At 66.2% G+C, this 112,245-nt stretch carries 111 protein-coding genes and 3 tRNA genes (2 of these 114 cut by a window edge); 50 read left to right on the top strand and 64 right to left on the bottom strand.

Annotation, left to right across the window (positions count from 1 at the left end; all coding sequences use genetic code 11):
* Both epsC and CA236_RS06975 read left to right on the top strand, forming a co-directional pair.
* Positions 1–561, top strand: the 3' portion of a protein-coding gene (gene epsC / locus CA236_RS06980) for a serine O-acetyltransferase EpsC (RefSeq protein ID WP_125945052.1). It extends 126 nt beyond the left edge of the window; only the last 561 of its 687 coding nucleotides appear in the window; its start codon lies off the left edge, out of view; the stop codon is at positions 559–561.
* Positions 561–902 (top strand): DUF2794 domain-containing protein, encoded by a 342-nt coding sequence (locus CA236_RS06975; protein WP_046410806.1) that lies wholly within the window; start codon positions 561–563, stop codon positions 900–902. The genes epsC and CA236_RS06975 overlap by 1 nt, the downstream gene beginning before the upstream one ends.
* Positions 903–998: 96 nt before the next feature.
* On the opposite strand, the gene CA236_RS06970 is transcribed toward CA236_RS06975, so the two are convergent.
* The 9 genes from CA236_RS06970 to CA236_RS06930 all read right to left on the bottom strand — a co-directional run bounded on the left by CA236_RS06970 (position 999) and on the right by CA236_RS06930 (position 9,565).
* Positions 999–1,898 carry an SDR family NAD(P)-dependent oxidoreductase gene (locus CA236_RS06970; RefSeq protein ID WP_046410804.1) on the bottom strand — a complete coding sequence of 300 codons (900 nt, stop codon included), beginning with the start codon at positions 1,896–1,898 and terminating at the stop codon, positions 999–1,001.
* A 96-nt stretch (positions 1,899–1,994) separates the two neighbouring features.
* Positions 1,995–2,324, bottom strand: a complete 330-nt coding sequence (locus CA236_RS06965) for a hypothetical protein (RefSeq protein ID WP_125945051.1) — start codon at positions 2,322–2,324, stop codon at positions 1,995–1,997.
* A 154-nt stretch (positions 2,325–2,478) separates the two neighbouring features.
* Positions 2,479–3,171: a phosphate regulon transcriptional regulator PhoB gene (gene phoB / locus CA236_RS06960; protein WP_125945050.1), complete on the bottom strand. Its 693-nt coding sequence runs from the start codon at positions 3,169–3,171 to the stop codon at positions 2,479–2,481.
* Positions 3,171–3,845, bottom strand: a complete 675-nt coding sequence (gene phoU, locus CA236_RS06955) for a phosphate signaling complex protein PhoU (protein ID WP_125945049.1) — start codon at positions 3,843–3,845, stop codon at positions 3,171–3,173. The genes phoB and phoU overlap by 1 nt, the downstream gene beginning before the upstream one ends.
* Positions 3,846–3,856: 11 nt before the next feature.
* Positions 3,857–4,615 carry a phosphate ABC transporter ATP-binding protein PstB gene (pstB, locus tag CA236_RS06950; protein ID WP_046410798.1) on the bottom strand — a complete coding sequence of 253 codons (759 nt, stop codon included), beginning with the start codon at positions 4,613–4,615 and terminating at the stop codon, positions 3,857–3,859.
* The gene (gene pstA / locus CA236_RS06945; protein WP_046410797.1) at positions 4,612–5,862 is read right to left on the bottom strand and encodes a phosphate ABC transporter permease PstA; all 1,251 of its coding nucleotides are present in this window, start codon (positions 5,860–5,862) and stop codon (positions 4,612–4,614) included. The genes pstB and pstA overlap by 4 nt, the downstream gene beginning before the upstream one ends.
* Positions 5,855–7,231, bottom strand: a complete 1,377-nt coding sequence (gene pstC, locus CA236_RS06940) for a phosphate ABC transporter permease subunit PstC (protein ID WP_125945048.1) — start codon at positions 7,229–7,231, stop codon at positions 5,855–5,857. The genes pstA and pstC overlap by 8 nt, the downstream gene beginning before the upstream one ends.
* Positions 7,228–8,271, bottom strand: coding sequence for a substrate-binding domain-containing protein (locus tag CA236_RS06935; protein ID WP_125945047.1), 1,044 nt, complete (start codon positions 8,269–8,271; stop codon positions 7,228–7,230). Before CA236_RS06935 ends, pstC begins: the two co-directional genes overlap by 4 nt.
* Positions 8,272–8,326: 55 nt before the next feature.
* Entirely contained in the window at positions 8,327–9,565 is a 1,239-nt protein-coding gene (locus CA236_RS06930) for an ATP-binding protein (protein WP_046410792.1), read from the bottom strand.
* Positions 9,566–9,767: 202 nt separating this feature from the next.
* Here CA236_RS06930 and CA236_RS06925 point away from each other — a divergent pair, with 202 nt between their 5' ends.
* The 4 genes from CA236_RS06925 to CA236_RS06910 are packed head-to-tail and all read left to right on the top strand — an operon-like array spanning position 9,768 to position 12,291.
* Positions 9,768–10,160, top strand: a complete 393-nt coding sequence (locus tag CA236_RS06925) for a hypothetical protein (RefSeq protein WP_046410790.1) — start codon at positions 9,768–9,770, stop codon at positions 10,158–10,160.
* Positions 10,161–10,163: 3 nt separating this feature from the next.
* Complete coding sequence (locus tag CA236_RS06920; protein ID WP_046410788.1) at positions 10,164–10,427, top strand: HPr-rel-A system PqqD family peptide chaperone; 264 nt, start codon at positions 10,164–10,166, stop codon at positions 10,425–10,427.
* Complete coding sequence (locus CA236_RS06915) at positions 10,424–11,272, top strand: HprK-related kinase A (protein ID WP_125945046.1); 849 nt, start codon at positions 10,424–10,426, stop codon at positions 11,270–11,272. The genes CA236_RS06920 and CA236_RS06915 overlap by 4 nt, the downstream gene beginning before the upstream one ends.
* Positions 11,273–11,301: 29 nt before the next feature.
* Positions 11,302–12,291, top strand: coding sequence for a nucleotidyltransferase family protein (locus CA236_RS06910; RefSeq protein ID WP_241212556.1), 990 nt, complete (start codon positions 11,302–11,304; stop codon positions 12,289–12,291).
* Here CA236_RS06910 and CA236_RS06905 read toward each other — a convergent pair.
* Together CA236_RS06905 and CA236_RS06900 are read right to left on the bottom strand one after the other, a co-directional pair.
* Positions 12,260–12,613 (bottom strand): hypothetical protein, encoded by a 354-nt coding sequence (locus CA236_RS06905; protein WP_125945044.1) that lies wholly within the window; start codon positions 12,611–12,613, stop codon positions 12,260–12,262. The genes CA236_RS06910 and CA236_RS06905 overlap by 32 nt on opposite strands.
* Complete coding sequence (locus tag CA236_RS06900) at positions 12,613–13,284, bottom strand: HAD hydrolase-like protein (protein ID WP_125945043.1); 672 nt, start codon at positions 13,282–13,284, stop codon at positions 12,613–12,615. Before CA236_RS06900 ends, CA236_RS06905 begins: the two co-directional genes overlap by 1 nt.
* A gap of 60 nt (positions 13,285–13,344) precedes the next feature.
* On the opposite strand from CA236_RS06900, the gene glmU reads away from it, so the two are divergent.
* Together glmU and glmS are read left to right on the top strand one after the other, a co-directional pair.
* Entirely contained in the window at positions 13,345–14,700 is a 1,356-nt protein-coding gene (gene glmU, locus CA236_RS06895) for a bifunctional UDP-N-acetylglucosamine diphosphorylase/glucosamine-1-phosphate N-acetyltransferase GlmU (protein ID WP_125945042.1), read from the top strand.
* A complete protein-coding gene (gene glmS / locus CA236_RS06890; protein ID WP_125945041.1) occupies positions 14,701–16,518 on the top strand; it encodes a glutamine--fructose-6-phosphate transaminase (isomerizing) in 1,818 nt (605 codons plus the stop codon).
* A 52-nt stretch (positions 16,519–16,570) separates the two neighbouring features.
* Here the strand turns inward: glmS and CA236_RS06885 are convergent, their stop codons facing one another.
* The 14 genes from CA236_RS06885 to CA236_RS06820 all read right to left on the bottom strand — a co-directional run bounded on the left by CA236_RS06885 (position 16,571) and on the right by CA236_RS06820 (position 30,544).
* On the bottom strand, positions 16,571–17,797 hold the full coding sequence (locus CA236_RS06885) for a M20 family metallopeptidase (protein WP_125945040.1): 1,227 nt from the start codon (positions 17,795–17,797) through the stop codon (positions 16,571–16,573).
* Positions 17,798–17,893: 96 nt separating this feature from the next.
* Positions 17,894–18,901 carry an NAD(P)-dependent alcohol dehydrogenase gene (locus tag CA236_RS06880; protein ID WP_125945039.1) on the bottom strand — a complete coding sequence of 336 codons (1,008 nt, stop codon included), beginning with the start codon at positions 18,899–18,901 and terminating at the stop codon, positions 17,894–17,896.
* Entirely contained in the window at positions 18,898–19,554 is a 657-nt protein-coding gene (locus CA236_RS06875) for a peptidylprolyl isomerase (protein ID WP_125945038.1), read from the bottom strand. Before CA236_RS06875 ends, CA236_RS06880 begins: the two co-directional genes overlap by 4 nt.
* The gene (locus tag CA236_RS06870) at positions 19,466–20,056 is read right to left on the bottom strand and encodes a hypothetical protein (RefSeq protein ID WP_125945037.1); all 591 of its coding nucleotides are present in this window, start codon (positions 20,054–20,056) and stop codon (positions 19,466–19,468) included. Before CA236_RS06870 ends, CA236_RS06875 begins: the two co-directional genes overlap by 89 nt.
* A 143-nt stretch (positions 20,057–20,199) precedes the next feature.
* Positions 20,200–21,447 (bottom strand): acyl-CoA dehydrogenase family protein, encoded by a 1,248-nt coding sequence (locus CA236_RS06865; protein ID WP_125945036.1) that lies wholly within the window; start codon positions 21,445–21,447, stop codon positions 20,200–20,202.
* 34 nt (positions 21,448–21,481) lie between these two features.
* Entirely contained in the window at positions 21,482–22,597 is a 1,116-nt protein-coding gene (locus tag CA236_RS06860; protein ID WP_125945035.1) for an acyl-CoA dehydrogenase family protein, read from the bottom strand.
* Positions 22,598–22,611: 14 nt separating this feature from the next.
* A complete protein-coding gene (locus CA236_RS06855) occupies positions 22,612–22,959 on the bottom strand; it encodes a nuclear transport factor 2 family protein (RefSeq protein WP_125945034.1) in 348 nt (115 codons plus the stop codon).
* A gap of 3 nt (positions 22,960–22,962) precedes the next feature.
* Complete coding sequence (locus tag CA236_RS06850) at positions 22,963–24,192, bottom strand: FAD-dependent monooxygenase (protein ID WP_125945033.1); 1,230 nt, start codon at positions 24,190–24,192, stop codon at positions 22,963–22,965.
* A 510-nt stretch (positions 24,193–24,702) separates the two neighbouring features.
* Positions 24,703–24,778 (bottom strand) — tRNA-Lys (locus CA236_RS06845).
* An 83-nt stretch (positions 24,779–24,861) separates the two neighbouring features.
* The gene (gene rodA / locus CA236_RS06840) at positions 24,862–25,974 is read right to left on the bottom strand and encodes a rod shape-determining protein RodA (RefSeq protein WP_046410764.1); all 1,113 of its coding nucleotides are present in this window, start codon (positions 25,972–25,974) and stop codon (positions 24,862–24,864) included.
* Positions 25,971–28,064: a penicillin-binding protein 2 gene (gene mrdA, locus CA236_RS06835; protein WP_125945032.1), complete on the bottom strand. Its 2,094-nt coding sequence runs from the start codon at positions 28,062–28,064 to the stop codon at positions 25,971–25,973. The genes rodA and mrdA overlap by 4 nt, the downstream gene beginning before the upstream one ends.
* Positions 28,061–28,537, bottom strand: coding sequence for a rod shape-determining protein MreD (mreD, locus tag CA236_RS06830; RefSeq protein ID WP_125945090.1), 477 nt, complete (start codon positions 28,535–28,537; stop codon positions 28,061–28,063). The genes mrdA and mreD overlap by 4 nt, the downstream gene beginning before the upstream one ends.
* 29 nt (positions 28,538–28,566) lie before the next feature.
* Positions 28,567–29,427, bottom strand: a complete 861-nt coding sequence (gene mreC, locus CA236_RS06825; protein ID WP_241212550.1) for a rod shape-determining protein MreC — start codon at positions 29,425–29,427, stop codon at positions 28,567–28,569.
* 76 nt (positions 29,428–29,503) lie between these two features.
* The gene (locus tag CA236_RS06820; RefSeq protein WP_046410758.1) at positions 29,504–30,544 is read right to left on the bottom strand and encodes a rod shape-determining protein; all 1,041 of its coding nucleotides are present in this window, start codon (positions 30,542–30,544) and stop codon (positions 29,504–29,506) included.
* 140 nt (positions 30,545–30,684) lie between these two features.
* Here CA236_RS06820 and mutL point away from each other — a divergent pair, with 140 nt between their 5' ends.
* Complete coding sequence (gene mutL / locus CA236_RS06815) at positions 30,685–32,481, top strand: DNA mismatch repair endonuclease MutL (protein ID WP_125945089.1); 1,797 nt, start codon at positions 30,685–30,687, stop codon at positions 32,479–32,481.
* Between the two features lie 8 nt (positions 32,482–32,489).
* On the opposite strand, the gene mfd is transcribed toward mutL, so the two are convergent.
* The gene (gene mfd / locus CA236_RS06810; protein WP_125945030.1) at positions 32,490–35,945 is read right to left on the bottom strand and encodes a transcription-repair coupling factor; all 3,456 of its coding nucleotides are present in this window, start codon (positions 35,943–35,945) and stop codon (positions 32,490–32,492) included.
* Between the two features lie 43 nt (positions 35,946–35,988).
* A complete protein-coding gene (locus CA236_RS06805) occupies positions 35,989–36,273 on the bottom strand; it encodes a succinate dehydrogenase assembly factor 2 (protein ID WP_046411778.1) in 285 nt (94 codons plus the stop codon).
* A gap of 114 nt (positions 36,274–36,387) precedes the next feature.
* Between CA236_RS06805 and recG the strand changes: the two genes are divergently transcribed.
* Positions 36,388–38,442: an ATP-dependent DNA helicase RecG gene (gene recG, locus CA236_RS06800; protein ID WP_125945029.1), complete on the top strand. Its 2,055-nt coding sequence runs from the start codon at positions 36,388–36,390 to the stop codon at positions 38,440–38,442.
* 46 nt (positions 38,443–38,488) lie between these two features.
* Here the strand turns inward: recG and CA236_RS06795 are convergent, their stop codons facing one another.
* Genes CA236_RS06795 through CA236_RS06785 form a run of 3 tightly spaced genes read right to left on the bottom strand, consistent with a single transcriptional unit; the run spans position 38,489 to position 40,111 of the window.
* Positions 38,489–39,268, bottom strand: coding sequence for a sulfite exporter TauE/SafE family protein (locus tag CA236_RS06795; RefSeq protein ID WP_125945028.1), 780 nt, complete (start codon positions 39,266–39,268; stop codon positions 38,489–38,491).
* Positions 39,269–39,275: 7 nt separating this feature from the next.
* On the bottom strand, positions 39,276–39,794 hold the full coding sequence (locus CA236_RS06790; RefSeq protein ID WP_046410754.1) for a rhodanese-like domain-containing protein: 519 nt from the start codon (positions 39,792–39,794) through the stop codon (positions 39,276–39,278).
* The gene (locus tag CA236_RS06785) at positions 39,791–40,111 is read right to left on the bottom strand and encodes a metalloregulator ArsR/SmtB family transcription factor (protein ID WP_206430521.1); all 321 of its coding nucleotides are present in this window, start codon (positions 40,109–40,111) and stop codon (positions 39,791–39,793) included. The genes CA236_RS06790 and CA236_RS06785 overlap by 4 nt, the downstream gene beginning before the upstream one ends.
* A gap of 69 nt (positions 40,112–40,180) precedes the next feature.
* Here CA236_RS06785 and CA236_RS06780 point away from each other — a divergent pair, with 69 nt between their 5' ends.
* Positions 40,181–41,056: an MBL fold metallo-hydrolase gene (locus tag CA236_RS06780; RefSeq protein ID WP_125945026.1), complete on the top strand. Its 876-nt coding sequence runs from the start codon at positions 40,181–40,183 to the stop codon at positions 41,054–41,056.
* A gap of 18 nt (positions 41,057–41,074) precedes the next feature.
* On the opposite strand, the gene tyrS is transcribed toward CA236_RS06780, so the two are convergent.
* From tyrS to serS, 3 genes are read right to left on the bottom strand one after another with little or no spacing between them, the layout of a single operon-like run.
* Positions 41,075–42,301, bottom strand: a complete 1,227-nt coding sequence (tyrS, locus tag CA236_RS06775) for a tyrosine--tRNA ligase (protein ID WP_125945025.1) — start codon at positions 42,299–42,301, stop codon at positions 41,075–41,077.
* 56 nt (positions 42,302–42,357) lie between these two features.
* The gene (locus tag CA236_RS06770; protein ID WP_125945024.1) at positions 42,358–43,425 is read right to left on the bottom strand and encodes a M23 family metallopeptidase; all 1,068 of its coding nucleotides are present in this window, start codon (positions 43,423–43,425) and stop codon (positions 42,358–42,360) included.
* Positions 43,426–43,435: 10 nt separating this feature from the next.
* Complete coding sequence (gene serS, locus CA236_RS06765; protein WP_125945023.1) at positions 43,436–44,725, bottom strand: serine--tRNA ligase; 1,290 nt, start codon at positions 44,723–44,725, stop codon at positions 43,436–43,438.
* Between the two features lie 94 nt (positions 44,726–44,819).
* On the opposite strand from serS, the gene CA236_RS06760 reads away from it, so the two are divergent.
* The 7 genes from CA236_RS06760 (at position 44,820) to CA236_RS06735 (ending at position 48,350) form a co-directional block, all read left to right on the top strand.
* Positions 44,820–45,329: a host attachment family protein gene (locus CA236_RS06760; protein WP_046410749.1), complete on the top strand. Its 510-nt coding sequence runs from the start codon at positions 44,820–44,822 to the stop codon at positions 45,327–45,329.
* Between the two features lie 88 nt (positions 45,330–45,417).
* Complete coding sequence (locus CA236_RS18945) at positions 45,418–45,636, top strand: hypothetical protein (protein ID WP_206430520.1); 219 nt, start codon at positions 45,418–45,420, stop codon at positions 45,634–45,636.
* A 24-nt stretch (positions 45,637–45,660) separates the two neighbouring features.
* A complete protein-coding gene (locus CA236_RS06755; RefSeq protein WP_206430519.1) occupies positions 45,661–46,152 on the top strand; it encodes a hypothetical protein in 492 nt (163 codons plus the stop codon).
* Positions 46,153–46,606: 454 nt separating this feature from the next.
* Positions 46,607–47,068, top strand: a complete 462-nt coding sequence (dksA, locus tag CA236_RS06750; protein ID WP_046410748.1) for an RNA polymerase-binding protein DksA — start codon at positions 46,607–46,609, stop codon at positions 47,066–47,068.
* A gap of 130 nt (positions 47,069–47,198) precedes the next feature.
* Positions 47,199–47,570 carry a PilZ domain-containing protein gene (locus CA236_RS06745; protein ID WP_046410746.1) on the top strand — a complete coding sequence of 124 codons (372 nt, stop codon included), beginning with the start codon at positions 47,199–47,201 and terminating at the stop codon, positions 47,568–47,570.
* Positions 47,571–47,702: 132 nt separating this feature from the next.
* Positions 47,703–47,789: transfer RNA gene (locus CA236_RS06740), tRNA-Leu, on the top strand.
* Positions 47,790–47,834: 45 nt separating this feature from the next.
* Positions 47,835–48,350 carry a biliverdin-producing heme oxygenase gene (locus CA236_RS06735; RefSeq protein WP_125945022.1) on the top strand — a complete coding sequence of 172 codons (516 nt, stop codon included), beginning with the start codon at positions 47,835–47,837 and terminating at the stop codon, positions 48,348–48,350.
* Between the two features lie 38 nt (positions 48,351–48,388).
* Here the strand turns inward: CA236_RS06735 and CA236_RS06730 are convergent, their stop codons facing one another.
* From CA236_RS06730 to CA236_RS06720, 3 genes are all read right to left on the bottom strand, one after another.
* Complete coding sequence (locus CA236_RS06730) at positions 48,389–50,524, bottom strand: histidine kinase dimerization/phosphoacceptor domain -containing protein (RefSeq protein WP_125945021.1); 2,136 nt, start codon at positions 50,522–50,524, stop codon at positions 48,389–48,391.
* 81 nt (positions 50,525–50,605) lie between these two features.
* Positions 50,606–51,601: a nitronate monooxygenase family protein gene (locus CA236_RS06725; protein WP_125945020.1), complete on the bottom strand. Its 996-nt coding sequence runs from the start codon at positions 51,599–51,601 to the stop codon at positions 50,606–50,608.
* A gap of 156 nt (positions 51,602–51,757) precedes the next feature.
* Entirely contained in the window at positions 51,758–53,125 is a 1,368-nt protein-coding gene (locus CA236_RS06720) for an acyl-CoA dehydrogenase family protein (RefSeq protein ID WP_046410740.1), read from the bottom strand.
* A gap of 90 nt (positions 53,126–53,215) precedes the next feature.
* Between CA236_RS06720 and CA236_RS06715 the strand changes: the two genes are divergently transcribed.
* From CA236_RS06715 to CA236_RS06690, 6 genes are all read left to right on the top strand, one after another.
* Positions 53,216–54,232: a phosphotransferase family protein gene (locus CA236_RS06715; RefSeq protein WP_046410739.1), complete on the top strand. Its 1,017-nt coding sequence runs from the start codon at positions 53,216–53,218 to the stop codon at positions 54,230–54,232.
* The gene (locus tag CA236_RS06710; protein WP_052742602.1) at positions 54,229–54,573 is read left to right on the top strand and encodes a DUF6285 domain-containing protein; all 345 of its coding nucleotides are present in this window, start codon (positions 54,229–54,231) and stop codon (positions 54,571–54,573) included. Before CA236_RS06715 ends, CA236_RS06710 begins: the two co-directional genes overlap by 4 nt.
* Before the next feature lie 140 nt (positions 54,574–54,713).
* Complete coding sequence (locus CA236_RS06705; protein ID WP_125945019.1) at positions 54,714–55,898, top strand: acyl-CoA dehydrogenase; 1,185 nt, start codon at positions 54,714–54,716, stop codon at positions 55,896–55,898.
* Positions 55,899–55,908: 10 nt separating this feature from the next.
* Complete coding sequence (locus tag CA236_RS06700) at positions 55,909–57,018, top strand: CaiB/BaiF CoA-transferase family protein (protein ID WP_125945018.1); 1,110 nt, start codon at positions 55,909–55,911, stop codon at positions 57,016–57,018.
* An 88-nt stretch (positions 57,019–57,106) separates the two neighbouring features.
* Entirely contained in the window at positions 57,107–58,228 is a 1,122-nt protein-coding gene (locus tag CA236_RS06695; RefSeq protein WP_125945017.1) for a CaiB/BaiF CoA-transferase family protein, read from the top strand.
* Positions 58,229–58,301: 73 nt separating this feature from the next.
* Positions 58,302–58,838 (top strand): (2Fe-2S)-binding protein, encoded by a 537-nt coding sequence (locus CA236_RS06690; protein WP_046410733.1) that lies wholly within the window; start codon positions 58,302–58,304, stop codon positions 58,836–58,838.
* Here the strand turns inward: CA236_RS06690 and CA236_RS06685 are convergent.
* Positions 58,825–60,084 (bottom strand): MFS transporter, encoded by a 1,260-nt coding sequence (locus CA236_RS06685; protein ID WP_241212549.1) that lies wholly within the window; start codon positions 60,082–60,084, stop codon positions 58,825–58,827. The genes CA236_RS06690 and CA236_RS06685 overlap by 14 nt on opposite strands.
* A gap of 145 nt (positions 60,085–60,229) precedes the next feature.
* On the opposite strand from CA236_RS06685, the gene CA236_RS06680 reads away from it, so the two are divergent.
* Together CA236_RS06680 and CA236_RS06675 are read left to right on the top strand one after the other, a co-directional pair.
* Entirely contained in the window at positions 60,230–63,376 is a 3,147-nt protein-coding gene (locus tag CA236_RS06680) for a carboxyl transferase domain-containing protein (protein WP_206430518.1), read from the top strand.
* A gap of 13 nt (positions 63,377–63,389) precedes the next feature.
* Positions 63,390–64,022 carry a glutathione S-transferase family protein gene (locus CA236_RS06675; RefSeq protein WP_125945014.1) on the top strand — a complete coding sequence of 211 codons (633 nt, stop codon included), beginning with the start codon at positions 63,390–63,392 and terminating at the stop codon, positions 64,020–64,022.
* A gap of 36 nt (positions 64,023–64,058) precedes the next feature.
* On the opposite strand, the gene CA236_RS06670 is transcribed toward CA236_RS06675, so the two are convergent.
* The 5 genes from CA236_RS06670 to hppD all read right to left on the bottom strand — a co-directional run bounded on the left by CA236_RS06670 (position 64,059) and on the right by hppD (position 68,444).
* Positions 64,059–64,703, bottom strand: a complete 645-nt coding sequence (locus CA236_RS06670) for a DsbA family oxidoreductase (protein WP_125945013.1) — start codon at positions 64,701–64,703, stop codon at positions 64,059–64,061.
* Positions 64,700–65,575: an alpha/beta hydrolase gene (locus CA236_RS06665; RefSeq protein ID WP_125945012.1), complete on the bottom strand. Its 876-nt coding sequence runs from the start codon at positions 65,573–65,575 to the stop codon at positions 64,700–64,702. Before CA236_RS06665 ends, CA236_RS06670 begins: the two co-directional genes overlap by 4 nt.
* A gap of 10 nt (positions 65,576–65,585) precedes the next feature.
* Positions 65,586–65,936, bottom strand: a complete 351-nt coding sequence (locus CA236_RS06660; protein ID WP_125945088.1) for a Rieske (2Fe-2S) protein — start codon at positions 65,934–65,936, stop codon at positions 65,586–65,588.
* Positions 65,933–67,237, bottom strand: a complete 1,305-nt coding sequence (gene hmgA, locus CA236_RS06655) for a homogentisate 1,2-dioxygenase (protein ID WP_125945011.1) — start codon at positions 67,235–67,237, stop codon at positions 65,933–65,935. Before hmgA ends, CA236_RS06660 begins: the two co-directional genes overlap by 4 nt.
* 169 nt (positions 67,238–67,406) lie before the next feature.
* Positions 67,407–68,444 carry a 4-hydroxyphenylpyruvate dioxygenase gene (gene hppD / locus CA236_RS06650; protein WP_125945010.1) on the bottom strand — a complete coding sequence of 346 codons (1,038 nt, stop codon included), beginning with the start codon at positions 68,442–68,444 and terminating at the stop codon, positions 67,407–67,409.
* Positions 68,445–68,522: 78 nt separating this feature from the next.
* Between hppD and CA236_RS06645 the strand changes: the two genes are divergently transcribed.
* The 3 genes from CA236_RS06645 to CA236_RS06635 all read left to right on the top strand — a co-directional run bounded on the left by CA236_RS06645 (position 68,523) and on the right by CA236_RS06635 (position 71,924).
* Complete coding sequence (locus CA236_RS06645) at positions 68,523–68,963, top strand: MarR family transcriptional regulator (RefSeq protein ID WP_046410719.1); 441 nt, start codon at positions 68,523–68,525, stop codon at positions 68,961–68,963.
* A 1-nt stretch (position 68,964) separates the two neighbouring features.
* A complete protein-coding gene (locus CA236_RS06640; RefSeq protein WP_241212548.1) occupies positions 68,965–69,858 on the top strand; it encodes an ROK family protein in 894 nt (297 codons plus the stop codon).
* Positions 69,859–70,034: 176 nt separating this feature from the next.
* A complete protein-coding gene (locus CA236_RS06635; protein WP_241212547.1) occupies positions 70,035–71,924 on the top strand; it encodes a GGDEF and EAL domain-containing protein in 1,890 nt (629 codons plus the stop codon).
* 745 nt (positions 71,925–72,669) lie between these two features.
* On the opposite strand, the gene CA236_RS06630 is transcribed toward CA236_RS06635, so the two are convergent.
* The 3 genes from CA236_RS06630 to CA236_RS06620 all read right to left on the bottom strand — a co-directional run bounded on the left by CA236_RS06630 (position 72,670) and on the right by CA236_RS06620 (position 75,006).
* Entirely contained in the window at positions 72,670–73,386 is a 717-nt protein-coding gene (locus tag CA236_RS06630) for a DUF4197 domain-containing protein (protein WP_125945009.1), read from the bottom strand.
* Positions 73,387–73,654: 268 nt separating this feature from the next.
* Positions 73,655–74,224, bottom strand: coding sequence for a hypothetical protein (locus tag CA236_RS06625; protein WP_125945008.1), 570 nt, complete (start codon positions 74,222–74,224; stop codon positions 73,655–73,657).
* A 74-nt stretch (positions 74,225–74,298) separates the two neighbouring features.
* Positions 74,299–75,006 carry a universal stress protein gene (locus CA236_RS06620; protein ID WP_164518888.1) on the bottom strand — a complete coding sequence of 236 codons (708 nt, stop codon included), beginning with the start codon at positions 75,004–75,006 and terminating at the stop codon, positions 74,299–74,301.
* Between the two features lie 3 nt (positions 75,007–75,009).
* Here CA236_RS06620 and CA236_RS18730 point away from each other — a divergent pair, with 3 nt between their 5' ends.
* The gene (locus CA236_RS18730; protein WP_164518887.1) at positions 75,010–75,180 is read left to right on the top strand and encodes a hypothetical protein; all 171 of its coding nucleotides are present in this window, start codon (positions 75,010–75,012) and stop codon (positions 75,178–75,180) included.
* 43 nt (positions 75,181–75,223) lie between these two features.
* Here the strand turns inward: CA236_RS18730 and CA236_RS06615 are convergent, their stop codons facing one another.
* Genes CA236_RS06615 through CA236_RS06600 form a run of 4 tightly spaced genes read right to left on the bottom strand, consistent with a single transcriptional unit; the run spans position 75,224 to position 81,627 of the window.
* Entirely contained in the window at positions 75,224–76,348 is a 1,125-nt protein-coding gene (locus tag CA236_RS06615; RefSeq protein WP_125945006.1) for an ABC transporter permease, read from the bottom strand.
* A gap of 4 nt (positions 76,349–76,352) precedes the next feature.
* A complete protein-coding gene (rbbA, locus tag CA236_RS06610; protein ID WP_125945005.1) occupies positions 76,353–79,127 on the bottom strand; it encodes a ribosome-associated ATPase/putative transporter RbbA in 2,775 nt (924 codons plus the stop codon).
* A 2-nt stretch (positions 79,128–79,129) separates the two neighbouring features.
* A complete protein-coding gene (locus CA236_RS06605; RefSeq protein WP_125945004.1) occupies positions 79,130–80,206 on the bottom strand; it encodes an HlyD family efflux transporter periplasmic adaptor subunit in 1,077 nt (358 codons plus the stop codon).
* Positions 80,203–81,627, bottom strand: coding sequence for an efflux transporter outer membrane subunit (locus tag CA236_RS06600; protein ID WP_241212546.1), 1,425 nt, complete (start codon positions 81,625–81,627; stop codon positions 80,203–80,205). The genes CA236_RS06605 and CA236_RS06600 overlap by 4 nt, the downstream gene beginning before the upstream one ends.
* Here CA236_RS06600 and CA236_RS18725 point away from each other — a divergent pair.
* From CA236_RS18725 to CA236_RS18720, 10 genes are all read left to right on the top strand, one after another.
* On the top strand, positions 81,611–81,832 hold the full coding sequence (locus tag CA236_RS18725; protein ID WP_164518878.1) for a hypothetical protein: 222 nt from the start codon (positions 81,611–81,613) through the stop codon (positions 81,830–81,832). The genes CA236_RS06600 and CA236_RS18725 overlap by 17 nt on opposite strands.
* A 455-nt stretch (positions 81,833–82,287) precedes the next feature.
* Positions 82,288–83,886, top strand: a complete 1,599-nt coding sequence (locus CA236_RS06595; RefSeq protein WP_231621999.1) for a PAS domain S-box protein — start codon at positions 82,288–82,290, stop codon at positions 83,884–83,886.
* A complete protein-coding gene (locus CA236_RS06590; protein WP_046410705.1) occupies positions 83,883–84,506 on the top strand; it encodes a response regulator in 624 nt (207 codons plus the stop codon). Before CA236_RS06595 ends, CA236_RS06590 begins: the two co-directional genes overlap by 4 nt.
* Positions 84,507–84,916: 410 nt before the next feature.
* On the top strand, positions 84,917–85,417 hold the full coding sequence (locus tag CA236_RS06585) for an Hsp20/alpha crystallin family protein (RefSeq protein WP_125945002.1): 501 nt from the start codon (positions 84,917–84,919) through the stop codon (positions 85,415–85,417).
* 70 nt (positions 85,418–85,487) lie between these two features.
* Complete coding sequence (locus CA236_RS06580; RefSeq protein ID WP_125945001.1) at positions 85,488–86,036, top strand: DUF1269 domain-containing protein; 549 nt, start codon at positions 85,488–85,490, stop codon at positions 86,034–86,036.
* A 210-nt stretch (positions 86,037–86,246) separates the two neighbouring features.
* Positions 86,247–86,570, top strand: a complete 324-nt coding sequence (locus tag CA236_RS06575) for a hypothetical protein (RefSeq protein WP_046410702.1) — start codon at positions 86,247–86,249, stop codon at positions 86,568–86,570.
* 71 nt (positions 86,571–86,641) lie between these two features.
* Positions 86,642–87,919 carry a glycoside hydrolase family 130 protein gene (locus tag CA236_RS06570; protein WP_125945000.1) on the top strand — a complete coding sequence of 426 codons (1,278 nt, stop codon included), beginning with the start codon at positions 86,642–86,644 and terminating at the stop codon, positions 87,917–87,919.
* A gap of 56 nt (positions 87,920–87,975) precedes the next feature.
* On the top strand, positions 87,976–90,408 hold the full coding sequence (gene ppsA, locus CA236_RS06565) for a phosphoenolpyruvate synthase (protein ID WP_241212545.1): 2,433 nt from the start codon (positions 87,976–87,978) through the stop codon (positions 90,406–90,408).
* Complete coding sequence (locus CA236_RS06560; protein WP_164518886.1) at positions 90,408–91,400, top strand: 1-phosphofructokinase family hexose kinase; 993 nt, start codon at positions 90,408–90,410, stop codon at positions 91,398–91,400. The genes ppsA and CA236_RS06560 overlap by 1 nt, the downstream gene beginning before the upstream one ends.
* Positions 91,401–91,455: 55 nt before the next feature.
* Complete coding sequence (locus CA236_RS18720; RefSeq protein ID WP_164518885.1) at positions 91,456–91,614, top strand: hypothetical protein; 159 nt, start codon at positions 91,456–91,458, stop codon at positions 91,612–91,614.
* Positions 91,615–92,106: 492 nt separating this feature from the next.
* On the opposite strand, the gene CA236_RS06555 is transcribed toward CA236_RS18720, so the two are convergent.
* Together CA236_RS06555 and CA236_RS06550 are read right to left on the bottom strand one after the other, a co-directional pair.
* Positions 92,107–92,586, bottom strand: a complete 480-nt coding sequence (locus CA236_RS06555) for a YetF domain-containing protein (RefSeq protein WP_125944998.1) — start codon at positions 92,584–92,586, stop codon at positions 92,107–92,109.
* The gene (locus CA236_RS06550; RefSeq protein ID WP_125944997.1) at positions 92,586–93,128 is read right to left on the bottom strand and encodes a hypothetical protein; all 543 of its coding nucleotides are present in this window, start codon (positions 93,126–93,128) and stop codon (positions 92,586–92,588) included. The genes CA236_RS06555 and CA236_RS06550 overlap by 1 nt, the downstream gene beginning before the upstream one ends.
* A gap of 305 nt (positions 93,129–93,433) precedes the next feature.
* Between CA236_RS06550 and CA236_RS06545 the strand changes: the two genes are divergently transcribed.
* Positions 93,434–94,384 carry a class I SAM-dependent methyltransferase gene (locus CA236_RS06545; RefSeq protein ID WP_125944996.1) on the top strand — a complete coding sequence of 317 codons (951 nt, stop codon included), beginning with the start codon at positions 93,434–93,436 and terminating at the stop codon, positions 94,382–94,384.
* A gap of 54 nt (positions 94,385–94,438) precedes the next feature.
* Here the strand turns inward: CA236_RS06545 and CA236_RS06540 are convergent, their stop codons facing one another.
* Together CA236_RS06540 and CA236_RS06535 are read right to left on the bottom strand one after the other, a co-directional pair.
* Positions 94,439–94,825, bottom strand: a complete 387-nt coding sequence (locus CA236_RS06540; RefSeq protein WP_125944995.1) for a PH domain-containing protein — start codon at positions 94,823–94,825, stop codon at positions 94,439–94,441.
* Between the two features lie 279 nt (positions 94,826–95,104).
* Positions 95,105–95,181 (bottom strand) — tRNA-Arg (locus tag CA236_RS06535).
* Between the two features lie 59 nt (positions 95,182–95,240).
* Between CA236_RS06535 and CA236_RS06530 the strand changes: the two genes are divergently transcribed.
* Positions 95,241–95,981: a queuosine precursor transporter gene (locus CA236_RS06530; protein ID WP_125944994.1), complete on the top strand. Its 741-nt coding sequence runs from the start codon at positions 95,241–95,243 to the stop codon at positions 95,979–95,981.
* A gap of 45 nt (positions 95,982–96,026) precedes the next feature.
* Here the strand turns inward: CA236_RS06530 and purQ are convergent, their stop codons facing one another.
* From purQ to CA236_RS06510, 4 genes are all read right to left on the bottom strand, one after another.
* Complete coding sequence (purQ, locus tag CA236_RS06525) at positions 96,027–96,692, bottom strand: phosphoribosylformylglycinamidine synthase subunit PurQ (protein ID WP_125944993.1); 666 nt, start codon at positions 96,690–96,692, stop codon at positions 96,027–96,029.
* Entirely contained in the window at positions 96,689–96,919 is a 231-nt protein-coding gene (purS, locus tag CA236_RS06520) for a phosphoribosylformylglycinamidine synthase subunit PurS (RefSeq protein ID WP_046410691.1), read from the bottom strand. Before purS ends, purQ begins: the two co-directional genes overlap by 4 nt.
* Before the next feature lie 61 nt (positions 96,920–96,980).
* The gene (gene purC / locus CA236_RS06515; protein ID WP_046410689.1) at positions 96,981–97,760 is read right to left on the bottom strand and encodes a phosphoribosylaminoimidazolesuccinocarboxamide synthase; all 780 of its coding nucleotides are present in this window, start codon (positions 97,758–97,760) and stop codon (positions 96,981–96,983) included.
* A gap of 127 nt (positions 97,761–97,887) precedes the next feature.
* A complete protein-coding gene (locus tag CA236_RS06510; RefSeq protein WP_241212544.1) occupies positions 97,888–98,871 on the bottom strand; it encodes an alpha/beta hydrolase in 984 nt (327 codons plus the stop codon).
* Between the two features lie 92 nt (positions 98,872–98,963).
* Here CA236_RS06510 and parC point away from each other — a divergent pair, with 92 nt between their 5' ends.
* Both parC and CA236_RS06500 read left to right on the top strand, forming a co-directional pair.
* Positions 98,964–101,219: a DNA topoisomerase IV subunit A gene (parC, locus tag CA236_RS06505; RefSeq protein WP_125944992.1), complete on the top strand. Its 2,256-nt coding sequence runs from the start codon at positions 98,964–98,966 to the stop codon at positions 101,217–101,219.
* Between the two features lie 52 nt (positions 101,220–101,271).
* Entirely contained in the window at positions 101,272–102,963 is a 1,692-nt protein-coding gene (locus CA236_RS06500; RefSeq protein WP_125944991.1) for a bifunctional diguanylate cyclase/phosphodiesterase, read from the top strand.
* Here CA236_RS06500 and CA236_RS06495 read toward each other — a convergent pair.
* The 4 genes from CA236_RS06495 to CA236_RS06480 all read right to left on the bottom strand — a co-directional run bounded on the left by CA236_RS06495 (position 102,936) and on the right by CA236_RS06480 (position 105,834).
* Complete coding sequence (locus tag CA236_RS06495; protein ID WP_125944990.1) at positions 102,936–104,123, bottom strand: CCA tRNA nucleotidyltransferase; 1,188 nt, start codon at positions 104,121–104,123, stop codon at positions 102,936–102,938. The genes CA236_RS06500 and CA236_RS06495 overlap by 28 nt on opposite strands.
* Positions 104,111–104,668, bottom strand: coding sequence for a CoA pyrophosphatase (locus tag CA236_RS06490; RefSeq protein ID WP_046411759.1), 558 nt, complete (start codon positions 104,666–104,668; stop codon positions 104,111–104,113). The genes CA236_RS06495 and CA236_RS06490 overlap by 13 nt, the downstream gene beginning before the upstream one ends.
* A 41-nt stretch (positions 104,669–104,709) precedes the next feature.
* The gene (locus CA236_RS06485; RefSeq protein ID WP_046411757.1) at positions 104,710–105,270 is read right to left on the bottom strand and encodes a DUF1285 domain-containing protein; all 561 of its coding nucleotides are present in this window, start codon (positions 105,268–105,270) and stop codon (positions 104,710–104,712) included.
* A 63-nt stretch (positions 105,271–105,333) separates the two neighbouring features.
* Positions 105,334–105,834, bottom strand: a complete 501-nt coding sequence (locus tag CA236_RS06480; protein WP_125945082.1) for an N-acetyltransferase — start codon at positions 105,832–105,834, stop codon at positions 105,334–105,336.
* A 103-nt stretch (positions 105,835–105,937) separates the two neighbouring features.
* Between CA236_RS06480 and CA236_RS06475 the strand changes: the two genes are divergently transcribed.
* Positions 105,938–106,309 (top strand): dihydroneopterin aldolase, encoded by a 372-nt coding sequence (locus CA236_RS06475; protein ID WP_046410684.1) that lies wholly within the window; start codon positions 105,938–105,940, stop codon positions 106,307–106,309.
* Between the two features lie 8 nt (positions 106,310–106,317).
* Here the strand turns inward: CA236_RS06475 and CA236_RS06470 are convergent, their stop codons facing one another.
* The gene (locus CA236_RS06470) at positions 106,318–107,184 is read right to left on the bottom strand and encodes a hypothetical protein (RefSeq protein ID WP_241212543.1); all 867 of its coding nucleotides are present in this window, start codon (positions 107,182–107,184) and stop codon (positions 106,318–106,320) included.
* A 237-nt stretch (positions 107,185–107,421) separates the two neighbouring features.
* Between CA236_RS06470 and CA236_RS06465 the strand changes: the two genes are divergently transcribed.
* From CA236_RS06465 to CA236_RS06445, 5 genes are all read left to right on the top strand, one after another.
* Positions 107,422–108,087 carry an energy transducer TonB gene (locus CA236_RS06465; RefSeq protein ID WP_046410683.1) on the top strand — a complete coding sequence of 222 codons (666 nt, stop codon included), beginning with the start codon at positions 107,422–107,424 and terminating at the stop codon, positions 108,085–108,087.
* 44 nt (positions 108,088–108,131) lie between these two features.
* Positions 108,132–108,929 carry a MotA/TolQ/ExbB proton channel family protein gene (locus tag CA236_RS06460; RefSeq protein ID WP_046410681.1) on the top strand — a complete coding sequence of 266 codons (798 nt, stop codon included), beginning with the start codon at positions 108,132–108,134 and terminating at the stop codon, positions 108,927–108,929.
* A gap of 87 nt (positions 108,930–109,016) precedes the next feature.
* Positions 109,017–109,502, top strand: a complete 486-nt coding sequence (locus CA236_RS06455; protein WP_082103117.1) for a biopolymer transporter ExbD — start codon at positions 109,017–109,019, stop codon at positions 109,500–109,502.
* Between the two features lie 23 nt (positions 109,503–109,525).
* The gene (locus CA236_RS06450) at positions 109,526–109,954 is read left to right on the top strand and encodes a biopolymer transporter ExbD (protein WP_046410680.1); all 429 of its coding nucleotides are present in this window, start codon (positions 109,526–109,528) and stop codon (positions 109,952–109,954) included.
* Positions 109,955–110,198: 244 nt separating this feature from the next.
* Complete coding sequence (locus tag CA236_RS06445; protein ID WP_046410679.1) at positions 110,199–110,543, top strand: tetratricopeptide repeat protein; 345 nt, start codon at positions 110,199–110,201, stop codon at positions 110,541–110,543.
* A 105-nt stretch (positions 110,544–110,648) separates the two neighbouring features.
* On the opposite strand, the gene dcd is transcribed toward CA236_RS06445, so the two are convergent.
* Both dcd and CA236_RS06435 read right to left on the bottom strand, forming a co-directional pair.
* On the bottom strand, positions 110,649–111,203 hold the full coding sequence (dcd, locus tag CA236_RS06440) for a dCTP deaminase (RefSeq protein WP_046410677.1): 555 nt from the start codon (positions 111,201–111,203) through the stop codon (positions 110,649–110,651).
* An 85-nt stretch (positions 111,204–111,288) separates the two neighbouring features.
* Positions 111,289–112,245: the 3' portion of an ATP-binding protein gene (locus tag CA236_RS06435; RefSeq protein ID WP_125945080.1), read on the bottom strand. 360 nt of this gene lie beyond the right edge of the window; 957 of the gene's 1,317 nt are visible here — the last part of the coding sequence; the start codon falls outside the window, past its right edge — the gene reads right to left on this strand; it ends in the stop codon at positions 111,289–111,291.

The raw sequence follows: 112,245 nt of genomic DNA, 5'->3' as shown, positions 1-112,245 counted from the left end.
TATCGTGCGCGGCTGTTCTTCCTGGCGCGCGCGGTCAATCATCTCTCCCGCTTCCTGACGGCGATCGACATCCATCCGGGTGCAAAGATCGGGCGCAACTTCTTCATCGACCACGGGTTCGTGGTGATCGGCGAGACCGCGGAGATCGGTGACAACGTCACCATCTATCAGTGCGTGACGCTGGGCGGGACCAGCCCCGACAATGGCATAGCGGGCAAGCGGCACCCAACGATCAGTGACGGGGCGATCATCGGATCGGGCGCGCAGGTGCTGGGCCCGATTACCGTCGGGCGCCGGGCGCGGGTAGGCGCCAATGCGGTGGTCACGCGCGACGTTCCCGAGGGCGCGGTGATGGTCGGTATTCCCGCGCGGCCGACGGTGGTGGAGGGTGGTCAGGCGCCTGAGCGCAAGTTCATGGCCTATGGCACGCCGTGCAGCGAGATGTTCGATCCGGCGACGCAGAAGGTGGAAATCCTGCGTTGCGAACTGGAGGCGATGAAGAAGCGGCTCGACGCCCTGGTGGATGAGCAGGGCGAGGGGCGGGAGCGTAACCGCGCCTGATGGGGGTCGTCACACCCTTTCCGCTGAAGGGCAAACCGAGTCAGATCGGCTTCGACCGGGGCGAGCTGAACCGTATTCTCGATCTGTACGGGCGCATGGTGGCGGCCGGGCATTGGCGCGATTATGCGATCAGCCTGGGACGCGACGCTGCCGAGTTCGCGGCGTTCCGGCGGACGGCCGAGCGGCCAGAGTTCCGGATCGAAAAGCGGCCCTCGTTGCGCAACCGGCAGGGCATGTGGGCGCTGTACGGCGAGGCAGGCCAGATCGTGAAGCGCGGGCACGAACTGGGCCCGGTGCTGGCACCTGTCGAGCGACGTCTGATGAAGCTGGTCGACGGCTGAGCGGCTACGCTGCGGTGACCGCCACCGCTTCCAATTGCCGGTGACAAGCAAGTCAAACACCGGCGCGCGCTGGTGACACGCGCCGGTGGTTGAGGATCAGCCGCCCTGCAGCTTCTTGCCGATCATCATCGACTGGCCGGCGCCCGAATCAGGCACGATCTCACCGGTACGATCGGTGATTTCCGCCCAATGCTTGGCGATGCCTTCCGGTGACAGCTCGTCGCCGCTCAGCGCAACGCCGGGCGTCAGCGTGACATAGGCAGCCTGGAACACGCCAGCGCCGGCGCCGACGATCTGGTTGGTCGGTGCATCCTCGCTGACGAGATACAGCGCGGCGGGGACGACCTTGTCGGGCGAGAAGGCCTGGAACAGCTGCTCGGGAAACAGATCCTCGGTCATACGGGTGCCTGCCACGGGAGCCAGCGTGTTGACCTTGATGTTGTTCTTCGCGCCTTCGAGGTAGAGCGACTTGGTGAAGCCGGCGAGACCAAGCTTCGCCGCGCCGTAGTTGGTCTGGCCGAAGTTGCCGTAGAGGCCGGTCGACGAGGCGGTCATCAGGATGCGGCCATAATTCTGCTCGCGCATCGTCTCCCACACTGCCTTGGTGGCATAAGCCGAACCGAGCAGGTGAACCTGGACGACGAAGGCGAAGTCGGCCGGCTCCATCTTCGCGAACGACTTGTCGCGCAGTACGCCGGCGTTGTTGATCAGGACGTGGACACCGCCCCAGGCTTCCTTGGCCTTGGCCACCATCTCGACCATCTGATCATATTCGGTGACGCTGGCACCGTTCGCCATCGCCTCGCCGCCAGCGGCCTTGATCTCCTCGACCACCTTGTGGGCGGCGTCGGACGCGCCAGAGCCGGTGCGATCGCCGCCGAGATCGTTGACCACGACCTTTGCGCCGCGCCGCGCGAGCTCGAGCGCATATTCACGGCCAAGACCGCCGCCGGCGCCGGTGACGATGGCTACCTTGTCATCGAAACGAATGGACATGGAAAAGGCGCTCCCTCACTTGGATAGAAGCGCCCTCCCATACTCGACATTCAAACGGGTGCAACTGCCCGTCGGGTAGACCTTCCGCTCAGACGATCACTTGCCGCCGCGCTGCATGCAATTGTTGAACTGTCCCTTCTTGCATGGCGGATAGCTCGGCAGCGGCGGGGGCGGCGGGAAGGCGACCGACGGTGGCGGCGCAGGCTGGAACACGACCTTTGAGCCCGGCTCCGGCGTGCCCTTCAGCGGCGAGCCAGCGGGCTCATAGCCACCCGGGGTTTCGATGATGCGCATGCCGTTGGGATCAGTGCTGGTCTGAACCGCGCCGGTCTGGGCGGTGGGGGCCTGATCCGCCATCGCCGACTGATCCTGGGCAATCGCGGGAGCGGCGATGAGGGCGGCCGCGGCGAGAAGGAAGGACTTCATGAGGAAATCTCCTGAAAAGACGCTCAATTGCGTACAAACGCAGCACACAAAACGCGCCGGGGGGAAGATGTATCCTTTGTTTCGCTGGCGATTCGACGTCCAAACCCTAGGGAAAGTCCCTATTCCGCGGCGATAATCGGCCTGCTTTCGGCGACTATTGGCCTGCATCCAGCGCATAACCGGCCGATCTTACCGTGCGGATGATGTCAGGCCGGCCACCTTCGTTGATCGCCTTGCGCAACCGCCGGATGTGAACATCGACGGTGCGGCTCTCGATATCGCTGTCATGCCCCCAGACGCTGTCGAGCAGCCGTTCACGTGAGAAGACGTGGCCGGGATGTTCCAGGAAGTGCTTCAGCAGCCGGAATTCGGTGGGACCAAGGGGAATAACCTCCCCGCTGCGGCGTACCTTGTGGCCGACGGTGTCCATCTCGAGGTCCGCATAGGTCAGGGCCTCGCCAGCCAGCGCAGGGCGGACGCGACGGAGCACGGCCGAGACGCGCGCCACCAGCTCGCGCGGGCTGAACGGCTTGGTAACATAATCATCCGCGCCGGTTTCTAGCCCGCGGATGCGATCCTCCTCCTCGCCGCGTGCGGTGAGCATGATGATCGGAACGTTGGCGGTTTCGGCATTGCGGCGCAGTCGGCGGCACACCTCGATGCCGGACAGGCCCTCCACCATCCAGTCGAGGAGAACGATGTCGGGCACCTTCTCGCGTGCCAGGAGCAGCGCTTCTTCCCCGTCGATCGTGTGGACGACGTCGAAATCCTCGCGCTTGAAATGCCAGACCAGCAGTTCGGCGAGTGCGGCGTCGTCCTCGACCAAGAGCATGCGTGCGCGCGGCATCATTCCCCCTTTTCGCGATCAGCCATCTGGGTACCAGTGGCGGCGAAATACACCATTTCTGCAACGTTGGTGGCATGGTCGCCGACCCGTTCCAGGTTCTTGGCGACGAACAGGAGGTGCGCGACCTCGCTGATGGTCTTGGGGTTTTCGACCATGTGAGTGACGAGGGTGCGGAAGATCGCATCGTAGAAATCGTCCAGCGCCTTGTCGCGCTCACAGATCTCGACCGCCGCGGCGGCATCGCGCGCGGCGAAGGCGTCGAGCACGTCGTGCACCATTTCCGCTGCCATGCGCGCCATCGCCTGAATGACGGAAATGGGCTCGATCCGATGCTCGCCCTCGATCATCGGCACGCGCTTGGCGATGTTCTTGGCATAGTCGCCGATCCGCTCGACCACGGCCGCGATCTTCAGTGCGGCGACCACTTCGCGAAGGTCGTTGGCCATCGGCGCGCGCAGCGCGATGATGCGCACTGCCAGCCGCTCAACCTCCGCCTCGATCGCGTCGATCTGCTTGTCGTCCTTGCGGACGCGCTTGGCGAGTTCGAGATCGCCGCGCTGGAGCGCGCGCATCGCGCGATCGATCGCCTGTTCGGCAAGACCGCCCATCTGGCTGATCAGCCCGCGCAGCCGGCCGATATCCTCGTCGAACGCCTTTACCGTATGCTCTGGCATAGCCCCGTCCCTTAGCCGTAGCGGCCAGTGATATAATCGGTGGTGCGCTGTTCGCGCGGGTTGGTGAAGATGTTGTTGGTATCGCCATATTCCACCAGTTCACCAAGGTGGAAGAAGGCGGTTTTCTGGCTGACGCGCGCCGCCTGCTGCATGTTGTGCGTGACGATCACGATCGCGTACCGGCCGCGCAGATCGTGGATCAGTTCCTCGATCCGGGCGGTGGCGATCGGATCGAGCGCGCTGCACGGCTCGTCCATCAGGATCACCTCCGGATCGACGGCAATGGCGCGGGCGATGCACAGCCGCTGCTGCTGCCCGCCGGACAAAGCGGTGCCACTGTCCTGCAGGCGATCCTTGACCTCGTTCCACAGGCCGGTCCGGGTCAGCGACTGTTCGACGATCCGGTCGAGATCGGCCCTGCCGCTCGCCAGCCCATGAATGCGCGGGCCATAAGCGACATTCTCGTAGATCGACTTCGGGAACGGATTGGGCTTCTGGAACACCATGCCAACACGGGCGCGCAGCTGAACGACGTCCATGTCCTTGGAATAAATGTCCTCCCCGTCCAGCCGGATGTCGCCCTCGACCCGTGCGTTCGGAACCGTGTCGTTCATGCGATTGAGCGTACGGAGGAAGGTCGACTTGCCGCAGCCCGATGGGCCGATGAAGGCAGTCACATCCTCCTGATCGATATCGATCGATACGTGACGGATTGCCTGTTTGTCACCGTAGAAGACGTTGACGTCACGGGCCGTGATCTTGTGGGTCACCAGCGGGTCTCGAAGCGGTTGCGAAGATAGATGGCCAGGCCGTTCATCGAGAGCAGCACGACCAACAGGACGATGATAGCGGCAGATGTCTTTTCCACGAAGCCGCGCGCGACTTCGTCGGACCAGAGGAAGATCTGAACCGGAAGCACGGTGGCGGGATCGGTCAGGCCCTGCGGCGGGGCGGCGATGAATGCGCGCATCCCGATCATCAGCAGCGGTGCCGTTTCGCCAAGCGCACGCGCCATGCCGATGATGGTGCCGGTCAGGATGCCGGGTAGCGCGAGCGGCAGGACGTGGTGAAAGACCACCTGTACCGGGCTGGCGCCGATGCCGAGCGCGGCGTCGCGGATCGACGGCGGCACCCCCTTGATCGCGTTCCGGCCCGCGATGACGATCACCGGCATGGTCATCAGCGCGAGGGTAAGCCCACCGACGATCGGCGCCGATCGCGGCAGTCCGAAGGTGCCCAGAAACACCGCCAGTCCAAGCAACCCGAAGATGATCGAGGGGACGGCGGCCAGATTGTTGATCGATACCTCGATAAGGTCGGTCCAACGGTTCTTGGGCGCATATTCCTCAAGGTACAGCGCGGAAAGAACACCAATGGGAAACGCGAGCGACAGCGTGACCAGCATTGTCAATAGGGAGCCCTTGAGCGCGCCCCAGATCCCCACGCGGGTCGGATCGGTCGCGTCGGCATTGACGAAGAAGTCCCAGTTGATCCCGCGCGACAAATGATCGCCGAGCGCAGTGACGGTCTTTCGGGCGGCGGGGGTGCCATCGCCCTTGAACGCCATGTCGATATCGCTGGCGACGGGCACTTCGACCACGGCGGTGCCGCGCAGCAGGGCAGGATTCGCCTTCACCGCATCGCGCACCCGCAACCAGGCGCCGTCGGACAGCAGCGCAGCGCCGCCCTCGCGCGGGAACGCCGCGGTCGCGGCCGCATCGACGACACTTTCCAGCCCGGCGCCGGCAAGGGCCAGATCGGCGCGATTGCCGCGCAGCTGATCCGGCTGCACCTGCAGGTCAGCGGCGGCGAAATTGATCGGCAACGCGAGACGCGTCTCGGTAAACCCGCCCAGCCCCTGCGCCAGCATGGTCACGATCAGGAAGGCCAGGAATCCAGCCGACATGATGATGGCGCCAAGGCCAAGCGCGCGAAAGCGACGTTCGGAGCGGTAGCGGCGGGCAATCCGGCGCCGCATGGCGTCGGTCCGCCAGTCGGTGGGCGCGCGATCAGTCATAAGCCTCGCGGTACCTCCGCACGATCATGAGGGCGAAAATGTTGAGCAGCAGCGTGACGACAAACAGCGTCAGGCCCAGCGCGAAGGCTGCCAGCGTCTTTGCGCTGTCGAATTCCGCTTCGCCGGTCAGCAGGTCGACGATCTGCTTGGTCACGGTGGTGGTGCTGGCGAACGGGTTGAGCGTGAGTTGCGCGACGCCAGAGGCGGCCATGACGACGATCATGGTCTCGCCGATCGCCCGGCTCACCGCCAGAAGCACGCCGCCCACGATTCCCGGCAGCGCGGCCGGCACCAGCACGCGGCTGATCGTTTCGGAGGGGGTTGCACCCAGCGCCAGACTGCCGTCGCGCATCGAACCGGGCACCGCGGCCAGCGAATCGTCGGCCATGGACGACACGAACGGGATGATCATGACGCCCATGACGAGCCCTGCGGCGAGCGCGCTTTCGCTGCTCGCCCAGGTGATGCCGATCGACACGGCAAAATCGCGCACCGCGGGCGCGACGGTCAGCGCGGCGAAATAGCCGTACACGACGGTGGGCACACCGGCGAGCACCTCGAGGACCGGCTTCATCCACCGCCGGGTCGCCGGGCGGGCATATTGCGTCAGGTAGATGGCGCTCATCAGGCCGAACGGGATCGCCACCAGCATCGCGATCACCGCGCCGATGAAGAAGGTGCCCCAGAACAACGGCACGGCGCCGAGGCTCGCGCCGGGATCGCGCGGGTCGATGACCTGCGGCGACCAGTGGGTGCCGAACAGGAAATCGGTGATCGGCACGATCGAGAAGAAGCGCGCGCTTTCGAACAACAGGCTGCCGACGATGCCGACGGTGGTCAGGATAGCGATCAGCGACGCCAGCAGGAGGAGCAGCATGACGATGCGCTCCACCTGCGTCCGGGCGGCAAAGCCCGGCCGTACCCGCGCAAAGGCATAGGCGAAGCCGGCGAAGGCGAGCACCGCCGCCAAGATCGTGCCGATCCAATTGTAGCGGCTTTGCGCGCTGGCGTAGGCTGGGGCGAGCACCTCCGCCAGATCGTGGAACGCGCCAAATGCCTCACCGCGCGACAGGTTGCGCGCTTCCGAGAGGATCGCCGCACGCTCGAAGCCTGCCGCTGGCAGAGCGGCCGCGGCGGGCGTCGCCAGCACCGCATCGGTGACCAGTGCCGGCGACACGAACCACCAGATGCCGAGGAAGACGAGCGCCGGCACCAAGGTCCAGAGCGCCACATAGGACGCGTGGTGGCCGGGCAGCGCACTGAAGCGCTGCGTGTCGCCCACGCGGAAGGCCGCGGCGCGGGCGCGCGCGACAAACCAGGCGATCAGGCCCAACGCGACAATGACGAACAGCAATGCGCCAGCGCTCATTTCAGTGCGTCCGACGCCATGGGGGTTTCGGTGCGAACCAGGTCGGCCGACTGCTGCTGGACCTCGGCAGGCGCAGCGATCAGGCCGCGACGCGCGAGCGGCCCGCCGGCACCCCAAAGGCCGGTATATTGCTGCACAAAGGCGCGGAGCCCGGGCACGGCGTCCATGTGCTGCTTCTTGACGTAGATGTAGAGCGGCCGGGCGCCGGGATAGCGGCCGTCGACGATGGTCTCGGTGGTCGGCGCAACGCCGCCGATCGGCACACCCACGACCGATCCTCCATTCTCTTCCAGATAGGAATAGCCGAACACGCCGATCGCATTGGGATTGGCGGTCAGTTTCTGCACGATGAGATTATCGTTCTCGCCGGCGTCGATATAGGCGCCGTCCTCGCGCACGCGCTGGCAGCGTGCCTTGAACCCATCCTCATCCGTCTCCTTCAGCCGCCGCGCTTCGGGATCGGTGTCGAGGCAGCCCTGCGCCATGATGAGCTCCGCCAACGCATCGCGTGTGCCGCTAGTCGATGGCGGACCGTAAATCTGGATCGGAATGGCCGGCAACGCCGGATTGACGTCCCGCCAGGTGCGATAGCGGTTGGGCTTGCCCCCCGGCGTAGCGGCGAGCGCCCGGTAAAGGTCCGCCGAGGTAAGCGCCATCTTGGGCCCGTTCTTCGCTTCGGCAAAGGCGACGCCATCGATGCCGATCTGCACCTCCAGGATCTCCTTTGCGCCGTGGCGCAGGCAGTCCTCGAACTCGCTGCGCTTCATCCGGCGAGAGGCGTTGACGATGTCGGGGTAAGCGGCGCCGATCCCGGCGCAGAACAGGCGCATGCCAGCGCCAGTGCCGGTGGATTCGATTACCGGCGGGCGCGCATCCGGATTGTTGGCCAGATATTGCTCGGCCGCGATGGTCGTGAACGGATAGACGGTGGACGATCCCACCGCCTTGATCTGCGCGCGCGCGCCAGCACCACCGCTGGCCTGGTCATGGCAGGCGGAAGAGAGCGCAAGCAGCGCGACGATCACAGCGGCGCGAATCATTCAACATCCCGAGAGCGCCGCACGACGCGGCGTTCGCGCCTGTGTGACACGAGCATTACTGCTTGATGACAGCGGCTCCCGGCGCATCAATCGGTAGAGTAACGGAACCTGCCGCACGCAGCATGACCGTGACGCGGGTACCCTCGCCGACCTGGCTGGCGATATCGAGCCGGCCGCGATGGCGCTCCACGATATGCTTGACGATTGCCAGGCCCAGACCCGTCCCGCCGATCGAGCGGCTACGGCCCGGATCGACACGGTAGAAGCGTTCGGTAAGCCGCGGCAGGTGCTGGGGCGGGATGCCTTCCCCTTGGTCGGCGACGACCAGCCGAACCATGTCGTCGGCCCGGGTGATCGAGACGCGGATCGGCGTGCCGGGCCGACCATATTTCATCGCATTGCCGATCAGATTGTGCAGCAGTTGGGAAAGCTGCGCGGCATCGCCCTGCACCATGATCTCGCCCGGATCGTGTTCAAGGATGATGTCCTTGCCGCGGCCGTCATGCGCATCGGCAAGCTCCTGCTGCGTCCTGTCGACCAGGGCCGCGAGGTCGATCGAACTGGCGGGTGCACGGTACTTGTCGGCCTCGATCCGAGACAGGCTCATCAGATCGTCGACCAGCCTATCCATTCGCTGCGCCTCGTCGAAAACGATCTTGAGGAAGCGGGCGCGCGTTACCGGATCCTCGCCCGCGGTGTCGGCGAGCGTTTCGACATAGCCGAGGATCGAGGCGAGGGGAGTGCGCAGCTCATGGCTGGCATTGGCGACGAAATCCACCCGCATCCGCTCTGCGGCATGGCTGCCGCTGCGGTCGGAAAGATGGACGAGGCGGCGACCGTCGCTGAACGGGGCAAGGCGCATTTCCCAGCGCTGATCCGGCGCGCCGAGGCCCGCGAGCGACGCGACGGCGTCGGCGGCATCCTCGCCAAGCAGCCGTGCGGCGGCCGGATGGCGGATGCCGGTGCGCGCGTCCTCGCCGATAATATGCGCGCCCAGCAATGCGCGGGCCGCCTTGTTGGCGTGGGCGACCCGTGGCCCCTCCAGGATGAGGATCGGCTCGGCCAGCGCATCCAGCACCGGCTCGATTTCGCCAAACGGCGCGGGCGTGGTCGATCCGGCAGGATGTTCGCCCGCATGCTGGCCGCCGCCCGTCATCGTCAGCACCGCGACAATGCCGCCGACGATGCTGACCGCCACAGCATCCAGTCCCGCACCGATGACGCCTAGAATGACGGCGGTGACAACGACGATGGCAAGCGCGGTCCAGCCGCGTGGAGAGATGATCTCGTCCATAGGTCCCTTGGCGGCGAATGACGCAGTTGCGGTCAGTTATGGACGCGAAAGAACGATTGTCCAGCACGCTGGTGAGCGCCGCGCGACGTACGAGGGTGCTGGCGGGGCGCGCCGGCAGTGTCCCGCTACGACACGCTGCCGCGGCGATGCTTGTGCCGGCATTAGGATTATGGAAGGGCTCGGTCGTGGATAGGTGCCCGTCATGAGCGATCAGGATCAACCCGAGCAGCCCGGGCGGCGACGCGCCCTGCGCCTGGGTGCCGTTGGCGCGGTGGCGATCGTGTCGATCCGCCCGGCAATGGCGCAAGCCTACGGCTCGGTGATGACGTGCGATATTCCCGTTCCCGATCCGGGCCGCGCGGGCAGCTTCATCGATAAGAATGGCAAGGTGGTACCGCCGGGCACCCCGGGCGCCTATGCGCCGCCCGGCCGACCGCTCAGGGGCGAGGACATTCGGCGCGCGCTGGCGTCTGGCGGCAACCTGCCGGGTGTCGATTACGAACGCAGCCGCGCCTATCTGAAATATGTCCAGAGCCTGCGGAGCGGAACGACGGGGTTCACCTGTTTTGCCTCGTTGCAGATGCCGCGGCGGTAGCCAGTGGACGCGACGCGCTATCGCGCGCCGCCGGCGGCCGACCTGATCGTCACGCCGCTGGACGACATCGTAGCGCTGTTTCACCGTACATCCGGCATGACGCACCTGGTGGCATCGCCAGTGCCTGAGGTGCTGGAGGTACTTGCCGGGCGCTGGATGGCGATTGCCGAGATTGAGGCCGCGTTCGACATCGTGGAAGGCGGTCGCGCGGAACTGATCGCGCTCCTTGATGAGCTTGCGGTCACCGGCTTGATCGAGCGCGCATGACCAGCGAATTCCGCGTTCAGGTTGGACCGGTCAGCTTTCGGATTGGATCGGCATGGCGGCGGCCGCTTGATCAGATGCGTACGCTGTACCGCGACTATCCGACCGACGTGTCGGTGCCTGATTTTACCGTTCGTCTTGAGCCATCGCGGCCCTGGCGCCGGTTCCTTCGCCCCGCCGTGCGCATCGCCGGCGACTTCGTCATTCCGGATGCCGCCCCGCTCCCCTTGCCGCAGGGGTTGCTGGCGGCGGAGATGGCGATGAACCTGCAATTGGCGCTGGGGCTGCGCCGCTTCCTCCTGCTCCACGCCGCTGCGGTGGAGCGCGACGGACGGGCAGTGGTCATGACCGGCGAGTCAGGAGCCGGCAAGTCGACCCTCGCGGCGCTGCTGCAGGCGCGCGGATGGCGGCTGATGGCCGATGAGTTCGTCCTCGTCGATCCGGATACCGGGGCGATATGGCCATTCCCGCGGCCGGTGAGCGTGAAGAATGCTGCAATCCCGGTCGTGAAGGCGGCGCTACCGGATGGCCGCTGGGGACCGGCGATGACGGACACGCCCAAGGGCACGATCCAGCATCTCGTTCCCGAGACCGCGGCACTGGCGATGGCGAACGTTCCCGCGCCGCCGGCGCTGTTGCTGTTTCCGCGCTTTGGCCACGCGGCTGATCAGCGGCCCGTGGGGGCAGGGGAAGCGTTCGTCAGGCTGACGCAGGCTTCGACCAATTATGTGGGCTTGGGCGAGCGCGGCTATCGCGCGCTAACCGGACTGGTGACCGGTGTGATTCGCGCGGCGATCGACTATCCCAATATTGAGACCGCAGCGTCGATGATCGAGGATCTCTGGTGAGCGCGGCGCGCGACCTGGTCGCCGTCCTCGTGGATCCATCACGTGCCTCGGGCCTCGATGACCAAAGGTGGACGGCGCTATTGTCCGTGGCGCTGGCCGAGCAGATGATGGGTACGCTGGCCTGCCGCGTCGGCGATCTGGCCCCGCCGCGCGTGGCCGCCATCCTGGCCGATGCCAGGGCGACCGCCTTGGAGGGGCGTCGGCAGGCGTTATGGGAAGCGGAAATGGCGCGCCGGGCGCTGGAAGGCGTCGTGGCGCCACTGATCCTGCTGAAGGGCACGGCCTTTGCCGCCGCCGGCCTTGCGGCGGGAAGCGGACGAGCGATCGGCGATCTCGACATACTCGTTCCCGCTGCCGCGCTCGCAGACGTTGAGGCGGCGCTGCTGGCGCAAGGATGGGCGTGGGTGAAGCCCGATCCCTATGACGACAGCTACTACCGGCGGTGGATGCATGAACTGCCCCCCATGATCCATCCCGAGCGCGACCGGATGATCGACGTGCACCACACGATCCTGCCGTTAACGGCACGGCTGCGACCAGATGCTGCGCTATTGCTGGAGGGAGCGCGGCCGTTGGGCAATGGTCTGGCAATGCTGTCGAACGAGGATGTCGTGCTGCACGCCGCCATTCACCTGTTGGCGGATGGCGATCTCGCCGGTGGGCTGCGCAACCTGTGGGACATCGATCGTCTGTTGCGTGAGTTCGCCGATGACGATCCCGGCTATTGGGATCGGCTTACGGCCCGGGCGCGGGACCATGGCGTCTCCCCGGTCCTGGCGCGCGCACTTCGCCTGACACATCGCTTGTTCGACACGCCCGTGCCGCTTGCGTTTCGCCGGAAGGAAGTGACCGACCGGCTGTACCTGCGACGATTGCTCGGTCGCGATGGCTGGGGTCGCGCCATCCACCCTGCCACCCGGCTGACGTTTTACGTCCGCTCCCACGCGCTGCGGATGCCGCCGCTGATGCTGGCGCGGCACTTGTGGATCAAGTGGCGGAAGAACGGAGCCGTCGGCTGATCGCCACCACGACAAGCACGCCGGTGATGACCGCGGTGTCGGCGACCCAGTCCATGATGTCGCAGTCGCGGTGAAGCGCAGGGATCGACTGAACCACTTCGATCATCGCGCCGAGAAAGGACAGCCGCTCGCCAATCCGCAGCAACGGTGTCTGTGGAAATGCGAGGACTGACAGGATCGTCAGCGTGCCGAACGCGAGCATGTGCTGATATTTGTCGCTATCGATCGGCACTTTCGGCGGGTGCGGCAGCACCGCCATGGTCACCGCAAACACGAGGGCGGCCAGAAGGATCAGCCGCCAGATCAATCGGGGTGCTGCCATTACCGCAGTCCGTTCAACGCTGGGATGAGCTCGTCGAAATGATCGATGATCGCGTTGGCGCCCAGTTCTTCCACCGGTTGCATCAGAAAGCCGAAGCGGCAGGCGATCGCCGGAATGCCCGCCGCATGGGCCGCGGCGACATCGTAGATCGAATCCCCGACGAATGCTGCCGTTCCGCCGCCTGATCGCCGGATCATTTCGAGAATCGGATCGGCCGCCGGCTTTGACTTGCCTGGTCCCAGCGTATCCCCGCCGATGACGCAGGTCAGCCGATCAAGCAGGCCGGCGTCGCGGAGTACCTCAAGCGCGAAAGGCTCGAGTTTGTTGGTGACGACCGCGACCTGCACGCCCCTTCGTGCAAGTTCGTCCAGCGCCCGCAAAGCGCCGGGAAACGGTACGCTGTGAACGTAGATGTTGGCCTCGTAATACTCGAGCAAGACACGGTGCAGCTGATCAAGAAGGGGGTCGGCACCCCCGCCGGTCGCGGCCAGCCCCTGGGCGAGCATATGGCGTGCGCCACCCCCGATCATGGGCTTGATCGCGTCGACGCTGAGCGGCGGCCGGCCGTCCTGCGCCAGCGCGTGATTGACCGCCGCAGCCAGGTCACCGCTTGTGTCGATCAACGTGCCGTCGAGGTCGAAACCGACCGTGTCGAAGTGAAATCGTTCCATCGTCATGCGCGGTGACGGCTCGCTATGGAATTGGCAAGCCGACGATGGCACAGGCGCGCCATGACGAGCCGACCTCTCGCCGTAATCGTGCTTGCCGCTGGCAAGGGCACGCGGATGAAATCTGACACGCACAAGGTGCTCCATCCTCTCGCGGGGCGGCCGATGCTGCATCATCTGCTGGCTGCGGCGGAGGGGCTGGGCGCGGCAAAAACCGTCGTGGTCGTCGGCGCGGGGCGCGAACAGGTGGAGGCCGCGGTGGTGCCGCTGGGCGTGGCCGTCGCGCAGCAGCAGGAGCAGCTTGGCACTGGCCATGCGGTGCAGCAGGCCGAGCAGGCTTTGGCCGGGTTCGCCGGTGACGTTCTGATCCTCTACGGCGACGTCCCGCTTGTGACGGAAGCGACGATGCGCCGGATGATCGATCGCCTGCATGCCGAGGAAGCGCCGGCTGTCGTCGTCCTGGGCTTCCGCCCGTCCGATTCGGGTGCCTACGGGCGTGTGATCGCCGACGCCGAGGGTCGTATCGCGCGCATGGTGGAGTTCAAGGACGCCTCAGCGGAGGAACGCGCCGAGACACTCTGCAACTCAGGCTTGATGGCGGTTCGATCGGAGGACCTGTTCGATCTGCTGCGGCGCGTGGACAATGCCAATGCTGCTGGCGAATATTATCTGCCGGATATCGTGATGTTGGCGGGCGCCGACGGCCGCTCCTCTGCGGTCATCGAAACCGATGCCGAGGAAGTGACCGGCGTGAACAGCCGTGCTGAGCTCGCCGCACTCGAACTGATCTGGCAGCAACGCCGGCGCAAGCAGGCGATGGACGATGGCGTCACCCTCATCGCGCCTGAGACCGTCTGGTTCAGCTACGACACGGTTGTTGGCCGAGACGTCATTGTAGAGCCCAATGTGGTGTTCGGCCCTGGCGTATCGGTGGCCGACAAGGTCGTGATCCACGCATTCAGCCATGTCGAAGGCGCGACGATCGGCGAGGGCGCATCGGTTGGCCCCTATGCACGGCTGCGGCCAGGCGCGGTGATGAAAAAGGGCGCACGCGTCGGCAACTTCGTGGAGATGAAGAAGGCGGTGCTGGGTGAGGGCGCCAAGGCGAACCATTTGACCTACCTCGGCGACGCGGAGGTCGGCGCGGGCGCGAACATCGGCGCCGGCACGATCACGTGCAATTACGATGGCTTCTTCAAGTACAAGACCCGGATCGGCGCAGGCGCCTTCATCGGCTCGAACTCGGCACTGGTAGCACCGGTGACAATCGGCGATGGCGCGATCGTGGCAGCGGGATCTACCGTTACAAGCGATGTGGAGGCCGATGCGCTGGCGCTCGTGCGACCGCCGCAGACCGAAAAGCCCGGTTGGGCAGCGAAGTTCAGGAACGTGATGCGTGCTCGGAAGGAATCTCGATAGATGTGTGGGATTGTTGGAATAATCGGCAAGGAGCCGGCCGCTGATCGTCTCCTGGATGGTTTGAAGCGGCTGGAATATCGTGGCTATGACTCCGCCGGCATCTGCACCGTGACTGATGGTTCGTTCGATCGCCGCCGCGCGCCGGGCAAGCTGCGCAACCTGGCGCAGCGGCTGGCCGAGGAGCCGTTGGGCGGCGAGAGCGGCGTTGCGCACACCCGCTGGGCGACGCACGGCGCACCGACCGAGGACAACGCACACCCCCATATCGTTGGCGATGTGGTTGTCGTGCACAACGGAATCATCGAGAACTTCAAGCCCTTACGCGACGAACTTATCGCGGAGGGACGCACCTTCCTCAGCCAGACTGACAGCGAGGTCGTCGCGCATCTCATCGCCCGTGAGGTCGAGAATGGCGCAGAGCCGCGTGCCGCGCTGGCGGCTGTCCTGCCGCGGCTCCATGGCGCCTTTGCGCTGGGCGTCATGGTCCGCACACACCCGGATCTGCTGCTCGGTGCCCGCCTCGGCGCACCGCTCACGGTCGGCTATGGGGATGGCGAGAACTTCCTGGGCTCGGACGCGCTTGCCCTTGCGCCGCTGACGCAGCGGATCGCCTATCTGGAAGAGGGTGACTGGGTTGCCATCACCCATGAGGAGGTCGAGGTGTACGACAGCGCCAACCAGCGCGTGTCACGCCCGATCGTCAACTCCGGCGCTTCCGGCCAGCTAATGGATAAGGGCAACCATCGCCACTTCATGCAGAAGGAGATTTACGAGCAGCCGGTCGTCGTGGCGCAGACGCTCCGCTCATATCTCCGCCCGTTGGAATCGCAGGTCTCGCTGCCGGACATCGAGTTCGACCTTTCGACGGTCGAGCGCGTCGTCATCGTTGCGTGCGGCACGGCCAGCTATGTCGGCATGATCGGCAAATATTGGATCGAGGGGCTGGCCCGCATCCCGGTCGAGGTCGATGTGGCGAGCGAATATCGCTACCGTGATCCCGTCCTGCTGCCCAACACGCTCGGTCTGGTGATTTCGCAGTCGGGCGAGACCGCGGACACGCTTGCTGCTCTGCGCCACATGAAGGCAGGCGGCGTCACGACCGGCGGTATTATCAACGTGCCGACCAGTTCGATGGCGCGTGAGGTCGATCTGTTGCTGCCGACGCATGCGGGGCCGGAGATCGGTGTCGCCTCCACCAAGGCATTCACCTGTCAGCTCGCGGTCATGGCCGCACTTGCCACGAACCTCGCGCGCGCCCGTGGCCTGCTGGCGAACGAGGCGGAGATCGTCAAGCAGCTGCAGCACGTGCCCGAGGCCATGAGCATGGCGCTCGCGCACGATGCCGAGATCGAGGCGATGGCGCCGAAGATCGCAGCTGCGCGCGACGTGTTGTACCTGGGCCGCGGACCGGAATATCCGCTGGCACTGGAGGGCGCGCTAAAGCTAAAGGAAATCAGCTACATCCATGCGGAAGGTTACGCATCGGGTGAGATGAAGCACGGGCCGATCGCCTTGATCGACGAGGCGGTGCCGCTGGTCGTCATCGCGCCGTCCGGTCCGTTGTTCGACAAGACCGTCAGCAACATGCAGGAGGCGCAGGCACGCGGCGCTCAGGTTGTGCTGATCTCTGATGCCGATGGTATCGCACAGGCGGGCGAGAACACGATCGCGACGATCGAAATGCCCAAGGTGCATCCGCTGATCGCACCTTTGGTCTATGCGGTACCGGTCCAGTTGCTGGCGTATCACGTCGCAGTCGCCAAGGGCACTGACGTGGACCAGCCGCGTAACCTTGCCAAATCGGTGACCGTGGAATGATCGTAGCCCCTCCCGCCGCCAGAAACGGCGGGAGGGGCAATACGGCGCAGCCTTAATCGAAACCACGATTGAGGAAGCGGTCGGCCAGGGCGCAGTGCATCGCAACGCCCCTGGCCATGACCTGCTCCTCGATCGTCATCTTCACATTGTGCAGCGGCGGGTTGGTGCGCGGATCGCTGCCCTCCGGCGCGACCCCCATGAACGCCATGGCCCCCGGTATCTCGCGCAGGACGTAGGAGAAATCCTCTCCGCCCATCATCGGTGCCGGCATCGTCGTCCAGCCGCGTTCCCCGGAGATGTCCTGTGACAGTTCACGGATCATCGCCGTCGCGCGCGGGTCGCAGAAGGTGACCGGATAGCCTTCCTCGACCCTGGTATCCGCCTCGCAGCCATGCGCCGCAGCGATGTTCCCGGCGATCTGATGGAAGGCGGCACGTGCCTTCTCCCGGGTCGCATCCGACAGGGTGCGCAGCGTTCCCATGAGCTTCACTTCATCGGGAATGATGTTGTGGCTGCTGCCGGCGTGAATCTGCGTGATGGTCAGGACGGCGGGATCAGACACCGGGATACGGCGCGCGACAAAGCTCTGCAGCGCGGTGACGATCTCGCAAGCGACCGGGATCGGATCGATGCAATCGTGCGGCATGGCGGCGTGACCGCCCTTGCCACGGATCGTCGCGATCAGCGTGTCGGTGGAGGCGAGAAGGGGTCCTTCGCGTCCGACGAACACACCGGCGGGCGCGTTGGGGAAGATGTGGAGCGCGAAGGCGGCGTCGGGGCGCGCGAGGTTGAGCAACCCGTCATCGATCATCCAGCGGGCGCCATGGTGGCCCTCCTCGCCGGGCTGGAACATGAAGACCACCGTTCCGGGCAGTTCGTCCCTGCGCGCGCATAAGGCGCGCGCGGCGCCGGCGAGCATGGCGGAATGGGCGTCGTGGCCGCAGGCGTGCATCGCGCCCGGGATGGTGGAGGCGAAGGGCAGGCCGGTGTCTTCAGACAGGGGCAGCGCATCCATGTCGCCGCGCAACAGCACGGTGCGGGTGTTGTCGCCCGCGCCGCTACGGCCGCCGCGAAGGATGGCGATGAAGCCTGTGGTGGAGGTGCTGTCGTGAATTTCGAGCGGCAGGCCGGCAAGCGCCGCCTTCAGCTTCGAGGTCGTCTTGGGGCAGTGGAGGCCGATCTCTGGCTCGGCATGGATGGCGCGTCGCAGGGCGATCGTGTCGTCGAGCTGCGCCACCCCGGCGGCCTGCCAATCGTCACGGATGAGGGGAGCGTTCATGGGCGATCCTTTCCTTGCTTCGTACCTAGAACGGATCGCCGCCGGCGCAAATCGGCCATTGCGCCGGCGGTCGTGGCCAGATGAGTGCGCGCGCGGCTACCAGGCGACTGCAATCTTCCCGAAATGACTGGCGGATTCGAGGTGACGGAACGCGTCGCCCAGATCCTCGAGCGCGAATGTCCGATCAATGACGGGTCGGATACCGGTCGCCTCGAGGGCGCGGACGAAGTCCTCCTGCTCCTGGCGGCTGCCGACGATCAATCCCTGCAGCTTGGCCTGCTTGGCCATGAGGAACGCGGTCGGCACGTCGCCCCCGACCCCGGTGAGGACGCCGATCAGCGCGATATGGCCACCGATCCGCACCGCCTCGATCGACTGGGCGAGCGTTCCCGGGCCGCCGACCTCGACCACGATGTCGGCGCCGCGGCCGCCGGTCAGATCCAGGACCTTGCGGCCCCATTTGGGCTCCTGACGATAATTGATCACATGATTGGCGCCGAGTTCCTTCGCGCGCGCCAGCTTCTCGTCCGAGGAGGAGGTGACGATCACCTCGGCGCCCATCGCATGGGCGAGTTGCAGCGCGTAGATCGACACGCCGCCGGTCCCGAGCAGCAGCACGGTGTCGCCAGCGCGCAGGCCGGCGTCGACGACGAGCGCGCGCCAGGCGGTGAGTCCCGCCGTGGTGATGGTGGCGGCTTCCTTGTGGCTCCAGCCGCGCGGCGCCCTTGTGAAGGCAGTGGAAGGAAGGACCACGCTGTCGCAGGCGAAGCCGTTGATGCCGTCGCCTGGGACGCGGCGGAAGTCGCCCACCTTCGGGCCGCCATCCTGCCAGTCCGGGAAGAAGACCGAGACGACATGGTCGCCGACGCTGAAGTCCGTCACGCCGTCGCCGACCGCCTCGACGACGCCGGCGCCATCCGCCAGCGGGATGCGACCGTCCGCCGTCGGGGACTTGCCCGAGCAGACCAGATAGTCGTGGAAGTTGAGCGAGCTGGCGTGGAGCGCCACGCGGATCTCGCCAGCGCCGGGCTGGCCGGGATCGGGCGCGTCGGTCACGTGCAGACGATCAAGCCCGCCCGGCTGCGACAGGGTGACGGCCCTCACGGCTGGATGCTCGCCTGGGCCGGCATGCGCCGTGCGGTGGTGACCGGCACGGTCGGTTCGAGCATCTGGCCCTTCATAATTCCCTCTCCCTTGGTTGGCGATGTGGGCATGTCCATGATGCGGTGGACGACATCCATGCCGTGCACGACGCGGCCGAAGACCGCATAGCCGGGGTTCGTTCCGTCGGCGTCCATCGCCGGCGTGTTGCCGACGATGATGAAGAAATCGCCGCGTGCGGTGCCGGGTTCGGCCATTGCCATGGAGATGGCGCCATCGACATGGCTGAGCCCGGTCTTGCTGGTCGGCTCATGCGCGATCGGCGGCAGTGTGCGCTTCGGATCGTTTTGGGTGCCGAACTGGATGAAGCCGTAGCGCGGTTCCGCCTGCACCTTCACGGTGCGGTAGAAAACCGTCCCGTCCAGCCGCTTTCCATCGACATATTTGAGGAAGTTGGCGGCGGTCACCGGCGCCTTCTCCGTTTCGATTTCGAGCACGATCGGGCCAGCGGCGGTCGAGAGCGTGACGATCGTGGTCGCTGCCTTTGCCGGAGCAGGGGGCGTAGCGCTAGTGGTGGCCGGTGCAGCCGCAGGAACATCCTGCGCGGCGACGCCGGTAGGAAGGAGGAGCGCGGCGGCGAGGGCGATCATCCGCATCAGCCGACCTTCGCCACCAGCAGCGGCATGTTTTCCGCCTGACTGCCGGACAATTGGATCGTGTAGGACCGGGCTTCAACGTATAGTCCACCATCTTGCGAATTCCCGTGCATTTGGGGCCATGACCATGCGCGCTGGAGGAAAGCGCGCGCCCCGTGTCGACCAGATCGACCCATGCGCGTCCACCCAGTGCCACGCGGTAATTGCCTGCTTCCTGCACGGTCAGCGTCAACGTTCCGGCATGGCCGCCGCTTTCCTTCGGCACGGGCGCCAGCGTGACGAGATCCGCCGGATGAAGCGCGACCAGCAGGGCCTGACCAGGCGTCACCGATGCGCCGCCGCCCGCCTTGATCCCTGCCGCGACCGGTGTCTGCTTCGACCAGGCGGCAAGCTCTGCCGGGATCGCGACCCGGGCATTCGCGCAGGAAGGATCGTCAGGGGCCTCCTGCGCAACGGCGGGGGAGGCGGCCAGCAGGAGGCCGGCGACGGAAGCACGGATCACGCAAGGTTCCTTTCTTGCTCATTCGTATCGCCCTTCAACGTTCAAGGCGACAGATGGGAGCAAGGACACGGACCATTTGCCATGCCAAGAGCGCGACCGTCCCCTGCCGGGGGCAGGGGACGGTCGCTGACCCGCGCGCCCGGTCAGGCGCGGGTCGGGATCTTCTCGAACGGGACGTCCTTGTCGACGCGCACGTCGCCGGGCAGGCCAAGGACGCGCTCGGCGATGATGTTGCGCAGGATCTCGTCCGTCCCGCCCTCGATTCGGGTTGCCGGGCTGCGCATCAGCGTCGCCTGGAAGCGTGCCGCATGCGCCGCCTGTGCGGGATCCGTCAGCACGCCGGCCTCGCCCTGAAGGTCGATGGCGAAGGTCGCAATATCCTGGCTCGTCGCGCCGGCGACCAGCTTGCCGATCGAATTCTCCGGGCCCGGCTCCTGTCCCTTCGACAAGGCGGTCAGCGCGCGCATCGAGGTGTATTTCAGGCCGCTGGCCTTGGTGGCCCAATCGGCGAGGCGCGAGCGGATCGACGGATCATCGACCAGCCGGCCGCCGTCGCGACCCGGCGCGCGGACGGCATAATCGAGCAGCGTCTCGAAGCCGGTCGACATGCCCGAGCCGATCGACAGACGCTCGTTCATCAAGGTGGTCAGCGACACCGTCCAGCCCTGGCCAACGCCGCCCAGCCGCTGGCTGTCGGGGACGCGCAGGTCGGTGAAGAACACCTCGTTGAAGCCCGACTGGCCGTGGGCCTGAAGAATCGGGCGGACTTCGATGCCGGGCGAGCGCATGTCGACCCAGAACATCGTCAGCCCCTTGTGCTTGGCGACGCTGGGATCGGTGCGGGTCAGCAGGATGCCATATTGCGAGATATGCGCGCCGGAGGTCCAGATCTTGGACCCGTTGATGACCCATTCGTCACCGTCCTGGACCGCGCGGGTGCGAAGGCCTGCGAGGTCCGAGCCGGCCGACGGTTCGGAGAACATCTGGCACCAGATGTCCTCACCGGCGGCGAGCGGCGGCAGCAGTGCCTGCTTGTCCTCCTCACGCCCCCACGCCATCACCGTCGGGCCGCACATGCCCTGACCGATGATGAAGGTGAAGGACAGGGTGGCATAGACGCCTTCCTCCTGGTTCCAGATCACCCGCTGCATCGGCGTCGCGCCGCGCCCGCCATATTCCTTGGGCCAGTGAAGGCACGCCCAGCCGGCGTCATATTTCTTCTTCTGCCACGCCTTGCTCTCGGCCAGCATGTCGAAATCGGCGATGTCGCCGGCGGTGCCGTGCCCCGACCCGGACAGGATCGGGTACAGGTGCTTGGGGGCATTGGCATCGATCCACGCGCGAGCCTCGGCGCGGAAGGCGGCTTCTTCGGGAGTGTCGTCGAAGTTCATGGCACGGGGCCTCCGGTTCTGTCCGTGGTGGGGCTCAGGCAGCGATCGGCTGGTTGGCGGCAGCCAGGCGGCTGACCAGCTTCTCTTCCCAGTCGGGCTGGCTGCCGAGTGCGAGCGCGAGGTGGTTCGCGCGGCGGTAGTAGAGGTGGCAGTCCATCTGCCACGTGAAGCCCATGCCGCCGTGCACCTGGATGTTGTTCTTCGCGCAATGGCGGAAGGCGTTGGTGGCCGAAACGCGCGCCGTCGCTGCCGCGCGCGGCAGTTCGGCCGCCCCAGTGGAAAGCGCCCAGGCACCGTAATAAGCGTTCGACCGGGCGAGCGTTGCGGAGACGTACATGTCGGCCAGCATGTGCTTGATCGCCTGGAAGCTGCCGATCTGGCGACCGAAGGCCATCCGCTCCAGCGCATAGTCGCGGCCCATTTCGAGCGCGCGGTCCGCGCCGCCAATCTGCTCGAACGCCACCAGCACCGCCGCGCGGTCGAGCAGCGTCTGATATTGCGACCAGCCCTCGCCCGGCTCGCCCAGCCGCGCGGCCGCTGCGCTGTTGAAGGTCAGTTCGGCTTGGGCACGCGTGGGATCGATCGTGTCGAGCGCGCGCCGTTCGACCGCCTTCTGCGCGAGATCGACGAGCACCAGGCTCAGCCGATCGCCCTCCTTCGCCAGCACCAGCGCCACGTCGGCAATCTCGCCGTCGAGTACCGGAGCCTTCTTGCCCGACACGGTGCCGCCCGCGAAGGTCGTGCGAACCGAGGTCTCGCTCAGTCGCTCACCCTCCGCGGCGGCGACGCAGCCAATCGCTGCGCCGGCCGCGATGCGGGGGAGCCATGACGCCTGCTGCTCGGCCGTGCCGAACGACTTGATCGCCTCTGCCACCAGGTAGACCGAGGAGAGGATCGGGAGCGGCGCCAGCGCCCGGCCGAATTCCTCCGCCACGGCGCACAGCTCAAGATAGCCAAGGCCAAGGCCGCCATGCTCCTCCGGGATGGCGATGCCGAGGAACCCCATCTCGGCCACCCCGCGCCACAGGTCGCGATCGAAGCCGCCACCCTCCAGCGCCTTGCGCACGCGGTCCGGCGGGCATTCCGCCGTCAGGAAGCGCCGTGCTTCCTGACGGAATTCATTTTGTTGTTCGTTGAAATCGAACTGCATCGATCCCCTCCCTCTTATTCCTGTGGCAGCTGGTGCACATAGACTTCGTTGTGGGTGATCCTGTCGCCATCGAGCAGGACCATGTCGAACCCGCGCATCCGACCCGCCCCTTCAACATCGCAATACCAACGGCCGCAGAAGCCGCCCGGAATGGGCCAGGTCTTGTCCGGGGTGTAGGTCATCGGCGGGGTCGCGGCGAACAGCCCGGTCAGATACGCCCGCAGCGCATCGTGGCCGGTGATCCCGCCCGCTGTCTGCGGATCGAAATAGCGGCAATCCTCGGCGTAGAAGCCGAGCAGCGCCTCGACGTCCTTGGCGGTCCAGGCGGCCAGCCAGTCGGCATTGTAGCGCGCGATATCCATCGATCAGGCTCCCACCACGCGCGCGACATGCGCTGGCTCGAAAATCTCTGCCGGGACGGCTTCGGGACCGGCGAGCGTCGCGACGCCGTGGAGGCCGAGCATCGGATCGGCGGCGCTTGCCTCATAGTAACGATGCCGCCGCGCACGCGCGGCCTCGCCAAACTCCATGTCGAGCGTCGCCTGCATCTCCGCCGCGATGCGCAGCCGGCGCATCCGCTCCGCGCGTTCCTCTGCATAGGGTCGAAAATCGGGCGCTTCTCCCGGCGCCGTTTCCTTGAGGATGCCGCTGACGAGGCGAACGTCGCGGTAGGTGATCGACAGGCCGAGACCCAGGATCGGATCGTTCCACCCGGCGGCGTCGCCGACCAGCACGGCGCCGGGCGCATAGGGGCGCTGCGCGGCGCTGCTGTTATTGTAATAGGCGAACAGCGGGCTGGCGGGGGTGCCGCCAGCGATCGCCTCATTATGCGGTGCCGATTTCATCCGGAACGCCTCGAGGAAGCGGGTTGGGCCGTCCTTTCCGGCAAACCGCTTGGTATTGGCGAGCGACCAGCCGCCATAGACGCGCATCCGCTCCTGGCCCTGCGGGAAGGCGAGGAAGCCGAAATCATCCTCCGTGCCGATTGCCTGGCGCGTATCGTCCCAGCCGGCGACGCCATCGACCAGCAGCCCGGCGAACCAATGGTGCGGCTTGTCCTGATGCAACGTCAGCCCGGCAGCGCGGCGCACCCCGGATTGCCGCCCCTCGGCCCCGACGATCAGCGGGGCACGCGCCGTATGCTCGGCGCCATCGAGGAGGTAGCTGACCGCGGGCGATGCGCCCAGCGTGATGGAGGTGATGGTGACGCCGCGATGCGCCGTCGCGCCCGATGCGGCGGCGGTGTCGAACAGCGTCTGACAATGGACGGGGTGGCGTAGGCATAAGGGGCCTGGCACGTCGGGCGCGAACATGCCGAGCGGCATCGCCGCTGCCTCCGCCGCAGCGGGATCGCGCGTCTCGTCATAAGTGACGTGGCTGGTCAGGTGATGGCCGCCCGCGGCGACCAGCGTATCATACAGGCCGAGCCGTTTGGTTTCGGTCACGCCCCAGGGCGCGATCCATTCGCCGCGCACCTTGTCCTCATAGACCGTCGTTTTTTCCAGCAGCAGCACGGACCGGCCGGCGCGCGCCATGGTCGCCGCCAGCGCCGACCCGCCGATGCCGCCCCCGACGATGATGAGGTCGTATGTCATGCACGCTCTCCTGCCGTCGGCGGCCATCGTGGGCAGCGCGATCGGTATGGATTAAGTCGATCGACCTAATCGCCTGACAGGTACGAGCGGCGCGGCGGGCAAGTCAATGGGCCGGGCACGCAAAACGACGATCGGGTCCGGGCGGCTGTCGATACGATTGCGATCGTGCCTTAGGGCGGGGGCGACCGCGTCAGAGAACGAAGTAAAGCAGGACCACCAGACAGAGGCCGATGGCCGCCAGGAAAATCAGAGCGTCAGTGCCGGTGATTTTCGACATGGCTGGCCCTTCCTTCGTCGCCGTCACGAATGCGGCGCAGGAGTCATCACCCCTCCCGCAGCAACATGCATTGCGCAATTGCCCGTAGCGGGGCGGGGGAGTGGTGGTGTTGGGGATTGGCGAACCAAACATCCGGCCGATCCGCGCCCGATCGGGGGGGCTGCCATCTCAGCCGGACATGCCACTCCACCGAAGCGTTGCGCCCTAAGGCATTGAAACTATTCGGAGGAGGGTGGTGGACGCACTTGGGCTCGAACCAAGGACCCGCTGATTAAGAGTCAGCTGCTCTACCAACTGAGCTATGCGTCCGTTCCGGTGTAGGCTGGTGCCTCGCCGCCGGGAGGCGCGTCATTAGCATTGCTCCGGCGGGACGCAACCACTTTTTTCGGGTTTCACCAATTTTGTTCGCCGCGATTGCTGCGGTCGATCGACATGAGGATGCCAAGGCACAGGAACACGGTCATCTGCGCCGATCCGCCGAAGCTGACGAGCGGCAGGGGGATGCCGACCACGGGGGCGAGGCCCATCACCATCGCCAGGTTGATCGCGACGTAGAAGAAGATCGTCGTCGCGAGGCCCGCCGCGGTGAGCTTGGCAAAGCGGGTGCGGGCGCGCAGGCCGACGTTGATGCCCCAGCGGATCACCATCAGATAAGCGACGATGATGAACAGGCCGCCGAGCAGGCCCCATTCCTCCGCCATGGTCGCGAAGACAAAGTCGGTGTGCCCCTCCGGCAGGTAATCGAGGTGGCTCTGCGTGCCGTTGAGGAAGCCCTTGCCGGTGATGCCGCCAGAGCCGATCGCGATCTTCGACTGGCTGATGTGATAGCCGGTGCCGAGCGGATCGCTCTCGGGATCAAGGAAGATGAGCACGCGATTACGCTGATAGTCGTGGAGCAGATAGGTCACCGCAAGCGGCGCGGCGACGGCGAGGCCGAGCGCGCCGCCGACGAACAGGCGCAACGGGACGCCGGCGAGGAACATCACCGTCAGGCCGCCGCCAGTGATCATGAGCGCCGTCCCGAGATCGGGCTGAAGCATGACCAGGCCGGCCGGCAGCCCAATGAGGATCGCCGCCGGCCAGATCGCGCCGAAGCGCCGCGTCTCGTTGGGCGGCAGCAGCTCGTAGAAGCGCGCGCAGGCGAGCACGATCGCCGGCTTCATCAGCTCCGACGGCTGCAATCTGATGAAGCCGAAATCCAGCCAGCGCTGGCTGCCGCCGCGCACCGCGCCGAGCAGTTCAACGGCAAACAACAGAATGACGATCAGGACATAGCCGGGCAGCGCGCCACGTCGCCACACGTCCTCCGGCACGCGGGAGATCACGATCGACCCGCACAGGAAGATGACGAAGCGAATTCCCTGAGAGAGTGCCCAGGGACGCATGTTGCCGCTGGCGGCGGAGTAGAGGATGACGAGGCCGAACCCGCCAAGCGCGATCACCAGCAGCAGCATCCGCCACGGCAGCCGCGCCAGCGGCGCAGGCACGATCGACGGTCGGCTCATTGTGGATCCGATGGTTCGGTGGTGCCGACGCTCGCGGGACCGGCGCCGTTGGCGATGTCGCTGACGGTCGCCTCCTGCGCCGCGTTCGAGGCGTCGGTCGCCTGGCGAACGGCCGGCGCGCGCGTCGGGGCGGGGGCGTCGGTTTCGGTGGCGGCGCCCTGCGCCGGGGACGGCGCATTGGCGGCGGCGCGGTAGGCGGCTTCCTGCGCGGCCATGCGCGTCCGGATGTCGCCGCCCCATGTCGGTTCGACCTCGGCGAGCGCCTTCAGCGCACGCTCCTTGTCGAACAGATAGGTCATGATGTCCTTGCCGATCATTGGCGTGTCGAGGTTGCGGATGACGTGGCCGTTATGCTCGAGCACGATGGCCGCGGCGTAGCGCGGCTTGTCCGACGGCGCGAAGCAGATGAACAAGGCGTGGTCGCGCAGCTTGAAGGGAAGCTGCGAATTGCGCAGCACGCCGGTACGACGTTCGGCCATGGTGATACGGCGTACCTGGGCGGTGCCGGTTTTCGCCGCCAGATCGATGCCAGGCAGGTACAAGCGGGAGGCGCCGCCCGTGCCGCCGCCATTGACCACCTTCCACATCGATTCGCGAACAATCTGAAGATGCTCTTCCTTGTACGGCAGCAAAGGGGCGTTGCCGTGCACGCGATCCATCAACAGGCTGGGCTGGACCTGCCGTCCCGACGCAATGCGCATCGCCATCACCGCAAGCTGGAGCGGATTGGACAGGACATAGCCCTGGCCGATCGATGCGTTCAGCGAGTCGGCGACGGTCCACTTCGTCTTGTACTTGCGCTCCTTCCACACGCTGTCGGGCACAGTGCCGTAGCGCTGCGTCGCGAAGGGCAAGTCGAATTTCTCGCCCATGCCGAGCGAGCGGGCGACCGGCGCCACCTTGTCGTAACCAAGGCGGCGGATCATCTCATAGAAATAGATGTCGCAGCTCTGCGCGACGGCGCCGCGCAGGTCCATCGGGCCATGCCCACGCCGCTTGTGGCAGTGGAACAGGCCGCTGCCGACCCGCATCGCTCCGCTGCAATACACCCGCTCGTCGGGGCTGATCCCTGCTTCCAGCAGCGCAAGGCCGTTCATCGGCTTCACCGTCGAGCCCGGCGGATACAGCCCCTGCGTGACCTTGTTCATCAGCGGGACGTGATCGTCCGCCGACAGCATCTTCCACTCCATGTGGCTGATCCCGTCGGAGAAGCTGTTGGGATCATAGGCCGGCATGGAGACCATCGCGAGCATCTCGCCGGTGTGACAGTCGAACACCACCGCGGAGCCGGAGTTCGTGCCAAGCCGGCGCGCGGCATATTCCTGCAAGCCGGAATCGATCGTCAGCTTCTGCGTCTTGCCGGGCACGTCGGGACGGGTGGCAAGCTCCGCGACCAGCTTGCCGCGCGCCGTCACCTCGATCCGTTTTGCCCCGGGCTTGCCGCGGAGCTCATTTTCCATCGTCTTTTCAAGGCCGTCCTTGCCGACCTTGAATCCCGGTGTCAGCAGCAGCGGGTCGCGCGTCTGCTTGTACTGCTCCGCCGTGGCGACCCCGACATAGCCGGTCAGGTGTGCGACGGCGGCGCCAGCGGGATAGTTGCGCGCGAACCCGCGCGTGGGCGCGACGCCGGGCAGCTCGGGCTGGCGGACCTGCACCGCCGCGAACCGCTCCCAGCTCACATTCTCGGCCACCTTGACCGGCTGAAAGCCCGCCGCCCGCTTCAGGTCGGCGCGGACACGCAGCAGGTCGTCGTCGGTCAGCGCCAGGAGATCACGAAGCGCCGCCAGCGTCCGTTCCTCGTCAACGATCCGATCGGGGATCAGGTCGACGCGAAAGTCGGTGCGGTTGTCCGCAATGGCGTGACCATGGCGATCAACCAGCCAGCCGCGACGCGGCGGGATGAGGGTCATGTTGACCCGGTTGTTCTCGCTCAGCAGGTTGTAGCGTTCGTTCTCGGCAATCGACAGCCAGCCCATTCGACCGGCCAGCACGCTGCCCACGCCGATCTGCATCGCGCCGAGCAGCCAAGCCCGGCGCGAAAACGTGTAGCCCTGCTGCGCCTCCGTGGCGATCCGCGGTGTCCGGTTCATTCGGCAACGCGACGGCGATCAACCCAGGCGACGGCGCGCGCGGCTAGGGGGAAAAGAAGAATCGACACGATGATCTGGACCACTAGCACGCTATCGACCTGCGCGCCGAGGGGGGTGGCCAGAAAACGACCGGCAATCAGGCAGAAGGCGATACCCACCGCTGCGATCAGCCAATCCTGTGCGAAGGCGCGGAAGATGGTGCGCTGATCAAACAAATCGACCAGGAAAAAGGTCAGCGTCCACAGCAGCATCGCGCTGCCGAGCGGCTGGCCGCTGAGGCAATCGTCGAACAGGCCGAGCAGCGCCGGTGCCCAGCGGCGCAGCGCAAGCGGCGCGAGCAGGCGCCACGAGAGGAGCATGAGGAGGCCGAACGGCGGCAGCAGTGGCAGCGTTGCCACCACCGGGATGATCGTCACCAGGGAGCCGCCCATGACGGTCAGCCATGGCAGCGCACGCGCCGGCGACTGCTGCATCGGCGCCTGGAAGGGTTTGGGCGCAGTGCTCACTGCGCCGCCGCGCTCCCGACGGGCTGGCTGCCGGTTGCCTGGGGGTCGGCAGGGTCGGGCCGCGCCGGGGGCGGGGGCGGCAGGAACGGCGCGCTGACGATGGCGAAATCGAACGTATTGGCCTCGGCAAACGGCTTGGCGGGGGCGCTGTCGGAGCCCGGCTTCAGCACATGGGCGACCAGCACGCCGGGGGTGTAGAGGCCGCCGATGCCGGACGTGATGAAGCGGTCGCCTGGCTTCAGCCGCGCATTGGTGGTGCCGACCGAACGGATATCGAGCAGGCCATCGCCGCGCCCGGCGGCGAGGGCGGGCAGCCCGTCGCCGATGCGCTGCACGGGGATGACGCTTTCCGCGTCGATGGTGAGCAGCACGCGCGCTGAATTGGGGCCGGCCTCGACAATGCGGCCGATGAGCCCGTCGGGGCCGCGCACCGGCATGCCGGGCCGCACGCCCTGCCAGCGCCCGGCGTTCAGGATCCCGAAGCGCCGCGTGCTCGATGCACTGGAGCTGACGATCCGCGCCGTCGCCACGGTATCGGGCGTCGCCTCGCGCAGTTGGAGCAGCCCGCGCAGGCGGCGATTGTCGCGCACGATGATCCGCGCCTGGGTCAGCGCCTCCCTGGTGCGGGCGACTTCGGCGCGCAAAGCGGCATTTTCGTTATGGACGCGGAAATAGGTGGCGATCGTCTCCGGCACGGAGGCAATGCCGCGCACGACCGCGGCCCCCGCGGTGGAAGCCGGCGCGGTGACCTCGGTCGCGGCCGACCGCAGCGCGGCAAAGGCGGGCGGATTGAATTGCGACAGGACGAGCAACACCGCACCGACCAGCGCTCCCGCGACGGCCAGGATGTAGCTCATAAAGAGCGTATATTGCGCCCGTCGCGAGAAACCCGGGCGCCGGTCCCGCGGCGGCGCCATTCGCTATTCCTTCAGATCAGCCGCTTTGCAGCACGCCGCGATAGATCGGATCCTCAAGCGCGCGACCCGTGCCCAGCGCGACGCAGGTCAGCGGATCTTCCGCCACCGTCACCGGCAGGCCGGTTTCGTCGCGAAGCACCTCGTCCAGACCCTGCAGCAGCGCGCCACCGCCGGTGAGCACGATGCCCTGATCGACGATGTCCGCGGCGAGTTCGGGGGCGGTATTCTCAAGCGCCACGCGAACGCCCTCGACGATCGTGGCGACCGGCTCGGACAATGCCTCGGCGATCTGGCCCTGGTTGATCTGGATTTCCTTGGGCACGCCGTTCACCAGGTCGCGACCCTTGATGTGGATTGTCATGCCGATGCCATCGACCGGCGGCTTGGCGATGCCGACTTCCTGCTTGATCCGCTCGGCGGTGGCTTCGCCGATCAGCAGATTGTGGTTGCGGCGTACGTAGCTGACAATCGCCTCGTCCATCTTGTCGCCGCCGACGCGCACCGACGTGGTATAGGCGAGACCGCGCAGAGACAGGACGGCGACTTCGGTCGTGCCGCCGCCGATATCGACGACCATGCTGCCGATCGGTTCGGTGACCGGCATGTCCGCGCCGATCGCGGCCGCCATCGGCTCCTCGATCAGCCACACCTGGCTCGCGCCGGCGTTCGACGCCGCGTCGCGGATCGCGCGGCGCTCAACCTTGGTCGAGCCCGACGGCACGCAGATCACGATCTCCGGCCAGCGCATGAACTTGCGCTGCCCATGGACCTTGTAAATGAAACTCTTGATCATCTGCTCGGCGACATCGATGTCGGCAATAACGCCATCGCGCAGCGGACGGATCGCCTCGATGTTGCCGGGCGTCTTGCCCATCATCAACTTGGCGTCTTCACCGACGGCCTTGACCTTCTTGATGCCGTTGATCGTCTCGACCGCCACAACGGACGGTTCATTGAGCACGATACCGCGGCCACGAAGATAGACCACGGTGTTCGCAGTCCCGAGATCGATCGCCATGTCATGGGACATGAACTTGAAGAAACGCGAGAAGGCCATGTTCAGCTTAATTCCGTCCCCGAGTCGCCGGAGCGAGGTACATCAATCATCCCGCCGCCGCGGCCGCAAGTCGCTTCTAGGGCTTTGATCGTGCTGTCACGGGGTCGCGGGATGGCGCCGATTGGGCTACGGGGCTGATGGTGTCAATACGTCGCCTCCCTGAACATCTGATCAATCGCATCGCCGCCGGTGAAGTGGTGGAAAGACCGGCTAGTGCGTTGAAGGAACTGGTGGAGAACGCGCTTGACGCGGGCGCCACCCGAGTCACCGTCCGGCTGGCAGAGGGTGGCCTGTCGCGGATCGAGGTGGTCGACGACGGCTGCGGCATGACCGCGGCCGATATGGCGCTCGCGCTGGAACGCCATGCCACGTCCAAGCTTCCCACCGACGAGATCGACCAGGTCGCCACGATGGGGTTCCGCGGCGAGGCGCTGCCCTCGATCGCCAGCGTTGCGCGGCTGACGCTCGAAAGCCGGGTGCGCGGCGCCGATGGCTGGTCGCGTGTGATCGACAATGGCGCCGTCGTGGCGGACGGCCCTGCCGCGCTGCCGCCGGGCACCCGCGTGCTGGTCGAGGAACTGTTCGCCCGCGTGCCCGCCCGCCGCAAGTTCCTGCGTTCCGGTCGGAGCGAATATGCCGCCTGTCTCGATGTCGTCCGGCGCCTGGCGATGGCACGGCCGGACGTCGCCTTTCTTCTCGAACATGATGGCCGCCGCGTCCTTGCGGCGCTCCAGCCGGAGGATCGCCCCGCCCGCGTCGCGGCGCTCACCGACCGCGCGCTGAAGGAGAACAGCGTTGCGATCGACATGGAGCGCGAGGGGCTGGTGCTCGGCGGGGTCGCTGGCCTGCCGACCTTCCATCGCGGCGTTGCCGATCACCAATATCTGTTCGTCAACGGGCGCCCGGTGAAGGATCGGTTGCTCACCGGCGCGATCCGCGGCGCTTATGCCGAGATGATGCCGCGTGACCGGCACGCCGTGGTCGCCTTGTTCCTCGACGTTCCGCCCAGCGAAGTCGACGTCAACGTGCATCCGGCCAAGACGGAGGTTCGCTTCCGCGATCCGGCGATGGTGCGCGGCCTTATCGTGTCCGGCCTACGCCGCGCGCTCGACATGGCCGGACATCGCGTGGCGCATCGCGCGCCAGCCGACGCGATGGCGATGTTTCGTCCGGAGCCGAGTGGCGGCGGGGCGGAACCATCGGCCCTCTTTGGCGGGCAGGGGCAGGCGGCTGTTACTCCGGGCGACGCGCCTTTTGTGGGGAGCGGTGTGGTGCGTGACCAGCGACCGACCTTCTTCGCGCCGCCGCCGCAAGCACGTGCCGAGCCGGCGACGGCGCCGCTGCCGGATACCGGGGATCACCCGCTGGGGGTCGCGCGGGGGCAGGTCGCGAAAACCTATATCGTGGCGGAGGCGGCGGACGGGCTGGTGATCGTCGATCAGCATGCCGCGCACGAGCGGCTGGTGCTGGAACGGATGCGCGCCGCGCTGGCGGGCGGGCGGGTGGCGGCGCAGGCGCTGCTGATCCCCGAGGTGGTCGAACTGGACGAGCCGGCATGCGACCGGATGGAATCGCGCGCGGCGGAATTGAGCGAACTCGGCCTGGATGTGGAGCGGTTCGGCCCCCGAGCGATGCTGGTACGGGCGACCCCGGCGCTGCTCGGCCGCGGCGATCCCGCCGCGCTGGTGCGCGATCTTGCCGATGAACTCGCCGCGTTCGACGAGGCGCTATCGCTGCGTGAGCGGCTCGATGCGGTGGCCGGTACCATGGCCTGCCACGGATCGGTGCGGGCCGGCCGCGTGCTCTCGGTTGTCGAGATGAACGCGCTGCTGCGCGAGATGGAGGCGACGCCCCATTCGGGACAGTGCAACCATGGCCGCCCGACCTGGGTGAAGCTGGCGCTGTCCGACGTGGAGAAGCTGTTCGGGCGCAAATAGCGGCGGGATTACCCCGCCGCCTTGGCCAGCCCCTTCGACAGCTGCAGCGCGCCGTGCAGACGTGCGGCCGGATCGGCCCAGTTGCGGGTGAGCGCCAGCTTCGAATCCGGACGCAGCTTCGCAATGCCGCCGAGCTTGTCGACATAGGCGAGCAGGCCGGGGACGTTGGGCGGCGTATCGTCGTGGAAGCTGACGAGCGCGCCCTTCGGCCCGACGTCCATCTTCGACACGCACGCCTTCTTGGCGTTCATCTTGATCTCGATGACCTTGATGAGATTGTCGGTCGCCTCAGGCAGCGGCCCGAAACGGTCGATCATCTCGGCGGCGAACGCCTCCAGCTCGCGTTTCTCGTCCAGCTCGTTGAGGCGGCGATAGAGCGCCATGCGCAGGTCGAGATCGGGGACATAGTCGTCCGGGATTAGGATCGGCGTGTCGACGGTGATCTGCGGCGAGAAATCGCGCGGGCGGCTGGCGAGGCCGTCGGCCTTGGCGTCCATGATCGCCTCTTCCAGCATCGACTGGTAGAGTTCGTAGCCGACCTCCTTGATGTGGCCGGACTGCTCGTCCCCGAGCAGATTGCCCGCGCCGCGAATGTCGAGATCGTGGCTGGCGAGCTGGAAACCGGCACCAAGGCTGTCGAGATCGCTGAGCACCTTGAGGCGTTTCTCCGCAGCGTCGGTCATCATCCGTTCGGGCGGGGTGACCATATAGGCATAGGCGCGCGTCTTGGACCGGCCGACGCGGCCGCGCAGCTGGTAGAGCTGCGCCAGCCCGAAGCGGTCGGCACGGTTGACGATCATCGTGTTGGCGGACGGGATGTCGATGCCGCTTTCGATGATGGTGGTGGAGACGAGCACCTCGAACTTCTTGTCGTAGAAGGCGCTCATCCGTTCCTCGACCTCGCTCGCCGCCATCTGGCCGTGCGCGATGACGTAGCGGATTTCGGGCACTTCCTTGCGGAGGAACTCCTCGATGTCGGGGAGGTCGGCGACGCGCGGCGTGACGAGGAAGCTTTGGCCGCCGCGATAATGTTCGCGCAGCAATGCCTCGCGCAGGACGACGGGGTCCCAGGGCATGACATAGGTGCGCACCGCAAGCCGATCGACCGGCGGCGTCTGGATGACGGACAGCTCCCGCAGGCCCGACATCGCCATCTGCAGCGTGCGCGGGATCGGCGTCGCCGTGAGGGTGAGGATATGGACGTCGGCGCGCAATGTCTTGAGGCGTTCCTTGTGCGTGACGCCGAACCGTTGTTCCTCGTCGACGATGACAAGGCCGAGGCGCTTGAAGTCGACGTTCTTGGCAAGCAGCGCGTGGGTGCCGATGACCACGTCGATCGTGCCGTCGGCAAGCCCTTCCTTGACGCGCTTGGTCTCCGCCGCGGTGACGAGGCGGGAGAGGCGGCCGATGCGGATCGGGAAGCCTTCGAAGCGGGCCATGAAATTGTTGTAATGCTGGCGCGCGAGGAGCGTCGTCGGGCAGACGACCGCGACCTGCATGCCGGCCATGGCGGCGACGAAGGCGGCACGCAGCGCGACCTCCGTCTTGCCGAAGCCGACGTCGCCGACGATCAGCCGGTCCATCGGCTTGCCGGCGGAGAGATCGGCCAGCGTTTCCTCGATCGCGCGGTCCTGATCGTCGGTTTCCTGATAAGGGAAACGATCGACGAAGCTGGGGTAGCCGCTGCTGTCGGGCTCGGCGACCTCGCCCTGGCGAAGCGCGCGCAGGGCCGCTGTGGCGATCAGCTCACCCGCGATCTCGCGGATGCGCTCCTTCATCTTCGACTTGCGGCGCTGCCACGCCTCGCCGCCGAGCCGGTCGAGGCTGGCGCCTTCCTCGCCGGAGCCGTAGCGGCTGAGCACCTCGAGGTTCTCGACCGGGACGTAGAGCTTGTCGCCGCCGGCATATTCCAGCTGCACGCAGTCGTGCGGCGCCTTGGCGACCGGGACCTGAGTCAGCCCGACGTAGCGGCCGATGCCGTGATCGGTGTGGACGACGAGATCGCCGGGCGAGAGCGTGGCGAGTTCGGCGAGGAAGGCGTCGGCGGACTTGCGGCGCTTGGCACGGCGCACGAGCCGGTCGCCGAGCATGTCCTGTTCGGTGAGGACGGCTACGTTGGGTGCGGTGAAGCCGTGGTCGAGCGGCAGGACGATGAGCGCGGTCTGCGTCTCGCCGACGCCCTGCGCCTCCTGCCATGTTTCAACCGCCTTCGCACCGGTGAGGCCATGGTCCTTGAGAAGATTGCCGAGCCGATCGCGTGCGCCGGTCGAGTAGCTCGCGAGGACGGGCGTGCGGCCTTCCTTGCGTAGCGCCTTCAGGTGATCGACCACCGCCTCATAGACATTGGCATGGGCGGCGCGCTCGGGCGCGAAATCGCGCGGGCCGTCGACGTCGAAGTCGACCACGGTGGCGGATTCGGGCTCGTGGAACGGCGTGGTGACATGCGCCGTCGCGGCGGCGAGCGCGTCCTCCCATTCCTTGGGCGGCATGTAGAGCGTCTTGGCGGGAAGCGCGCGGTAGCTGCCGGGCTGCGCTGCCTCGGCGCGCTTGCGGTTCTCGTAATAATCGGCGACCGCCTCGAACCGCGCCTCGCCCGCGGCCTTCACGCCGCCGTCGCGCACGACCAGCGCATCCTCGCCGATATGGTCGAACAGCGTCTCGAGCCGCTCCTCGAACAGCGGCAGCCAATGTTCCATGCCGGCCAGGCGGCGGCCTTCGCTGACCGCCTGGTAGAGCGGGTCACCCGTCGCGGTGGCGCCAAAGGTTTCGCGATAGCGGCTGCGGAAGCGCTTGATGCTTTCCTCGTCCAGCAGCGCCTCGGAGGCGGGGAGGAGGGTGAAGCCGGGGATCTTGCCGGTGGTACGCTGATCGGCAGGGTCGAAGGTGCGGACGCTCTCGATCTCGTCGCCGAAGAAGTCGAGCCGAAGCGCCTGCGTCTCGCCCGAGGGGAAGAGATCGACCAGGCCGCCGCGCACGGCATATTCGCCGGCGTCGTGGACGGTATCGGTGCGCACATAGCCGTTGGCGGAGAGCAGCGCGGCGAGCTTGTCGCGTGCGATCCGCTCACCCGGTTTCAGGTTCGCGACCAGCTGGCGGATGCGGAACGGGGTGAGCGTGCGCTGCGTGGCGGCGTTGACGGTGGTGAGGACGAGCTGCGGCGTCTTGGGGGTCGCCTGCAGCTTGTGCAGCGCGCCGATCCGCTCCGCCATGACGCGCAGGGAGGGCGAGGCCCGGTCATAGGGCAGGCAGTCCCACGCGGGATATTCGACGATCTCGATCTCCGGCGCGAAGAAGCGCGCGGTGCCCGCGATCGCGCGCATCGCCGCCTCGTCCGGCGCGATGAACACCGCCCGCGTCGTCGCCGCGCGGGCGAGATCGGCGAGCAGGCTGGGCAGGAAGCCGGTCGGCACGCCCGAGAGGGTGAGCGGCGTCTTGGCGGAGAGAATCGTCTTCAGATCGGGCAAAGGCGGGTCCGTTCGTATCGGGCGGCGGCAGGTAGGGGCTTGGTCAGGCGCCGGGCTGGCTGCCCGGGGTGGCGAGCGCGAAATCGACGCGGCGCATCGTCTGCATCATCTCGCCTTCCCATTCGGGCGGGCAGGGGATGGAGCCGATCGCCCAGCCCATGATGTCCACGTCCTGCTCCTCCAGCAGGCGTTCGAACCATTGCAGCTGTTCTTCGGACCAGCTGGCGTGATGCGCATCGAAGAAGCCGCCGATCATGAAATCGGCCTCGCGCGTGCCCCGGTGCCAGGCGCGGAAGCGGGTGCGCCGCAAACGAGTTTCTTGATCCATCAGGGGCTCCAACGACACTTGGCCGGCCGTGGTTTCGCACGGTCGGCGACGATAATTCATCCGCTCGCCTGACAGGATCGATGCGAACGGCTAGGCGTGGCGCAAGAGATAGTCATGCGACCCGATATCCTCAATCCACTGTTCGCCGAAGTCACCGCGCTGAAGGGCGTCGGGGCAGGGCTGGCCAAGCCGCTGGATCGGCTTGGCCTTGCGAGGGTGGTGGACGTGCTGTTCCATTTGCCGAGCGGCTGGATCGATCGCCTGCCGCGCGACGAGCTGATGGCGCAGGACGCCGGGCGCACGATCGCGATCACGCTGACGGTGCGCGACATCCGCGCGTCTTCAAGCCCGCGCGGGCCGACGCGGGTGCAGGCCGCCGACGGCTACGGCAATATCGTCAGCCTCGTCTATTTCGGGCGATCGAGCGGGCTGGTGCGCAAGCTCTATACCGTCGGCGAGCCGGTTCGCGTCTCCGGCAAGCTGGAGACATACGGCCAGGAATTGCAGATCATCCACCCGGAGATCGTCGACGGGGAGGACAGCTTTCGCGAGCGCGAGGCGATCTATCCGCTGTCTGAGGGGATTACGTCGCGCCGGGTGGGCGGGCTGGTCGAGCAGGCGATCGCCCGCTCGCCCGAGCTTGGCGAATGGATCGAGCCGGGGCTGTTGGCGCAGCGCGACTGGCCGGGGTGGAAGGAGGCGCTGGCGCGCGTCCATGCCGATCCGGCCGATGCGGTGGCGCGGGCGCGGATCGCCTATGACGAGATCTTCGCCAACCAGCTGGCGCTGTCGCTGGTGCGGCAGGATACGCGGCGTCGGCGCGGGCGGGCGCTGAAGGCCGACGGGCGGCTGCGCGATATGCTTCGGCTGCCCTATGCGCTGACCGGCGCGCAGGCACGGACGGCGCGCGAGATCGAGGGCGACCTAGCGCAGGACGCGCCGATGCTCCGGCTGCTGCAGGGCGATGTGGGATCGGGCAAGACGCTGGTCGCCGCGCTCGCGCTGCTGATCGCGGTGGAGGCGGGTGCGCAAGGCGCGCTGCTGGCGCCGACCGAGATCCTGGCGCGGCAGCATTATGACACGCTGCGCGAGACGCTGTCGGGCCTGCCGGTGAACATCGCGGTACTGACCGGGCGCGACAAGGGCCGGGCGCGCGAGGGCGTGCTGATGGGGCTGGCGGATGGATCGATCGACATTTTGATCGGCACGCACGCGATCTTCCAGGATGCGGTGACTTACCGCGATCTGGGGCTGGTGGTGGTGGACGAACAGCATCGCTTCGGCGTGGCGGAGCGGCTGGCGCTTTCCGCCAAGGGCAAGACGACGCCGCACCTGCTGGCGATGACCGCGACTCCGATCCCGCGCACGCTCGTCCTCGCGCAGCATGGCGAGATGGACCAGAGCCGGCTGGACGAAATGCCGCCGGGGCGCGAGCCGGTGGAAACGCGCGTCATCAGCGAGGAGCGGCTGGACGAGGTGGTCAACGCGCTCGGCCGGCATCTGGCGGAGGGCAAGCAGGCCTATTGGGTCTGCCCGCTGGTGGAGGAGAGCGAGAAGAGCGACCTTGCCGCCGCCGAGGCGCGGGCGGCGGCGCTGGCGGGGCGCTTCGGGGATCGCGTCGGGCTGGTGCATGGCAAGATGCGGCCGGCCGAGAAGGATGCGGTGATGGCGCGCTTCGCCGGCGGCGAGCTTGGCGTGCTGGTGGCGACGACGGTGATCGAGGTGGGCGTGAACGTGCCCAATGCGACGCTGATCGTGATCGAACATGCCGATCGCTTCGGACTGGCGCAGCTGCATCAGTTGCGCGGGCGCGTGGGGCGTGGCGGGGGGCAATCACGCTGCCTGCTGCTGCGCGGCAATGCGCTGAGCGAGACGTCGCGCGCGCGGCTGGCGCTGATGCGCGAGACCAACGACGGCTTCATGATCGCGGAGGAGGACCTGCGGCTGCGCGGCGGGGGCGAATTGCTCGGCACGCGGCAATCGGGCGAGGCGGCGTTCCGGCTGGCGACGCCGGAACTGCTCAACGAGCTGCTGCCGATCGCTTATGATGATGCGCGGCTGCTGATCGATCGCGACGGCGGGCTTTCCGGCCCGCGCGGGCAGGCGGCGCGGGTGGCGCTGTATCTGTTCGAGCGCGACGTGGGCGTGGCGCTGCTGCGATCGGGCTGACCAAGGATTGCGCGCCGCGTCCCGGATGCGCGGGCAAGCGGCGCCGTCAGAACGAGGTCAGCGCGACGTAGAGGCCGACAGCGATGACCATCACGGCAAAGCCGCGTTCGAGCAGGCCCTTGCGCGTGGCGAGGCCCCGAGCGGCGGCCATCCCGGCGACGGTGCCGATCGCGCCGCCCGCGATCATCAGCGCGGTGACCGGCCAGTCGACCATGCCCGAGGTGGCGTAGGACGCTGCGGTGGTCAGCCCCAGTGCGCTCACCACCACGAGCGAGGTTCCCACCGCGTTGGCGATCGGCATGGCAGTGGCCAGCATCAGGCCCGGGACGATGAGGAAACCCCCGCCGATACCGAAGAAGCCGGCTGCAAGGCCGACGCCAAGGCCAATCGGGATCAGCCTCGGCAGCAGCGTCGCGGCGGACTCTCGCGACAGGCGAACGTCCGGCGCTGGCGCAGACTTGCGGGGGCGGAGCATCGAGAGGCCGACGCCGACCATCAGCAGGCCGAACAATGCCAATAGCCGCGCGCCATCCATTGCCTTGCCGAGTTCCGCACCGATGCTCGCCCCGGCGACGCCCACCGCCGCGAACACGGTGGCGCAAGGCCATTTTATCGTGCCCGCCTGGGCGTGGCCGGCAAGGCTGGCCAGCGCGCTGGCGGCGACTGCAACGGCGGCCGTCCCCATCGCGAGATGCGCAGACCCGGTCCCGACGACATAGACGAGCAACGGCACGGCCAGGATCGACCCGCCGCCGCCGACCAGCGCCAGGATCAGGCCGATCGCCGCGCCGGACGCGAGCGTGGCGAGGATGGCGGCGGCGGTTATGAGCGGCTCAGCTCGCGGCGCGCCGGTTCCACGGCATCATGCGCAGCAGGTTCGCCATCCCACACCAGCCGGTCGCCCCGGCGAGCATCAGGCCGGCACCAACGAAGGCGGACAGGCCGAAGAAGGCGGGAGTGACGAACAGGCCCAGCAGCACGCCCGCAAGCACCAGCATGCCTGCCGTGATCTGCACCTGTCGCATGACCTCAAGTGGCTGGGCGCGATCGACCACCGTCGGTTGCCCGGCCGAGCGCCAGGCATCCACGCCGCCATCCAGGATATAGGCCGGGGCGCCTGCGGCAGCGGCGGCGAGCGCGCTGGCGTTGGCAGCCGTGCGCATCCCCGACTTGCAGTGGAAGATCACCGGGCGCTCTTCGCGCCGCAGGGTGGCAACGCGGTCGAGCGGCAGATTGACCGCACCGGGAATGCGCTCGCGCGCGAATTCGTCAGCGCCGCGGATGTCGACCAGCCGCGCGCCGCCATCGAGGGCGACGCGCGCGTCGCGCGGGGACAGGGTGGGAAGCATCAATCAACGTCCTTGCAGTAAAGTTGGTAGAGGGTGGCGAGAAGCGTTTCGACGCGGGGATCCGCGATCGCGTACCAGAGCGTCTGGCTCTCGCGCCGGAAGGCGACGAGGCCTTCGTCCCGCATCTTCGCGAGATGCTGCGAACAGGCGGACTGCGACAGGCCGACCTCGCGGGCGAGGGTGGTGACCGTCACCTCGCCATGCTCGACCAGCTTACACAGCAGCATCAGCCGCCGGGGATTGCCGATCGCCTTCAGCGTGTCGGCAACCTGGCCGGCCTTTTCCTCGAACGTCGCCAGATCCATCGGCGGCTTCAGCATCTGCTTCTCCATTAGATATTGCTAATTTAGCAATTGCTAATACATATGCAAGGCATGATGGAGCCGAATATGACCCAGCCTTTCATCAAGGCCTTCTTCGATGAGCCGACCAACACGATCAGCTATCTCGTCGGCGACCCGGCCACCCGCATCGCGGCGGTGATCGACCCGGTGCTCGATTTCGACCTGGCGAGCGGCGAGGTGGATACCCGGTCCGCAGAGCGGATCCTCGCCTTTGCCGATGAGGACGGATGGCAGATCGCGATCGTGCTCGAGACCCATGCGCATGCCGATCACCTGTCGGCGGCGCCCTTCATCAAGGCGCATACGGGCGCATGGATCGGCATCGGCGCGCACATCCGCGACGTGCAGCGCATCTTTCGCCCGGTATTCGCGATGACGGACCTGAAGACCGACGGATCGGATTTCGATCGCCTGTTCGACGACGGCGACCGCTTCCAGATCGGCGACCTCACCGTCGAGGTGCTGCACGTGCCCGGCCATACGCCAGCCGATGTCGCCTATCTGATCGGTGATGCCGCGTTCGTCGGCGATACCCTGTTCATGCCCGATTATGGCACCGCGCGTGCCGACTTCCCGGGTGGCGACGCCCGCACTTTATATCGCTCGATCCGCCGGCTGCTGTCGCTGCCTGGCGAGACGCGGCTGTTCCTGTGCCATGACTATAAGGCGTCCGGTCGCGACGAATATCGCTGGGAGACGACCGTGGACGAGCAGCGTCGATCGAGCGTGCATGTTCATGACGCGGTAAGCGAGGACGCGTTCGTCGCCATGCGCGAGCAGCGCGACGCTGGCCTCGCCGTGCCGCGGCTGTTGTTGCCGTCGATCCAAGTCAACATCCGCGCCGGCCGCTTCCACGAGGCGGCGGACAATGGGGTCACCTATCTGCGCATTCCCGTGAAGCCTCGGCAACGCGCAGAATAGAGGGGCGTCCCGGCTGCGTCAGCCGGTGACGAGGAGGCCGTGGTGCTTCTTGCCCGCGGAGATGCGGACCGGCTCGCCGCCGGCGGTGACGGTGGCGGCTTCGTCCGAGACCTTCTCGCCGGCAACGCGTGCGCCGCCCTGCTTGATCAGGCGGCGCGCCTCGCCCTTGGAGGCGCAGAAGCCGAGGCCGACGAGGACGTCGACCAGCGCCACCTCTCCGCTGGCGGCGAAGGTGGGGAGGGCGTCGCCGCTGGCGCCTTCCTCGAAGGTCTTGCGGGCGGTTTCGGCGGCCTGTTCCGCTGCCTCGCGGCCGCGGCACATGGCGGTCGCTTCGTTGGCGAGGATCTTCTTCGCCTCGTTGATCTCCGCGCCCTCGAGCTTTTCGAGCCGGGCGATCTCGTCCTCCGGCAGGTCGGTGAACAGGCGCAGGAAGCGGCCGACGTCGCGATCATCGGTGTTGCGCCAGAACTGCCAGTAATCGAAGTGCGGCAGCTGATCCTCGTGCAGCCAGACGGCGCCCGAGACGGTCTTGCCCATCTTCTGCCCGTCGGCGGTGGTGAGCAGGGGCGTGGTGACGCCGAACACTTCGGTCCCGTCCATGCGGCGGGCGAGTTCGATGCCGTTGACGATATTGCCCCATTGATCGCTGCCGCCCATCTGAAGCCGCACGCCGTGGCGCTGCGACAGCTCGCGGAAGTCGTATGCCTGCAGGATCATGTAGTTGAATTCGAGGAAGCTGAGCGACTGCTCGCGATCGAGCCGCAGCTTCACCGAATCGAACGACAGCATCCGGTTGACCGAGAAATGCTGGCCGACCTCGCGCAGGAAGGGGATGTATTCGAGCTTGTCGAGCCAGTCGGCATTGTCGACCATCACCGCGTCGGTGGGCCCGTCACCGAACGTCAGGAAGCGTTCGAAGATGCGGCGGATCGAGGCGACGTTGGCGCCAATCCTGTCCTCGGTCAGCAGCTGGCGCGATTCTTCCTTGAACGACGGATCGCCGATCTTGCCGGTGCCGCCGCCCATCAGGACGATCGGCTTGTGCCCGGTCTGCTGCAGACGGCGCAGCAGCATGATCTGGACGAGGCTGCCGACGTGGAGCGACGGCGCGGTCGGATCGAAGCCGATATAGCCCGGCACCACCTGCTTCGTGGCGAGCGCATCGAGCGCGGCCGCGTCGGTCATCTGGTGGATGTAGCCGCGGTCGGTGAGGACCCGGAGGAGATCGGACTGATGATCGGTCATAACGGGCCGCACATGCCCTCACCCGGCCCCGCCCGCAAGCGGGAGGCGTGTGCCGGCTATTTCCGGGTGAGCTGAGTCGCCGGATCGACCGGGCTGCGGCCCTTGCGCAGCTCGAAATGGAGTTCGGGCTGATCGGCAAAACCCGTGTCGCCGGACAGCGCGATCGTCTGGCCCTTCTTCACTGCCTGGCCACGCTGGACGAGCAGCTTGGAGGCGTGGCCGTAGACGCTGGTCCAATTCTCGCCGTGGCGGATGATCACCAGCCCGCCGAGCGCGACGATGCCGTCGCCGACATAAGCGACGGTTCCGTCGGCGGCGGCGCGGACCGGCGTTTCGGTCGGCACCGCGATCTTGATGCCGTTGTTGCGCTGGCCGCTGGCGCCGGCGCCGAAGCGGCCGACGATGCGACCGTCGACCGGCCACATGAAGCGGCCCGGGCTGCTGGTGGGCGGCGCGACCGCCGCGGTGGCGGGCAGGACACGGCGCGGCGTCGCGACCGGCTTGGCCGGTGCCTGGTTCTCGGCGATCGCCGGCTCACCACCGGTGATGATGTCATCGATGTCGAGGCGGAAGGCGGCGGCACGCTCGGCGGCGCTGCGCGGGCGTGCGTCACCCGGGATCAGGATACGCTGCCCGGTGCGCAGGATGTAGGGTTCGCTAAGGTCGTTGGCGGCGACGATGTGCGACCATTCGACGCCATAGGCGCGCGCGATGGCGATGCCGGTCTGGCCGGAGCGCACCAAGTGATAGCGGCCGCCGGGGATGCGCAGCCGCTGGCCGGCGTAAATGACGAAGGGCGCGGACAGGCCGTTGGCGCGCGCGATCGCTTCGGAGCCCGCGCCGGTCCGCTCGGCGATGGCGCGCAGCGAATCGCCCGACCGCACGACATAGGTCTGTTCGGCGATCTGCCGCGCATCGTCCGCCACCCCGCGCTGCTCCCAGGCAGGCGGCGGGGCGGGAAGCTGATCGACCTGCTCCTGCGGTCGCGGCCCGGGGCGAGGGGGCGGATAGTTGCCGCCCGTATCGGGGCGCGGCGGGGTTGGCCGCGTGGGGCGGTCGACCGAGGGAATGCATCCCGCCAACGCGATCGCGAGCGGCAGCGCAAGCGGGATACGGTTCGTCATTACCGCTGCATTAACCCTGGACGGGCCGCGGCTCCAGACGGTTCAGCCCGCCAAGATAGGGCTGAAGCACGGTGGGCACCGCGACCGAGCCGTCGGCCTGCTGGTAGTTCTCCAGGATCGCCACGATCGTCCGGCCGATCACCAGCCCCGAACCGTTGAGCGTATGGACGAAGCGCGTGTTCTTCTCGCCTTCCGGGCGGAAGCGGGCGTTCATGCGGCGTGCCTGGAAATCGGTGCAGGTGGAGCAGGACGAAATTTCGCGATAGCGATCCTGCCCCGGCAGCCAGACCTCGATGTCGTAGGTGCGGGCCGCCGAGAAGCCCATGTCGCCAGTGCACAGCTTCATGCGGCGGAACGGCAGCTCCAGCCGGGTCAGCACGTCCTCCGCGGCGGCGGTCATCCGCTCATGCTCGGCCTCCGACTGATCGGGCTCGACGATCGAGACCATCTCGGCTTTGTCGAACTGATGCTGGCGGATGAAGCCGCGCGTGTCGCGTCCGGCCGCGCCGGCCTCGGACCGGAAACACGGGGTGAGCGCGGTGAAGCGCAGCGGCAGATCGGTGGCGGAAAGGATCTTCTCGCGCACGATGTTGGTGAGGCTGACCTCGCTCGTCGGGATCAGCCAACGGCCGTCGGTGGTGCGGAACAGATCCTCGGCGAACTTGGGCAACTGGCCGGTGCCGAACATCGCTTCGTCCCGCACGAGGAGCGGCGGGATCACTTCCTCATAGCCATAGTCGCGCGTCAGCACGTCGAGGCCGAACTGGCCGAGCGCGCGGGCGAGCTTCGCGACATGGCCGCGCACGAGCGTGAAACGCGCGCCGGACAGCAAAGCGCCGGTCTCGAAATCGAGGCCGAGTGCGGGGCCGATCGCGTCATGCTCGCTGATCGCAAAGTCGAACATCGGGCGCTGACCGCGTTCGTGGATCAGCCGATTGTCGTTCTCGTCCGCGCCATCGGGCACGTCGGCAAGCGGCAGGTTGGGCAGGCCGGCAAGCAGGCCGTCGAGCGCGCCGCCGAGCCGCGCTTCCTCTGCCTCCAGCTCGGGCAGCCGCTGCTTGAGCGTCGCGACTTCCGCCATCAGAGCGGCGGCGGTTTCCTCGTCCTTCTTCGCCTTGGCCGCGCCGATCGCCTTCGACGCCTCGTTGCGGCGCGCCTGACCGACCTGAAGCTCCGTCACCACCTCGCGGCGGCGGCGATCGAGATCGAGGATGGTGGCGGCATCCGCCGGCTTGCCACGGCGCGCCATGGCGGCGTCGAAGGCGGCGGGATCGTCACGGATCAGGCGAATGTCGAGCATGGCGCGGGGCTATGCCGGGCAGCGATCAGTGAGGCAACCCGGCCCGGCGGCGGCGCGTTGTTTCTCATGACAAGCAAAACAGGAGACCTTGCTCATGCACGTGCCGTACAATTCCGTCGTTCTGGTCGCGGATGGCCGCAAGCTGCTCTTCCTGCGCAACGAAGGCGATGAAGTGCACCCCAATCTGACCGTGGAACATGCCGAGGAGCGGCCCAACCCGTCGGATCTCGATCAGAAGACCGACAAGGCAGGCCGGGCGTCCTCCACGCAGTCGGGTCCCGGTGCGCCCTCCATCGCGCGCAACGGTTCCAACCATGCGCAAGGTGCGGGCGCGCAATTCGCCCCCTCGCGCGGCTCGCTGGGTGAGACCGATTATCATCAGCTCGAGGAGGATCGCTTTGCCGCGGACGCGGCCGAGCTGCTGAAGAAGCGGGCGTTCTCCAACGAATATGATTCGCTGATCGTCATCGCGCCGCCCAAGACGCTCGGCGAATTGCGCAAACACTACCACAAGGAAGTGACCGATCGTCTGTCGGGCGAACTGGCCAAGGATCTGACCGGCCACCCGATCGCCGACATCGAAAAGGCGTTGCTCGACGCCTGAGGCCAGGGCTCGGAAGGGAAATAAGGAAAGGCGGCGTACCCACCACGGGGTACGCCGCCTTCATTGTGTCAGCGCAGGCGCGGCGGGATTGCGCCGTCAGTCCGCCGGCTGCGCTTTCTTCACGAACCGTCGACGGGCGATCAGCGCTGCCGCCGCTGCGCCGAACAGGATCATCATCGGCGGAGCAGGAACCGGCGACGGGTTGCCGCTGCTGGTGCCGGGATGCCCGCCGTTCGAAGACCAGCCCTTGGACGATGAGCCCCAGCCCTTCGACGACGAGCCCCAGCCCTTGGACGACGAACCGTAGGAGGAGCTCGACGTCGAGCCCGAGGTGGAGGACGACGTCGAGGAGGAGGTGGATGACCCGGTAGACGTCGACGACGAGGTAGACGAACCGCCGGTCGAGGTGGACGTCGACGAGCCCCCCGTGGAGGTCGACGTCGAGGAGCCGCCCGTCGAGGTGGACGAGCCACCCGACGACGTGGAGGTCGACCCGCCGCTCGAACTGGACGTCGAGGAAATCACGATCCCGCTGGAGCCCGATCCGCCCGATCCGCCGAAGAACCCGCCGGCAAAGAAGCCGCCGCCGCCAAAGCCACCGCCCCAGCCACCACCGACGATCGGCGCGACCTCACCGCCGCCGGACACGACCGAGGGGGCCGGGGGCAGCGGCACCGGAACGGGCGCTGCCTGCGACGCGACCGTCACCACGGCCGGCGCGCAGGTCGGCGGCGTCGCAGCCTGGACGACTCGGCGTACGGGGGTCGTCGGCCGCGGGCGCCGGACGACCTTCTTGGGCGCCTGCTTCACGAACTTGGTATAGGAACTGCGAGCTTTCTGTGTCTGGGCGACATGCACTGCGCCTCCGCCGACGATTGCACCGCCAACGGTGCACGCGCAGAGTTTCGCCAAAGCCATCCGCACCGACATGATGTCACTTTCTCATTCTGCTGGAGGCCAGGGGCCACCTGTTCTTCAAAAGCGTTGCTGCCCTTGTGGGCTCAAGGTGCCGAACAAAGCCTTAAACACAACAGCAATGGTTCGTCCCTGTATCCAATAACCGCGAAAAACATGAGGTGCAGCGCACAATTTGGGGCGGACGTGTCACTCCGGGACATCCAGCGATCGGTTAATTCGTTCATGTCGTCGCAACCGAATATCAAATAAGCACTTTTATACGCTTGCGAGTGCTTGTCGGTTGTCTGCTCCGCGTCTATAGGCCCCTTCCGGGGCGCGGTGGTGCTACGACACCCTGACGCGGGCGGGGAGATAGGTCGATGGCGACGGCGTACAATCGCGTGGATCAGATAGACCCAGCAGACCTAGGGGCTGCAAACGACGACGGTTACCGTCCAAGCCCGGACGAACCGTTCATGAACCCTCGACAGCAGGAATATTTCCGGGCCAAGCTTCTGGCCTGGAAGGACGCGATCCTCCGGGAATCGCAGGGCACGCTGTCACAGCTTCAGGTCGACTCGCTGCGGGAGGCGGATCTCAACGATCGCGCGTCGAGCGAGACCGACTGGTCGATCGAGTTGCGTACGCGCGATCGCCAGCGCAAGCTGATCGGCAAGATCGAGGCGGCGCTGCGCCGGATCGATGATGGCGAATATGGCTATTGCGAGGTGACCGGCGAGCCGATCAGCCTGGGCCGGCTTGAGGCGCGGCCGATTGCGACCATGACGGTCGAGGCGCAGGAACGGCACGAGCGCAACGAAAAGGTTTCTCGCGAGGATTGAGCCGCTGCGGTCCCGGCGGGATCATCCACCCCGCCGGTCGTGGGCTAAAGACGATGGATTGGTCCTAAATGGGACAGTCTGACGGCTGTTTGTTTGCAATCGTAAACACATGCTGGAATAATCCTCGCCCATGGACTCCCCTTCCGCGAGCATCTTCCTCGACGATTCCCAAACGCCTGCCACTGGCGATCGTGGTCGGGACAGCCTGTTGCTGCTGGCGCGTCTGAAGGTGGAAGGAATGCCGAACGACCTGTCGGTCCGGGTTCGCAATCTTTCTGCCGGCGGCCTGATGGCGGAATTGCCCGAACCTGTGTCGCCTGAGTCTGCGGTGCAGATCGAATTGCGCGGGATTGGCCTCGTCTCCGGCCGCGTGGCGTGGCAGACCGAGGGACGGGCAGGGATCGCCTTCGACCGGCCGATCGATCCGCAGCGCGCGCGAAAGCCGCTTGGCGCCCGCGCGTCGGACCAGGCCGAGCCGCGGACCATGCGCTTCCCGGGCTGATAGCCCCGTTCATTCCCGCGGCGACCACCGTTGCGTAGCGCCAGTGGCCAAGCCTGACGATAAAGTGGGAACGAGCCTGATCGCGGGCTGGACGGGCACGCCCAGTTCATGCCAAAGGCGCCCTCCGGACACGCGGGTGTGGCGGAATTGGTAGACGCAGCGGACTCAAAATCCGCCTCTGGCAACAGATTGTCGGTTCGAGTCCGACCACCCGTACCATAGACTGGCTCGACGCCGGCCTCCCGATCAGGCATCGCGCCGGCAATGTCTGCCATTTCCCTGCTTCGTACCGCCACCGCCGCCGCGCATGACTCGGTCGATTCGGCCTTTGCGGGCTACGACTTTGCCGATCCGTGCGAATATCGCGCGATGCTGCTGGCGCATGCCCGCGCGCTGCCGACGGCAGAGGCGCGCGCGGCGCAGATATGGCGCGCGCTTCGTCGTCGCACGCCGTTGCTCGCCGCTGACCTTGCGGCGCTGGGCGCCAGCGTCGATCTGCCGATTGAGACCGCCTCCGGCGGCGAGGCGGCGGCATGGGGCGCCCTATATGTGGTGGAGGGATCGCGGCTCGGCGGCGGTATCCTGGCGAAGCGCGTCGGCGCCGGCCTCCCGCGCGCCTATCTGTCGGCGGTGCATCAGCCAGGCGAGTGGCGCACGATCCGCACCGCGATTGATACGGCCGCCGCGCCGCAGGACGAGGCCTGGCACGCCGCCATGATCGCCGGCGCGCTCGATACCTTTGCCTTGTACGAGGCGGCCGCCCGCGTCCCCGCCATCTGACACGATCGCACCACCCGGCGCGGCGCGACCGTCCCCCGTCAGTCTGTGTCGTCCTCGATCGGCGCGGTCAGGATCGCGCGCAGGCCCGGGCTGTTGTCGGCATGATCGAGCGTTCCGTTCAGCCGCCCGATCACCGCCTGCATCATCCGGCTGCCGAAGCCGACGCGGTCGCCCGTCACCCCGACGCCATGATCCGCGACGATCAGGCGGAAGCGGTTGCGATATTGCTCCAGTGAAATGTCGATCGGCCCGGTGCCGCCCTCATAGGCGTATTTGGTCGCGTTGATGACCAGTTCCGACGCCACCAGCCCGACGCTGATCGCGCGATCGGTGGGGATCAGCAACGGCGTCAGGTCGATCGTCATCTGCGAAGCCCATTCCTGGCCCAGTGAGCCGCGCAGATCCTGCACCAGTTCATCGAGATAGCGGGCAAGATCGACGGTCTCGATCTGGTCGTCACGATATAGCCGCCGGTGCACCAGCGCCACCGCCGACAGGCGCGAGCGCGCCTCGATCAACTGGTCGGCGACCTGGCCCGGCCCCGCGTCGCGCGCCTGGAGCGAGAGAAAGGCGGAGACGAGCTGAAGGCTGTTCTGGACGCGGTGGTCCACCTCCTTCATCAGCACGTCCTTCTGCGCCAGCGCGTTGTCCTTGTCGGCGACGGCACGCTCCAATTCCTGGAACAACCGCTGCCGCTCGCGCGAATCGCGCGCGTCACGGAAAGCACGCCGCAGGCGATGCGTCGCCTCCACCTGCTCCAGCGTCCAGCGGCGCGAGCGTCCGCGCACCGTCTCACGCCACGATTCGAACGACGCGCGCGGCGTCAGCGTCGCCTGTGGATCATGGCCTATGCCCTTGTGCGGGTTGCCGGCCCATTCGATCTCCTCGACCTGCTCGGCGCGGAACCACAGGATGGTCGCATTCTCTTCCGGCACCGACACCGCGAGCAGTCCGCTGGCCTTGTCCGCATAGTCCTGGGCCGGCGGATACTGGCTCGGCAGCATGTGGGTGACATAGGCCTCGGTCGTGTTGCGCTCGCCGAGCCATTCGGCAATCGCCTCGATCTCGCTCTTCGACGGGCACCGGCCGTAGCAATCGACACCCTTGGGATGGACCAGCGCCACGCCGTCGGCGTCCAGCATCCGTTGCAGATCATCGTGCCGGTCGCTCACCGCGCGCGTGAGCGGCGGCTTCAGCGCGGGCACCAGCGAATCCTCCGCCGCGCGCAGCGCCAGCCGCTCGCGATAGCTTTCGGCTTCTTCCTTGGCGCGAATCTGCCGTGCGAGGCCACCCGACAGCGTCGTCGCCGCCATCCGGATATCGATCGGCATCAGCTTGGCGGTGCGGTGATGACAGGCGATCAGGCCCCACAGCACCCCATCCTTGACGATCGAGATCGACGCGGACGCGCCCACATCCATGTTGCGCAGGTAATCGACATGGATCGGCGACACGCTGCGCACCGATACGTCGCTGAGGTCGGTGCCGCTATATTGTGCCGGACGGATCGGCGCGGGCGAATAGCCGACATCGGGGATCACGCGCGCGCGGTTGCGCACGTAGAGCGCCCGCGCCTGGCGCGGAATGTCCGCTGCCGGAAAGTGATGGTGCATGAAGGTGCCGAGCGCGGGGTCCCGATCCTCGCCAACGACACGGCCCGCCTCGTCATCAAGAAAGCGGTACACCATCACCCGGTCGAAACCGGTCAGCGCGCGAAAGGCGGTGGCGGCACGTGCACACAGCATCTGGAGATTGCTCGCGCGCTCAAACCCCGCAGCGATCACGTCCATCCACGACAGGATGTCTCCGGCCAGCAGCGGCTCGGTGCCGGTCGGCTCCAGTTCGACGATCACCTGGTCGGCGCCGCGATGGATCGCTACGTCATAGGCGCGATCGTCGACGATCAGCGGCGTGCCGCGGATCGTGCCTCCCGGCCCGGCGATCGGATTGTCCAGCCGCGCGGCGACGTCCTGCGCCAGCAATTGCTGGAGCGGTGCGCCCAGCCAGTCGGTGCCGAATACCTCTTCCAGCGCGCCGGCCCCCGCCAGGACGCGCAGCGTTTCGGGATCAGCGATGAGCAGCAGGCCATGCGGCTGGATGGCTCCGGGAATGTGGATCGGCTCGCGATCACATTCCGTCAATTCGGGCGCGGCCCGCTCGCTTAAGCTCGCCATGACCTTCCCTTGAACCCGTAAAGGAAGGTCAAATGCCTGTTCCGAACGAACCGCGCAACTGATCGAAATCAATAACTTTTGTTACTCCGCAGCTTCGGCATAGCGGCTGATCATCGACTGCAGCCGGCCTTCGATGATCTGCTCCGCCTCTGCCACGATGCGGTCGACCAGTTCCTTCACCGTCGGCACGTCGTGGATCAGGCCCTGCACCATGCCGGCCGACCAGATGCCGTCTTGGGTATCGCCATTTTCCATCGCCGCACGGCCACGCGCACCTGCCACCAGATGCTGGATGTCCTTGAACTCGGCGCCACCCTTGCGCTCGATCGCCACGACTTCCTGGCTGACCTTGTTCTTCATCACGCGGGCGGTGTTGTGCAGCGTGCGGAAGATGAGGTCGGTCGCGCGCTCATCATTTTCGACCATCTGCTGCTTGAAGCTGTCGGGGATCTGCGCCTCCTGCGTGACGCAGAAACGCGTGCCCATGTTGATGCCGTCGGCACCCAGCGCCAGCGCCGCGACGAGGCCGCGTCCATCGCCGAAGCCGCCGGACGCGAGCATCGGCACCGTGATCTTGTCGGCGGCTGCCGGGATCAGGATCAGGCCGGGGATATCGTCCTCGCCCGGGTGGCCGGCACATTCGAAACCGTCGATCGAGATCGCGTCCGCGCCCATCCGCTCGGCCGACAGTGCGTGGCGGACCGCGGTGCACTTGTGGATCACCTTGATCCCGTGCGCCTTGAAATCGTCGATATGCTCCTGCGGCTTGTAGCCGGCAGTCTCGACCACCTTGATCCCGCCCTCGATGATCGCGCGGCGATATTCGGCATAGGGCGGCGGCGTGATCGTCGGCAGGATCGTCAGGTTCACGCCGAACGGCTTGTCCGTCAGATCCTTGGTCCGCTGGATTTCCTTCGCCAGATCCTCCGGCGTGGGCTGAGTCAGCGCCGTGACGAAACCGAGCGCACCGGCATTCGCGACGGCGGCGACGAGATGCGCCTTGCCGACCCACTGCATGCCGCCCTGCGCGATCGGATAGTCGACCCCGAACGCCTCGGTGAACCGCGTCTTGAGCATTTCCCTCTCCCATGGGCGCCTCGTCGGGCGCGCTAACGTAACAGATGTTATGCCGATCGCGGCGGGGCCGCAAGTCCGCTCGGCGCGCGGTTGGCCCGCCCCGCCAGCTGCCATGCGCACCAACGCGCGGCGGCAGCGGCGGGGGCGGTCCGTCGATCAGAACACGCTGCCCAGCGCCTGCTTGCCCGAACGCGGCCGGATCTGGCTGTTGCGATAGTCGACATCGCTCCAGTCGAGTTCCTTGAACTCCTGCCGGCGCGGCCCGAGGTAGCCGAACAGGAAGGCCGCCACCTTGCGCATCTGGATTTCCTCCGCGCCTTCGGTGATGCGATAGCGGCGATGGTGGCGGTAGATGTGCTCGAACGCCTTGTGGCGCGAATAGCCGATGCCGCCATGGACCTGCATCGCGCGATCAGCCGCCTCGCAGCAGAGGCGATTGCCCCAGTAATTGCACATCGACACCTTGTCCGAGAGGCGCTTTTCCACCTCATGGTGCGGCATCTGGTCCATTTCCCACGCCGTCTTGCGGATCAGCAGGCGAAGCATCTCGGCCTGGGTGGCGAGCTCCACCAGTGGGAACTGGATCGCTTGGTTGCGGGCGAGATCCTCGCCGAACGGCTTGCGCTGCCGGGCGTAGCGGATCGATTCCTCGATGCAGTAAGTCGCTGCGCCCAGCGATGACGCGGCCTGGCGGATGCGATTCTCGTGCACGAACGCCTGGGCGACGGGGAGGCCGTTTTCCGGATCGCCGAAGATCGTCGTCTCCGGCACCCATACGTCCTTGAAGCTGACGCGCGGGTGATCGGTCGGCATGTTGAAGGTCCAGAGATATTCCTCGATCTGGACGCCCTCGTCATCGGTCGGCACCAGGAAACAGGTGATGCCCTTCGCCGCGCCGTCATCGCCGCTGGTGCGGGCGAACAGCGCGCAATGCGTCGCGACGTGCATCCCCGTCGTCCACATCTTCTCGCCGTTGATGACATAGCCCGGCACGCCGTTGCGCGATTCCGGCACCGCGCGCGTTTCCATATGGGTCGCGTCGGAGCCGTGATACGGCTCGGTCAAACCGAAGGTCACCCGGCGGGTGCCGTTCAGCGTACCGGTGATGAATTCCTCCTTCTGCTCCTCGGTGCCGAAATCGTCGAACATCTTGGCGAACGGGTTGTTCGCCACGATGCTGTGTTCGGTCTGCAGATCGTTGTGGAGGCCGAGGCCTTTGGCAGCGAGATATTCGCGGATGACGCACATCCACAGGTTCGACCCGCCCTTGCCGCCGAACTTGGGATCCATCGCGAAGCGCAAATGCCCCGCCTTGTCGGCGCGGCGCTTCGCCTCGCGCATCAGCTCTTCCCATTCGTGCCGCGGCAGGCCGCCGGCCTCGAAATCGGTCCGCGCATATTCGCGGCGGTGGTCGAAGAAGCGGACGTTATCGTCGGCATCCTCCAGCGGCTTGATCTCCGCCTCGATGAACGCATCCAGCTCCTTGAGATAGTCGAGCAGATCCTGCGGCAATCCGAAATCCATGGCCCTCTCCCGAATTAAGTCGACTCTTTTAACTTGCGTAGCGGCCTCTCACGGATTTTAAAGCCCCTAATTCAAACAAGCCGAGGGGCGATGGCGGAGAGGCTTTCGAAAGACGAGTTGGCGCGGCGACTGTCCGCGCTTGCACCGCGCATGGCCCCCGGGGCTGAGCGGGTCGAGAATCTGGTACGGCTGACCGGCGGCGCGAGCATGGAGACATGGGCGTTCGATGCGGTGGGTGAGGGCGAGGCGAAGACGCCGCTGATCCTTCGCCGCCGCACGCGGATGGTGATGAACTCCGCCGTCTCGAAACCGCCGCTGCGTCGCGAGGCGGAGGCGATCGCGCTTGCCGTTGAGGCGGGCGTTCCCGCACCGATCGTCACCTATGTCTGCGACGAGGAGGCCGACGGGCTGGACGAGGCCTATGTCATGCACCGCGTGGCCGGCGAGACGCTGGGCAAGAAGATCACCAGCGATCCCGCCTTCGAGCCGGCGCGCGGCAAGCTTGCCCGGCAATGCGGCGCGGCGCTCGCCCGCATCCACTCGGTCGCGCCGCTTGATGGCCTCGACCAGACCGACGCGGAAACCACCCTTGCCAATTACGAGGCGACGTGGCGCGCCACCGGCGCGGTACGCCCGACGATCGAGGCCGCGTTCCGCTGGCTGGAAAAGCGGCTGCCGAAGGAGAAGGTGACGTCCCGCTTCGTCCACGGCGATTTCCGCAACGGCAACATCATGGTCGATCCCGACGAGGGCCTCGTCGCGGTGCTCGACTGGGAGCTGGTGCATGTCGGCGACCCGGCCGAGGATCTGGGATGGCTGTGCACCAACAGTTGGAAGTTCGGCCGGCCCGATCGCTACGTCGGCGGTTTCGGCGACGTGCAGGACCTGCTCGATGGCTATGCCGAGGCGGGCGGCGAGCCGATCAGCGCGGCGCGAGTCGATTTCTGGTCGATGCTCGGCAGCCTCAAATGGGGCGTCATGACGATGGGCATGTACGCAAGCTTCGCCTCGGACCCGAGCGCCGGGCCGGAGCGCGGCGTGATCGGCCGGCGCCTGTCGGAGACCGAGGCGGACATCGTGGCGATCATCGAAAGGAACGCGGCATGATCACGCACCCGACCGCGCAGGAACTGGTGGCGGGCGTCGCGCAATGGCTGCCGGTCGATGGCAGCGCGAGCGTCTTCGGGCTGCGGGTGGCGCGCAACGCGCTGGAGATCGCCGCGCGCGACATGGCGCTCAGCCCGGCGGCGGACGCCCGGGCGGTGGAGCGGATGCGTGCGCTGCTGCACCGCGACGGCACCCGCGACGAGCTCGACGCCGCCTTGGTCGCCGCGATCCGCAGCGGCACGATCGCCCCCGATGATCCCGCGTTGGTCGCGCATCTGAAGGCGACGGCGCTCGATACGATCGCGATCGATCAGCCCAAATACGCCCATACGCTTGGCTGACTCGCTCCAGCCGCTATAGCCGCTCCTGACACCGCTCACTGCGGGCTGCCGGCGCGCGCTTCTCGTCAATCCAGGATTGGGGCGAAGCGCGCGGTCGGCGACCGCGATCGGGGCGGACCAGCTTTTAGGTGGAGCAGATTATGGCCGGCATGGGCGCCTTCGATTGGGCGGATCCTTTTCTCCTCGACGAACAACTGACCGAGGATGAGCGGATGGTGCGCGATACCGCGCGTGCCTATGCCGAGGAAAAGCTTGCGCCGCGCATCATCGACGCTTTCGCCAACGAACATACCGATCCGGAAATCTTCCGCGAAATGGGGGCGCTCGGCCTGCTCGGCCCGACCGTGCCGGAGGAATATGGCGGCGTCGGCGCATCCTATGTCGCTTACGGTCTGGTCGCGCGCGAGGTGGAGCGGATCGACTCGGGCTACCGCTCGATGATGAGCGTGCAGTCCAGCCTCGTGATGTTCCCGATCCATGCCTATGGCTCGGAGGAGCAGAAGCGGAAGTATCTGCCCAAGCTTGCCAGCGGGGAGTGGATCGGCTGCTTCGGCCTGACCGAGCCGGACGCCGGCTCCGACCCCGGCGGCATGAAGACCCGCGCGGTCAAGACCGATGGCGGCTATCGTATTTCCGGCAGCAAGACCTGGATCTCCAACGCGCCGATCGCCGATGTGTTCGTCATCTGGGCGAAGAGCGACGCGCATGGCGGCGCGATCCGCGGCTTCGTGCTGGAAAAGGGCATGAAGGGCCTCACCGCGCCGAAGATCGAGGGGAAGCTGTCGCTCCGCGCCTCGATCACCGGCATGGTGATGATGGACGATGTCGAGGTGGGCGAAGACTCGCTGCTCCCCGACGTTCAGGGGCTGAAGGGGCCGTTCGGCTGCCTCAACCGCGCCCGCTACGGCATTAGCTGGGGCGCGATGGGCGCGGCGGAATTCTGCATGCACGCCGCGCGGCAGTACGGCCTCGACCGGCATCAGTTCGGCCGGCCGCTTGCCGCGACTCAGCTCTATCAAAAGAAGCTGGCGGATATGGAGACGGAGATCGCGCTCGGCCTGCAGGCCTCCCTGCGCGTCGGCCGCCTGATGGACGAGGGCCGCTTCGCACCGGAAATGGTCTCCATCGTGAAGCGCAACAATGTCGGCAAGGCGCTCGATATTGCCCGCGTCTCGCGTGACATGCACGGCGGCAACGGCATCTCCGGCGAATATCAGGTGATGCGCCACGTGATGAACCTCGAAACGGTGAACACCTATGAGGGGGCGCATGACGTGCACGCGCTGATCCTGGGTCGCGCGATCACCGGCATCGCCGCCTTCTGAGCGCCGGCCCATGAAGGAAACCCCGCTCAAGGGCATCAAGGTCGTCGAGCTTGCCCGAATCCTCGCCGGCCCTTGGGCGGGGCAGATCCTGGCCGATCTCGGGGCCGAGGTGATCAAGGTGCAAAGCCCGGCGGGGGACGACACCCGCACCTGGGGTCCGCCGTTCGTGGAGCATGATGGCGACCGCGCCGCGGCCTATTACCACGCGTGCAACCGCGGCAAGACCAGCATCGTCGCCGACTTCGCGAAGCCGGAGGACGTGGCGCGGGTGAGGGCGCTGATCGCCGACGCCGATGTGGTGATCGAGAATTTCAAGGTCGGCGGCCTAGCCAAATACGGCCTCGATTACGCCAGCCTCGCGCCCGATCATCCGCGGCTCGTCTATTGCTCGATCACTGGCTTCGGCCAGACCGGGCCCTATGCCCACCGTGCCGGCTATGATTTCATCATCCAGGGCATGGGCGGGATCATGTCGCTGACCGGGGAGCCGGACGGCGCGCCGCAGAAGATCGGCGTCGCCTTTGCCGACATCATGACCGGGCTTTATGCCACGATCGGCATCCAGGCCGCGTTGATGATGCGCGCGCGCACCGGGCGTGGCCAGCAGGTCGATTGCGCGCTTCTCGACACGATGGTCGGCGTGCTCGCCAATCAGGCGGCAAACTATTTCGCCAGCGGGGAGAATCCGGCGCGGATGGGCAATGCCCATGCCAATGTCAGTCCCTATGCCGTGTTCCCGACCAGCGATGGCTGGTTCATCCTGGCGGTGGGCAATGACGCGCAATATCACCGCTTCGCCGCGATCGTCGGGATCGGGCCGGACCCGCGATGGGACACCAACGCCGGCCGGATCGAACATCGTGCGCCCTTGTTCGCGCTGATCGAGGAACGCTGCCGCGCTTTCGAACGCGACGATCTGCTCGCGAAGCTGGAGGCGGCGGGGGTGCCCGCGGGGCCGATCAATACCGTCGAGCAGGCGCTGAACGATCCGCAGGTCCAGGCACGCGGCATGGTGCTGCCCGCCAGCGAGACGCGGCCCATCGCCGGCCTGCGCACGCCGATCCAGTTCTCGGACGCCGCGCTCGCGCTCGACAAGGGGGCACCAACGCTCCGCTCCTGATGGCGGCCCCTATGCCAGCATAACTTTTGTTGTGCTCGCGTCCTCGCCGCGATACCTCTCCCTGCAAATCAGACAGGAGAGAGCATCCGTGAGCACGCCACCCCTTGCCGGTATCCGTATCGTTGAATTCGCCGGGATCGGCCCGGGCCCGTTTGCCGGCATGATGCTCGCCGATCACGGCGCGGAGGTGATTCGCATCGATCGGTCGGGCAAGACGCAGGGCAATGGCGTGGCGGAAAAGGATCCGCTGCTGCGCAGCCGCAAGTCGATCGGCATGGACCTGAAGGATCCCAAGTCGATCGCGGCCGTGCGCAAGATCGTGAAGGGGGCGGACGCCATCATCGAGGGGTATCGCCCCGGCGTGATGGAGCGGCTCGGCCTCGGCCCCGACGTGCTGCTCGCCGATAATCCGAAGCTCGTCTACGGCCGCATGACCGGCTGGGGCCAGTACGGCCCGATGGCGCCCGAACCCGGCCATGACATCAATTATATCGCCATTTCCGGCGCGCTCCACGCCTTCGGCCGCAAGGGTGAGAAGCCGACGCCGCCGATCAACCTCGCGGGCGATTTCGGCGGCGGCGGCATGTTCCTCGCTTACGGCATGCTCGCCGCGCTGCTTCATGCGGCGCGCACCGGCGAGGGGCAGGTGGTCGATGCCGCGATGACCGACGGGTCGGCGGTGCTGATGACCATGATGTGGGGCTTCCGCGGCATGGGCCGGTGGAGCGACGAGCGCGGCACCAACCTGCTCGATACCGCCGCCCATTTCTACGACACTTATGAGACGAGCGACGGCAAGTTCATTTCGCTCGGCGCGATCGAGCCGCAATTCTACGCCGAGTTCCGCAAGGTGATGGGGCTCAGCGATGATAAATGGTCGGCGCAGATGGACCAGCGGCAATGGCCGGCGCTCAAGGATGAGCTGGCCGCCCTGTTCAAGACGAAATCGCGCGACCAATGGGTCGCGGCGTTCAAGGGTCACGACGTATGCTTCGCCCCCGTGCTCGGGTTCGACGAGGCGTATGACGATGCGCACAACAAGGCGCGCGGCACCTTTGTCGAAGCAGGCGGCATCAAGCAGCCCGCACCTGCACCGCGTTATTCCAAAAGCAGCACCGTGGCGCCCGCGCTTGGCGGCGATCGGCAGGACGCGGCCGTGCTGCGTGATCTCGGCTTCTCGGCGGACGAGATTGCGGCGCTCGGCTATTGAGGGAAAGGCGCCACGCCGCGCTCCGGCACGGGGTGGCGCTTTTCGCGCAGCGTTTTCGCGCTAAGACGCGCCCATGACGAAACTGACCGTCAACAATGAAGCCGTCGAGTATCTGCTCGATCCGGCGACCCCGCTGTTGTGGGCGCTGCGCGACGCGTCCAACCTGACCGGCGCCAAATATGGCTGCGGCACGGGCGCGTGCGGGGCATGCACGGTCGATGTCGACGGCCGCGCCGTGCGGTCGTGCCAGGTGACGATCGCTGAGGTCGAGGGCAGCTTCGTCACCACGATCGAGGGCCTGTCGCGCGATCGCGCCGATCCGGTGCAACTCGCCATGCTCGACGGCAATGTCGTGCAATGCGGCTTCTGCATCCCCGGCATGGTCATGGCAGCATCGGCGTTGATCAAGGCCAGGCGTGATCCATCCGAGGCCGATATTCGCCGGGCCATCACCAATCTGTGCCGCTGCGGCATCTACCCGCGTCTCGTGGAGGCCATCCAAAAGGCAGCGCGTGTGGCGCGGGGCGACGAAACGATCGATGCCGGCACCCGCCCGGGGATCGACCCGGCGGAGGCCGCCCGCGCCGTCCCCGCGCTCAGTCCTCGTTGATCCGGCTGGTCGCGCGCGTGTCGCGCATCCTGAGGTAGATGATCAGGGAAACACCAATCATTCCCGTCACATACCAATAGAACCCGCGCTCCCATCCGAGGTCCTTGAACTTCAGCGCGACATATTCCGCCGTGCCACCGAACAGCGTATTGGCCAGCGCATAGGGCAGCGCCACGCCCAGCGCGCGGATGTTCGCGGGGAACAACTCCGCCTTCACCACCGCATTGATCGATGTATAACCGGTCACGATCACCAGCGCCGCCATCACCAGACCAGTAGCGACGAACGGGCTGCGCACGCTCTCCAGCGCGACGAAGATCGGATATGTGAACAGGCACCCCGCAATGCCGAACGCGATCATCAGCGGCTTGCGTCCGATCCGGTCGCTCAAGCCGCCGGCGACCGGCTGCAAACACATGAAGAAGAACAGGGTCGCGGCATTGATCCGGCTCGCAACTTCCCGGTCGAAGCCACTGGTATTGACCAGGAACTTCTGCATGTAGACCGAATAGGCGTAGAAGGCGAGCGTGCCCCCCGCCGTCAGCAGCATCACCGTCGCGGTCTCCCGCGGGTGGTGAGTCACCAGCGTCCAGAACCCCGACTTCGGGCCGCTGCTGTTCTTGAAGCTTTCCGTTTCGGCGAGCCCCCGACGGATGCGGAACACGACGATCGCGAGCACCCCGCCAATCGCAAAGGGGATCCGCCAGCCCCAGGAATCCAGGGTGCTTTCATCCATTGTGACCTGCAGGACCAGCAGCACCATGAGTGCCGTGAGCTGCCCGGCGATCAGTGTGACATACTGAAAACTGGAGTAAAAACCGCGCCGGTCACGCCCTGCCATCTCCGACAAATAGGTCGCGCTGGCGCCATATTCGCCGCCAACCGACAGCCCCTGCATCAACCGCGCGAGCACCAGCAGGCCGGGCGCCAAGACGCCGATCGTCTCATAGCCGGGCGTGATGGCGATCAGCAGCGATCCGGCGCACATCAAGGTGACCGACAGCGTCAGCCCCGCCTTGCGGCCGCGACGATCGGCATAGACCCCCATGATCCACGCACCGATCGGCCGCATGACAAAGCCGACCGCAAATACCGCCGCCGCACTCAGCAATTGCGCGGTCTGATCCTCCGCCGGAAAGAAATGAGGCGCAAAATAGAGCGAGAAGGCCGCATAGGCATACCAATCATACCATTCGACGAGATTGCCCGTCGATCCGCCGATGATTGATTTCAGCCTGGGGTTCATGCCTTCAACCTGTCCTGACATCGAACGCGGGGTGCGACCTTCTGCTGCCCCTTACACGTCAGGACAGCCGAGGCGAAAAGAGGTTGATGCTTCGGCATGACGACGTGAAAGAAGGCTGAAAGGGAGAGGCACGATAAAAAGCCTGTTGATCGCTAACCGCGGCGAGATCGCGATTCGTGTCGCACGCACGGCTGCTGCCATGGGAATCGAGACGGTCGCGGTTCATTCCGCCGATGACGCGAGCGCGCCGCATGTGCGCGCCGCTGACCGCGCAATCGGACTGAGCGGCGAAGGTCCGGCGGCCTATCTTTCCCTTGATGCGATGATCGCCGCGGCGCGCGAGGCAGGCTGCGATGCGGTTCATCCCGGCTACGGCTTCCTCAGCGAGAATGCGGCTTTTGCCGAGGCTTGTGCCAAGGCCGGGCTGTTGTTCGTCGGCCCGGAGGCGAGGCTGCTGGCGCTGTTCGGCGACAAGGCGGTCGCCAAGCGCCATGCGCAGGCGGTGGGCGTGCCGGTGCTGGCCGAGGGGGCCGAGGCAAGGGGACCGGTGGTGGTGAAGGCACTGGCCGGCGGCGGTGGCCGCGGCATCCGGGTCGTGCACGACCCGGCGACGCTGGCGGCGCAGATCGAGGCGGCGGGCGCGGAGGCGCTGGCGGCGTTCGGATCGGCCGAGGTGATGGTCGAACGCTATATCCCTGCGGCGCGGCATATCGAGGTGCAGCTTGCGGCCGATGCTGCCGGCCGGGTGATCGCGCTCGGTACCCGGGATTGCACGGTGCAGCGGCGGCACCAGAAGCTGATCGAGATTGCGCCGGCGCAAACGCTCGACCCGGCGCTTGCCGCGCGGATCGAGCGGGCCGCGGAACGCCTGCTGGAAGACACCGGCTATGTCGGGCTGGCCACGGCGGAGTTCCTGGTTGACAAGGAGCGCGCCGCCGATGACCCGGAGGCGTTCGCCTTCCTCGAGGTGAACCCGCGGCTTCAGGTGGAGCATACGGTGACTGAGGAGGTGACCGGGCTGGACCTGGTGGCGCTGCAGCTGCGCCTCGCAGAAGGGGGCAGCGTTCCGGCCGAGCGGCCGGACACGCGCGGCGTCGCGATCCAGCTGCGCATCAATGCCGAGACGATCGGCGGCGACGGCAGGCCGCGCGCGTCCGGCGGCACCATCAGCAACGTCGAGGCACCGGGCGGGCCGGGTATCCGCATCGACGGCGCGTTGAAGGCGGGCATGGCAGCCAACCCACGGTTCGATTCGCTGCTCGCCAAGCTGATCGTCCATGCGCCGGACTGGGAATCGGCGCTGGCGCGGGCACGGCGCGCGGTGGCGGAATTCGAGATCGAGGGTGTTGCGACGAACCTGCCGCTGCATGCGGCGCTGCTCGCGCGCGCCGAGGTGGCGGCGGGCGACGTAGACACCGGCTGGTTCGATCGCAGCGTCGGCGATTTTGCCGTGGCTGCCGCAGCACCCGCCGCGCCCGTGGACGCGCAGGCGATCGTCGCACCGCTCGCTGGCGTGGTGGTGGCGATCGGGGTGCAGCCGGGGGACCGGGTGATGCGCGGTGCCGAAGTGGGGACGATCGAAGCGCTGAAGATGCAGCATGCCGTGATCGCGACGCACGGGGGCGTGGTACGCGCGGTCGTGGCCGAGACCGGGCGGGTGATCGACGAGGGCGCGGTGTTCGTTTCGATCGAGCCATCTGAGGGTGACGAGGATGTCGCGGCCGAAGCCGCGGCGCTCGACCTGGACCTGATCCGCGACGATCTTGCCGAGGTGCGCGCACGCCATGCGCTGGGGCTCGACGCCAATCGCCCGGCGGCCGTGGAGCGGCGGCGGCGTACCAACCAGCGCACGGCGCGCGAGAATATCGACGACCTGTTCGATCCGGGCAGCTTCATCGAATATGGCGCGCTGACGATAGCGGCGCAGCGACGGCGCCGGACCCTCGACGATCTGATGCGCAACACCCCCGCCGACGGCCTGATCGGCGGGATCGGCACGGTGAATGCCGCGGATCATGGGGAGGAAGCCGCCAAGTGCCTTGGCCTCGCCTATGACTATACCGTGCTGGCGGGCACGCAGGGCCATATGAACCACCGCAAGACCGATCGGCTGCTCGGTATTGCGGGCGAGCTGAAGCTGCCGATCGTCTTCTATACCGAGGGCGGCGGGGGACGGCCGGGGGACGTCGATTCGGTCGGCGCGACGGGGCTCGACGTGCCGACGTTCAGCCGCTTTGCCGCGCTGTCCGGTGTTGCGCCGAGGATCGGCATCACGTCGGGCTATTCCTTTGCGGGCAATGCCGTGCTGTTCGGCAGCTGCGACATCACGATCGCCACGCGCGACGCGCATATCGGCGTCGGTGGCCCGGCAATGATCGAGGGCGGTGGGCTCGGCGTCTATTCGCCCAAGGAAGTCGGGCCGGTCGAGGTGCATTGGAACAGTGGTGCGATCGACGTGCTGGCAGAGGATGAGGCGGAGGCGACCGATCTCGCGCGGCGGCTGCTGTCGTTTTTCCAGGGGCGGGTGGCGGGCGGAGATGCGCCGGACCAGCGGCTGTTGCGGCACGTGGTGCCAGAGAATCGGCTGCGCGTGTTCGACATCCGCCGCGCGATCGACGGGCTGTTCGACACTGGTTCCTTCATCGAGCTGCGCGGTGGCTGGGCGAAGGGGATGATCACCGGGCTGGCGCGGCTGGACGGCCGTGCCGTGGGCGTGATTGCCAATAATTGCCGCTACTTGTCGGGCGCAATTGACGCGGAAGGTGCGGACAAGGCGGCGCGCTTCTTTCAGCTGTGCGACGCGTTCGGCGTGCCGATCGTCTCGCTGTGCGACACGCCTGGCTTCATGGTCGGGCCGGAGGCGGAGAAGACCGCGCCGATCCGCCGTGCCTCGCGCATGTTCGTGGTCGGGGCGGCGCTGTCTGTCCCGATCTTCACGGTCGTGGTGCGCAAGGCATACGGGCTTGGCGCGCAGGGGATGGCGGGCGGATCGCTCCATGCGGGGCCGTTCACCGTTGCCTGGCCGACCGGCGAGTTCGGCGGCATGGGGCTCGAAGGGGCGGTGCGGCTCGGCTATCGCAAGGAGCTGGAGGCGATCGAGGATGCCGAGGCGCGAGAGGCGCGATATCAGGAGCTTGTCGCGCATTCCTACGAGCGCGGCAAAGCTGTGTCGGTGGCGCAGTTCCTGGAGATCGACGCGGTGATCGACCCGGCGGATACACGCACCTGGCTGCTGCGCGGGCTCGCCTCGACGCCGGCGCGCCGGTCTGGCCGCTATATCGATACCTGGTGATTTGGGGGACACGATGATCGAACTGTATCACTGCGCGGATGCGCGATCCTTTCGGGCGCTGTGGGCGCTGGAGGAACTGGGGCTCGACTATAAGCTCCACCTGCTGCCGTTTCCGCCGCGCGTGCGCGAACCATCGTACCTCGACGTCAATCCGCTCGGCACCATTCCGCTGCTGGTGGACGGTGAGACGCGGATGACGGAATCGGCTGCGATCGTTCAGTATCTCGCGACCCGTGCGGGGCCGAACGAACTGGTCGTGGAGCCTGGCTTGCCCGACTATGGCGCGTGGCTCAACTGGCTACATTTCGGCGAGGCGACGCTGACCTTCCCGCAGACGTTGGTGCTGCGGTATCGCATGCTGGAGCCGCCGGAGCGGCGCCTGCCGCAGGCGGCGGACGATTATGCGCAGTGGTTCCACTCGCGGCTTCGGCATGTGGAGCGGGCGCTGGGCGATCGCAAATACCTGGTCGGCGGGCGTTTCACGGTGGCAGACATTTCCGTGGGTTACGCGCTGCTGCTCGCGAAGAGCCTGAAGATCGACAATGGCTTTCCGCCGCAGGTTGCCGCTTACTGGGAGCGGCTGAAGGAGCGCGACGGGTTCGCGCGAGCGAAAGAGGCGCAGAAGGCCGGGGCGGCGCCGTTCTAACGCCCGCGTCCCTGCGATGATCGACCGAACACTGGGCTAGCGAGCCGCGAGTTTGCGCAGCGCGCGTTCGAGGCGATCCGGTTCCTGAGCGCCGTTGATGACGAACTCGCGGTCGATCACCATGGTGGGGACGGAAGCGATCCCTTCGGACCGCCACTCGATCTCGTCGTCGTTCACTTCGGCGGCGAAATCGCCGCGGGCGAGGATCTGGAGCGCCGCTTCCCTGTCCAATCCTGCACCAGCAGCGGCATCGGCCAGCACCTGATGGTCGGAAATTGCACGTCCCTGGTCGAAATATGCACGCAGGAGCGCATGTTTGAGCGCCAATTGCCGGCCCTCGCGCCCCGCCCAATGAAGCAGGCGATGTGCGTCGAACGTGTCGTAGAGCCGGTCCGGCCGGCCAGCCATCGACACGCCGGCCGCCTCGGCCGCGGCTCGCACCCCGCCGCCGCGGCTGCGCGCCTGATCGGGCGTGATGCCATATTTGCGCCCGATATTATCGGCCGCCAGCTCGCCCTCTGGCGGCAGGCCGGGGTTGAGCTGAAGCGGGTGGAAGACGAGGTCGACCGGCACCTCGTCGCCGAGGTTGGCGAGCGCGCGTTCGAGGTTGGCGAGGCCGATCAGGCACCAGGGACAGACGACGTCGGAGACGAAATCGATGCGGAGCGTGCGGCCGCTCACCGCGCGACGCTTTCGATCGCGTCGACGATCTCGGGGATCACCTCGACGGGCACGTTGTGGCCCATGCCGCGAACCTCGACCAGCCGCGCGCCGGGGATGCTGGCGGCGGTATCGCGGCCGCCGTCGATCGGCACCAGCGTGTCGTCGGTGCCGTGGATGACGACCGTGGGCGCCTTGATCGTCTTCAGCCGCTCGCGCCTATCCCCGTCGGCGACGATCGCGGCCACTTGCCGCGCGAAGCCATCGGGATAGTTCGAACGCTGGATCGTTTCGCGTACGCGCGCTTCCAGCACCTCGGGCTCCACCGGAAAGGCGGGGCCGGCAAGCACCTTGGACGCGCGGACGCCATGGGCAACGAGCGCCTCGAAATCGTCCGTTTTGGGGCGGTTGACGAGGACATCCATCGCTTCGCGCGAGGCGCGCGACAGCCGGGGATTGCCGGTGGTCGACATGATCGAGGTGAGCGACAGGGTGCGATCGGGATAAGTGGCGGCGAAGACCTGCGCGATCATCCCGCCCATCGAGGCGCCGACAATATGCGCCTTTTCGATCCCCAGCGCGTCCAGCAGGCCGGCGGCGTCGGCTGCCATGTCGCCGATCGTATACGGTACACGCGGGCGCAGGCGTAGCAGGCGCTGGAGTACCAACATGCCGATGCGGGGCGGGCGGGCGTGATCGAGCTTGGTCGACAGGCCGACGTCGCGATTGTCATAGCGGACGACGTGAAAGCCGCGTTCGACCAGCGCCTCAACGAACGGGAGCGGCCAGAGCGTCAGCTGTGCGCCCAGGCCCATGATGAGGAGGATAGTGGGATCGGCGGGGTTGCCGAACGATTCATATTCCAGCTCCATGCCGTACGCGCGCGCCTTCATGGCCTCTCCCTCACCCTGTAATTATCGTGCCAGCCTCCACCGTAAGGGGCCACCGCGTCAAGGTGGTGCCGGGGCAGGGGCCACCGGCGCACGCGCCGCTCTCGATATCGAACAGCGCGCCGTGCCAGCTGCATGCGATGCGATCCGCAGCGACATAATCGTCGAGCTTCTGTGCGAGCGGCAGGCCCATGTGCGGACAGCGATCGACATAGCCGAACACCTGGTCGCCGCGGCGGACGGCGAAACCGTGGAAGCGGCCGGCGCGCATTTCGATGACGAAGCTGCGCGCGGCGCCGTCCGCGATCTGATCGAGCGGGCCGAGCGCGATGCCGGCCGGCGTGGCGGAAAGACGCTCGGTCAGGGCAGTTTCGCCTTGGGGAAATCGGCCCAGCAGGCGTCGTAATCGGGCTGGGCGTGCTCCAGCGCGAAGGCGGTGGGGCGATAGGGCCAGCAGCTTTCCAGCATGAACGCCATCGTGCCGCCGATCCGGTGCGGTTTCAGATCGGCGTTGGAGGCCGCGTCCCACGTCGCCTTGTCCGGCCCGTGCCCGCTCAGCAGATTGTGGAGCGACAGGCCGCCGGGTCGAAACCCTTCGGCCTTGGCGTCATAGGCGCCAGTGATGAGCCCCATCGCCTCGGACATGATATTGCGGTGAAACCATGGTGGGCGAAACGTGTCCTCCGCCACCATCCAGCGCGGCGGGAAGATCACGAAATCGGCATTGGCGCGGCCCGGTACGTCACTGGGCGAGGTCAGCACGGTGAAGATCGACGGATCGGGATGGTCGAAGCTGACGGTGTTGATGGCGTTGAAATGCGCCAGATCATAGCGCCACGGTGCGAGATTGCCGTGCCAGGCGACGACATCGAGCGGGGAGTGATGCAGTTCGGTGCGCCACAGGCTGCCCAGATATTTCTGGATCACCTCGATACGTTCGTCGCGATCCTCGAACCAGGCGTTCGGCGTCTCGAAATCGCGCGGATTGGCGAGGCCGTTGGCGCCGATCGGCCCGAGATCGGGGAGGCGGAACATCGCGCCGTGATTTTCCAGCGCATAGCCGCGCGCCGATCCATCCGGCAGCAGCGCGCGGAAGCGGACGCCGCGGGGAACCAGCGCGATCTGCCCAGGCGCGATGTCGATCCGGCCAAGCTCCGTCAGCAGCGCCAGCCGGCCTTCCTGCGGCACGAACAGCAATTCGCCGTCCGCGTCGACGAAGACGCGGTTCTCCATGTCGCGATCGGCGGCGTAGAGGTGGATCGCGACGCCTTCGAGATCGGCGGGATCGCGGTTGGCGAGCATCGTCGTCATGCCGTCGATCAGATCGACGCCAGTGTCACCGCCTACGGGATCCCAGCGAAGGCGATTGGGGGCGAGCGGTTCCTTGACCGTGCCCGGCGCGAACCGCACGGCGCTTTCGTAGCGGGTGAACGGCGGGTGCTCGGCCGAGGGGCGCAGGCGATAGAGCCACGAGCGGCGGTTCTCGTGGCGCGGCGCGGTGAAGGCGGTGCCGGAGAGCTGCTCGGCATAGAGGCCGAAGGGCGGCTTCTGCGGCGAGTTGCGGCCGATGGGGAGGGCGCCGGGCACCGCTTCGGTCGCGACATGATTGCCGAAGCCGGGGGTGTAGGCCGTGCTGTCCGCGGGGGTGGCAGTGTCGTTGGGCATCCTCACCTCGGGCGGGTTTTGTTTTGGGTAGTCAGGAGTGGCGCGAGTGGCTCGCCGGCGCGTCAGACGCGGCAAAGCCGCGCCTTGTGCGCCGGCTTTGCTGCGCTGACCGGTCGATGGCGGCGCCGGAGCGCCGCACCTCGATCGAGGCAGACGCCTCGATCATCGGTCAGGCATCGACCTTAATGACGCCCCGACGGATCTGGTCCAGCTCAATGCTTTCGAACAGCGCCTGGAAGTTGCCGTTGCCGAAGCCTTCGTTGCCCTTGCGCTGGATGATCTCGAAGAAGATTGGGCCGAACATGTTCTCGGTGAAGATCTGGAGCAGGATGCCCTCGTCATTCTCGACCGACCCGTCGATCAGGATGCGGTTCTTGCGGAGCCGCTCGAGATCCTCGCCGTGGCCGGGCACGCGCTTGTCGACCAGCTCGTAATAGGTCTCGATCGTGTCCTGCAGCTTGACGCCGCGGGCGCGCAGCCGCTCGACGGTGTCGTAAATGTCGTCGGTGGTCAGTGCGAGGTGCTGGATGCCTTCCCCCTGATATTCGCGGATGAACTCCTCGATCTGCGAATTGTCGTCCTGACTTTCGTTCAGCGGGATGCGGATCGCCTTGTCGGGCGCGATCATCGCCTGGCTGAACAGGCCGGTCGCCTTGCCCTTGATGTCGAAATACTTCTGCTCCTCGAAGTTGAAGAGCGTGCGGTAAAACTGGCTCCACACCTGCATCTGGCCGCGGCGGACATTGTGGGTGAGGTGATCGAGCAGGTCGAGCCCGACGTTGTTCTTCGCCTCCGCCTCGCGCCAGCCGTCGAACTCGGCCCAATTTTCATACAGGTCGATGCCGTCCTGAATGAAATAGAGGTACGATCCGCCGATCCCCATGATGACGGTATCGTCTTCCTCGGTCGGCTTGCCGCCGTTGGCGAGCGCCCATTCCAGCGCCTTCTTCGGATCGGCAACGCGGAACGCCATCGCGCTGGCAGAGGCGCCATGTTCGTTGCGGAACTGCTTCACCCGGCCCGCCTCGTCGCGGTTCAGCATCAGGTTGATGCGGCCCTGCTTGTAACGCGTGATGTTTTTCGTCGGGTGACGGTGCGTCGGCACGAAGCCCAGCTGCTCGAACTGCTTCGCCATCGCTTCGGGATCGGGCGAGGTAAATTCCACGAATTCAAAGCCGTTGAGGCCGAGTGGGTTGCCGGCAGACATTGGCGCATCCTCAATTGGTAACATTTGTGACTATGATCGCGGCTTGAGCGATCCGTGTCAAATGCTACCGGTTGCTTCATGACCAACCAGCTCGTGCTTGACCGGTTCCTCCCCTATCGGCTGTCGATCACCTCCAACCTGGTGAGTGACCGCATCGCCAAGGCCTATGAATCGCTGTTCGGCCTCACCATTCCCGAATGGCGGCTGGTGGCCGTGATCGCCGAGGTGGAAGCGATCACCCAGGCGGAAATTGGCGAGCGCACCCGAATGGACAAGGTGACGGTCAGCCGCGCGGCGATCGCGCTGGTCGAGCGCGGACTTCTCGCGCGCGCGCCCAATCCGGGAGACAAGAGGTCGCATCACCTGTCGCTGACGGATGAAGGGCGCGATCTTTACGCCAGCGTCGCGCCCAAGGCGCTGGAACTCGAGAGCAAGATATTCGCTCGGTTTACGCGTGCCGAGTTGGACCGGTTCGTGGCCATGCTGCGGCGGATCGATACGGCAGCGCTGGAGACCTGAGGTGGACGACGCGCCCCTGATTGCCGGCGTTGAGCTGGGCGGCACGAAATGCGTGCTGATCCTCGCGAAGGGCCCCGATGCAATCCTGGAGCGTGTCGAACTGCCGACGAGAAAGCCGGAGGAGACACTCGCCGCGATCGAGGGGGTGATCGACAGTTGGCGCGGCTTCCAGGCCTTGGGAATCGCCAGCTTCGGACCAATCTCCATCGATCGCCGTGCTGCCGATTACGGTCACATCACATCGACGCCGAAACCGGGCTGGCGCGGCACGGACGTCGCGCGGCGCCTTGGCAGTCGGTACGGCGTTCCCACCGGCTTCGACACGGATGTCGTCGGTGCGGCGCTCGGCGAGGCGCGCTGGGGCGCCGCCGCGGGGCTGAGCGACCTGGCCTATATCACGGTCGGCACCGGCGTTGGCGTCGGGCTCGTGGCGCATGGTCGCCCGGTGGATGGGCTGACGCATGGGGAACTCGGCCATGTTCGTCCGGTGCGCATGGCAGGGGACGAATGGACGGGGAGCTGCCCGTATCACGGCGCCTGCGTGGAGGGGCTGGCGGCAGGCCCGGCGATTGCCGCGCGGACGGGGATGGCGGGGGCGGATGTGCCGCCGGATCATCCGGTCTGGGCCACTGTGACGCATGCCTTGGCGCAATTGCTGCACACCATCACGCTCACGGGCGTTCCGCGCAGGATCGTGCTGGGCGGCGGGGTCATGATCGGCAATCAGTTCCTCTTTCCGCAGATCCGCGCGGCGTTGCGCCATTCACTCGGCGGCTACGTCGCCCTCCCGGAAGTTGAGGATGTCGACGCCTTTGTCGTCCCGCCGTCGCTCGGCAATAATGCCGGTCCGCTGGGCGCCATCGTCCTGGGCGAGCAGGCACTCGCTCGGACCTAGTTACATCGTACCTTTGCGCATTGTGATCGTGGCTTGTCCGAATGCATCGGCTGTGATCTGACGGCGAGAGTACGACCGGCGCCACCAAAACGGATTATCCCTTAAGAGACGCTGTGTTCGCTGCTCATTAACTCATTAATGCAATGTGTTGTTAGGGGCGGGAGGTCAGTCGCGTGATGACCGGTTCAACATCGATGCGCCTGCTGATCGTCGATGATGATCCCTCCGTGCAGGAGATCTATCGCCGCAGCTTCGAAACTGATGGCGGCACTACCGGCGCGCCCGCTGAGGCCTTCCGCGGATCGCGCACGGGAAAATGGCCCATCCCGGCGTTTGATTGCACGTTCCACGATCAGGGGCTTGATGCCATTCAGGCCGTCGAGGCTGCCCTGGGCGAAGGCCGGCCCTATCCGGTCGCCTTCATCGACGTTCGGATGCCACCAGGCATTGACGGGAAGGAGACGGCCCGCCGCATACGGACGATCGATCCCGACATCCATCTGGTCATTGTCACCGGCTATTCGGACGTATCCCCGGCGGAAATCATCGAAGTGGCGGGGCCTCCCGACAAGCTGTTCTATCTGGCGAAGCCCTTTGAAGCTGCGGAGGTGGTGCAGACCGCGATCGCGCTCGGCAAGCGCTGGGACGTCGATCGCGAGCTTGCCGACGTGCGGGCCGATCTCGCGCGGCACATTGCGCTTCTTGAGCAGCAGGCAGCCGCGCTGGCGGCCAATGAGCAGCGCGCGATCCATGTCGCCAGCCATGATGCGCTGACCGACGCGCCCAACCGGCTGGCGTTTCAACATGCCCTGAACGAGCGGGTGCGCCGACTCGGCCCGGTCGCGGTCGCCATGGTCGACCTGGATCGTTTCAAGCTGGTCAACGACACGCTGGGGCACCTGGCGGGCGACGAGATGATCCGAGCCGTGTGCGCCATTCTTCAGCAGGCCGTTCCGCAGAACGCACTGGTTGCGCGGCTGGGCGGGGATGAATTCGGCCTGCTGTTCGACACTGTCGCCCCGGAAGCCGCGCTGATGGCTTGCGAGCGGATCGTCGCGGCGTGCGATGTTTCATTGAGGGTGATGGGCGATCCGGTGCACGGCTCCGTTTCGGCCGGCGTCATGGTGTCGCATGAAACGGGTGTGCGCGACCCTGTTGACCTGATGCGCAGGGCGGATCTTGCGCTCAACGAGGCGAAACGAAGCGGGCGCAATGCGGCGCGGCTGTTTGACGAAAGCCTTGATGAAGGGATCCGGCTGCGCCGCCAGATCGAGAGCAACCTCAGTCAGGCGATCGCGCGCGACGAATTGAGCATGTTGTTCCAGCCGATCGTGGCGACCGACACGTTCGAGGTCGTCGGGTTCGAAGCCTTGTTGCGCTGGCATGCGGTTGCGGTTGGGCCGATCAGCCCGGCCGCCTTCATTCCGATCGCCGAGGAATCGAACCTGATTCACGAATTGGGGGACTGGGTGCTCGCCAGGTCGCTCGCTGTGCTGAAGGACTGGCCGGGGCAATATGTCTCGGTCAATTTCTCGCCACGTCAGTTTCGGCGGCACAATTTCGTCGGCTATGTCATGGAGCAGGTGCAGCGTGCCAATGTCGCGCCGTCGCGCCTTCAGATCGAGATCACCGAAACCGCCATCTTCGACGATGCGGAGCGTGCCGCCGACACCATGTACCGGCTGCGTCAGATGGGGTTTCGCATCGCGCTCGATGATTTCGGCACCGGCTATTCCAGCCTGTACAACATCCGCAAGTTCGCGCTCGACAGCCTGAAGATCGATCGCAGCTTCATCGATGGGATGATGCGCGAGCGAGAGTCGGTCGCCATCGTCCACTCGATCATCCATCTCGGGCAGGCGCTAGGGCTTGGCGTCATTGCGGAAGGCGTCGAGACCGATGGGCAAGTGGCGATGCTGCGCGCCGCGGGGGCCAGCCACCTCCAGGGCTATCTGTTTGCCGTGCCGATCACGGCGGAGCACGCGGCTGCACTTGCGAAGTCAGGCATCACAGGCGTGTACGCCGCCGTCCCTTCAACCGTCGCGGAAAGCGGAGCCACTGGTTGAGTTCGTACGCAAATCGACAAGACATGCGACGCAGTCAGTAAGCCGCCACCTGAAGGAACTAGGTCAGTTTAGGTCAGCCCGCGGTGGGTGCAAGTGCGACCAGGTACGTCCACACTCGGCATCAGGCGCGGGCCGCATTCCGGATTATCGGGGGCGACGCGCCAACAGCAACATGCCGCTCATGACCGTGACGGCACCAACGCCAGCGGCGCCAAGTAGAATGACGTTCGCATATTCCATCAACCATCCCCTCATATTCCGGCGAGCCGGCAATTATTATGCGGGGAAGTTGCCCTGACCTTGCTAATTACGCAAGCACGTATGTCGTAACCCGATCAATTTGGCTGATCGGGTACAAGTCGGACGTCAGGCTTCGGCAGACCGGCACGGCAGGATTAGCGTAACAGTCACAATCCCAAGCGCCTCGCCCCTGACGGACAAAAGGATTGACGGGACGAGGCGCCCGGCTGGAAGCCTGGGACCCAGCGATTGCCGGTCCGTCTCGCGCATGTCGCTGAGGATGGAGCATGACGCAAGCGGATCATTTCACACCCGCATCTACATGAGCGCCGCATCTGCGAGGGAGTTCGGGTGGATGCGGCGCTCACTAGCGGCGCGCTCTGATTAGAGCCGTAGAGCCGATATGCGACTATTCACCAGATTTCTCCCAAAAGCAAGATGAGTGCCAGCCGCCGTTCAGCCTCGTGAGGCAGGGACGTTCGCCAGTGAGCTCGATCAGCCGCTATCAGCGATCCGCTGCGCCTTGGCTTGCGCCCATCAGACGCCCGCTCGTCAGCATCGCGGCAACGAGCGGGTCGCCCGCGCGGGCAGGGGCGTTGCGAATGGCGGCTTCCTCATTGCCGATCGCCCGCCAGATCGCCTGCGCTACCTGGGTCGTGATCGTCCTCTGAATAGCGCTGACGTTGATTCCGGTCGCAGCGCCGATGACGGGACCGAGAACAGACTGGCTGTCGAACTGACGCAATCCGCGGCCTACCGCGGGCAGCATGGCATCGAGGATCCGATCTCCGATGGCTTGTTGAAGATAACCCGTTGCTGCCGTTGGCCCGCCGCGAACGATGCCTAGCGCGTCACTGAAGGTGAGGGACCGGATCGAGTCCAGGATCAGCGGGGCCGCACGGTCGGCCGCATCCGCGGCAATGCGATTGATCGCGAGTGTGATTTCACGCTGTACTGGCGCCGAGCGGAGCAGCGCCCCCAGCACAGCGCCGGATCGATCGCCTTCCACGCCCGGGATCGTTAGCCGGGCCGCAGGATCGTTGAGAAAGCCAGTGTCCGATACAAGACGGGTCAGCGCACGCTCGCTCGAAATTGTCAGCAGCCGTCGCAATGCCTCCGTCATGTCGCCCGACATGGCTGTCGTGGCACAGCCTGCCACCATCAGCCCCGGTAGCGCGATCCCCGCGCCGATCAGCAATGCGCGCCGCGTGAAATGGGTCATCCGTCACTCCCAACCTTGAAGCGCATCGCGATTGGGGATGGCTTTCGGAACGCCCGCTGAACGGCGCTGGCGCTGATCGGGAGATGAGCGGCTACAATCTACTTCGGCAGAAACGCACCCGGATCATTCACTGCGGCAGTGATCAAGGCTTCTGAGCGACCGGCAGCATCCGTACCGAGTGCCGATGAGTAAAAAGGGGGCGGCCGCGGCGCCGAAGTTTCCGCCAGGGAAACACCGACAGCGCGGCCGCCTTGTTACGATTGAACGATTATGACTTCGGAAGCTGGATTGTCGGTCCCAAGGCCGTGAGCACCTGGTTGGCGTTGAAGCTTCCCTTGCCCGTCGCTGGCCCGCGCTGCATCAGGATATCGGCCTGCGCCTCGTATTTGGTGACTGTGCTGACATCGACGGTATCTGCCCAGAACGGATCGCCCGTCCACGGATTCCAGCTGCGCCACCCGGCCGGTCCGTAATACCGCCATGCCGGGCGCCACCAGCCATAGGGCCCGGTGAACAGCGGGTCCGGTGTCAATTGCGTCTCGACGTCACTTTCATTGACGTTGGTGAGGATCTTGAAGCTCTGATAGCCATTCTGCGCGGTCAGCTGCGCCGCCCGATAGAGTAGGTAATCGTCCACCGTCTTGCGCGAGGTGTAATCGTTGCCGACGAACGTGACGCGGTAACGATCAGGCGCAAGTTGCGTGTCGGAATAGCCGCCGCTGACCTTACCGGAGCCTATCGGTTGATACGGCGTTGGCGTGGTCGCGCATCCTGCGAGTCCCCCAACGGAGATCGCCAGAGCGGCTGCGATGGTGGTTTTTCTGAAGGTCGTGGGCACGGACACGTCTCCTTTCTTATGTTTTCGGAACACAGATCGCGGTTGGCGCTACGGTGAGGTCATGAACGTGCTCCTCAATGGGCCATGAACAGACTGACATTGCTGTTGGTGGAGAGGGCCTGGGTCACACCGCCGAAAATCCGCTCCTGCAGCCGCGCGTGGCCGTAGGCGCCCATGACGATGTATGATGCGTCGGCCAGTGCCGCGGCCTCGGCGAGCACCTCGCTGGTGATCCGGTCGGATCGGGCCACTTCGCGGATATCCGACCTGATCTCGTAATAGCCGAGGTATTCGGCGGCATCCGTGGGCGGAAGTCCATGGGGCTTCGCTTCCTCAATATGCACGATCGTCACGTTCTCAGCCCGCGACAGGAGCGGGACGGCCGCGCACAATGCGCGCGCCGCTTCCGCAGAACCATTCCACGCCACCATCGCATTGCCGTGAGCGTCGAAACGCGTGCCGCCAGGAGCGATCGCGAGGACCGGCGTGTTGCTTTGCGTGGCGAGCCGCGCTGGCGGCGGCGGCCGATCGCCAAGCTCGTCCTTCTGCGGAATGCTCACGATGGTCAGGTCGACCAGCGCAATGCGATCCAGCGCGCTGCTGCGTGGATAGCGGGTGCCGGTGATCCACGTGCGCAGCGCGTCCGCGCGTTGCAGCTTGGCGTCGATCTCCTGCTTGTTCTTCGCCTCCCGCTCCCGCATGTCCTCGAGCAGATCGAACATCGGATAGACCCCACCAAAGGGATCCATCGCCACGAACGTATCCGGCGTGATCATCTGCAAGCAATGAAGATGGGCGTTGAAGGCGCCGGCGAGATTGAGCGCAGCTTCGACCCGATCGATCGTGCCGCTATCCTCATTCGCATAAAGCAGAATCGACCGCATCCTCTTCCCCGCGCCTTTGTGGGTGCCTGGATGAAGAAACTGGGCCTTTCTGCACCTGAACGGTATACGTAACGGTGCGTAAGGATGATCTAATCGAAGTCTTTAGAGCTGAACGTCACGCCATTCTGGTGATGACGGCACGGAACCGGCGCAGGGCAAAGACGAAGAATACAGCGCCAATTGCAGCAAGCGCGATCATCTGCGGCCAGACGGCATCAATGCCAGCGCCGCGAAACAGGATCGCCTGACCCAGGCTGATGAAGTGCGTGGTCGGCGCCGCGAGCATCACGTTCTGAACAATTTCCGGCATGCTTTCCCGCGGCGTGATCCCGCCCGAGAGCATTTGCAGCGGCAGGAGGACAAGTACCGCAAGCATCCCGAACTGGGGCATGTTGCGCGCAACCGTCGCCATGAAGATCCCGATCGACGTGGTGGCGAACATCGCGAGCGTTGCGCCGGCGAAGAACAACGGCAGCGATCCCGCGATGGGGACATGCAGCAATCCGCGCACGACCAACTGCGTCGACAGGAAGGATGCCACCAGGACGACCAGGCTCATCGACCACACCTTGCTCGCCATGATCTCGAACGGGGTCACGGGCATGACGAGGAGGTGCTCGATCGTGCCGTGCTCGCGCTCGCGGATCAGCGCCGCGCCGGTCAGGATGATGGCCAGCAAGGTGATCTGGTCGATCACCTGGACGAGGGCGCCGAACCAGATGGCGCTGAGCGTAGGATTGTAGCGCGCACGCACCTCCAGATCGACCGGCAGCGCGCTTTTGCCCTGTTGGCGGGCGACGAAGCTGTTCACCTCACCCAGCGCGATCTGCTGGATATAGCTGCTGCCGGTGAAGGCCTGAGTCATCCGCGTGGCGTCGGTGTTCAGTTGCAGTTCCGCCGCGCGGCCGCGCAGCACGTCACGCTGGAAGTTGGTGGGAATGCGCAGCACGAACGTATAGCGTCCCGTGTCCAGACCGGGATCGATCTGGGCGCTATTGATGAGCATCGGCGGGGCGAACTGCGGGGGATAGAAGGCATCGATGATCCGCCGCGACAGCGGGGAGCGATCCTCATCGACAATCGCGATCGACGCCATGTGGAGCGTTTCCGGCATCGCCTTGGCCGAGGTGTAGATCACCCCGGTGAAGGTGAAGGCAATCAGCAGAAGCATCACGGGATCGCGCCACAGGCTCCACAGCTCCTTCATGCCGAGCCGGTATATGTTGGAGAGCGTGCGCATCGCCTCAGCGCTCCTGCTTGTGGAGCAACAGGATCGATGCTCCGGTGATGATCGGCCACGCAAGGAGCAATGGCCATAGCGACGACCACAGGTCCTCGAAGCCCAGCCCTTTGTTGAACACGCCGCGGGTGATCGTGATCATGTGCGACGAGGGGTAGATTTCGCCAAAGATCCGCGCGCCGCCCTGCAACGAGGTCACGGGATCGATCATGCCGCCATAGGTCAGCGTCGGGATCAGCGTGCCGATCATGGCAAGGAACAGCGCGGCGATCTGGCTGCGGGTGACGGAGGAGGCGAGGAGACCGATGCCGGTGGAGACGAAGGAGAAAAGCAATGCGCCAACCGTGAGGGCCAGTAAGTTGCCGGTGATCGGAACGCCGAACACCCAGCGGCCCATGATCACCATGATCGCGAAGTTGATCATCGCCAGCGCGACATAGGGAAGCTGTTTGCCTAGCAGGAATTCGCTCGGCGTCACCGGCGTCACGTAGAAATTGATGATCGATCCGGTTTCCTTTTCCCGGACGACGGCCATCGCCGCCAGCATGGCGGGCAGCATCAGCAGCAGAAGGGGAATGACGCTTGGCACCATCGCCGGCAGGCTGCGCACGTCGGGGTTGTAGCGGTAGCGGTTCTGCACCGTGACCGATCCGTCCGCGCCCGCGCGCGCCGCACCGGTCAGGCCCGCGTCGCGCATTTCTGTCGCCAGCCAGCGTTGATGCAGGCCCTGGATGTAGCCGCGGATCGTCTCTGCGCGCAGCGGCATCGAACCGTCGAACCATGCGGCGACGGGTTGCGGCGTTCCCCGCCGCAAATCACGTCCGAATCCCGGCGGGATCTCGATGGCCAGCGAAATGTCGCCACTGCGCATCCGTCGGTCCATGTCATCGTAGCTGGTGATCGGCGGGCGCTGGATGAAATAAGTCGAGCTTGCGATTTCCTGCTCATATTGGCGGCTGGTGGTGGTCTGGTCCCGGTCGAGAACGGCATAGCGGATGTTGTCGACGTCCAGGCTGATCCCGAACCCGATCACCAGAAGGAGGATCACCGAACCGGCGAGCGCCAGCGCCCCGCGCACTGGGTCACGCTGAAGCTCCAGCGTCTCGCGCCAAAGATAGCTGTACATCCGTCGCGGGCTAAAGCGGCGCATCGACGATGCGGCCTCCGGCTCCGTTGGTGTGGGCATCTGGATGGGGGCGTCTGCCGTCGCCTCATCGCTGGCCTCCTCCAGATAGGAGATGAACGCTTCTTCCAGCGTCGCGGCGCTGCGCTTCTCGATCAGTCGTTCCGGCGTGTCGCTGTCGAGCACCTTGCCGGCATCCATCATCGAAATGCGGTCGCAGCGCTCGGCCTCGTTCATGAAGTGCGTCGAGATGAAAATCGTCACCTGGTCGCGGCGGGACAGGTCGATCAGCAGCCGCCAGAACGTGTCCCGCGCGATCGGGTCCACCCCCGACGTGGGTTCGTCCAGGATCAGGATTTCGGGGCGATGGACCATCGCGACGGCGAGCGAAAGGCGCTGCCGCGCACCAAGGGGCAGGGCCGGCGGCAAGTCCTCCGCCGCATTGTCGAGGCCAAACCGCCGGATCATCTCGGCGACGCGTTCCGCGATCTCCGCCGGCGGCACCGCAAACAGATGCGCATGAAGTTCCAGGTTCTGGCGCACCGTCAGCTCGCTGTAGAGCGAGAAGGCCTGGCTCATATAGCCGACCCGGCGCCGGACGTTGATGTCCTTGGGATCGATCGGCTTGCCGAACAGCTTCGCCTCGCCCTCGCTCGGCTCGAGCAGGCCGGTTAGCATCTTCATGGTCGTCGATTTGCCGCAGCCGTTCGATCCCAGGAACCCGAAGATCTCGCCGCGACCGATGCGAAAGCTGACGTGGTCCACCGCGACGAAATCGCCGAAGCGCATCGTGAGATCGTTCGCCTCGATCGCGACGCTCTGCTCATTGAACTGCTGCTGCGGCTTCGTGACCGGCGTGTGATCACGCTTCTTCTCGTCGGGCAGCAGCGCGATAAAGGCTTCGTCCAGTCCCGGCGACGATGTCTGCGCCATCAGCTCGCCCGGCGTGTCCGTCGCCAGTACGCGGCCGTCGTCCATGGCGATTAGCCAGTCGAACCGTTCCGCCTCGTCCATATAGGCGGTCGCGACGACCACGCTCATGCCCGGGTTCTGTTCGCGGATCTCGCCGATGAGAATCCAGAAGTTCGCACGTGCCAGCGGGTCGACGCCGGTGGTCGGCTCGTCGAGGATCAGCAGGCTCGGCTCGTGGATCAGCGCACAGCACAGGCCCAGCTTTTGCTTCATTCCACCGGAAAGCTTGCCTGCGGGACGCGAGAGAAAGTTCTCGAGCCCGGTGCTTCGGGTCAGTTGATGGATGCGCTGGCGCCGTTCTTCCGGGGGCTGCCCGAACAGCCGCGCGAAGAACTGCAGATTCTCCTCGACCGAGAGGGTAGGGTAGAGGTTCTTGCCGAGACCCTGCGGCATATAGGCGATCCGCGGGCAGACCAGGTCGCGGTGCGCCTTGTCACTCATGTCGCCGCCAAGAACCTCGACCTTGCCCTCCTGAATGGCACGTGCGCCCGCTATCAGCGAGAACAGGCTGGACTTGCCGACGCCGTCCGGACCGATGAGGCCGACCATCTGCCTTGCCGGGAGAATGAGGTCGAGATTGTCGAGCGCGACCGTCCGGCCGTAGCGCAAGGTCACGTTTGACAGTCGCGCGACATGATCGTCGGCGGTGGTTGACGCCTGGGGGGAGGCGCCCGGCGCCAGCATTGCTAATCCCTCACGACACGGGACAGGCTGGCCGGCCACGGCACGCCGGGATCGATCCTGACATAGGCTACGCCGGGGACCCCCGTTTTCACCAGGTTGACGTGGCGACGCAGAAGATCGGGATCGATGCGCGCTTTCACCCTGAACATCAGCTTCTCGCGCTCGCTGGATGTCTCCACGGTTTTGGGGGTGAATTGTGCGACGTCCGCGACAAAGCTGATCCGTGCCGGAACGTAGCGATCCGGCAGCGCGTCGAGAACGATGCGCGCCTCGTCACCCAGCGCGACCCGACCAGCGACCGTTTCGGGCAGGAAGAACACCATCGACACGTCCGATGGATCGATCATCGTCAGCACGCGGCCGCCAGCGGCCACCACTTCGCCGGGCTGCGCAATGCGGTACTGGATCCGGCCCGCGCGGGGCGCGCGCAGCACGCTGTCGTTGATGTCAGCCATGATCCGGTCGATCGTGGCGCGCGTCGCCTCGACGTTCGTGCCGGCCCCAACCACCTGGCTGCGGGCCGCGCGGATCGCAGAATCCACCGCGGCGACCTGCGCCTGAGCGGCGGCTACGGCTGCCGACGCGCCCTCGACCGCCGCCTGGTCATTGTCCCGCTCCTGCACCGGCGTCGCACCTTCCTTCGCGAGCGTGGAGGATCGTCCCAGTCGCTTGCGGGCAACGTTCAGTTCCGCCTCCCGCTGGCGAACGGTCGCCTGGGCAAAGGCCTTGTCGCTTTGCCGCTGCAGCACCTGCGCTTCGGTGATCTGGATGGCGTTCGTCGCCTCGGCAAGTTGCGCTCGCGCCTGCGCCAGTTGCGCCTGCAAGGCGTCCGTATCCATCGTGGCGACGATCTGTCCCTGACGCACGAACTGCCCCTCGCTGACGGTGATGTCGCGCAAGCGAGCCGGCATCTTGGCGGCAATGTCGATCTCGACCGCTTCGATCCGGCCGTTGCCGCTGACGATGCCGGCGGGGAGGCCCGATGGACGCATGGCTAGCCACAGCAGCACCCCGACGCCGACGATGGCCAGCGCGATCAGCCCGCGCGAAATCCAGCGGTTGTCCCGCAATTTGCTCATGGTGCCGGCGTCCTCCCCGTGGCGACAGCGTCTGAATCGAACACGGGCTGCGCGGCGAAACCGCCGCCGAGCGCGGCGTAGAGCGCAACTCCACTCGCCACCTCGGCACGACGTAGCTGCACCAGCAATTGCTGTGTGTCGAACAGGTCGCGCTGTGCATCGAGCACTTCAAGATAGGCTGAACGGCCATTATCGAAGCGCAAGGTCGCCAGCCGCGCACGCTCGGTCAGGGCGTCCAGCACACCGCGCGTCGTCTCGATCTGCAACGACAGCTGTCGCCGCCGCGCGAGCGCATCGGCAACATCGCGGAACGCGATCTGGATCGCGCGCTCATATTCGGCCACCGCCAAGATCTTTCTGGCCTCCGCCACGTCAAGGTTGGCCCGCAATCGGCCCGCATTGAAGATCGGCAGCGTCAGCGATGGCGCGAAGCTCCAGACCCCCGTCGGCGAACTGAACAGGTCGCCAAGGCTGGTGCTGGCGATCCCTCCTCCCGCGGTAAGCGTGATGTTAGGGAAGAACGCGGCGCGCGCAGCGCCGATGTTCGCATTGGCCGCCAGCAACTGACGCTCCGCCGCTACGATGTCCGGCCGGTTGGTGAGCAGATCGGACGGCAGCCCCGGCGGCAGCTGAAGATAGGTGGTGATCTGCGCGAAGCGCCGATCCGATGCGGTCAATGTCACCGGCTGGCCAACGAGAAGCGCGAGCGCGTTGCGATTGACCTCCTGATCCTGCTCGAGAGCCTGAAGCGCGGCGCGCGCCTGACCCAGCAACGCCTGCGCCTGTGTCATGTCGAGCTTGCTTCCCGATCCCACCTCGTAGCGTCGCCGGACGATCCGCAGCGACTCCTCGCGCGTGGAGATCGTACGGCGGGCGAGATCGGCGCGTTCCTGATACTCCCGTTCGAGCAGATAGCCGTTTGCAACCTGCGCGATCAGTTGCGTGGCAACCCCGCGGCGCGCCTCTTCCGTCGCGAGATACTGCCAGCGCGCGGCATCGCGCAGATTGCGCAGCCGGCCCCAAAAATCGATCTCCCACGCCGCATTCGCCTGAACGCCGATGGAGCGAACGTCGACCGGCGTCGCTGCGCTGCCTAGCAGGTTGTACAGCGTCCGGCCCCGCGTGGCGGCGACAGCACCATCGATCTGCGGGTAGAGCGCTGCGCCCTGGATCCGCCATGCGCCCCGAGCCTCCAGAACGCGGGCAGCCGCCACGCGAATGTCGCGATTGTTGGCCAGGGCGAGTGCGATCAGGCGTTGCAGTTCCGGATCGCGAAAGAAGGCTTGCCAGCCGATCGCCGCGATGGTCGCACCGCCGGGGTTCGTCCCCGGGAAGCGCGGCGGCACTGGCGCGGCCGGGCGAACATGTTTCGGCGCAAAGGAGCAGCCGCCAAGAGTGAACAGGATGAGCGCGATCGGCACGATCCGCGACCGCGTCTTCGTCCGAGCGGTCGTGCCACAGATCATCATTCCTGTTGCACCTGATGCGATCCCTTGGCTCGAGATGGCGCAGCGCCGCTCGCGCTCGTGCGCGACATTGCGTCTTTGGTTGGGCGCCCGGGGCGCATCCCCGATGGCCGGGCACGACCGGCGTGCGCGTCTGACGGGTGTCACCGACCCGCCCTGATCCGCCAATCAGGGGTTTTGCCTATATCGTTGGAAACAACTTGCCCGTCACTCTGCCCCGGTCACGACGGCGGTATGCTGGGCAATGAGCGGAAGAGGATCCGCTCCATCCTAGTGCGCTACCGGTAACCAACAATCGAGATTGTCTTCGAATGTACCAAAATTTATGTTAAGCAAAGAGTTGCCGCGCGCTGGGGAAATGGTGCGGCACTAGGAGAGCCGATGCAGTCCATACGTGGGGCTTCATTGCGCGCGGGGCTTACTGGCTGCGGCATCGCCGTGGGGGTGGTCGGGCTGGCTGCATTGGTGCAACATGCACTCAATAAAGGGCCGCCCCCAGCGGCCCCATTTCTTCTGTTCTTCTTCGCAATTTCCGTCACCGGCATGCTGGCGGGGCCGTTCTGGGCCGGTGTGGCGGCTGCGCTCTCCGCCGCGGTGACCTCATGGATAGGATGGTTGCCGAGTACGGATGAGCTGCGGCTTCTGCTGCTGTTCGGTCTGTCGTCCGGTAGCGTCGTTGCCCTGTCCTACCTTCATTCCGCCCGCGCGGCGCGCGAACGCACGGCGGCGCATGAGCTGAACCTGCTGATCGAGGGAGCGACCGGTTACGCCATTTATATGTATGATGCGGCCGGTCGTGTTTCGGTGTGGAACGAAGGAGCGCGCCGGTTGATGGGCTGGAACGCCGACGAGGTCATCGGCAAGCATTGCTCCATCTTCTACACGCAGATGGCAGTGGCCGAGGGGGTGCCGGATCATCACCTTCGTACTGCGGCTGTGAAGGGGGCGGTCAGGGGCGAGGATTGGCATGTCCGAAAGGATGGATCGCGGTTCCTAGCATCGTTCAACCTCAAGGCGTTCTATGATCAATCGGGAACGTTGCGCGGCTATGGAAAGCTGATCCGCGACATCACGCAGCAGCGCGCCGAGCAGTTCAGGGCTGCGGCCAGCGAGAACCATTATCGCTCGATCCTGGCGACCGTGCCGGACGCAATGGTGGTGACAAATCGCGCTGGCAACATCCTGTCCTTCAGCGCGGCGGCAGAACGCCTCTTCGGGCTGTCCGAAAGCGAAGTCGTGGGCACGAGCTTCCAGCGGCTGATCGCGTCGTCCGACCCGCAGGGAAGAGTGGGGGATCTCGAATATTACCTCGCCGCAACGCGCAACAGTAGCGATGGCGTGGGCTCAACCTTGCTCGGGCGAAAAGGCGATGGGTCGACCTTTCCGTTGCAGCTGGCGGTCGGCCAGGCCGTGACCGAAGGGAAGCCGATCTTCACCGCGTTCATCCGCGATCTGACCGAGCACCGTCGCACGCAGGAACGGCTGGAGGAACTGCGCGCCAGCCTCGTTCATGCCGCACGGGGGAGCGCGATGGGCACAATGGCCTCCACCTTACGGCATGAATTGAACCAGCCGATTACGGCGGTCGTCAATTACATGCGCGGCATCCGAAACCTTCTGCGGGAGGGAAATGAGGAGGACCGTGACATGATCGACGACGCACTGGCGGAGGCGATGCGCGAAGGTCTGCGGGCGGGTGATATCCTGCGGCACCTCCATGACTTCGAAAGCCGCGGCGAGATGGAGTTGACGGTGGAGGATCTGCCGCAACTGATCGAAGAGGCGGCACAACTGGCGCTGATCGGTGCGCGTGAACGCGGGATCTGGGTCACCTTCGACATCGACGCCAATGCATCGCCCGTCCTGGTGGACCGCATTCAGATCCAGCAGGTGCTGATCAACCTGATCCGGAACGCGATCGAGGCGATGGCGGAATCGCCAGAGCGCCACCTGTCGGTGTCGACGCGGGTCGAGGACGACGGATGCGTGAAAGCCACCGTTGCCGACACCGGATCGGGCATTGCCCCGCAGGTTGCGGCGACGCTGTTTCGTGCGTTCAACAGTACGAAGGCCGGCGGCATGGGACTGGGGCTGTCGATTTGCCGGACGATCGTGGAGGCGAGTGGCGGCAGGATCTGGGCCGAGCCGCGCGAGGGCGGGGGTACGGCGTTTCACTTTACCATGGTTCAGGCCGATCGGGAGTTGGCAGAATGAACGACAAACGCTTGGTGCACATCATCGATGACGAGGCGGCGGTCCGGCGATCGGCCAGCTTCATGCTCAAGACGCTCGGCTTCGCCACGCGAACGTGGGAGGGCGGGACTGCCTTTCTGAAGGAGGTGCGGCATGCGGAAAACGGCTGCATCCTCCTCGACGTCCGCATGCCGGACATCGACGGGCTGGCGGTGCAACAGCAATTGATCGAACGCGGCATCGCCATGCCGGTGATCGTGCTGACCGGTCACGGGGACATCACCATCGCGGTCAAAGCGATGAAGGCGGGCGCCGTCGATTTCATCGAAAAGCCATTTGATGGCGACGTGCTGCTTGCCGCGCTGGAGCATGCGTTCGAGCGGCTGGAGAAATCGGCAGACGCGCTGACCCGGGCGGCCAACGCTGACCTCGCACTGGGTGCCCTGTCGCCGCGCGAGCGGGAAGTGCTGGCGGAGCTTGCCGAGGGGTTTCCCAACAAGACAATCGCTTACGACCTCGGAATCTCGGTGCGCACGGTGGAGGTGCATCGCGCGAACGTGATGACCAAGCTGAAGGCGCGCAGCCTGTCCGACGCGCTGCGGATCGCATTTGCCGCCGGCCTGGGTAGCCCGCGGACCTAATACCGGCGCGGTTCCGCTGGGCGTCACGGGCCCCTGAAGCGCACCAACGGTCGTGCGCCATCGTCCCGCGCGCCCATCCCAGATTGGGGCTTTCGCGAGCTTAGGTACTCTTCCCAATATTCCGAAAAACGCGGCGTCCCTAGCTGTTGATCGGCAGCAATAAAGACTGAAGTCTGCGGAGCGTATCGCGGCACGTCAGGATACGGATCACCTCCTTGCACGTGTGCACGTCGCTTCTCGAGGCCCGGTTGCCTTGCAGCCCACCTGCCCGTGCGTGAAAGCGGCTCCCCCCGGCCGCCGGCGCAGCGTCTGCATCGCCACCGGTGCACGGGCAGGTGATTTTTTCCGGCGCCCGGACCACGTGGTCCTGAACGCCGCCTTCACGATTTTCACGGCCGGAGGTCGGGACGATGAGCACGCAAGCGGATCTGCCAGCGAAGACGCGGTCGAGCGGCGAGGCGCCACTGGGTTGGCTGCGCAGCGAGATCGACCGATTGTTCGAGAATTTCTCCTCGCCCGCACGCAGTGCGTTCGGATCACGCCTTGGCAGCCTCGCTGCGCTCGACGGCATGTTCAGCCTGCCGGCGTTGGAGATGGCGGAGAAGGACAAGGAATATCGACTCTCGGCCGAGATCCCCGGCATGTCGGAGGACCAGATTGACGTCAGCGTCGCCGACGGAATCCTGACGATATCGGGAGAGAAGCGCGATGAGGAGGATCGCAAGGACGGCGACTACATGCTGCGCGAGCGCCGCTATGGATCGTTCGTCCGCAAGATCAATCTTCCCAAGGACGTCGATCCAAATGCGGTGAGCGCGCATGTCGACAAAGGCGTGCTGATCATCACCTTGCCCAAGGACGAAAAGGCCGGCGAGCAGAAGCGCCGTATCCCGATCTCGTCACAGAAATGAGGCTGCGACGCCCGCGCCTGGCCGAAGAAGCCGGGCGTCGCTGGCACCGGCAAAGCAGAGGAGAGTGCATGTGGCTGATCTGATTGTTGTCGGCTTTGACGATCCGCATGAGGCTGATCGCGTCCTCACCCAGTTGCAGCGGATGCAGCGGGAATATCTGATCGATCTGGAGGATGCGGTCGTCGCCATTCGGCAGCCGGACGGGAAGGTGCGGCTGAAGCAGAGCTACAACATGGTTGGCACCGGTGCTGCCTCCGTCGGGCTTTCCGGCGCCTTGTGGGGCACATTGGTGGGATTGCTGTTCCTGAACCCCCTGGCCGGGATGGCGGTGGGGGCGGCGGTCGGCGCCGGTGCGGGCGCGCTTTCCGGATCGCTGATGGATTATGGCATCGACGACAATTTCATCCGTGAGCTTTCCGATACGCTGAAGCCGGACACCTCGGCGATCTTCGTGCTGGTGCGCAAGGTTCAGGCGGAAAAGGTGCTGAGCGAATTGTCTGATGTGCGCGGCCGCGTGCTGCGCTCTTCCTTGTCGCCCGATCAGGAAAAGCGGCTGCAGGAGGCGTTGATGCAGGTGTCGAAGGACCAGGCGAACGCCGGCAGCGCGGCGGCCAATTGACCGGGTGGGAAGCGGCCTGTCTGCGGCGCAAATTGGCCTCACCGGCAGCATGGGCGGCCTGGTCGCGGCCGATGGGCGCGCCGCTGTGGCCAGATCGCCCATCGTCGGACGCGAAGGGTTGAAGAAGCAAGCGATCTGAAGTGAACTGGACCGCGGTTCGACCGCGACCATCCGGTTCCGGATCACACGACAGGCAAAGGAAGATCAAACATGAAGCCAGGCTTGTTTCTTGCCCCCTTGCTGCTGCTGGTTGCAGGATGTGACGGCACGACGGTCACGCAGGAAGCCGAACAGATCAACGTGGGCAATTACGCCAAGGAAGTGCTGGCGCTGCCCGAAGGCGATCTGCACATCGTCCTGTTCCGGGCGATCCAGGACGCAGGGGTGCCGTGTCAGGGGGTGGTCAGTGCGGAGCAGGTCGGGACCAATCCGAACCGACCGCAGTGGCGCGCGAAATGCACTGATGGCAGCTATAACCTGGTGACCGTGGATCCGAACGGCACCGCGCTGGTGATCAGCCCCAAGTCGCCCTGACCTTGGCCAACCAGGCCGGCGGGACAGGGGCAGGGCCCGGCTTCCGCGCCGGACGATGAAGGGAATGGATCATGTCGCAGGTCGTGTTCCGCGCCGACCCCTCGCACGTCGTGTTGCGGCCGTTCACCCCGGCCGACAATCCGTTTCCCAGTCGCGACGTTCCGCAGCAGCGCACGGCATTGGTGGTCGACCGTGTCAGCGCGCTGCCGCCCGCGACGGTCAAGCTTGAGCTGAACAAGCTGAAGGCGCAGCTGGCGAAGCGGCATTCTCAGGTGGACATGCTGCTGGAGCGGCGGTTCTATGCGGCGATTTCCCCGTCGGGTAGCGATCATACGCTGAGCGATGAACAGGTGCAGCTGATCGGCGGGTACCTGCTGGAGGAATATGCCGTCGAGGCGGCGGCGCTGTTCAATCCCAGCATCACCATCCACCCCGACCAGACCGACCTGCCGGCCAAGTCGATCCGCGTGCTGCTGACGCTCCGCGCGGTCGGCGAGGGGCATGTATCCTCCATCGTGTTCCGTGTCGGCACCGTCGGCCCGGGCGGCAAGGTCTGGTTCGAGGCCCCGGCCGAGCAGCTGGTGTCGGCCAAGTCGAGCCCGATCCCCGGGGGTGGGCGCGACGATCCGGCGATCCGGTTCGAGTGCGGGCCAGACCCTGACCTCTCGCGCTTCGTCCTGTTTCCCGTCGCCCCCGGGCACCGCCGGGGGCTGGAGGATCTCCGACTGACGCGCTTCATCGAGGACGATGGCAGCGTCGTTTATTATGGCACCTATACCGGCGTGGCGCCGGACGCGATCCGGCAGGAATTGATGCGCACGGTCGATTTTCGCACCTTCGATCTTGTGCCGCTGGAGGGCCGCTATGCGCACACCAAGGGCATGGCGCTCTTTCCCCGGCGGGTAGGCGGCTATTTTGCCATGCTGGGCCGGCAGGACCATGAGAATATCTGGCTGTTGACCTCCAACGACCTGTACCGATGGAACCGCGGCGAGGTGATCATCAAGCCGCGCTGGCCGTGGGAGTTCATCCAGATCGGCGTGTGCGGGCCACCGATCGAGATCGATGAGGGATGGCTGGTCATCACCCATGGGGTGGGCACGATCCGCAGCTACAGCCTGGGCGCCTGCCTGCTCGACAAGGACGATCCCAGCAAGGTGCTGGCGCGAACCGAGGAACCGATCCTGACGCCGATGGAGGGCGAGCGCGACGGCTATGTCCCGAACGTCATCTACAGCTGCGGGGCGCTGGTCCACGACGGCTGGCTGATCCTGCCGCATGGCGTGGCGGACACTTATGCCACGGTGACGACGATGAAGGTCGCGGACCTGCTCGCCCGGATGCGCTGACCGGCCACGTGTTATTGCGGATGTCGGTTGCCGGCAGGGTGAGCCAGCATGTGGCAATGACCGACATGATCGATGGTGTGGCGCGCGACCAGGCGAGCCAGCCTGCAAGGCTGGTCGTCGCGCTGGATGAACTGCGCGCGACCGACGTGCCGCTGGTGGGCGGCAAAAATGCATCGCTGGGCGAGATGCTGCACGAGCTGAAAAGCCAGGGCATCCGCGTGCCCGACGGTTTTGCGACGACGGCCGACGCCTATCGCTATCTCCTGTCCGCGGCGGACCTCGGTGGCCAGATTGCGGAGGCGATCGGGGCGATGCGCGGCGGGCGCGCCACGCTGGCCGATACGGGCGAAGCGATCCGGATGCATTTGCTGGAAGCGGACCTGCCGGGGCCGCTCGCCGATGCGATCGTCGGCGCCTATCGCGACCTGGGTCGCCGCCACGGGATCGCGCGGCCATCGGTGGCGGTGCGTTCAAGCGCGACGGCCGAGGACCTGCCCGATGCAAGCTTTGCCGGGCAGCAGGAGACATTCCTGAACGTGCGCGGCGAGCGGGCGCTGCTGGAGGCGTGCCGGCGCTGCTACGCCTCGTTGTTCACCAATCGCGCGATCAGTTATCGTGAGGCCAAAGGCTTCGACCACCAGTCCGTCGCCTTGTCGATCGGCGTCCAGTTGATGGTGCGATCCGACCTTGCAGGATCGGGCGTGATGTTCACCCTCGACCCCGAGACCGGCTTTCCCAATGTGGCGGTGGTCAGCGCTGCCTGGGGACTTGGCGAAACGGTGGTGCAGGGGAGTGTCGATCCCGACATCTTCACCGTGTTCAAGCCGCTGGCGAACGATTCCCGTTTCGTCCCGATTGTCGAGCACAAGCTGGGCGCGAAGGCGCAGAAGATGATTTTCCACCAGGGCGGCAGCGCGCGCACCAAGACGGTGGATACATCGCGGACCGAGCGGGCGACCTTCGTCCTGAGCGATGCCGAGGTGCTGCAGCTGACCCGCTGGGCCGTGCTGATCAAGCAGCATTACGGCCGACCGATGGACATCGAATGGGCCAAGGACGGCGAGACCCAGGAACTGTTCATCGTCCAGGCTCGCCCGGAAACGGTGCAATCCGCGCGGCGGGGCGAGGTGGTGCGGACGTGGCATTTGAAGGAAAAGGGCCCCGTGCTGACCACCGGCGCTGCGGTCGGCGACATGATCTGTTCGGGCGAGGCGTGCATCATCCGCTCGCCTGCCGATATCGGATCGTTCCGCGACGGATCGATCCTGGTGGCGGAAACAACCGATCCCGACTGGGTGCCGATCATGCGCCGGGCGGCGGGGATCATCACCGATCATGGCGGGACCACAAGCCATGCGGCGATCGTCAGCCGCGAACTGGGCGTGCCGGCGGTGGTGGGCACCGGGGACGCCACCTCGCTGATCGCGGATGGCGCCGAGATCACGCTGTCGTGCGGCGAAGGCGACATCGGCAAGGTCTATGCCGGCGAGCTTGCCTATACGATCGACGAGATTGCGGTCGCCGACTTGCCGCAGGTGCACACCGAACTGATGATCAACTCGGGTGACCCGGCGCAGGCATTCCGCTGGTGGCGGCTGCCGATCCAGGGCGTCGGCCTTGCGCGGATGGAGTTCATCGTCTCCACGTTGATCAAGGTGCATCCAATGGCGCTGATCCACCCGGATCAGGTGACCGACGAGAACGATCGCCGCGCCATTGACCGGCTGATCGCCGGGCATAGCAGCGGGGCGGATTTCTTCGTCGAAACGCTGGCGAGCGGGATCGCCAAGATCGCGGCGGGGCAGATGCCCAAGCCGGTGATCGTCAGGCTCAGCGACTTCAAGACCAACGAATATCGCCACTTGCTGGGCGGGGCGGCGTTCGAGCCGGTCGAGGCCAACCCGATGCTCGGGTTCCGCGGTGCATCGCGCTACGCCCATCCGCGCTACCGCGACGGGTTCGCGCTGGAATGCCGGGCGCTGCGGCGCGCGCGCGAGAAGCTGGGCATGACCAACATCATCGTCATGGTGCCGTTCTGCCGCACGATCATGGAAGCGGAGGCGGTGCTGGCGGAAATGTCCCGCCACGGGCTGGAGCGGTCCGACGGGGGGCTGCAAATCTACATGATGTGCGAAATACCGTCGAACGTCGTGCTGGCGGAGGAATTCAGCCAGCGGTTCGATGGCTTCTCGATCGGGAGCAATGACCTGACGCAGCTGGTGCTTGGCGCGGATCGCGATTCCGATCTGCTCTCCACCCTGTTCGATGAACGCGATCCGGCAGTGCTTCGCACGATCAGCGACTTCATCCGTCGCGCCCATGCCGCGGGCGGCAAGGTCGGCATCTGCGGCCAGGCGCCGAGCGACCATCCGGAATTCGCCGCCTTTCTGGTCGGCGAGAAGATCGATTCCATCTCGCTCAATCCGGATTCGTTCGTGCGGACCCTGGGGCATGTCGCGAAGGCGGAAGCGACCTTTGCCGGGGCATGATGGCAAAGGTCGTCACGCTTACGCTCAACCCCTCGCTTGACGTCAGCACCTCCACTCGGGAGGTCCGGCCGACCGACAAGCTGCGCTGTGCGGAGCCAGCCTATTACCCGGGCGGCGGCGGGATCAACGTCGCTAACCTGATCCACGCGCTGGGCGGCGACGTGCTGGCGGTGGTAACCGCCGGCGGCCCGTTTCGGGCGCGCTTCGAGGACCTGCTGCTGCGCACGGGTACGCCCTTCGCCTTCATTCCCATCGCCGGCGACACGCGCGCGAATCTGACCGTCGCCGAGGGGCAGAGCGGCAACGAATACCGCTTCGTCATGCCCGGCCCGGTGCTCAGCGCCGCGGAACAGCAAAGCTGCATCGACCGGGTGAAAGGGGTGCGGCCGCCGCCGGAGTTCGTGGTGATCAGCGGCAGCCCGCCGCCCGGGGTAGGACCGGAGCTGATCGAGCAGCTGGGCGAGTGGTGCAACATGGTGGCCGCGCGGCTGATCCTGGACCTGCCGGGCGATCATCTGCGCACCAGCGGCGCGCGGCGACCGTTTCTGATCAAGCCCAATCTGCGCGAGCTGGAACTGCTGGTCGGCCGCAAGCTGATGGGCGAGGCGGAGGAGGCAGCAGCGGCGGCCGCGCTGGTCGAGACGGGGTTTGCCGAGGTCGTGCTGGTATCGCTCGGGCCGCGCGGGGCGCTGCTGGTGAGCCGCGAGGGCGCCGAGCGGATCGTGGCGCCGGCGGTCGAGGTGCGCAGCGCCGTCGGCGCGGGCGATGCGATGGTTGGCGGCACGACATGGGCGCTGTCGCAGGGTTGCTCGCTGGGTGAGGCGGCGCGGTTCGGGGTCGCCGCCGGCTCCGCCACGCTCCTTACCAGTGGCACGCAGGTTGCGGCGCCAGAGGCGATATACGGCCTGTTCGAAGGGCTCCGGCCCGAGCGATCGGTGCTGGCGACGCGCTCACGGCCCGCCCGATCGTCGATCGATCGGGACTCTACGTAATTCCTTTTCGCCGTACGGCCGTAAGATCGGATTCGGTTTTAGTTCAGAGGATCCGATGCGCAGCGACGTCGAATATGCCATCTTCCGCGCCCGTGCCGAACTGACGATGGTGCGTCGGGCACGCAGCACTGAGGCGCGCACCGCGCATCTGGAACTGGCGCGCCGCTATCTCGCGCAATGCCCCGGAGAGGGGCCCTCACGCGAGCTGCGCTGATCGCCTGCGCTGAATAAGGGCGAGCGGCGTCACGCTGTACGTCGCCTGCTGCCCTTGCTGCTATCCTCGTGCTGTCGCTCTCCCGTGGTCGCTTGCTCCCTTCGGTTGACCGTTCCGGTTGCCGCCTCGGCTGGCTGCCCTCCTTTGCCGAGGCGGCAATTGCCATCTAGGCGATGCGTCGTCCCCGATGCACTACGTAAATCACCCTAAAGATGAACGGGTGGTGTGACCCCGCGGTCCGGGCATTTTTGCGCGCTATTGGGGGGAGAAAGATGCGAATGTTGCGGCCCGTGAGCGAGCGGAAGCGTGCTTTTTCTGCGACATCCTGAGCGTCGACTTGCGCGATCATTTGGGTAACTTCGGCTGAGCCATCGCTGGCGGATGTTCATGCGCACCCTCCGCATGAAGGTCACGCGGTGCGGCGGTGAAAAGCCCTGTCGATTGTTCGTATACCATTGGCCGGTGCGAAGCTGTTTTAAGCACGACCGTCATTCACGCGGCGGCATCGTCCTCCTTCTGGTTCACGTCGCCGTCATCCTTGCGGATGAAGCTGATCTTCCCCTGGGTTTCCAGGATCGCCCATGCGACATCCTTCATGCGCGCGATGCCGGCGAGGCGCATTTCCGCCTCCACCTCGCCACGCGTGATGCGGTCGCGGCGAAGGTTCGCCTCGATCAGCTCGCCGTCGCGGATGATCACCTGCGGCTGGCCATCGAGCAGCTTCTCAAGCCGGGGCGAGAGATAGGTCGCCCAGCTCATCACCAGCGCCCAGAAGGCAAAGGTCGCGATGGCGAGGATCGAGCCGGTGAGGCTGAAATCGTTGTGCGTCACCCCCTGCTGCACCAGATCTCCCATCACCACGATCACGACCAGTTCGAAGGGGGTAAGCTGGCCGATCTCACGTTTTCCCAGCAGGCGGAGCAGCAGGTATAGCGCGGCGAAGGTGACGCTCGCCCGAAAAACGATATCCATCAGGGCAGCACCGGGATGGAGAGAGCGATCGCGCTCAGCCGGGTGTCGTCGTCGAGCAGGGTGATGGTTCCGGCAAGCCGCCCGACGAGCGGCGGATTGGTCTGGCCGTCGATCTTGATCTCCAGCGTGTCGCCAGCCTTCAGCGCGGGATAGTCGAAGCGATATCGCCCGTCGGCGAAGCTTTCGTCGCTGGGCGCCGGAATCTGGCTGTTGATCGTCAGGTCACGCCACAATGCGGCATCGATGCCGATCACCGGCTTGGCGATGTCCTGCCGCGCGACCACCCGGATATGCGTTTCGAAGAACAGGCCGCTGCGCAGCGGGCGGGCAACCTTGACCTCCATGACCGCTGCCGGCGCATTGATCGTGGTGACCGGCGCCGGCGCGCCGCCCAGCGCACCGGTCATCGCCGTCGCGACGATCGCACCCAGGATGATGAAGGCGAGCGGGCTGGCGTGGGCGCGCAGCCCGCTGACCGGTTCGGCATGGCTGGGATCAAGCCCGTCCGGAAAAGCCGCGTCATCCTGTCTGGCTGTCGCCATATCTGCTCCCTGCTGGCGCCTTCTGAGCGGGGCGCCCGGGGCATGAACACCCGGATCTGGGCGGCGGTTTCCTTCGGTGCCCCCGGGCTGACCTGCGCGCGCCGTCAGCATCATCAGCGCGCCCGTGATGATCATGCGCCGCGACGCGCCGACCATGCCGTAATCGGCAGGATGGCGCGTGACATCCATTATGGTTGCAATCGTGCGACCGTGAGCGGCCAACGTGTTTAGACATGCCCGGAATGCCGCACGTGTTCGATCGACCGGGCGAACAATGAGCGGAGACCTGAAGAAGAGGATTGTCCGTGGCCGTATTGCTGCACAAGATCGCTGATGTGAGCGCGACCGCACTCGGCGGCATTGCTGCCCCGGCATTACGCTTCATGGGAAAGCATCATAACCGGATGACGCGGTTCCAGGCGTTGCAGGATCGTGCCGGATTTCAGGTGCGGACCACGCATTATTACGAGCCGACATATGCGGAGCATGATCTCCCCGCAGACACGCAGAAGGCTCGTTTCCTGCCCGGCTTCGACATGAACGAGGGCGAACAGCTCGCGCTGCTGCGGTCGTTCCACTTTGCCGAGGAGCTGCGTGCGTTCCCGGACGAAAAGCCGCGCGAGGACGAATACGGATACGACAACCGCATGTATTCCTATGGCGATGCGGAGATCCTCTACAACATGATCCGCCTGAAGAAGCCGGCGCGGATCATCGAGATCGGATCGGGCCAGTCGACGCTCATGGCCCGCGCCGCCATCGCGGCGAACAAGCGGAATGACGAGGGCTATACGTGCGCCCACATCTGTATCGAGCCGTATGAGATGCCCTGGCTGGAGCGAACGGGCGTCACGGTGGTCCGGGAGCGGGTGGAGGACCTGGATCTCGCCTTCTTCGATGCGCTCGACGCCAACGACATCCTGTTCATCGACAGCTCGCACGTCATCCGCCCCTGGGGCGACGTGCTGCGCGAATTCCACCAGATCGTGCCCAGCGTGACGAGCGGCGTCATCGTGCATGTGCACGACATCTTCACGCCCTATGACTATCCGGAGACATGGCTGCGCCAGGATCGCCGGCTGTGGAACGAGCAATATCTGATGGAATCGTTCCTCTGCTACAATTCGCAGTTCAAGGTCATCTGCGCCAACCATTGGCTGAAGCAGGAACGGTTCTATGAATTCGTCGCTGCCTGCCCGATGACGGCGGAGCATCCTGACGCCAAGCCGGGCGGATTCTGGTTTCAGCGTATCTGAACCGCGATCGACGATGGGCGGGCGCGCTCATTCGTCGGCGCTGGCTGCGGCAGCTTAAAGGTTGATGCGGTTGTTGATGAATTGAGCGACTTCTCGGACATTTGTCCCTTTGGTCATCATGACTTCGCACACGCCCCAGCCTGATCCGCAGATCTTAAGCTCTGCGTCGAGATCAATGGTGCCGGAGTTTTCGAGCGAGAAGGCGGTGATCGATCGCCATGGGAAGCTGGTTACTTCGACCTTCTTACCGAGCAAGCCCTGTGCGTTGATGACCATGAGCCGCTTGTTCGTGAAGACCATGCCGTCACGCATACCTTTGAATTCCTGCTCGACCGTTTCGCCGGTGGCGAGAAAGCCATCGTAACGGGAGGCGAAAGTGCCGATCGGCGCCGGTCCCCCGACGAACACCTTGTCCATGAACTGATGGGCTACTGCAGCCATTGTTGATCCCTTTTCCAATTGAGCGAGAGGCTAGATGAAGACTCGCCTTCAACTCAAGGGCGCTAAGGAATGTGCGCTCAGCGAACTTTGCTGCCATCCCAGGCCGCCGGCACGCTACCAGGGCAGCGATCGCAGTAGGCGTAGCGAAGACGATGCCGCCCGCACTAACCCAGTCAGCCTAACGTTCGTCCTCTAGCCCATCCGAGTCGCCGGCATTACCTATTTGCTACCTAGCCGGTGAGGACCGTGACTGTTTGAGGTCGTCAGGTATTGAAAACGTGGCGCGCCCGGCAGGAATCGAACCTGCGGCCCCAAGCTTAGAAGGCTCGTGCTCTATCCAACTGAGCTACGGGCGCGCACGCGACGTGCGTTAGCGTGGATTGCCGACGCGGGAAACCGTTGCCATGATCTTTCCATGGACGAGGCAACGCCGCATCGCGTGACAGCATCTGCGCTGCACGGCAAGAACCTGCGCTATTATGACTTTGTCATGGCGGCGTTCGTCGCCATTCTGTTGCTGTCCAATGTGCTTGGCGCGGGCAAGGTGGCGCAGATCTGGCTGCCGGGCGTCGGCTATTGGCCGTTCGGCGCGGGCATTTTGTTCTTTCCGGTCAGCTATGTGATCGGCGACGTGCTGACCGAAGTCTATGGCTATGCCCGCGCGCGGCGCGTGATCTGGGCCGGCTTTGGCGCGACGGTTTTCATGGCGTTGATGGCATGGGTGGTGGTCGCGCTGCCGCCGGCGCCCGACTGGACCAACCAGGCCGCTTATGAGGCGGTGTTCGGGCAGGTGCCGCGGATCGTGGTCGCCAGCATGTGCGCCTTCTGGGCGGGCGAGTTCGTTAATTCCTACGTGCTGGCGCGGATGAAGGTGGCGACCGGCGGCAAGCATCTGTGGATGCGCACGATCGGATCGACGGTGGCGGGGCAGGGGGTCGACAGCCTGATCTTCTACCCGATGGCCTTCTGGGGCGCGGAGGGGTGGACGACGCAGCTCGTCCTGACGGTGCTGGTCACCCAATGGGTGCTGAAAGTGTCGTGGGAGGCGCTGCTGACGCCCGTCACCTATGTGGTGGTCGGCTGGCTGAAGCGCGCGGAGGGCGTGGACGTCTATGACGACGGGACCGACTTCACGCCCTTTGGCGCGCGGGTCTGATCCTGTGCTGGGGGGGGGCGGCATGGCGCACCGCCCCGTCCGGCTTCAGCCGATCTTTTCGAGCAGGCCTTCGAACAGGCGGCGGCCGTCGAGCCCGCCATGCGCGCTTTCGACGCGCCGCTCGGGGTGCGGCATCATGCCCAGCACGTTGCCGGCATCATTGAGGATCCCGGCGATCCGCCGCGCGGAGCCGTTCACATCCTCGGCATAGCGGAACGCAACGCGCCCTTCGCCTTCGAGCCGGTCGAGCGTTTCCTGGTCGGCGACATAATTGCCGTCGTGGTGCGCGACGGGAATGGTGATCGTCTCACCCGCGGCATAGCGGCTGGTGAACGCGCTCTGGCTGTTGTCGACGGTCAGCGCGACATCGCGGCAGACGAAGTTCAGCCCGGCGTTGCGCATCAGCGCGCCCGGCAAGAGGCCAGCCTCGGTCAGCACCTGGAAGCCGTTGCAGACGCCAAAGACAGGAAGCCCGCCGGCGGCCTTGTCCGCCACGGCGCGCATGATCGGGGATCGCGCCGCCATCGCGCCGGAGCGCAGATAGTCGCCGTAGGAAAAGCCGCCCGGCACCGCCAGGAGGGACAGGCCCTCCGGCAGCTCCGTTTCGCGGTGCCAGACCATGATCGGCGCCGTGCCGGTGACGCTTTCCAGCGCCACGGCGATGTCGCGATCGCAGTTCGACCCCGGAAAGACGACGACCGCCGTCTTCATGCGCGCTCCACCCGGTAATTCTCGATTACCGTATTGGCGAGCAGCTGGCGGCACATCGCATCGACCTGCGCGTCATCGACCGTGTCGGCGACGTCGAGCTCGATTAACTTGCCCACGCGGGCGCCCTCGACACCGGCGAAGCCGAGGCCCGACAGTGCGTGTTCGATGGCCTTGCCCTGCGGGTCGAGCACGCCGGGCTTGAGCGTTACGTAGATGCGAAGCTTCATGCCGTGGCCCGCTATTCGATGCGGTCGCGGATCGCAACCGTTGCTGGTGTCCAGCCGGGGCTTACTTGCCCCGGCGCTCGCGATGCTCGGCCATGTCGAGGATCGCCGTTTCGCCACCTTCGGGCAGCAGGCCAAGCCGGCGGGCGACCTCCTGATAGGCCTCCACCTCGCCGCCGAGGTCGCGGCGGAACCGGTCCTTGTCCAGCTTCTCGTTGGTGGTCATGTCCCACAGGCGGCAGCCGTCGGGGCTGATCTCGTCCGCAAGGATGATGCGGCTGTAGTCATTGTCCCACACGCGGCCGAACTCGAGCTTGAAGTCGACCAGGCGGATGCCGACGGCGCCGAACAGGCCCGAGAGGAAATCGTTCACGCGGATCGCCAGGTCGGCGATGTCGTGCATCTCTTCCTGGCTGGCCCAGCCGAACGCCGCGATATGTTCGTCGGAGATCATCGGATCGCCGAGCGCATCGTCCTTGTAGCAATATTCGAGGATCGTGCGGGGCAGCTGGGTGCCTTCCTCGATCCCGAGCCGCTTGCTGAGCGAGCCGGCGGCGACGTTGCGCACGATCACCTCGATCGGCACGATCTCGACCTGGCGGATCAGCTGCTCGCGCATGTTGAGGCGGCGGATGAAGTGGGTCGGCACGCCGATGTTGCCGAGCAGGGTGAAGATATGCTCCGAAATCCGGTTGTTCAGCACACCCTTGCCGTTGATCGTGCCCTTCTTCTGGGCATTGAAGGCCGTGGCATCGTCCTTGAAATACTGGATCAAGGTGCCGGGTTCGGGACCCTCGTACAGGATCTTCGCCTTGCCTTCGTAAATCTGCCGGCGCCGCGCCATCGCATCACCCCTGAAATGGACAGCCCCGGCGACGCGACGGAAGCGGCGCGGCCGGGGCGGGAATGGCGAGGCCTATACGGGAAGGGGCGTGCGCACGCAATCGGATGCGGATTACCGCGTAGCGCGCTTAGTCGCGCATCCCGAGCGCCGTGCGGATCGCCGTGCGGGTTGCCGCCCAGGCTGCGGTATCAGGCGTGACCAGCTCGACATGTCCCGTTTCAGGCACGGTGACGAGTGCGACTCGATCGCCGGCAGCGGTGGCGCGCGCGACATAGTCGGTCGCCATCCGGTACGGGATGATGCGATCCTCGCGCCCGTTGATCAGCGTCTGCGCGACGCCAAGCGGGAAGAGGCGGGGGACGGAGGTGTCGGCATATGGATCGGCGCGATCGCTGCCGACCAACCGCTCGACCACCTTCGTGCCGCAGCCATTGTCGGGGCTGGCGGCGGTCGCTTCCAGGTCGGGCAGCCCGCCGAGGCTGATGACATGGTGGATCGGCAGCGGCGTGGCGGTGTGCAGCGGACTGGATCGCGGCAGCCGCGACCGGCCGGCGAGCCACAATGCGAGGTGGCCGCCGGCGGAATGGCCCACGGCGACGACGCGCGAGGGGTCGAGCCGGAAGCGTGCCGCCTCCGTCAACAGACGGTCGGCCGCCGCCGCCGCGTCGGCGAAGGTGCCGGGATAGCCGCCGCCCGCCCGGTCGACCCCCCGGTAATCGATGTTCCACACGGCGATGCCCGAGTCGCGCAGGTCGCCGGCCACCCGGTCCATCAGCGTGCGATCGGCGATCGAGGTCTGCCAGCATCCGCCATGGACCATCAGGACGACGGGATGCGGGCCGGGCCCGGCGGGCACCCACACGTCCACCTTCTGCATGTGGTCCGCACCATAAGCGACCGTGGCGTCCGCCGTCGGGCGTGGGCGATTGGTCAGGTCGTCCCAGGTGAGCGGCTTGAAGGACGCGGCTTCTTGCGCGGCGGTTTTCTGATCGGTCTGGGGCGGCATGGCGTGCGCGGACCATGGCGCAGCCAGCAGGGCGCAGGCAAGCGGCAGGGCGACCCGGAATGTGCGGCGGTTGGCACGGCGTGGCGCGATTGGGGAGGCGGGCATGGCCGCTATCTGTGGCACGGCACGCAGGAGCCGCATAGATCGGTGTGCGGAACGGTTGTGGAACATGGCCGACGCCTGCTAGCACGCCCGCCATGCCGACTGATGCGACCGTGCTGCCCCCCGACAATCCGCCTGTCGGCGTGTTTGACGCGCCGTTCGATTCCGCGCTGTCCGAACGCTATCTCGTCTATGCGCTGTCGACGATCACCGCGCGATCGCTGCCCGATGTTCGCGACGGGCTGAAGCCGGTTCATCGGCGTCTGCTGTGGGCGATGCGGCTGCTGCGGCTCGATCCGACGCAAGGGTATAAGAAATGCGCGCGCGTCGTCGGCGACGTGATCGGTAAATACCATCCGCATGGCGACCAGTCGGTCTATGACGCGATGGTCCGCCTCGCGCAGGATTTCGCCCTGCGATATCCGCTGGTCGACGGGCAGGGTAATTTCGGCAACATCGACGGCGATAATGCCGCGGCCTATCGTTACACCGAGGCGCGGCTGACCCAGGTCGCGATCGACCTGATGGACGGGCTGGACGAGGACGCCGTTTCCTTCCGCCCGACCTATAATGGCGAGGAGCAGGAGCCCGAGCTGTTCCCCGGGCTGTTCCCCAATCTGCTGGCGAACGGGGCGAGTGGCATTGCGGTCGGCATGGCGACGTCGATCCCGCCGCACAATGCTGCCGAGCTGCTCGACGCCGCCATCGCGCTCATCGACGATCCCGCGGCCGATCCGCTGGCGTTCGTCCACGGGCCGGATTTCCCCACCGGCGGCTTGCTGGTCGATCCGCCGGCGATCATCCGCGAGGCCTATGCCACGGGCCGCGGCGCATTCCGCGTGCGGTGTCGCTGGAGCGTGGAAAAGGAAAAGGGCGGCGGCTGGCAGATCGTGGTCAGCGAGATCCCCTATGGCGTTCAAAAGGGCAAGCTGATCGAGCAGATCGCCGGCCTGGTGAACGACAAGAAGCTGCCGATCCTGGCCGATGTGCGCGACGAATCCGACGCGGAGATCCGGCTGGTGCTGGAACCGCGCAGCCGCACGGTCGATCCGCAGGTGCTGATGGACGGGCTCTACCGCCTGTCCGATCTCGAAACGCGCGTGCCGCTGAACCTCAACGTGCTCGACGCGCGGCGCACCCCGCGGGTGATGAGCCTGGCCGAGGCGCTCGCCGCCTGGGTGGAGCATCAGTTCATCGTGCTCCGTCGTCGTACCGAGCATCGGCTGGGCAAGATCGCCGATCGGCTGGAGCTGGTGAAGGGTTATATCACCGCCTTCCTCAACCTCGACCGGGTGATCGAGATCATCCGCACCGAGGATGAGCCAAAGGCCGTGATGATCGCCGAGTTCGACCTGACCGACCGGCAGGCCGAGGCGATCCTCAACATGCGGCTGCGCAGCTTGCGCAAGCTGGAGGAGATGGAGCTGAAGCGCGAGCAGGCCGCGCTGGAGAAGGAACAGGCGGGCCTGCAGTTGCTGCTCGGTTCCGACCAGCGGCAGCGCACGCGGATGAAGAAGGATCTGGCGACGATCCGTGACCGCTATGGTCCGGAGACGGCGCTGGGCAAGCGGCGCACCACGCTGGAGGAAGCCGCGCCGGCGCGCGAGATCCCGCTGGAGGCGATGATCGAGCGCGAGCCGATCACCGTGATCCTGTCGCAGCGCGGCTGGATCCGCGCGATGAAGGGGCATGTCGAGCTGGCCTCGGCCGAGACGCTGAAGTTCAAGGAGGGCGACGGCCCCGCCTTCGCCTTCCATGCGCAGACCACCGACAAGCTGCTGCTGGCGGCGGAGAACGGGCGTTTCTACACGCTGGCGGCGGACAAGCTTCCCGGCGGGCGTGGCTTTGGCGAGCCGGTGCGCGCGACGATCGACCTCGATGGCGGGATCGGCATCGTGCGGCTTCTGAAGGCGGAGCGCGACGGCAAGCTGCTGGTCGCGGCGAGCGACGGGCGGGGCTTCGTGGTGCCGGTCAACGACGTGATCGCCGAAACGCGCAAGGGCAAGACGGTGGTGACGCCGCGCCCGGGCGCACGGCTGTCGGTGGTGCGCCCGGTCGGCAAGGACGACGATTATGTCGCGGCGATCGGCGACAATCGCAAGCTGGTGGTGTTCCCGTTGAGCGAGTTGCCGGAAATGACGCGGGGGCAGGGCGCGCAGTTGCAACGCTATCGCGATGGCGGGCTGAGCGACGCGATCACCTTCCGCTATGCCGATGGGATCAGCTGGGCGATGGGTGGCGAGACCGGGCGTACACGCACGGAGAGCGACGTGTCGCCATGGCGTGCCGCACGTGGTGCGGCGGGGCGGATGCCGCCCACCGGCTTCCCGCGCGACAACCGCTTCACCTGAAATCTTCTCCGATTTAGCGACACTTAACGCGCGCAGGGGTAGCGAGAGGACAATGCCCTTCTCCGCCGTCCTTACTACGCCTCGCGAGCCTCAACAGAGCGCGCCAGGGCGAACCGCGGCCGAGGGGGCGCTGGAGCTGCTGCCGATCGCGGCGGTGGAGGTGCGGCTGGAGGGCCGCCGGCTCACCTTCCAGCTGCCCAATGCGATGTTTCGCCGCCTGGAACTGGGCACGGCGGAATCGCGCAAGTTCGCCGAGCCGCTGACCGAATTGAGCGGGCGGATCATCGAATTCCTGTCGGGCGCCGAGGTGCGCGAGCGCCTGTCGCTGACATTGGGCAGTTGCGTCGAACAGCGCCGTTTCGATGTCACGCTGGCGCGGATCGCCGGGGAAGGGGCGCCGCACTGCCTGCTGACCTTGCTCGACCAGACGGCCGAGATGCGCACCGAGACGAGCCTGCGGCGCGAAATGACCACCGACAGCATGACGGGGTTGCCGAACCGCGAGGGCTTTGGCGATCGGCTGGAGGAACGGCTGACGGCAGGTGCGACGGATTGTGCGGTTCTGGTCATCGACCTCGATCGCTTCGGCCGGATCAACAGTTGTCTTGGCAGCATGGCCGGCGACGAATTGCTGATGACGGCGGCGCGGCGGATCAAGGGCGCATTGCGCGCGACGGACGTGCTCGGCCGGATCGGCGGCGATGAATTTGGCGTCCTGCTGACCCTGGACGAGGGGCGCGATGAAGCCGAACATGCGGTTCGTCGGATCCGCGACGTGCTCGCCACGCCGTTTAGGCTCAGCGATTTCGAGATCCGCATCACCTGCGCGATCGGCATGGCATTCGCCGACAACCCCGCGCAGGATGCCGAGGATGTGATCCGCCATGCCCAGTTTGCCGTGCGCAAGTCGAAGGAGACGGGCAAGGCCGAGGCATACGAGACCCGGGCGCTCGACCGGGCCCGCGCACAATTCGCGATGGAAACCGCGCTCCGGCGGGCGATCGATGCCGAGCAGCTGACGCTTCACTATCAACCGGTCTGTGACCTTGCGACCGGCAAGATCGTCGCGTTCGAGGCGCTGGCACGCTGGACGACCGAGGATGGCAAAATCATCTCACCGGCCGATTTCATCTCGGTCGCGGAGGAAACCGGGCTGATCGTGCCGATCGGCCGCTGGGCGATCGATGGCGCGCTGCGCACCCTGGCCGAATGGGACGCGCTGGCGGGTGGATCGTGCGACGTGCAGATGGCGGTCAATATCTCGCCGATCCAGTTGCAGCGCGATCACCTGCCGCCGGTGGTGGAGGCGGCGCTGGCGCGTCACGGCCTCGCCGGTGGACGCCTGAAGCTGGAACTGACCGAAAGCGCGCTGATTGCGGATCCCGATCGCAACGCCGCCATGCTGCGCGCGCTGAAGGATACCGGTGCCTCGATCGCGATGGACGATTTCGGTACCGGCTATTCGAACCTCGCCTATCTTCAGCGCCTGCCGATCGACATACTGAAGATCGATCGCAGCTTCGTCACCGACATGATGGCGGATCGCGACAAGATCGCGATCGTGCGCGCGATCCTGAGCCTCGCTGCGACGCTCAACATGGACACGATCGCCGAGGGGATCGAAAGCCGCGACGTCAGCCAGACGCTCGCCGCGCTCGGCTGCACCTTTGGGCAGGGCTATGCCTTTTCGCCGCCGCTGCCGGCGGACGACGCCTATCAGCTGCTGCTTCGCTGCAACAGCTGATCGAGCACTTCCTGCGCGATCGCCTCGGCGCGGTCTGCGTCGGGAAACCCTTCTGCGATCCACTGTTCCTCGATCTGGCGGAGCGCGCGCGCGACATCGGGGCCTTTGGCGATCCCGCGCCCGACCAGTGACCCGCCGGAGACTGGGAGGCGCGGGGGCGTCCACCCGGTGAGCGCGTCGACCGGCGCGCCCGCGAGCAGCAGGCGATCGATCGCGCCGGTGCAGCCGATGCGATAGGCCAGCGGGCGGGGCCCTTCGTCGCCGATGGGACCAACAGCAATCTCCAGCCGCTTCCGGTCCGCGTTGGACAGCCGCAGCCGTGTGCCCACCCCCTCAGCCGCGGCGGGCGCGATCAGCGCGGCGAGGCGCCGGATCGGATCAGGGGGGATGCCCGCCGCCGCCTCCCGCTCCGCCAGTGCGGCGAGCGCGGCGGTATCCTCGATCTCCGGCAGGACCGGGCGGAAGATGCCCCGCTCGACCATCAAGGCGACGACCGGAACGGCGCGCGGCGCGACGAGCAGCTTCAGCAGCTCCGCCGCGATCCGCTCACGCGACAAGGTCATGAGGTCGTTGGCGCGCGCGGTGCAGGCATCAAGCCCGTCCTCGTCGATCACCCGCCCGAACCGCGCGTGGAAGCGGAAGAAGCGCAGGATGCGCAAATGGTCCTCGGCGATCCGGCGATAGGGATCACCGATGAAGCGGATCCGCCCCTCGCGCAGATCCTCCAGCCCGCCGAACCAGTCGAACACAATGCCGTCGACCGGATCGGCGAACAGCGCGTTCATGGTGAAATCGCGCCGTGCGGCATCCTCCTGCCAGTCGCCGGTGAAGGCGACGGTGGCATGGCGGCCGTCGGTGGTGAGGTCGCGGCGCAGCGTCGTTACCTCGACCACGGTGCCCAACGACACGGCAGTGATCGTGCCATGGGCGAGGCCGGTCGGCACCGCCTTGATCCCGGCACGCTCGAGCCGGGTGATCACCTCCTGCGGTGCGAAGCGCGTCGCGACGTCAATGTCGGACACCGGCAGGCCGAGCAACGTGTCGCGCACCGCGCCGCCCACGAACCGCGCGTTGCCGCCTGCCGCATCCAGCGCCGTCACCAGTTCGTGCAGTCCCGCCCGATCGCGCCAGCCGCCGGCGGGCAGCGTCACAGGCTCCATTGCAGCCGACGCCCCAGGTTCACGATCATGGCCGCGGTTGCGCCCCATATGCGATGATTGTTCCACATGATCTCGTAATAGCGTCGCTCCTGCCCCTGCCAGTGCGATCGCGCCTCCACGTGATTGGCCGTGTCGAGCAGGAAGTCGAGCGGCACTTCGAACACTCGCGCCACTTCCGCCTCCGACGGATGGAGGTCAATGTCGGGCGGCACCACGCCGACGACCGGCGTGACGGTATAGCCGGTGACGGTGCGATAGCGATCGGCCTCGCCGACGATCCTGACCGCTGACGGGGCGAGGGCGATTTCCTCCTCCGCTTCGCGCAGCGCGGCCGCAACCGCATCCTCGCCGGGGTCGAGCCGGCCGCCGGGAAAGGCAACCTGCCCGGCGTGCTGCCGCAGCGTGTCGGTGCGCTGCGTCAGGATCACACCCGGACGCGCGCGATCGGTTACCGGCACCAGCACAGCTGCGGGCTTCATGCTGCCCTCCGCGATCCGGGCTAGGTCGCCATGGTCGCCAGCGAGCGTGATGGTCTGCTGCGCCATCCCTTCGGTCAGCGCCCGGCTGAGGCGCTCCGCCAGCGACGTCACGGCGCGATCGGGAAAAAGCTTCCCCCACTCCACAGGCCGGGGGGATCATGGTCGCCGGCGAGCGCGCGCTCGGCCAGTTCATAATAGACCGGCCGGGCGATCAGCGCCTCCAGCCCGCCGCGGACATGAACATAGGGGTGGGGGCCGTCGGCATGTTCCTCGAAGCGAAGCGGATGCTCCGCCGAGGCAGTCACGATTTCACCCGTGTTCAGGCGGAAGGCGAGCTGGCTGTCTTTCCCCGTCCCTTCCGCCTTCAGCTCGACGGCGACGAAGGGCGCATCTTCCACGTCGATATCGAGCTTCTCGACCGGGGTGACGAGGACGTAGCTGCCGTCGGGCTCGCGGCGGAGGATGCGGCTGAACGCGCGTACCATGGCCGGGCGGCCGATCGGCGATCCCTGATGATACCAGGTGCCGTCGCGGGCGATGCGCATGTCGCTCGGCCCGCAGTGATCGGGATGCCAGCGCTCTACCGGCGGCAGGCGATCCTCGTCGGCAAGGCGGGCGATATCGGCAATGGTGAGCGTGTCGAACGCAGGAGGCGGCGCCATGGGCATGGCCAACAGGTAGGTGAGGGCGGCGGCGGGGTAAAGATCGCCTCCCAAGCTTCCCGACAAGCTTCAGCCCGCGGGCGGGTCACCGGGGCCGATCTCTCCCGCGCCATCGGGAACCCCCTCGCCGCGCGCCAGCAGGCGGTGGCGCTCGACCGGACCCGGCAGGCGCCAGCCGCCGGTACGGTCGGCGGTAAAGCCGAAGAAGCGGCCGTAATATTCGGGATCGCCGATCAGCATCAGCGCCGCGTCGGGGACGCGCTCCAGCGCTTCGTTGACCAGCCGGCGGCCGATCCCCGACCCCTGCCGCTCGGGTACGACCGCGACGGGACCGACGAGGACCAGCGGCACGCGCCGTCCATCCTCGCCGCGGAACATGGCCGGCCACAACTGGATCGTCCCGATCAATTCGCCATCCTCGATCGCGGCCAGGCTGGGGCCGGCGAGGGCGGCGATGCCCTCGCGCAGGCGATAGGCGGTGCGCGTGTGCCGGTCCGTGCCAAACGCGCGGTCGAGCAACTGCTCGACCAACTGTCCATCAATCTGCTCCAGCCCGATCACCTCGATCACCGGCTTCTCCTGCCCGTACGTCAAGGGACGGGCGCTCTATCGATAGTCGGCCCGAACGCAAGCGGGCATGGCGTCGGCGCGTGCGTGGCGCTAAGCGCGCGGCGTGGAAGACATGCTCGAACTTGAGGTGCACGATCTGGAGGTGCCGGTGCTGACCGGCGTCTATTCAGAGGAAACGCACCTGCCCCAGCCGCTGCGGATCTCGATGACGGTGCTGCTCGACGCGCCCGCCCGATTCGCGCCCGATACGCCGCTGACCGCCTCGAAGAATTATCTCGATCTGAAACATGCCGCGACGACCGCGCTGCCGCCCGGGGTCCACTTCACCCTGATCGAAGGGGTCGCGGATCATATCGCCGAGACGCTGTTCCTGCAGGATGCGCGCGTCCGCCGGGTGAAGATCAAGATCGTCAAGCTCGCCATCGCCGAGGATGGCGAATCGATCGGGATCACCCTCGTCCGCCACCGCCGCTGACGCGCTGATCAATAGGCGTTGGTCGGCGCCCGCCGGCACGGGCCCAGTTGCTGCAGCACGAAGCGATAGTCCTGCTGCGCGATCGCCGCGTCGGCCGGCTCCAGCGCCTGGGTGCTGCGTGCGGGCAACGCGCGGGGCAGGGCGCAGGCCAGGCGATACCATAACAGGGTATCGCGCTGCGGCGGGCCGGCCGAGTCGTCGACGATCTCCGACAGCGCCACGGCCCAGCGCGGCTCTTCGCCGGGGCGGCGCAAAATGTTGAGCGACACCGGGCGGTTGTCCTGCGTGGTCAGGAACACCTGCGTCTCGCCTTCGCCCGGGAGCGACCCGGCGACGTGGAAGGCGTTGCCGACCCCGGTCACGACCGGCGGTGCGTCGGGCGACACCAGTTCGCGACTGATTCGCCGGGTGAGGGAATCGAGCTCGGGGTCAAAGGCGCGCTGGGAATCGGGGCCGGTCAGCTGAATCTGCGTGGGATCGCCGGGCACCGGGCGTGCGAACAGGAGGACGCGTGCCTTGCGATATTTCGGCGCACGGCCCCCCGGGCCGACCGGCGCATCCAGAACATACCCGACCCTCGGTGGGATCGCGCCCGGCCCGCGGATCAGCGCCCCGACATCAGCCTCGATATAAAAGCGCATAAAACCCGGCGGAACATTCGCCGCCTCCGCGCCTTTGATGCGCACGGCAGAAGCGATCGTCGCGTCGAGAACGATCGGGCTGGCGATCACCAGGTCGGCTGTCTCCGCATAGGAGAGCGCCGGCGCGGCGTAAGCTCCGGCTGCTGGCTGCTGGGCGGCGGCGGTGAAGGGGGTGACGGCAATGAGCGCGAAACCAAGCGCGGAGGCACTAATCGTTCGGGTGACCATGCGCATCGGTTAATCCATCCCCTCTCTATGATACAGAAATAAATCTGTCGCAGGGCGATTGTACGTTTGTTGCGTCCGACAAAGCGTTTGCGTGTCGTTAAGGCGCAAGTTAGGAGTCGCTCGGTGCAAGGGTACCGTTTAGCCCTTGCCGACGGACCGGCACGCCCATTTTCCGCCTAGCGGAAGCCGCGGCAGGCCGCCCGGCCCCCTCGGGCCATAGGGATTAGGGAGTGCTTTTGCTGAATGGCCTACTCTGACCAGAAGATGAGCGGGAGCAAGGTCGTCGCGATCGTCATCGTGGCGCTCATCCATGCTGCTCTCGGCTACGCCTTCGTCACCGGCCTCGCGTTCCAGTACGTGAAAAAGGTGTCGGAGAAGCTGAATACGTTTGACGTTGAGGAACCACCGCCCCCGCCGCCGGACGAACCGCCACCGCCGCCGCCTGACGTTCCGATGACGCCGCCGCCCGTTGTGGCGCCGCCGCCCATCGTGACGACTCCGGCACCGCCGGTGACGATCGCTACCGTGCCGACTCCGCCGCCGGTCTATGTACCGACGCCGGTCGCGCCGCCTGCACCCCCGCCGCCTGCGCCTCCCGCGCCGCCGGTGGTCAGCAAGGCTGCCGGTGCAAAGGGTAACCCTGCGGACTGGATCACCACGGACGATTATCCGCCCAGCTCGATTCGTGCCGAAGAAGAAGGCACGACCGTGATTAAGTGGACGATCAACGCCCAGGGTCGCGTGGAGAATTGCGTCACCACCGAGTCGAGCGGCTCGAATGCGCTAGACCAGGCGGCATGCCGCGCGCTGACCCGTCGGGCCCGGTACACGCCGGCCACGGACGCAGCGGGCAACCCGATCGCGACGACGCAGACGCGCCGCGTGGTCTGGAAGCTGCCACGGGATTGATCCAGCCTTAATAGAATCGCGCTTTTCAGAGGGAAACTAATCGAATGATCACCACCATCTTCGCTGCTGCCGCAGGTGCGGCAGACCACGGCGGCGAGAACCCGTACGGCCTTGCCGCCGCGCTTGAGCAGGGCGGTATCATCGCCCAGAGCACCTTCGGCATCCTCGTGCTGATGTCGGTCGTCTCGTTCTACATCATGTTCACCAAGCTCTTCGAGCAGCAGAAGATCATCAACCAGGCGAAGCGCGTCCGCGGCTCGTTCTGGCAGACGACCTCGCTGCGCGAGGGTTCGGCGAAGCTGGAGAAGAACTCGGCCTACAAGCAGATCGTCGACGACGGCCTGCAGGCTCAGGAGCAGCACTCGAAGCTGACCGACCCGGTCGAGGCACATGACTGGCTGCACGGCTCGCTCGCGCGTTCGGAAGCGATGATCAACTCGCGTCTGGGCACCGGCCTGGCGTTCCTGGCGACCGTGGGTGCGACCGCACCGTTCATCGGTCTGTTCGGTACGGTTATCGGCATCTACCGCGCGCTCATCAAGATCGGTGCGGCTGGCCAGGCGTCGATCGACGCGGTCGCCGGTCCGGTCGGTGAAGCGCTCATCATGACCGCGCTCGGTCTCGCCGTCGCCGTTCCGGCGGTGCTCGGCTACAACTGGCTGCAGCGTCGCAACAAGTCGATCGCGGAAGACCTGTCGGCCTTCTCGAACGACGTGCTCGGCTACCTCGCCTCGAACGGCGCGGTGCGCCCGGCGGTTGCTGGTGCGGCCAAGCCGGTCGCAACGAAGCCGGCTGCCACCACCACGGCCGGCCAGGCCGGTGGCGTGCAGACCCGCTCGTAATGGGAAAGCGGGGTTGCCAGCCGGCGACCCCGCCACCTTTCCCGACCGGATAGCCGGTGGGAACGAAGACATAGGATAGCCTGACTTATGGCGATGAGCGTTGGTGGAGACTCCGCCGCAGAAACCCCGATGTCGGACATCAACACGACGCCTCTCGTGGACGTCATGCTGGTGCTCCTCATCATCTTCCTGATCGCGGTGCCGGTCGTGATCCAATCGGTTCCGGTGAAGCTGCCGAGCGTACGCTTCGACCCGACCACCACCAAGCCCGAGAACGTTTCCCTCTCGATCACGACCAAGCCTGATGGTGCCTGTGCCGTTTACTGGGGCATGACCCCGGTGACTCACGAGGAGCTGCTGGATCGCGCCGTGGCCAAGCTGAAGGCCGAGATCGAACGGCAGGGCGGCGTGAACGCCCCCGGCCTGGAACTGCCCGAAGCGCATGTGCGCGGTGACGTGAACGTGCCGTGGAAGTGCGTGGCAGGCGCGATCTACAACATGCAGATGGCGGGCTTCGCTCGCGTCGGCTTCATTTCCGAGCCGCCGCCGGGCACCGGCACCGAGCGTCTGTAAGCAAGCCACCAGGAGTAATCGATATGGCAATGAGTGGCGGCAAGGACGATGGCGAGCCGATGATGGAGATGAACACGACGCCGTTGATCGACGTCATGCTCGTTCTCCTCATCATGTTCATCATCACCATCCCGATCCAGACCCACGCGGTGAAGGTCGATCTGCCGGTGAATGATCCGAATGCGACTCGGCCGCCGGTCGATCCGCAGAAGAACAAGATCACCATCGCGACCGATGGCACCGTCAGCTGGAACGGCTCGCCGGTCGATCCGGTCCGCCTGCGTCAGTACCTCGACGTGGCGGCAGCGATGAACCCGGAGCCCGAGCTGCACTTCCAGCCGGATCCGACGGTTCGTTACGACACGGTCGATCAGACGCTGGCAGTGATCAAGCGGTCGAACGTGACGAAGCTCGGCTTCATCGGCAACGAGCAATATTACCGCGAATTCTGATCACTCTGGTCATCAGAAGCGCAACGGGGCGGCCTCCTGGAGGTCGCCCTTTTTTTGTGCCTCGTTCGCAGGGCGCGCTTCGGCGCCTTGGTCTGGCGGCGCCCGAGCTGGACGCCGACGAGGCCCCGCGCTGCGCCTCTATCTGCCGCTTCCCCGCACTTGCGCCGTTGTCAGAAAAGTGACACCATCCTGTCATAAAAGCGTAACGAAGCATGTGGCTTCGCGCTGAACGGGAGAAGGTGTGATGCGCGTCGTGTACCTCCTTGCTCTGGCCGGCTGCTTGGCCAGCCCCGCGCTCGCGCGCGATCGCACGGGCTTCAAGGCGATCGAGGCACGGGATTATGCGGCAGCGGAGAAAGTGTTGCTCAACGAGCGGCGCATCTTTCCCAGCCGGCCCGAGCTGATGATCAACCTCGGCACCGTCTATGCCCGCACCGGCCGCCTCGCGGAGGCGGAGGGCTTGTATCGCGCGGCGCTGGATGCCGAGGCGGTGGAGATGGCGTTGCCGGACGGCGCGCTCGCCACCTCGCATGACGTCGCCCGGCGCGGCTTGCGCAGCCTGGCGCCGACGACCCTCGCGGTCAGATAAGCGCGCGAACGCGCGGCCGCCTAGGCATCCGTGGCAGCGCTGCGGACGCCGTGCTTTTGAAAAGGTGCGGGGGCGAGTGGACGCAGTCTGGCTCGCCTCCGGTTATCAAAGCCGAGGCAGGGTGACCCCGCGCTGCCCCATATATTTGCCCGCGCGATCGGCGTAGCTGACCTCACACGGCTCGTTCCCCTGCAGGAACAGGAACTGGCAGGCGCCTTCGTTGGCGTAGATCTTGGCCGGCAGCGGGGTGGTGTTGGAAAACTCCAGCGTCACATGCCCCTCCCAGCCGGGTTCCAGCGGCGTGACGTTCACGATGATCCCGCACCGGGCATAGGTCGATTTTCCCAGACAGATGACGAGCACGTCGCGCGGCACGCGGAAATATTCCACCGTCCGCGCCAGCGCGAAGCTGTTGGGCGGGATGATGCAGACGTCGGTCTTGCGATCGACGAAGCTGTTTGCGGCAAAATCCTTCGGATCGACCGTGGCCGAATCGACATTGGTGAAGATCTTGAAATCGTCAGCAACTCTAGCATCATAGCCGTAGGAGCTAAGACCATAGCTGATGCAGCCATCGCGCCGCTGCGCCTCGACGAACGGTTCGATCATGCCGTGTTCGCGTGCCTGTTCGCGAATCCAACGGTCGGACAGAATGGACATGCGGCTGCTCCCTCCGCGTGCTCTTCGCCTCCCGCGCTGGCGGTGACAAGTCCCGGCGTGTCAATCGCCGGGTTGGTGGGTGGGATCAGCGGGGGAGGGTGATCGTCGCGACCAATCCGCCGTCGGGACGATTGGCGAGCGTCACCTCGCCGCCGGCGTCCTGCACGATCGCGCGGGTCAGCGCGAGGCCGAGGCCGATCCCGCCGGTGTCGCGGTTGCGCGATCCTTCCAGCCGGGTGAAAGGATTGAAGACGGCAGCCAGTTGATCGTCCGGGATGCCGGGTCCGCGATCGGCGACCGACACTGCGACGGACCGCTCGCCCGCGGTGATCGCCACTTCCGCGGCGCCGGCATATTTCACGGCATTTTCGATGAGGTTGCGGACGGCGCGGCGGAACAGCGTCGGGCGCAGCCGCATGCGCAACCGCTCGACGTCTTCAAAGGCCACGTCGGCGCCCAGATCACGGAAATCCTCCACCACGGCATCGACCAGCGCGGCGAGGTCAACCTCGGTCACCGCCTCGCTCGGCCGCCCGAGCCGCGCCAGCGACAGAATGTCGTCGAGGGTGCGGCTCATTTCCTCGATCGTCGCCGCCATGCGCGCGCGATCCTGCTCGTCCTCGACCGATTCGATCCGCACACGCAGCGCCGCCAATGGCGTACGCAGATCATGGCCGATTGCACCGAGCATTCGGTCCTTTTCGTCCAGCATGTCGGTGACGCGCCGGGTCAGGCCGTTGAAGGCGACGATGAGATCGCGCACGTCGCTCGGCCCCTCGACCGGGACGGCGGAGATTTCCCCGCGCGGGGTGAAAGCGCCGGCTGCCACCGCAAGCGCGCGCATCGGCCGGGAAATGCGGCGCGCGATCCACAGCACGGGCAGCAGGATCAGGATGTAGATGATCAGCGTCTGGCCCAGCAGCGCCCAGAAGATGCGGTTGTTGTGGCGCGGCCAGGGCGCGTTGGTGGTCACCCAGCTGCCGTCGGCTTGCTGGACGGCGAACATCAACGTGTCGGTGGGCCGCCCGCCATGGCGCGCCGC

Origin of the sequence: Sphingomonas sp. ABOLG (assembly GCF_003950435.1) — a bacterium.
In the GTDB taxonomy this organism is placed as follows: Bacteria; Pseudomonadota; Alphaproteobacteria; order Sphingomonadales; family Sphingomonadaceae; genus Sphingomonas; species Sphingomonas panaciterrae.
This window is presented reverse-complemented; position numbering and strand designations above follow the sequence as displayed.

Bases quoted from the DNA above. Each gene is read 5' to 3' on its own strand.
- CA236_RS06975 (WP_046410806.1), top strand. From the start codon at position 561: ATGGGGGTCGTCACACCCTTTCCGCTGAAGGGCAAACCGAGTCAGATC.
- CA236_RS06970 (WP_046410804.1), bottom strand. From the start codon at position 1,898: ATGTCCATTCGTTTCGATGACAAGGTAGCCATCGTCACCGGCGCCGGC.
- CA236_RS06965 (WP_125945051.1), bottom strand. From the start codon at position 2,324: ATGAAGTCCTTCCTTCTCGCCGCGGCCGCCCTCATCGCCGCTCCCGCG.
- phoB (WP_125945050.1), bottom strand. From the start codon at position 3,171: ATGCCGCGCGCACGCATGCTCTTGGTCGAGGACGACGCCGCACTCGCC.
- phoU (WP_125945049.1), bottom strand. From the start codon at position 3,845: ATGCCAGAGCATACGGTAAAGGCGTTCGACGAGGATATCGGCCGGCTG.
- pstA (WP_046410797.1), bottom strand. From the start codon at position 5,862: ATGACTGATCGCGCGCCCACCGACTGGCGGACCGACGCCATGCGGCGC.
- pstC (WP_125945048.1), bottom strand. From the start codon at position 7,231: ATGAGCGCTGGCGCATTGCTGTTCGTCATTGTCGCGTTGGGCCTGATC.
- CA236_RS06935 (WP_125945047.1), bottom strand. From the start codon at position 8,271: ATGATTCGCGCCGCTGTGATCGTCGCGCTGCTTGCGCTCTCTTCCGCC.
- CA236_RS06930 (WP_046410792.1), bottom strand. From the start codon at position 9,565: ATGGACGAGATCATCTCTCCACGCGGCTGGACCGCGCTTGCCATCGTC.
- CA236_RS06925 (WP_046410790.1), top strand. From the start codon at position 9,768: ATGAGCGATCAGGATCAACCCGAGCAGCCCGGGCGGCGACGCGCCCTG.
- CA236_RS06915 (WP_125945046.1), top strand. From the start codon at position 10,424: ATGACCAGCGAATTCCGCGTTCAGGTTGGACCGGTCAGCTTTCGGATT.
- CA236_RS06905 (WP_125945044.1), bottom strand. From the start codon at position 12,613: ATGGCAGCACCCCGATTGATCTGGCGGCTGATCCTTCTGGCCGCCCTC.
- CA236_RS06900 (WP_125945043.1), bottom strand. From the start codon at position 13,284: ATGGAACGATTTCACTTCGACACGGTCGGTTTCGACCTCGACGGCACG.
- glmU (WP_125945042.1), top strand. From the start codon at position 13,345: ATGACGAGCCGACCTCTCGCCGTAATCGTGCTTGCCGCTGGCAAGGGC.
- glmS (WP_125945041.1), top strand. From the start codon at position 14,701: ATGTGTGGGATTGTTGGAATAATCGGCAAGGAGCCGGCCGCTGATCGT.
- CA236_RS06885 (WP_125945040.1), bottom strand. From the start codon at position 17,797: ATGAACGCTCCCCTCATCCGTGACGATTGGCAGGCCGCCGGGGTGGCG.
- CA236_RS06875 (WP_125945038.1), bottom strand. From the start codon at position 19,554: ATGCGGATGATCGCCCTCGCCGCCGCGCTCCTCCTTCCTACCGGCGTC.
- CA236_RS06865 (WP_125945036.1), bottom strand. From the start codon at position 21,447: ATGAACTTCGACGACACTCCCGAAGAAGCCGCCTTCCGCGCCGAGGCT.
- CA236_RS06860 (WP_125945035.1), bottom strand. From the start codon at position 22,597: ATGCAGTTCGATTTCAACGAACAACAAAATGAATTCCGTCAGGAAGCA.
- CA236_RS06855 (WP_125945034.1), bottom strand. From the start codon at position 22,959: ATGGATATCGCGCGCTACAATGCCGACTGGCTGGCCGCCTGGACCGCC.
- CA236_RS06850 (WP_125945033.1), bottom strand. From the start codon at position 24,192: ATGACATACGACCTCATCATCGTCGGGGGCGGCATCGGCGGGTCGGCG.
- rodA (WP_046410764.1), bottom strand. From the start codon at position 25,974: ATGAGCCGACCGTCGATCGTGCCTGCGCCGCTGGCGCGGCTGCCGTGG.
- mrdA (WP_125945032.1), bottom strand. From the start codon at position 28,064: ATGAACCGGACACCGCGGATCGCCACGGAGGCGCAGCAGGGCTACACG.
- mreD (WP_125945090.1), bottom strand. From the start codon at position 28,537: ATGCAGCAGTCGCCGGCGCGTGCGCTGCCATGGCTGACCGTCATGGGC.
- mreC (WP_241212550.1), bottom strand. From the start codon at position 29,427: ATGAGCTACATCCTGGCCGTCGCGGGAGCGCTGGTCGGTGCGGTGTTG.
- CA236_RS06820 (WP_046410758.1), bottom strand. From the start codon at position 30,544: ATGGCCTTCTCGCGTTTCTTCAAGTTCATGTCCCATGACATGGCGATC.
- CA236_RS06805 (WP_046411778.1), bottom strand. From the start codon at position 36,273: ATGGATCAAGAAACTCGTTTGCGGCGCACCCGCTTCCGCGCCTGGCAC.
- recG (WP_125945029.1), top strand. From the start codon at position 36,388: ATGCGACCCGATATCCTCAATCCACTGTTCGCCGAAGTCACCGCGCTG.
- CA236_RS06785 (WP_206430521.1), bottom strand. From the start codon at position 40,111: ATGCTGAAGCCGCCGATGGATCTGGCGACGTTCGAGGAAAAGGCCGGC.
- CA236_RS06780 (WP_125945026.1), top strand. From the start codon at position 40,181: ATGACCCAGCCTTTCATCAAGGCCTTCTTCGATGAGCCGACCAACACG.
- tyrS (WP_125945025.1), bottom strand. From the start codon at position 42,301: ATGACCGATCATCAGTCCGATCTCCTCCGGGTCCTCACCGACCGCGGC.
- CA236_RS06770 (WP_125945024.1), bottom strand. From the start codon at position 43,425: ATGACGAACCGTATCCCGCTTGCGCTGCCGCTCGCGATCGCGTTGGCG.
- serS (WP_125945023.1), bottom strand. From the start codon at position 44,725: ATGCTCGACATTCGCCTGATCCGTGACGATCCCGCCGCCTTCGACGCC.
- CA236_RS06760 (WP_046410749.1), top strand. From the start codon at position 44,820: ATGCACGTGCCGTACAATTCCGTCGTTCTGGTCGCGGATGGCCGCAAG.
- dksA (WP_046410748.1), top strand. From the start codon at position 46,607: ATGGCGACGGCGTACAATCGCGTGGATCAGATAGACCCAGCAGACCTA.
- CA236_RS06745 (WP_046410746.1), top strand. From the start codon at position 47,199: ATGGACTCCCCTTCCGCGAGCATCTTCCTCGACGATTCCCAAACGCCT.
- CA236_RS06735 (WP_125945022.1), top strand. From the start codon at position 47,835: ATGTCTGCCATTTCCCTGCTTCGTACCGCCACCGCCGCCGCGCATGAC.
- CA236_RS06730 (WP_125945021.1), bottom strand. From the start codon at position 50,524: ATGGCGAGCTTAAGCGAGCGGGCCGCGCCCGAATTGACGGAATGTGAT.
- CA236_RS06725 (WP_125945020.1), bottom strand. From the start codon at position 51,601: ATGCTCAAGACGCGGTTCACCGAGGCGTTCGGGGTCGACTATCCGATC.
- CA236_RS06720 (WP_046410740.1), bottom strand. From the start codon at position 53,125: ATGGATTTCGGATTGCCGCAGGATCTGCTCGACTATCTCAAGGAGCTG.
- CA236_RS06715 (WP_046410739.1), top strand. From the start codon at position 53,216: ATGGCGGAGAGGCTTTCGAAAGACGAGTTGGCGCGGCGACTGTCCGCG.
- CA236_RS06710 (WP_052742602.1), top strand. From the start codon at position 54,229: ATGATCACGCACCCGACCGCGCAGGAACTGGTGGCGGGCGTCGCGCAA.
- CA236_RS06705 (WP_125945019.1), top strand. From the start codon at position 54,714: ATGGCCGGCATGGGCGCCTTCGATTGGGCGGATCCTTTTCTCCTCGAC.
- CA236_RS06700 (WP_125945018.1), top strand. From the start codon at position 55,909: ATGAAGGAAACCCCGCTCAAGGGCATCAAGGTCGTCGAGCTTGCCCGA.
- CA236_RS06690 (WP_046410733.1), top strand. From the start codon at position 58,302: ATGACGAAACTGACCGTCAACAATGAAGCCGTCGAGTATCTGCTCGAT.
- CA236_RS06685 (WP_241212549.1), bottom strand. From the start codon at position 60,084: ATGAACCCCAGGCTGAAATCAATCATCGGCGGATCGACGGGCAATCTC.
- CA236_RS06675 (WP_125945014.1), top strand. From the start codon at position 63,390: ATGATCGAACTGTATCACTGCGCGGATGCGCGATCCTTTCGGGCGCTG.
- CA236_RS06665 (WP_125945012.1), bottom strand. From the start codon at position 65,575: ATGAAGGCGCGCGCGTACGGCATGGAGCTGGAATATGAATCGTTCGGC.
- hmgA (WP_125945011.1), bottom strand. From the start codon at position 67,237: ATGCCCAACGACACTGCCACCCCCGCGGACAGCACGGCCTACACCCCC.
- hppD (WP_125945010.1), bottom strand. From the start codon at position 68,444: ATGTCTGCCGGCAACCCACTCGGCCTCAACGGCTTTGAATTCGTGGAA.
- CA236_RS06645 (WP_046410719.1), top strand. From the start codon at position 68,523: ATGACCAACCAGCTCGTGCTTGACCGGTTCCTCCCCTATCGGCTGTCG.
- CA236_RS06635 (WP_241212547.1), top strand. From the start codon at position 70,035: ATGACCGGTTCAACATCGATGCGCCTGCTGATCGTCGATGATGATCCC.
- CA236_RS06630 (WP_125945009.1), bottom strand. From the start codon at position 73,386: ATGACCCATTTCACGCGGCGCGCATTGCTGATCGGCGCGGGGATCGCG.
- CA236_RS18730 (WP_164518887.1), top strand. From the start codon at position 75,010: ATGAAGATGGGCGTTGAAGGCGCCGGCGAGATTGAGCGCAGCTTCGAC.
- CA236_RS06615 (WP_125945006.1), bottom strand. From the start codon at position 76,348: ATGCGCACGCTCTCCAACATATACCGGCTCGGCATGAAGGAGCTGTGG.
- rbbA (WP_125945005.1), bottom strand. From the start codon at position 79,127: ATGCTGGCGCCGGGCGCCTCCCCCCAGGCGTCAACCACCGCCGACGAT.
- CA236_RS06605 (WP_125945004.1), bottom strand. From the start codon at position 80,206: ATGAGCAAATTGCGGGACAACCGCTGGATTTCGCGCGGGCTGATCGCG.
- CA236_RS18725 (WP_164518878.1), top strand. From the start codon at position 81,611: ATGAGCGCGATCGGCACGATCCGCGACCGCGTCTTCGTCCGAGCGGTC.
- CA236_RS06590 (WP_046410705.1), top strand. From the start codon at position 83,883: ATGAACGACAAACGCTTGGTGCACATCATCGATGACGAGGCGGCGGTC.
- CA236_RS06585 (WP_125945002.1), top strand. From the start codon at position 84,917: ATGAGCACGCAAGCGGATCTGCCAGCGAAGACGCGGTCGAGCGGCGAG.
- CA236_RS06575 (WP_046410702.1), top strand. From the start codon at position 86,247: ATGAAGCCAGGCTTGTTTCTTGCCCCCTTGCTGCTGCTGGTTGCAGGA.
- CA236_RS06570 (WP_125945000.1), top strand. From the start codon at position 86,642: ATGTCGCAGGTCGTGTTCCGCGCCGACCCCTCGCACGTCGTGTTGCGG.
- ppsA (WP_241212545.1), top strand. From the start codon at position 87,976: ATGACCGACATGATCGATGGTGTGGCGCGCGACCAGGCGAGCCAGCCT.
- CA236_RS06560 (WP_164518886.1), top strand. From the start codon at position 90,408: ATGGCAAAGGTCGTCACGCTTACGCTCAACCCCTCGCTTGACGTCAGC.
- CA236_RS18720 (WP_164518885.1), top strand. From the start codon at position 91,456: ATGCGCAGCGACGTCGAATATGCCATCTTCCGCGCCCGTGCCGAACTG.
- CA236_RS06555 (WP_125944998.1), bottom strand. From the start codon at position 92,586: ATGGATATCGTTTTTCGGGCGAGCGTCACCTTCGCCGCGCTATACCTG.
- CA236_RS06550 (WP_125944997.1), bottom strand. From the start codon at position 93,128: ATGGCGACAGCCAGACAGGATGACGCGGCTTTTCCGGACGGGCTTGAT.
- CA236_RS06540 (WP_125944995.1), bottom strand. From the start codon at position 94,825: ATGGCTGCAGTAGCCCATCAGTTCATGGACAAGGTGTTCGTCGGGGGA.
- CA236_RS06530 (WP_125944994.1), top strand. From the start codon at position 95,241: ATGGACGAGGCAACGCCGCATCGCGTGACAGCATCTGCGCTGCACGGC.
- purQ (WP_125944993.1), bottom strand. From the start codon at position 96,692: ATGAAGACGGCGGTCGTCGTCTTTCCGGGGTCGAACTGCGATCGCGAC.
- purS (WP_046410691.1), bottom strand. From the start codon at position 96,919: ATGAAGCTTCGCATCTACGTAACGCTCAAGCCCGGCGTGCTCGACCCG.
- purC (WP_046410689.1), bottom strand. From the start codon at position 97,760: ATGGCGCGGCGCCGGCAGATTTACGAAGGCAAGGCGAAGATCCTGTAC.
- CA236_RS06510 (WP_241212544.1), bottom strand. From the start codon at position 98,871: ATGCCCGCCTCCCCAATCGCGCCACGCCGTGCCAACCGCCGCACATTC.
- parC (WP_125944992.1), top strand. From the start codon at position 98,964: ATGCCGACTGATGCGACCGTGCTGCCCCCCGACAATCCGCCTGTCGGC.
- CA236_RS06500 (WP_125944991.1), top strand. From the start codon at position 101,272: ATGCCCTTCTCCGCCGTCCTTACTACGCCTCGCGAGCCTCAACAGAGC.
- CA236_RS06495 (WP_125944990.1), bottom strand. From the start codon at position 104,123: ATGGAGCCTGTGACGCTGCCCGCCGGCGGCTGGCGCGATCGGGCGGGA.
- CA236_RS06490 (WP_046411759.1), bottom strand. From the start codon at position 104,668: ATGGCGCAGCAGACCATCACGCTCGCTGGCGACCATGGCGACCTAGCC.
- CA236_RS06485 (WP_046411757.1), bottom strand. From the start codon at position 105,270: ATGCCCATGGCGCCGCCTCCTGCGTTCGACACGCTCACCATTGCCGAT.
- CA236_RS06470 (WP_241212543.1), bottom strand. From the start codon at position 107,184: ATGCGCATGGTCACCCGAACGATTAGTGCCTCCGCGCTTGGTTTCGCG.
- CA236_RS06465 (WP_046410683.1), top strand. From the start codon at position 107,422: ATGGCCTACTCTGACCAGAAGATGAGCGGGAGCAAGGTCGTCGCGATC.
- CA236_RS06460 (WP_046410681.1), top strand. From the start codon at position 108,132: ATGATCACCACCATCTTCGCTGCTGCCGCAGGTGCGGCAGACCACGGC.
- CA236_RS06455 (WP_082103117.1), top strand. From the start codon at position 109,017: ATGGCGATGAGCGTTGGTGGAGACTCCGCCGCAGAAACCCCGATGTCG.
- CA236_RS06450 (WP_046410680.1), top strand. From the start codon at position 109,526: ATGGCAATGAGTGGCGGCAAGGACGATGGCGAGCCGATGATGGAGATG.
- CA236_RS06445 (WP_046410679.1), top strand. From the start codon at position 110,199: ATGCGCGTCGTGTACCTCCTTGCTCTGGCCGGCTGCTTGGCCAGCCCC.
- dcd (WP_046410677.1), bottom strand. From the start codon at position 111,203: ATGTCCATTCTGTCCGACCGTTGGATTCGCGAACAGGCACGCGAACAC.